At 68.3% G+C, this 115,343-nt stretch carries 99 protein-coding genes and 1 pseudogene (2 of these 100 only partly in view); 54 read left to right on the top strand and 46 right to left on the bottom strand.

Annotation, left to right across the window (positions count from 1 at the left end):
- Both QRN16_RS02115 and QRN16_RS02110 read left to right on the top strand, forming a co-directional pair.
- A protein-coding gene (locus QRN16_RS02115) for an NADPH:quinone reductase (RefSeq protein ID WP_285184436.1) crosses the window boundary here: on the top strand, positions 1-209 show its 3' portion. Its footprint begins 820 nt before the window's first position; the window shows 209 of its 1,029 coding nt (coding positions 821-1,029); its start codon lies beyond the left edge, outside the window; it ends in the stop codon at positions 207-209.
- 66 nt (positions 210-275) lie between these two features.
- On the top strand, positions 276-1,586 hold the full coding sequence (locus tag QRN16_RS02110; protein ID WP_285184682.1) for an MCE family protein: 1,311 nt from the start codon (positions 276-278) through the stop codon (positions 1,584-1,586).
- Positions 1,587-1,596: 10 nt separating this feature from the next.
- On the opposite strand, the gene QRN16_RS02105 is transcribed toward QRN16_RS02110, so the two are convergent.
- The 3 genes from QRN16_RS02105 to QRN16_RS02095 form a co-directional block, all read right to left on the bottom strand.
- Positions 1,597-2,064 carry a phosphoribosyltransferase gene (locus QRN16_RS02105; RefSeq protein WP_222645549.1) on the bottom strand — a complete coding sequence of 156 codons (468 nt, stop codon included), beginning with the start codon at positions 2,062-2,064 and terminating at the stop codon, positions 1,597-1,599.
- A gap of 46 nt (positions 2,065-2,110) precedes the next feature.
- Positions 2,111-2,662: a hypothetical protein gene (locus QRN16_RS02100; RefSeq protein ID WP_222645548.1), complete on the bottom strand. Its 552-nt coding sequence runs from the start codon at positions 2,660-2,662 to the stop codon at positions 2,111-2,113.
- Positions 2,663-2,724: 62 nt separating this feature from the next.
- Positions 2,725-3,231, bottom strand: a complete 507-nt coding sequence (locus QRN16_RS02095; protein ID WP_285184435.1) for a mycothiol transferase — start codon at positions 3,229-3,231, stop codon at positions 2,725-2,727.
- Between the two features lie 242 nt (positions 3,232-3,473).
- Between QRN16_RS02095 and QRN16_RS02090 the strand changes: the two genes are divergently transcribed.
- From QRN16_RS02090 to QRN16_RS02045, 10 genes are all read left to right on the top strand, one after another.
- Positions 3,474-4,028, top strand: a complete 555-nt coding sequence (locus tag QRN16_RS02090) for an alternate-type signal peptide domain-containing protein (RefSeq protein ID WP_285184434.1) — start codon at positions 3,474-3,476, stop codon at positions 4,026-4,028.
- Positions 4,029-4,043: 15 nt separating this feature from the next.
- Complete coding sequence (locus QRN16_RS02085; RefSeq protein WP_285184433.1) at positions 4,044-4,604, top strand: hypothetical protein; 561 nt, start codon at positions 4,044-4,046, stop codon at positions 4,602-4,604.
- The gene (locus QRN16_RS02080) at positions 4,601-5,158 is read left to right on the top strand and encodes a signal peptidase I (RefSeq protein WP_285184432.1); all 558 of its coding nucleotides are present in this window, start codon (positions 4,601-4,603) and stop codon (positions 5,156-5,158) included. The genes QRN16_RS02085 and QRN16_RS02080 overlap by 4 nt, the downstream gene beginning before the upstream one ends.
- Entirely contained in the window at positions 5,155-5,718 is a 564-nt protein-coding gene (locus QRN16_RS02075) for a SipW-dependent-type signal peptide-containing protein (RefSeq protein WP_285184430.1), read from the top strand. Before QRN16_RS02080 ends, QRN16_RS02075 begins: the two co-directional genes overlap by 4 nt.
- A complete protein-coding gene (locus QRN16_RS02070) occupies positions 5,715-7,253 on the top strand; it encodes a signal peptidase I (protein ID WP_285184429.1) in 1,539 nt (512 codons plus the stop codon). Before QRN16_RS02075 ends, QRN16_RS02070 begins: the two co-directional genes overlap by 4 nt.
- A 183-nt stretch (positions 7,254-7,436) precedes the next feature.
- Positions 7,437-8,246: a TspO/MBR family protein gene (locus QRN16_RS02065; RefSeq protein ID WP_285184428.1), complete on the top strand. Its 810-nt coding sequence runs from the start codon at positions 7,437-7,439 to the stop codon at positions 8,244-8,246.
- Positions 8,247-8,430: 184 nt separating this feature from the next.
- A complete protein-coding gene (locus tag QRN16_RS02060) occupies positions 8,431-10,029 on the top strand; it encodes an aldehyde dehydrogenase (NADP(+)) (RefSeq protein ID WP_285184427.1) in 1,599 nt (532 codons plus the stop codon).
- A 77-nt stretch (positions 10,030-10,106) separates the two neighbouring features.
- Complete coding sequence (locus QRN16_RS02055) at positions 10,107-11,060, top strand: 5-dehydro-4-deoxyglucarate dehydratase (RefSeq protein WP_222631604.1); 954 nt, start codon at positions 10,107-10,109, stop codon at positions 11,058-11,060.
- Positions 11,057-12,319: a glucarate dehydratase family protein gene (locus QRN16_RS02050; protein ID WP_285184426.1), complete on the top strand. Its 1,263-nt coding sequence runs from the start codon at positions 11,057-11,059 to the stop codon at positions 12,317-12,319. The genes QRN16_RS02055 and QRN16_RS02050 overlap by 4 nt, the downstream gene beginning before the upstream one ends.
- A gap of 33 nt (positions 12,320-12,352) precedes the next feature.
- The gene (locus QRN16_RS02045) at positions 12,353-13,246 is read left to right on the top strand and encodes a LysR family transcriptional regulator (RefSeq protein ID WP_027504713.1); all 894 of its coding nucleotides are present in this window, start codon (positions 12,353-12,355) and stop codon (positions 13,244-13,246) included.
- Between the two features lie 31 nt (positions 13,247-13,277).
- On the opposite strand, the gene QRN16_RS02040 is transcribed toward QRN16_RS02045, so the two are convergent.
- Both QRN16_RS02040 and QRN16_RS02035 read right to left on the bottom strand, forming a co-directional pair.
- A complete protein-coding gene (locus tag QRN16_RS02040; protein ID WP_027504712.1) occupies positions 13,278-13,664 on the bottom strand; it encodes a universal stress protein in 387 nt (128 codons plus the stop codon).
- The gene (locus QRN16_RS02035; RefSeq protein WP_285184425.1) at positions 13,661-14,680 is read right to left on the bottom strand and encodes a 2-hydroxyacid dehydrogenase; all 1,020 of its coding nucleotides are present in this window, start codon (positions 14,678-14,680) and stop codon (positions 13,661-13,663) included. The genes QRN16_RS02040 and QRN16_RS02035 overlap by 4 nt, the downstream gene beginning before the upstream one ends.
- Before the next feature lie 370 nt (positions 14,681-15,050).
- Here QRN16_RS02035 and QRN16_RS02030 point away from each other — a divergent pair, with 370 nt between their 5' ends.
- The 9 genes from QRN16_RS02030 (at position 15,051) to QRN16_RS01990 (ending at position 25,214) form a co-directional block, all read left to right on the top strand.
- Entirely contained in the window at positions 15,051-16,598 is a 1,548-nt protein-coding gene (locus QRN16_RS02030; RefSeq protein ID WP_222631613.1) for an ABC transporter substrate-binding protein, read from the top strand.
- Between the two features lie 72 nt (positions 16,599-16,670).
- On the top strand, positions 16,671-17,597 hold the full coding sequence (locus QRN16_RS02025) for an ABC transporter permease (RefSeq protein WP_027504709.1): 927 nt from the start codon (positions 16,671-16,673) through the stop codon (positions 17,595-17,597).
- Between the two features lie 11 nt (positions 17,598-17,608).
- Positions 17,609-18,592, top strand: coding sequence for an ABC transporter permease (locus tag QRN16_RS02020; protein ID WP_235578886.1), 984 nt, complete (start codon positions 17,609-17,611; stop codon positions 18,590-18,592).
- The gene (locus QRN16_RS02015) at positions 18,589-19,608 is read left to right on the top strand and encodes an ABC transporter ATP-binding protein (protein ID WP_027504708.1); all 1,020 of its coding nucleotides are present in this window, start codon (positions 18,589-18,591) and stop codon (positions 19,606-19,608) included. The genes QRN16_RS02020 and QRN16_RS02015 overlap by 4 nt, the downstream gene beginning before the upstream one ends.
- Positions 19,580-20,611 (top strand): ABC transporter ATP-binding protein, encoded by a 1,032-nt coding sequence (locus QRN16_RS02010; protein ID WP_231476221.1) that lies wholly within the window; start codon positions 19,580-19,582, stop codon positions 20,609-20,611. Before QRN16_RS02015 ends, QRN16_RS02010 begins: the two co-directional genes overlap by 29 nt.
- A 10-nt stretch (positions 20,612-20,621) precedes the next feature.
- Positions 20,622-21,338 carry a sulfite exporter TauE/SafE family protein gene (locus QRN16_RS02005; protein ID WP_222631617.1) on the top strand — a complete coding sequence of 239 codons (717 nt, stop codon included), beginning with the start codon at positions 20,622-20,624 and terminating at the stop codon, positions 21,336-21,338.
- 267 nt (positions 21,339-21,605) lie between these two features.
- Positions 21,606-22,919 (top strand): enolase C-terminal domain-like protein, encoded by a 1,314-nt coding sequence (locus QRN16_RS02000; RefSeq protein ID WP_285184681.1) that lies wholly within the window; start codon positions 21,606-21,608, stop codon positions 22,917-22,919.
- Complete coding sequence (locus tag QRN16_RS01995; RefSeq protein ID WP_285184424.1) at positions 22,916-23,890, top strand: 2-hydroxyacid dehydrogenase; 975 nt, start codon at positions 22,916-22,918, stop codon at positions 23,888-23,890. The genes QRN16_RS02000 and QRN16_RS01995 overlap by 4 nt, the downstream gene beginning before the upstream one ends.
- A gap of 88 nt (positions 23,891-23,978) precedes the next feature.
- Positions 23,979-25,214 (top strand): YncE family protein, encoded by a 1,236-nt coding sequence (locus QRN16_RS01990; RefSeq protein WP_056441942.1) that lies wholly within the window; start codon positions 23,979-23,981, stop codon positions 25,212-25,214.
- A gap of 66 nt (positions 25,215-25,280) precedes the next feature.
- On the opposite strand, the gene QRN16_RS01985 is transcribed toward QRN16_RS01990, so the two are convergent.
- On the bottom strand, positions 25,281-26,411 hold the full coding sequence (locus tag QRN16_RS01985; protein ID WP_222639430.1) for an acyl-CoA dehydrogenase family protein: 1,131 nt from the start codon (positions 26,409-26,411) through the stop codon (positions 25,281-25,283).
- 11 nt (positions 26,412-26,422) lie between these two features.
- Entirely contained in the window at positions 26,423-27,598 is a 1,176-nt protein-coding gene (locus QRN16_RS01980; protein WP_027504702.1) for an acyl-CoA dehydrogenase family protein, read from the bottom strand.
- Between the two features lie 98 nt (positions 27,599-27,696).
- On the opposite strand from QRN16_RS01980, the gene QRN16_RS01975 reads away from it, so the two are divergent.
- Entirely contained in the window at positions 27,697-28,308 is a 612-nt protein-coding gene (locus tag QRN16_RS01975) for a histidine phosphatase family protein (RefSeq protein WP_051613109.1), read from the top strand.
- 4 nt (positions 28,309-28,312) lie between these two features.
- On the opposite strand, the gene QRN16_RS01970 is transcribed toward QRN16_RS01975, so the two are convergent.
- A complete protein-coding gene (locus QRN16_RS01970) occupies positions 28,313-30,604 on the bottom strand; it encodes a putative bifunctional diguanylate cyclase/phosphodiesterase (RefSeq protein WP_285184423.1) in 2,292 nt (763 codons plus the stop codon).
- A gap of 431 nt (positions 30,605-31,035) precedes the next feature.
- Here QRN16_RS01970 and QRN16_RS01965 point away from each other — a divergent pair, with 431 nt between their 5' ends.
- Entirely contained in the window at positions 31,036-32,322 is a 1,287-nt protein-coding gene (locus QRN16_RS01965) for an MFS transporter (RefSeq protein WP_081821135.1), read from the top strand.
- Positions 32,323-32,364: 42 nt separating this feature from the next.
- Here the strand turns inward: QRN16_RS01965 and QRN16_RS01960 are convergent, their stop codons facing one another.
- Complete coding sequence (locus QRN16_RS01960; protein WP_051613107.1) at positions 32,365-34,059, bottom strand: DEAD/DEAH box helicase; 1,695 nt, start codon at positions 34,057-34,059, stop codon at positions 32,365-32,367.
- A gap of 146 nt (positions 34,060-34,205) precedes the next feature.
- Between QRN16_RS01960 and QRN16_RS01955 the strand changes: the two genes are divergently transcribed.
- Both QRN16_RS01955 and QRN16_RS01950 read left to right on the top strand, forming a co-directional pair.
- Positions 34,206-35,996, top strand: coding sequence for an AMP-dependent synthetase/ligase (locus tag QRN16_RS01955; protein WP_027504699.1), 1,791 nt, complete (start codon positions 34,206-34,208; stop codon positions 35,994-35,996).
- A gap of 123 nt (positions 35,997-36,119) precedes the next feature.
- A complete protein-coding gene (locus QRN16_RS01950; RefSeq protein ID WP_285184421.1) occupies positions 36,120-37,694 on the top strand; it encodes a molybdopterin-dependent oxidoreductase in 1,575 nt (524 codons plus the stop codon).
- A 2-nt stretch (positions 37,695-37,696) separates the two neighbouring features.
- Here the strand turns inward: QRN16_RS01950 and QRN16_RS01945 are convergent, their stop codons facing one another.
- The gene (locus QRN16_RS01945) at positions 37,697-38,308 is read right to left on the bottom strand and encodes an alpha/beta hydrolase (protein WP_222645535.1); all 612 of its coding nucleotides are present in this window, start codon (positions 38,306-38,308) and stop codon (positions 37,697-37,699) included.
- An 89-nt stretch (positions 38,309-38,397) separates the two neighbouring features.
- Here QRN16_RS01945 and QRN16_RS01940 point away from each other — a divergent pair, with 89 nt between their 5' ends.
- A complete protein-coding gene (locus QRN16_RS01940) occupies positions 38,398-39,351 on the top strand; it encodes an alpha/beta hydrolase (protein WP_222649717.1) in 954 nt (317 codons plus the stop codon).
- Between the two features lie 30 nt (positions 39,352-39,381).
- Positions 39,382-42,795, top strand: coding sequence for a TM0106 family RecB-like putative nuclease (locus QRN16_RS01935; RefSeq protein WP_285184420.1), 3,414 nt, complete (start codon positions 39,382-39,384; stop codon positions 42,793-42,795).
- A 6-nt stretch (positions 42,796-42,801) separates the two neighbouring features.
- Here QRN16_RS01935 and QRN16_RS01930 read toward each other — a convergent pair whose 3' ends face one another.
- Entirely contained in the window at positions 42,802-43,938 is a 1,137-nt protein-coding gene (locus QRN16_RS01930) for a type III PLP-dependent enzyme domain-containing protein (RefSeq protein ID WP_285184419.1), read from the bottom strand.
- Positions 43,935-44,570, bottom strand: a complete 636-nt coding sequence (locus tag QRN16_RS01925) for a TetR/AcrR family transcriptional regulator (RefSeq protein WP_027504693.1) — start codon at positions 44,568-44,570, stop codon at positions 43,935-43,937. The genes QRN16_RS01930 and QRN16_RS01925 overlap by 4 nt, the downstream gene beginning before the upstream one ends.
- Before the next feature lie 53 nt (positions 44,571-44,623).
- On the opposite strand from QRN16_RS01925, the gene QRN16_RS01920 reads away from it, so the two are divergent.
- The 10 genes from QRN16_RS01920 to QRN16_RS01875 all read left to right on the top strand — a co-directional run bounded on the left by QRN16_RS01920 (position 44,624) and on the right by QRN16_RS01875 (position 54,537).
- Positions 44,624-45,922, top strand: a complete 1,299-nt coding sequence (locus tag QRN16_RS01920; protein WP_285184418.1) for a D-arabinono-1,4-lactone oxidase — start codon at positions 44,624-44,626, stop codon at positions 45,920-45,922.
- Between the two features lie 13 nt (positions 45,923-45,935).
- Positions 45,936-47,432 carry a molybdopterin-dependent oxidoreductase gene (locus tag QRN16_RS01915; RefSeq protein WP_285184417.1) on the top strand — a complete coding sequence of 499 codons (1,497 nt, stop codon included), beginning with the start codon at positions 45,936-45,938 and terminating at the stop codon, positions 47,430-47,432.
- A 264-nt stretch (positions 47,433-47,696) separates the two neighbouring features.
- Entirely contained in the window at positions 47,697-48,731 is a 1,035-nt protein-coding gene (locus QRN16_RS01910; protein ID WP_285184416.1) for a tripartite tricarboxylate transporter substrate binding protein, read from the top strand.
- A gap of 26 nt (positions 48,732-48,757) precedes the next feature.
- Positions 48,758-49,237 carry a tripartite tricarboxylate transporter TctB family protein gene (locus QRN16_RS01905; protein ID WP_285184415.1) on the top strand — a complete coding sequence of 160 codons (480 nt, stop codon included), beginning with the start codon at positions 48,758-48,760 and terminating at the stop codon, positions 49,235-49,237.
- Complete coding sequence (locus tag QRN16_RS01900) at positions 49,234-50,739, top strand: tripartite tricarboxylate transporter permease (protein ID WP_285184414.1); 1,506 nt, start codon at positions 49,234-49,236, stop codon at positions 50,737-50,739. Before QRN16_RS01905 ends, QRN16_RS01900 begins: the two co-directional genes overlap by 4 nt.
- Entirely contained in the window at positions 50,732-51,631 is a 900-nt protein-coding gene (locus tag QRN16_RS01895; RefSeq protein WP_056441903.1) for a sugar kinase, read from the top strand. Before QRN16_RS01900 ends, QRN16_RS01895 begins: the two co-directional genes overlap by 8 nt.
- Positions 51,632-51,665: 34 nt before the next feature.
- Positions 51,666-52,409, top strand: coding sequence for an IclR family transcriptional regulator (locus QRN16_RS01890; RefSeq protein ID WP_027504686.1), 744 nt, complete (start codon positions 51,666-51,668; stop codon positions 52,407-52,409).
- Positions 52,397-53,008 carry a bifunctional 4-hydroxy-2-oxoglutarate aldolase/2-dehydro-3-deoxy-phosphogluconate aldolase gene (locus QRN16_RS01885; protein ID WP_222630489.1) on the top strand — a complete coding sequence of 204 codons (612 nt, stop codon included), beginning with the start codon at positions 52,397-52,399 and terminating at the stop codon, positions 53,006-53,008. Before QRN16_RS01890 ends, QRN16_RS01885 begins: the two co-directional genes overlap by 13 nt.
- Before the next feature lie 12 nt (positions 53,009-53,020).
- Positions 53,021-54,073: an L-glyceraldehyde 3-phosphate reductase gene (mgrA, locus tag QRN16_RS01880; protein WP_285184413.1), complete on the top strand. Its 1,053-nt coding sequence runs from the start codon at positions 53,021-53,023 to the stop codon at positions 54,071-54,073.
- Positions 54,070-54,537 carry a heme-binding protein gene (locus QRN16_RS01875; RefSeq protein ID WP_235578883.1) on the top strand — a complete coding sequence of 156 codons (468 nt, stop codon included), beginning with the start codon at positions 54,070-54,072 and terminating at the stop codon, positions 54,535-54,537. The genes mgrA and QRN16_RS01875 overlap by 4 nt, the downstream gene beginning before the upstream one ends.
- A gap of 138 nt (positions 54,538-54,675) precedes the next feature.
- Here QRN16_RS01875 and QRN16_RS01870 read toward each other — a convergent pair whose 3' ends face one another.
- Together QRN16_RS01870 and QRN16_RS01865 are read right to left on the bottom strand one after the other, a co-directional pair.
- Complete coding sequence (locus QRN16_RS01870) at positions 54,676-56,607, bottom strand: MDR family MFS transporter (RefSeq protein ID WP_156380482.1); 1,932 nt, start codon at positions 56,605-56,607, stop codon at positions 54,676-54,678.
- A gap of 110 nt (positions 56,608-56,717) precedes the next feature.
- Complete coding sequence (locus tag QRN16_RS01865) at positions 56,718-57,197, bottom strand: MarR family winged helix-turn-helix transcriptional regulator (protein WP_027504681.1); 480 nt, start codon at positions 57,195-57,197, stop codon at positions 56,718-56,720.
- A gap of 228 nt (positions 57,198-57,425) precedes the next feature.
- Here QRN16_RS01865 and QRN16_RS01860 point away from each other — a divergent pair, with 228 nt between their 5' ends.
- Complete coding sequence (locus QRN16_RS01860; RefSeq protein WP_285184412.1) at positions 57,426-75,047, top strand: non-ribosomal peptide synthetase; 17,622 nt, start codon at positions 57,426-57,428, stop codon at positions 75,045-75,047.
- Complete coding sequence (locus QRN16_RS01855; RefSeq protein ID WP_285184411.1) at positions 75,040-75,810, top strand: tyrosine-protein phosphatase; 771 nt, start codon at positions 75,040-75,042, stop codon at positions 75,808-75,810. The genes QRN16_RS01860 and QRN16_RS01855 overlap by 8 nt, the downstream gene beginning before the upstream one ends.
- A gap of 6 nt (positions 75,811-75,816) precedes the next feature.
- Here the strand turns inward: QRN16_RS01855 and QRN16_RS01850 are convergent, their stop codons facing one another.
- The 3 genes from QRN16_RS01850 to QRN16_RS01840 form a co-directional block, all read right to left on the bottom strand.
- Complete coding sequence (locus tag QRN16_RS01850) at positions 75,817-76,608, bottom strand: enoyl-CoA hydratase/isomerase family protein (RefSeq protein WP_285184410.1); 792 nt, start codon at positions 76,606-76,608, stop codon at positions 75,817-75,819.
- Positions 76,609-76,731: 123 nt separating this feature from the next.
- The gene (locus tag QRN16_RS01845; protein WP_222639404.1) at positions 76,732-78,255 is read right to left on the bottom strand and encodes an MFS transporter; all 1,524 of its coding nucleotides are present in this window, start codon (positions 78,253-78,255) and stop codon (positions 76,732-76,734) included.
- Positions 78,252-78,842: a PadR family transcriptional regulator gene (locus QRN16_RS01840; protein WP_285184409.1), complete on the bottom strand. Its 591-nt coding sequence runs from the start codon at positions 78,840-78,842 to the stop codon at positions 78,252-78,254. The genes QRN16_RS01845 and QRN16_RS01840 overlap by 4 nt, the downstream gene beginning before the upstream one ends.
- A gap of 81 nt (positions 78,843-78,923) precedes the next feature.
- Here QRN16_RS01840 and QRN16_RS01835 point away from each other — a divergent pair, with 81 nt between their 5' ends.
- The gene (locus tag QRN16_RS01835; RefSeq protein ID WP_285184408.1) at positions 78,924-79,640 is read left to right on the top strand and encodes a GNAT family N-acetyltransferase; all 717 of its coding nucleotides are present in this window, start codon (positions 78,924-78,926) and stop codon (positions 79,638-79,640) included.
- Positions 79,641-79,649: 9 nt separating this feature from the next.
- Positions 79,650-80,669, top strand: coding sequence for a glutathione S-transferase family protein (locus tag QRN16_RS01830; RefSeq protein WP_285184407.1), 1,020 nt, complete (start codon positions 79,650-79,652; stop codon positions 80,667-80,669).
- A gap of 28 nt (positions 80,670-80,697) precedes the next feature.
- Here the strand turns inward: QRN16_RS01830 and map are convergent, their stop codons facing one another.
- The 9 genes from map to rpsH all read right to left on the bottom strand — a co-directional run bounded on the left by map (position 80,698) and on the right by rpsH (position 86,333).
- Positions 80,698-81,492, bottom strand: coding sequence for a type I methionyl aminopeptidase (gene map, locus QRN16_RS01825; protein WP_056441857.1), 795 nt, complete (start codon positions 81,490-81,492; stop codon positions 80,698-80,700).
- A gap of 3 nt (positions 81,493-81,495) precedes the next feature.
- Complete coding sequence (locus QRN16_RS01820; protein ID WP_285184406.1) at positions 81,496-82,083, bottom strand: adenylate kinase; 588 nt, start codon at positions 82,081-82,083, stop codon at positions 81,496-81,498.
- Positions 82,080-83,402, bottom strand: a complete 1,323-nt coding sequence (secY, locus tag QRN16_RS01815; protein WP_027504673.1) for a preprotein translocase subunit SecY — start codon at positions 83,400-83,402, stop codon at positions 82,080-82,082. Before secY ends, QRN16_RS01820 begins: the two co-directional genes overlap by 4 nt.
- A gap of 220 nt (positions 83,403-83,622) precedes the next feature.
- Positions 83,623-84,066 (bottom strand): 50S ribosomal protein L15, encoded by a 444-nt coding sequence (rplO, locus tag QRN16_RS01810; RefSeq protein ID WP_027504672.1) that lies wholly within the window; start codon positions 84,064-84,066, stop codon positions 83,623-83,625.
- Positions 84,063-84,248: a 50S ribosomal protein L30 gene (gene rpmD, locus QRN16_RS01805; RefSeq protein ID WP_027504671.1), complete on the bottom strand. Its 186-nt coding sequence runs from the start codon at positions 84,246-84,248 to the stop codon at positions 84,063-84,065. The genes rplO and rpmD overlap by 4 nt, the downstream gene beginning before the upstream one ends.
- A complete protein-coding gene (rpsE, locus tag QRN16_RS01800) occupies positions 84,241-84,912 on the bottom strand; it encodes a 30S ribosomal protein S5 (protein WP_027504670.1) in 672 nt (223 codons plus the stop codon). Before rpsE ends, rpmD begins: the two co-directional genes overlap by 8 nt.
- Before the next feature lie 46 nt (positions 84,913-84,958).
- Positions 84,959-85,381 carry a 50S ribosomal protein L18 gene (gene rplR / locus QRN16_RS01795; protein ID WP_037184745.1) on the bottom strand — a complete coding sequence of 141 codons (423 nt, stop codon included), beginning with the start codon at positions 85,379-85,381 and terminating at the stop codon, positions 84,959-84,961.
- Complete coding sequence (rplF, locus tag QRN16_RS01790; protein WP_027504668.1) at positions 85,381-85,920, bottom strand: 50S ribosomal protein L6; 540 nt, start codon at positions 85,918-85,920, stop codon at positions 85,381-85,383. The genes rplR and rplF overlap by 1 nt, the downstream gene beginning before the upstream one ends.
- A 14-nt stretch (positions 85,921-85,934) precedes the next feature.
- Positions 85,935-86,333 (bottom strand): 30S ribosomal protein S8, encoded by a 399-nt coding sequence (gene rpsH / locus QRN16_RS01785; RefSeq protein WP_027504667.1) that lies wholly within the window; start codon positions 86,331-86,333, stop codon positions 85,935-85,937.
- A 742-nt stretch (positions 86,334-87,075) separates the two neighbouring features.
- Between rpsH and QRN16_RS01780 the strand changes: the two genes are divergently transcribed.
- On the top strand, positions 87,076-87,561 hold the full coding sequence (locus QRN16_RS01780; RefSeq protein WP_285184405.1) for a hypothetical protein: 486 nt from the start codon (positions 87,076-87,078) through the stop codon (positions 87,559-87,561).
- A 71-nt stretch (positions 87,562-87,632) separates the two neighbouring features.
- Here QRN16_RS01780 and QRN16_RS01775 read toward each other — a convergent pair whose 3' ends face one another.
- The 5 genes from QRN16_RS01775 to rplN form a co-directional block, all read right to left on the bottom strand.
- On the bottom strand, positions 87,633-89,147 hold the full coding sequence (locus QRN16_RS01775) for an APC family permease (RefSeq protein WP_051613170.1): 1,515 nt from the start codon (positions 89,145-89,147) through the stop codon (positions 87,633-87,635).
- Between the two features lie 210 nt (positions 89,148-89,357).
- Positions 89,358-89,543, bottom strand: a complete 186-nt coding sequence (locus QRN16_RS01770) for a type Z 30S ribosomal protein S14 (RefSeq protein ID WP_027504665.1) — start codon at positions 89,541-89,543, stop codon at positions 89,358-89,360.
- 4 nt (positions 89,544-89,547) lie between these two features.
- Positions 89,548-90,114 (bottom strand): 50S ribosomal protein L5, encoded by a 567-nt coding sequence (gene rplE / locus QRN16_RS01765; RefSeq protein ID WP_027504664.1) that lies wholly within the window; start codon positions 90,112-90,114, stop codon positions 89,548-89,550.
- Complete coding sequence (gene rplX / locus QRN16_RS01760; RefSeq protein WP_027504663.1) at positions 90,114-90,428, bottom strand: 50S ribosomal protein L24; 315 nt, start codon at positions 90,426-90,428, stop codon at positions 90,114-90,116. The genes rplE and rplX overlap by 1 nt, the downstream gene beginning before the upstream one ends.
- 1 nt (position 90,429) lies before the next feature.
- Positions 90,430-90,798 (bottom strand): 50S ribosomal protein L14, encoded by a 369-nt coding sequence (gene rplN, locus QRN16_RS01755; RefSeq protein ID WP_027504662.1) that lies wholly within the window; start codon positions 90,796-90,798, stop codon positions 90,430-90,432.
- 182 nt (positions 90,799-90,980) lie between these two features.
- Here rplN and QRN16_RS01750 point away from each other — a divergent pair, with 182 nt between their 5' ends.
- The 6 genes and pseudogenes from QRN16_RS01750 (at position 90,981) to QRN16_RS21780 (ending at position 99,920) form a co-directional block, all read left to right on the top strand.
- Positions 90,981-92,288 carry an AIM24 family protein gene (locus QRN16_RS01750; protein WP_285184680.1) on the top strand — a complete coding sequence of 436 codons (1,308 nt, stop codon included), beginning with the start codon at positions 90,981-90,983 and terminating at the stop codon, positions 92,286-92,288.
- 137 nt (positions 92,289-92,425) lie between these two features.
- The gene (locus QRN16_RS01745; protein ID WP_056441848.1) at positions 92,426-93,448 is read left to right on the top strand and encodes an endonuclease domain-containing protein; all 1,023 of its coding nucleotides are present in this window, start codon (positions 92,426-92,428) and stop codon (positions 93,446-93,448) included.
- Complete coding sequence (locus tag QRN16_RS01740; RefSeq protein WP_027504659.1) at positions 93,445-94,131, top strand: hypothetical protein; 687 nt, start codon at positions 93,445-93,447, stop codon at positions 94,129-94,131. The genes QRN16_RS01745 and QRN16_RS01740 overlap by 4 nt, the downstream gene beginning before the upstream one ends.
- Before the next feature lie 14 nt (positions 94,132-94,145).
- Positions 94,146-97,265 (top strand): helicase HerA domain-containing protein, encoded by a 3,120-nt coding sequence (locus QRN16_RS01735; protein WP_285184403.1) that lies wholly within the window; start codon positions 94,146-94,148, stop codon positions 97,263-97,265.
- Positions 97,266-97,307: 42 nt separating this feature from the next.
- Positions 97,308-98,312 carry an aldo/keto reductase family protein gene (locus tag QRN16_RS01730; RefSeq protein WP_285184402.1) on the top strand — a complete coding sequence of 335 codons (1,005 nt, stop codon included), beginning with the start codon at positions 97,308-97,310 and terminating at the stop codon, positions 98,310-98,312.
- Positions 98,313-98,388: 76 nt separating this feature from the next.
- Positions 98,389-99,920: pseudogene (locus QRN16_RS21780) on the top strand (alanine/glycine:cation symporter family protein).
- Positions 99,921-99,926: 6 nt separating this feature from the next.
- Here the strand turns inward: QRN16_RS21780 and QRN16_RS01715 are convergent.
- The 12 genes from QRN16_RS01715 to rpsJ all read right to left on the bottom strand — a co-directional run bounded on the left by QRN16_RS01715 (position 99,927) and on the right by rpsJ (position 106,023).
- Positions 99,927-100,619, bottom strand: coding sequence for a hypothetical protein (locus tag QRN16_RS01715; RefSeq protein ID WP_056442399.1), 693 nt, complete (start codon positions 100,617-100,619; stop codon positions 99,927-99,929).
- A gap of 100 nt (positions 100,620-100,719) precedes the next feature.
- Positions 100,720-101,001, bottom strand: a complete 282-nt coding sequence (gene rpsQ / locus QRN16_RS01710) for a 30S ribosomal protein S17 (protein WP_042575434.1) — start codon at positions 100,999-101,001, stop codon at positions 100,720-100,722.
- Positions 100,998-101,243, bottom strand: coding sequence for a 50S ribosomal protein L29 (gene rpmC, locus QRN16_RS01705; protein ID WP_027504654.1), 246 nt, complete (start codon positions 101,241-101,243; stop codon positions 100,998-101,000). The genes rpsQ and rpmC overlap by 4 nt, the downstream gene beginning before the upstream one ends.
- On the bottom strand, positions 101,243-101,659 hold the full coding sequence (gene rplP, locus QRN16_RS01700; protein WP_027504653.1) for a 50S ribosomal protein L16: 417 nt from the start codon (positions 101,657-101,659) through the stop codon (positions 101,243-101,245). Before rplP ends, rpmC begins: the two co-directional genes overlap by 1 nt.
- A 3-nt stretch (positions 101,660-101,662) precedes the next feature.
- Complete coding sequence (gene rpsC / locus QRN16_RS01695; protein WP_027504652.1) at positions 101,663-102,466, bottom strand: 30S ribosomal protein S3; 804 nt, start codon at positions 102,464-102,466, stop codon at positions 101,663-101,665.
- Positions 102,466-102,870 carry a 50S ribosomal protein L22 gene (gene rplV, locus QRN16_RS01690; RefSeq protein ID WP_027504651.1) on the bottom strand — a complete coding sequence of 135 codons (405 nt, stop codon included), beginning with the start codon at positions 102,868-102,870 and terminating at the stop codon, positions 102,466-102,468. Before rplV ends, rpsC begins: the two co-directional genes overlap by 1 nt.
- Positions 102,867-103,148: a 30S ribosomal protein S19 gene (gene rpsS / locus QRN16_RS01685; RefSeq protein WP_027504650.1), complete on the bottom strand. Its 282-nt coding sequence runs from the start codon at positions 103,146-103,148 to the stop codon at positions 102,867-102,869. The genes rplV and rpsS overlap by 4 nt, the downstream gene beginning before the upstream one ends.
- Before the next feature lie 17 nt (positions 103,149-103,165).
- Complete coding sequence (gene rplB / locus QRN16_RS01680) at positions 103,166-104,002, bottom strand: 50S ribosomal protein L2 (RefSeq protein WP_027504649.1); 837 nt, start codon at positions 104,000-104,002, stop codon at positions 103,166-103,168.
- Between the two features lie 47 nt (positions 104,003-104,049).
- Complete coding sequence (gene rplW / locus QRN16_RS01675; protein WP_027504648.1) at positions 104,050-104,355, bottom strand: 50S ribosomal protein L23; 306 nt, start codon at positions 104,353-104,355, stop codon at positions 104,050-104,052.
- Complete coding sequence (gene rplD / locus QRN16_RS01670) at positions 104,352-105,041, bottom strand: 50S ribosomal protein L4 (protein ID WP_285184399.1); 690 nt, start codon at positions 105,039-105,041, stop codon at positions 104,352-104,354. Before rplD ends, rplW begins: the two co-directional genes overlap by 4 nt.
- On the bottom strand, positions 105,038-105,703 hold the full coding sequence (rplC, locus tag QRN16_RS01665) for a 50S ribosomal protein L3 (RefSeq protein WP_027504646.1): 666 nt from the start codon (positions 105,701-105,703) through the stop codon (positions 105,038-105,040). The genes rplD and rplC overlap by 4 nt, the downstream gene beginning before the upstream one ends.
- 14 nt (positions 105,704-105,717) lie before the next feature.
- Positions 105,718-106,023 (bottom strand): 30S ribosomal protein S10, encoded by a 306-nt coding sequence (gene rpsJ / locus QRN16_RS01660; RefSeq protein ID WP_003938093.1) that lies wholly within the window; start codon positions 106,021-106,023, stop codon positions 105,718-105,720.
- Positions 106,024-106,611: 588 nt separating this feature from the next.
- On the opposite strand from rpsJ, the gene QRN16_RS01655 reads away from it, so the two are divergent.
- Positions 106,612-107,088: a hotdog fold domain-containing protein gene (locus tag QRN16_RS01655; RefSeq protein ID WP_027504645.1), complete on the top strand. Its 477-nt coding sequence runs from the start codon at positions 106,612-106,614 to the stop codon at positions 107,086-107,088.
- An 84-nt stretch (positions 107,089-107,172) separates the two neighbouring features.
- Here the strand turns inward: QRN16_RS01655 and QRN16_RS01650 are convergent, their stop codons facing one another.
- The gene (locus tag QRN16_RS01650) at positions 107,173-108,066 is read right to left on the bottom strand and encodes a glycosyltransferase family 2 protein (protein WP_222649731.1); all 894 of its coding nucleotides are present in this window, start codon (positions 108,064-108,066) and stop codon (positions 107,173-107,175) included.
- Between the two features lie 32 nt (positions 108,067-108,098).
- Positions 108,099-109,157, bottom strand: coding sequence for an alpha/beta hydrolase (locus QRN16_RS01645; protein WP_222639355.1), 1,059 nt, complete (start codon positions 109,155-109,157; stop codon positions 108,099-108,101).
- Positions 109,158-109,320: 163 nt separating this feature from the next.
- Between QRN16_RS01645 and QRN16_RS01640 the strand changes: the two genes are divergently transcribed.
- The 5 genes from QRN16_RS01640 (at position 109,321) to QRN16_RS01620 (ending at position 115,273) form a co-directional block, all read left to right on the top strand.
- The gene (locus tag QRN16_RS01640) at positions 109,321-110,775 is read left to right on the top strand and encodes a wax ester/triacylglycerol synthase domain-containing protein (protein ID WP_285184398.1); all 1,455 of its coding nucleotides are present in this window, start codon (positions 109,321-109,323) and stop codon (positions 110,773-110,775) included.
- 116 nt (positions 110,776-110,891) lie between these two features.
- Positions 110,892-111,890, top strand: a complete 999-nt coding sequence (locus QRN16_RS01635; protein ID WP_285184397.1) for an ATP-binding cassette domain-containing protein — start codon at positions 110,892-110,894, stop codon at positions 111,888-111,890.
- Positions 111,881-112,696, top strand: a complete 816-nt coding sequence (locus QRN16_RS01630; protein ID WP_374197830.1) for an ABC transporter permease — start codon at positions 111,881-111,883, stop codon at positions 112,694-112,696. Before QRN16_RS01635 ends, QRN16_RS01630 begins: the two co-directional genes overlap by 10 nt.
- On the top strand, positions 112,693-113,544 hold the full coding sequence (locus tag QRN16_RS01625; RefSeq protein ID WP_222639575.1) for an ABC transporter permease: 852 nt from the start codon (positions 112,693-112,695) through the stop codon (positions 113,542-113,544). The genes QRN16_RS01630 and QRN16_RS01625 overlap by 4 nt, the downstream gene beginning before the upstream one ends.
- 253 nt (positions 113,545-113,797) lie before the next feature.
- Positions 113,798-115,273 (top strand): WS/DGAT domain-containing protein, encoded by a 1,476-nt coding sequence (locus tag QRN16_RS01620; RefSeq protein ID WP_350310198.1) that lies wholly within the window; start codon positions 113,798-113,800, stop codon positions 115,271-115,273.
- Positions 115,274-115,339: 66 nt separating this feature from the next.
- On the opposite strand, the gene QRN16_RS01615 is transcribed toward QRN16_RS01620, so the two are convergent.
- On the bottom strand, positions 115,340-115,343 hold the 3' portion of the coding sequence (locus tag QRN16_RS01615; protein WP_285184394.1) for a non-ribosomal peptide synthetase. 20,189 nt of this gene lie beyond the right edge of the window; the window shows 4 of its 20,193 coding nt (coding positions 20,190-20,193); its start codon lies off the right edge, out of view; the stop codon is at positions 115,340-115,342.

The raw sequence follows: 115,343 nt of genomic DNA, 5'->3' as shown, positions 1-115,343 counted from the left end.
AGTTCGTGCTGCTGTACACCGTGGGAACCGCCGCTCTCGAGGCCGCGAAGCGCGACGTGACCGAGGCTGTTCGGGCCGGTGCACTTCCGGTCGGTGAGTCGCACGGGCTGCCGCTGCACCGCTTCTCTCTCGATGCCACGGCCGACGCTCATGCCGCCGTCGAGTCCGGGGTGACCGGAAAGGTGCTCATCGACATCAGCGCCCCGTGATCCTTTCGTGTCAACGGTCGAGAGGCCATTGACAAATGGTGTGATCGCGGTCACCATTCCCGGATGATGGTGCGCCGCCTTTCCGGTCTCGCGTTCTTTCTGGCCGTGGTGGCCTTCGTCGGCTTCACCACCGCGGTGTACGCCCGGACATTCGAGTCCGTGGTGACGGTGGAACTGCGCACCGATTCGGTGGGAAACGCGCTGCCACCCGACGCCGACGTCAAGGTGCGGGGAGTCATCGTCGGCCAGGTGCGATCGTCGACCACGGAGAACGGTGTCGTGATCTCCCGCATCGCGCTCGAGGAGGACTCCGCGCCGATGATTCCGGCGTCCGTGACGGCGCGTCTGTTGCCCAAGACGCTGTTCGGCGAGCGCTACGTCGCACTCCAGATTCCGCGGGGAGGGACGGGCACTCCCATCGCGGAAGGCGACGTCATCGAGCAGGACACGAGCGGCAACGCCATCGAGGTCGGCCAATTACTGGACAGCCTGCTGCCCTTGCTCGACGCCATTCCCCCGGACAAGTTGGCCACCACTCTGGGCGCGCTGTCGCAGGCCCTCGACGGGCGGGGCGAGGCACTCGGTCGCACACTCGACCGACTCGACGAGATCGTCACCGGCCTCAGCCGTGAGCTGCCGGCGCTGCAGCAGGATCTCGTCGACTTCGCCGCCCTGACGGAGACCTACTCCACCGCGGCTCCCGATCTGCTCGACGCACTCGACAATCTCACCGTCACGGGCAACACGCTCGTCGAGCGACGTCCCGCCGTCGACACGCTTCTGACGTCGGCGACCGCATCGTCCGGCAGCACCGCGGACCTGCTCGCGGCGAACGCCGAGTCGATCATCACCATCGCCGACGGCAGCAGAGAGACGTTGGAGTTGCTCGCCGAGTTCTCCCCCACGTTCGGGTGCATGCTGCCCAAGTTCGCGGGCCTGATCGGGGAGGCGAGACGCATTCTGGGAGTGGGTGATCCGTACCCCGGTGCGCGCGCCACCATCAATTTCGTCAACCCGCGCGGCGGCTACCTCCCCAACCAGGACGAACCGCGCCTCTTCGACGACAGGCCGGCCGCCTGCTATCAGGACGTCACCGCACCCGGACGGTTCTTCCCGCAGTACCCGGGCAGTGGACTCAACGACGGGTCGTACCAGGTGCCCTCACGCAATCCCGGCCCACAGGACATCGAGTACGCATCGCTCCCACAGCAGTCACCCGTTCCGGCCGACGCGTCGTACGCCGGATCGGACGCCGAGCGAGACACGCTGGCCGTCATCTACGGACAGGGCAGCGGCGTCGAGCCCATCGCGGTCCCGTCCTGGACGACGCTGATCGGCGCTCCCGCACTCCGCGGCGCCGAGGTGGCGATCCGCTGACGGCAGCAGGTCAATCCTGTTCGATGACCGGCTCCGAGGACCACGGGAACTCGATCCACAAATCGGTCTCCCGCCACGAGAAGTCCGGCGTGATGATGGTGCGGGGCTTGGTGTAGACGACGGCGGACTTCACCTCTGCTGCATGCTCTTTCAGCAAGCCCACGACCAGCGCGAGAGTGCGCCCGGAGTCGGCGACGTCGTCCACGACGAGCAGCTTCTTGCCCACGAGTGCATCGGTGTCGAGCAATGGCGCGAGCACCACCGGATCCGGCAGCGTCTCCTCGACGTCGGTGTAGAACTCGACGTTGAGCGTGCCGGCGGCCTTCACACCCATCGCGTAGGCCAGAGCCCCGGCCGGGATGAGTCCGCCGCGTGCGATCGCGATGACGATGTCCGGCCGGAAGCCACTGTCCACGACGGTGCGTGTGAGCTCACGCGACGCCGTGCCGAACAGGTCCCACGTCAGTGTCTCGCGCATGGGGACTCACGTTACCCGTGCCGGTGCCACCGGATCGGACGAGCGATCACGGCCACTCGATGGTCTCCGCGGCGGCGATGTCGTCGACGACCATGGTCACCACGGCCTCGATCGGTGATCCGATGCGGGCGAGGAGCACGTCCGTGACCGCCGCCGACGCACGGATCGCAGGCGCCGCGGCCATTCTCGCCACGACCACCTGGCCGTCGTCTCGCCGGTCGTCGGGGTCCTGACTCTCGTCCTCGGCGCTCGACCCGCTCGTCCGACGCTCCGGTTCCGGATGGACCCCCAGGGTGCCGAGCACCACGGCCACGACGTCGGACGGATCCGACCCGGTGTCCTTCGCGGCGGCCTCGCGGACGACGGCGCCCACGTCGTCACCGTCGAGGCCGTCGGGATGAGCAGCCTCGAGGAGCATCCGCAGGATCGCGGCGTAGACGTCCTCGACGCGAACACCGTTCTGCGAAGCCAGTTCCGACACAGCATCGTCGACCGCGTCGGCATCGGAGTCTCGCAGCGCCGCGGAGAGTCGGACGATGCCGTCGGCGACATCGCGTGCGGACGCCGGCCAACGCAGCGGCCAGGTGGTGGTGGTCATCGTTCGGGTCCTCTCGTGCTGAGTGCCGTCACGATGTCACGGCCGTCCGACACGGGGCTCTCTCACCGCCGCTCGACGACTCCACGGATGAATGCCGCCTGGCCGATGTGCTGTAGATCGTCGGACACGACACTGACGAGGCGGACGGCCAGCGTGACCGGCGGATCCCAGTTCTCGTCGATCACCCGGTCGAGGTCTTCTGCCGTGAGGGTGTCGAGGTACTCGACGGTGCGCGCATGAACGGCATCGACGTATCCGGCGAGGATCTCAGCGTCGACGTCGACCTTGCCCACGTCCTCCGTCGACTGCCCGTACCCGATGGCGTCGTCGTCGAACGGAAGTGCGAAGCGGGCGTTCAATCCGTCCGCGGTGTAGACCTGCTCGCTGCCCGCCACACCCGCGACGTGATCGTCCTGCACCCGCGCGAGATGCCACACCAGCCAGGCGATGGTGTTGGCCTCCGGATCGATGCGGTAGGTCAGCGCCCCCCGATCCAGGCCGTCGAGCGTCGTGTGCACGGTCTCCTTGATGCGGTCGTACGCGTCGATCAGCACGCCTCTGTGGTCCACCGGTGGTCTCCTTCGTCTCGGTCGAAGTTCCATGGTGCACCGGTCCCGGCCGAGCCGCGCATCCCGCACTTCGCACCTCACCTAAACAATTTTTGAGACTTTTTTGCCGCGGGCGTTAACGGAATGGATCACCCCGCCGAAACAATGGCTAGACAACTTCGTATCAGGCCCTGACGGGCCACCGTTCACGCCACAATCGTGGCTGGACTCATGCCCTCACCGGCCAATCGAAAGCGATTCTGATGAACAAGGCAACAAAGGGCGCGTTGGCGGCCGTAGCCGCAATCGTCCTCCTCCTGGGCGGCATGGGCAGCTTCGCGCTCTGGAACAGCGAAGCGACGACGAATGGCGGAACGGTCACCGCCGGCGATCTCAAGATCACCGCCGGCGCCGCCGCAGGGGTGTGGGCGCAGACGACCTCGGACGTCAAACCCGCAGGACCGATCACGAACATCGGCACCTACCTCGTGGTCCCGGGAGATGTTGTCACCTACACGAAGACGTACGACATCGAGGCCAGCGGTGACAACCTCCTCGCCGACCTCAGCGTGGATCTGAACACCATCACGGGGACCGGCAACCTCAAGGAGAACATGGTCATCACCGTTTCCGGCACCTCCGGTGCGACCGCGTTGCCCAGCACCGGTTCGGCCGTCCGTATCGCCTCCAGCGATCAGACCGTCACTGTCAAGGTCACCTTCAGTTTCCCGAGCTCGGTGTCGGGTCTGACGGCTCAGAACGGAACAGTCAATCTGTCCGCGTTCGCCGTGAAGCTGCAGCAATCCCGCACCCCCTGATCCCTGATCGTCGCGGTGAAACACATCAGATATGTCGTGGCCGCAGCCGCGTCCGTCGCTGTGGTGGTCCTCGGATCCACCCAGACGACGGGCGCGCTGTGGCGTAACGATGCCGTCACCAACGGAGGAACGATTCGCGCCGGCACACTCGACATCAAGGTCGGTGCGTCCGGAGCGGAAGTGGACGCCTACGAGTTGGCCGCTCTGGGTGGAACGAATTTGGGCCCGGATGCCTTCTCTCAGGCACCGCTGACGGTCAGGAACGCGGGGAACATCGCCATGAAGTATCGACTCCAGAGCGCCGCAGCCACTGCTCCGCTCGCGTCGTCGATGACTGTCGTCGCATCCAAGGTCGCTTCTGTTGCGTCATGTCCGGCTGCAGCTGCACCCAGCGGAACCGTCGAGACGCTCTACACGGGACCACTGTCGACCGCGCAGGGTCCTGCGTCACCCGCCTTCCGCACACTCGCGGCAGGTGCATCAGAGGTCTTGTGCCTCCGCGTGGCACTCACCGCGACTCCGCCTTCGAGGGCGTCGTCGAAGGTGACCTTCACCTTCCTCGCGGAGCAGGGATGAGCCGTCACCGCTCGATCCGTGACATGGGCCTGCGGTGGTGGGTCGGCCGAATCCTCTCGTACACAGCACTGTTCGGCGCTCTGGCAATTCTCGCCGCGACGGTGGTCGTGCCACGAATCGCGGGAGCGGTGCCGTACACGATTCTCACGAGCTCCATGGAGCCGACCTACCCACCCGGCACCCTCATCGTCGTGCGCGAGGTACGACCCACCGACCTCGGAATCGGCGTGCCCGTGACCTATCAGCTCGAGTCCGGCCGTCCCGAAGTGGTCACGCACCGGATCGTCTCCGTTCTCGAGTCTGCGGACGGGGGCACCCGATACATCACCCGAGGCGACAACAACAACGCCGACGATGCACCCATCGAGTTCGGTCAGATCAGGGGAGCAGTGTGGTATTCCGTGCCGTTTCTCGGCCATGTGAATACATGGATCAACGGTGAGCAGCGCCGAATCTCCGTGCTGGTGATCTCGGGCTTCTTGTTCCTCTATGCCGTGGTGATGTTCGGCGGCGCTTTCCGCGGCCGCCGCGTCGAGAAGGAGTCGTCCTCATGACGCACCCACCGGTCCGACCTCCGGGCCGCATGTCCAGCGCGCGACTTCGCGCTCTCCTGTCCCTCGGAATAGTCCTGGGGCTGGGGAGCGTCGGCACGATGGCGGCATGGTCCGAGACTGCGACTGCGACCTCCGGCGTGTTCACCACCGGCTACGTCGACCTCAAGCTCGATGGCGTGGACAACGATCCCGTGAAGTTCAAAGCGGACGTGCAAGCCACTGCGATGATGCCAGGCACGACCATCACCACCCCTCTCGTCGTGTCGAACTCCGGGACGGTGCCCTTCCGGTACTCGACCAAGGTGCGGGCGAGTACCTCGGAGCTCGGGAACCTTCTCAAGGTGGCCATCGCTGCCGGTTCCTGTCCAGGCAGCGAGATCAGCTCTGCCACGACCCTGTCGAGCACGTCGGACGCCACCATCTTCTCCGCCAGGGGGCCGGTAGCGGCGTCCGGGTCGGATCCTCTCTGCGTGGCGGTGTCCATTCCCGCTTCCGTGATTCTTCCTGTCATTCCCGCGTCCGGAACCATCACTCTGACGTTCGATGCGACGTCCACATGAGCGGCCATCGCCGACAGCCGGAGGTGAGGGAGCACAGCGTCATTCGGGAGCTGGCGCTCACCGTCGGTGCTGCGCTGGGTGTCCTGTGCATGGCGGCAGCCCTGGGAGCCGCCCTGTTCTCGATCACCCCGCTGGTGTTCCAGTCCGGTTCGATGTCCCCCACAATCGACACCGGCGCACTCGCTCTGGCTCGGACCGTGCCCGCCACCGACATTCGTGTCGGCGACATCGTGACCGTCGAGAATGCCGACGGGTCACGGTTGACCCACCGCGTCAACGAGATCCAGGGTTCGACCTCGAACTCGGTCACGATGATTCTGAAGGGCGACGCCAACGATTTCCCCGACTCGAATCCTTACACGGTGACCGAGGTCGACCGAGTGTTCGCGCACGTCGGCACGCTCGGATGGGTTGTGGCATGGCTGTCCAGTCCGACAGCGATAGTGGCCGGAGGTCTCCTCGTGGGGCTCCTTGTCCTGATCGCATGGAAACCGGAAACCACGGCGGCGGCGCAGACCGCATCACCCGCGTCGGGATCAGCGACCGTCATGGTCAGTGTCTTCACTGTTGCTTTGTTGGCACTGTCGATCACCGATGCGCCCACCGCCCACGCAGCTCTCGCCCCGGACTCGGGAACTGCTGTGTCCGGCACACTCACCACGAGAGCGGGAACCGCCGCACCGGGATCGTTGGCCTGCGCCACCAGGTCAGGCCTGATTCCCATGGCCACCCTCAGCTGGACGTCCTCCGGAACTGGCGCCACGTACGCATACGTCCTGAGAAAATCGGGCAGCGCCGACATCACGCGACCCGCGTCGCCCACCACCACGACCACCAGCAACAACGTGGTGCGCGTGTCCTTCGTCCTCGACAACGGGTCTCTGGTCAATCTCGCACCACTCGACGGGGTCTACACGGTTTTCGTCACCGCGACGATCGGCGGCGTCACGTCACGGGCAAGCAACTCGGTGACCGTCACCATGAGTCCGGGCCTGTTGGGCGTTGCCGCGAACGCCCGGTGCGGGGGCACCGCCGCTCTGTCCGCGCGAGTCGCAGCGCCTTCGGCCACGTCGACAGAATCGACCACCGCGTCGGCCACACCGACATCCAGCGCACCGACGACCACGACCGCCGCCGCGGCAACGACGACTCGGGCCCCCTCCTCCTCGGCCCCGACGACAACGTCGACGATCACCACCACGCCGACCACACCCACCACATCAAGTGTGCCGGTGGCGCCTGTCGATCTCGTCGCACCGCGCACCTCACCATCGGGGTCGTTCACCGCCCGCGTCGTCGAGGACACGTCCGGCGCGGTGCTGACCGTCAGCGACTCGACGGGTTCGACTCTCCATCGGGGTCAGGCACCGCCCTCGTCCAGCGGCTATCTCGTCGTCTGGGCCGATGACGACTCGTTGTGGTTTCGAGACGCCGCCGGACTACGACGGCTGGCGGCCGACAGCAGTTGGGCCGCCATGACAGTGCCGGACGACGATGCCTCCGTCCCGGCCGAGGTTCGATCGGCGCTCGGGTGAGTCGAATCGCGCACTGAGCAGATGTGCCCATCCGTCATGTGACGTGACATGGCCCGATCCAGTCGCAGTCGGCGATTCTGTGTGCAGTGCTGCTCGTCGCTGGTACCTCACGACGAAGTGTTTCAGTTTGTGAAGTTTCGGGAAACCGCGAGCCGACTTGATCCCGGCACGCGAAGGACCCCCATGACCCACGACACGGCCACACCTCGGCAGCACACCGAGCCCGCACCTCCGGGCCCGGTGATCCTGGTCGTCGTCAGCGCCATCGTCGCCGTGGTCGGAGGGTTCCTGGGCTCTGGCGCCGTCGTCGGCACACCCATCGCCGAGGCGGCGGACGGCGCGCTGAGCGCGACTGCCACCCTCGTCGCGCCGGCCGGGCCCGCGTTCTCCATCTGGTCCGTCATCTACCTCGGGTTGATCGCGTACGCGGTCTGGCAGGCACTGCCCGCTCAGCGCCGCTCCGACCGGCAGCGCACACTGCGGGTCCCGATCGCCGTGACGATGCTGCTCAACGCCGCGTGGATCACGGTGGTGCAGTTCGGCCAGGTACTCCTGAGCGTCATCGTGATCGTCGCGCTGCTCACGAGTCTCGCCGTCGTGTTCGCCCGGCTCATCGCGGCCCCGCGGACCACCGCCGTCGACACGGTGATCACCGACGGGACCATGGGGCTCTATCTCGGGTGGGTGGCGATCGCGACGGTCGCGAACGTCAGCGCATGGCTCGCGTCGATGGGCGTCGAGTCGGCGGCCACCGTGTGGGCCGTCCTCGTTCTCGTTGTCGCGGCGCTGGTCGGACTGTTCCTGGCCACCGTCTCCGCCGGGCGGATCGCGCCGGCGCTGTCGCTCGCGTGGGGACTCGGGTGGGTCGCGCAGGGGCGCCTGTCCGGCGAGGTCCTGAACACCACCGTCGGGTGGACCGCTGCGGTGGCGTCGGCAGTGGTTCTTCTCGGCACGCTCGCACTGCGTCTCCGTCGTGGAGTGAGCTCCCGCTGACGTTCCATGTTCCCGCGGCCGCTGCAACCACCACGGGAACACACAACGCCCGCGGGAACCGAGGCGTCACCCCTGTCGATACCGACAGTGCATCGCTGCAGTGCAATTTTAACTTGGACTTGTATGACACCGCGCCTTAGCGTCGTCTGTACAACCACGCACTGCAAGAAGGGCTGATGCACTGATGACTGCAACGGTGACGACGACCGCTCCTCTGACCGGGGAGCTGATCATCGCCGGGTCCACCGTCCCCGGCACCGGCACGACCGTCCACGGCATCGATCCGTCCACCGGCGCGGATCTCGAGCCCGCCTACCGGCACGGCACGATGGCCGACGTCGACGCGGCCTGCGCGGCGGCGGACGAGGCCTTCGACGCCTACCGCTCCACCACGTCCGAGGCACGCGCCGACTTCCTCGACGCCATCGCCGACAACATCGAGGCGCTGGGCGAGACGCTCATCGAGCGCGCGGTGGCCGAGTCCGGCCTGCCCGTCGGTCGGATCACCGGTGAGGTCGGCCGCACCAGCGGACAGCTCCGCCTGTTCGCCTCGGTGCTCCGCGAGGGCAGCTGGAACGGTGCCCGCATCGACCCCGCACAGCCGGATCGCGCACCCCTTCCCCGCGCCGACATCCGCCAGCGCAAGGTCTCACTCGGACCGGTGGTCGTGTTCGGCGCCAGCAACTTTCCGCTCGCCTTCTCCGTCGGCGGCGGCGACACCGCATCGGCACTCGCCGCCGGATGCCCCGTCATCGTCAAGGCCCACGACGCCCACCCGGGTACGTCCGAATACGTCGGCCGCGCGATCACCGAGGCCGCCGCGTCGACCGGCATGCCGGCAGGAGTGTTCTCGCTCGTCTACGGCGACGGCCGCACCATCGGCACCGCTCTGGTCACCGACCCGCGCGTCAAGGCCGTCGGCTTCACCGGATCCCGTTCCGGCGGAACCGCTCTGGTACGCGCCGCAGCCGGTCGACCGGAACCGATCCCGGTGTACGCCGAGATGAGCTCCATCAACCCGGTGTTCCTGTTCCCGCACGCCCTCGAGACGCGGGCCGCAGATCTGGGCCGAGCCTTCGTCGCCTCCCTGACGCTCGGCTCCGGACAGTTCTGCACCAATCCCGGCCTCGTCATCGCGCAGGACGGACCGGAACTCGACGCCTTCGTCGCGGCCGCTGCGGACGCCGTCGCGGCCAGCACCCCGACCACCATGCTGACGCCGAACATCGCCGACAGCTACGTCAAGGGTGTCGACGCGCTGAGCGCCGCCGCAGACGAGGTCGCCCGCGGCACCGTCACCGACGCACCCAACGCCGGCCGCGCGGCACTCTTCAGCACCGACGCCGCGACGTTCCTCGACCGAGACGTGTTGCAGGCCGAAGTGTTCGGCGCATCCGCGCTCGTCGTCCGCTGCACCTCGGCCGAGCAGGTCGCCGCCGTGGCCCGCGCTCTCGAAGGTCAGCTCACCGCGACGATCCACGCCGACGCCGCCGATCACGCCGATGCTGGACGCCTGCTCCGCGTCCTCGAGCTGAAGGCCGGACGCATCCTCTTCGACGGGTGGCCCACGGGCGTCGAGGTGGGCCACGCGATGGTCCACGGCGGCCCTTACCCGGCGACGTCCGACTCACGCTCGACATCGGTCGGTTCGCTCGCCATCGAGCGGTTCCTGCGCCCCGTGGCGTACCAGGACGTTCCCGCCGCGTTGCTCCCGAGCGCCATCGCCGACGGCAACCCCGACGGCATCTGGCGGCGTGTCGACGGCCAACTCTCCCGCGACTGAACTCTCTACACCCTGACGCACCACACCGGCCGGCCTTCGGCCTTCCCGCACCACCCCCTCGTACACCAGGAGATCTCATGCTCGACGGCGTCCTCTTCTTCCCTGTCACCCCCTTCACCGACTCCGGCGAGGTGGACCACGCACTTCTCGCCGAGCACATCGCGAAGGGTGTCGACGCGGGCCCCGGCGGTGTCTTCATCGCCTGCGGCACCGGTGAGTTCCACGCTCTCGAGGCCGTCGAGTTCGGCGAGATCGTCGCCACCGCGGTGCGTACCGTCGCCGGCCGCGTCCCGGTCTACGCGGGCGCGGGTGGTTCGGTGGCCCAGGCGAAGATCTTCGCCCGATCCGCTCGTGACAACGGCGCCGACGGCATCCTGCTGCTCCCGCCCTACCTGGTGACCATGCCGCAGGCCGGCCTGGTCGAGTACACCCGCGAGGTCACCTCCGTCACCGACCTGCCGGTGATCGTCTACAACCGCGGCAACGCGCGCTACGACGAGGCGTCCGCCGTCGAGGTCGCCCACTTCCCCACCGTCGTCGGATTCAAGGACGGCACAGGCGATCTGGATCGCGTCTCGCGTATCGTGCGCGCGGTCGAGGACTCCCTGGCGCCCACCGGCAAGGCGTTCCAGTTCTTCAACGGACTGCCCACGGCCGAGGTCTCGCAGCAGGCCTACCGCGCCATCGGCGTCACGCTCTACTCGTCGGCCACGTTCGCCTTCGCCCCGGAGCTGGCCCTGGCGTTCTACACCTCGCTCGAGAACGACGACGTCACGCTCACCGACGCCCTGCTGCGCGAGTTCTTCCACCCACTCGTGCGTCTGCGCGACTCGGTACCCGGCTACGCCGTCTCCCTGATCAAGGCGGGCGTCACCCTCGAAGGTGTTGCCGCCGGCCCCGTTCGGGCACCGCTGATCGACGCCGCACCCGCGGACGTGGAGGCCCTCACTGCGATCATCGCAGCCGGCCGCGCCGTGCTCGCCGACTCCCTCGCAGCCGACTCGGTCACCAAGGAGGCCGTGCACTCGTGAGCAGCCGCATCACCTCCGTCACCGTCACCCCCGTCGCCTTCGCCGACCCGCCGCTGCTCAACACCGTCGGAGTCCATCAGCCGTTCGCTCTGCGCGCGATCGTGCAGATCCGGACCGACGACGGCGCCGTGGGTCTGGGCGAGACCTACGCCGACACCGCGCATCTCGTTCGCCTGAACGCTGCTGCCGAGGCCATGGTCGGGGTGGACGTCTTCGCACTCCACACGCTGCGCGCCGTCGTGGACGAGTGCCTGGGTGGCCTGACGGTGACGGGTGGTGACGGGGTGGCCGGCATGATCACGACGGCCAGCACCACCGATCGGGTGTTCTCGCCGTTCGAGGTGGCGTGCCTCGACATCCAGGGCAAGATCCTCGGGCGGCCCGTCTCCGATCTTCTCGGTGGCCTGGTGCGCACGGCCGTACCGTTCAGTGCCTATCTCTTCTACAAGTGGGCCGGGCACCCCGGCTCCGCGGACGACGAGTGGGGTGCCGCGCTCGATCCCGAGGGCATCGTCGCGCAGGCCCGACGGATGATCGACCGGTACGGCTTCGGCGCGATCAAGCTCAAGGGCGGGGTGTTCCCACCCGAGCAGGAGATCGCCGCGATGCACGCGCTGCGCGAAGCGTTTCCCGATCTCCCGCTACGACTGGATCCCAACGCGGCGTGGACCGTCGACACGTCCCTCGAGGTCGCGTCGGCCCTGACCGGTGTCGTCGAGTATCTCGAGGACCCCACACCGGGCCTGGACGGAATGTCGGAGGTGGCCCGCAAGGCCGCCATGCCGCTGGCGACCAACATGTGTGTCGTGGCGTTCGATCAGCTCGAGCCGTCGGTCCGACGCGACTCGGTCGGGGTCGTGCTGTCCGATCACCACTACTGGGGTGGACTGCAACGCTCACGGCTGCTCGCCGGCATGTGCGACACCTTCGGACTCGGCCTGTCGATGCACTCGAACTCCCATCTCGGCATCTCGCTCGCCGCGATGGTGCACCTCGCCGGCGCCACGCCGAATCTCACGTACGCCTGCGACACACACTGGCCGTGGAAGACCGAGGACGTCGTGGTCCCGGGCGTTCTGCGCATCGAGAACGGCGCCGTCGCGGTACCCACGGGACCGGGGCTGGGCGTCGAACTCGACGAGGACGCGCTGGCGAGGCTGCACCAGCAGTACCTCGACTGCGGGATCAGGGACCGTGACGACACCGGCTACCGGCAGAGTCTCGAACCCGACTTCGTCAACTCCTCGCCGCGATGGTGACCGGCCGTTCACACGGTCGGCTATCTTGAGCCGATGTTCTCGCTCTCGCGCCTGACGTGCTTCATCGCCGTCGCGGAAGAGCTGCACTTCGGCCGAGCCGCAGAGCGGCTCCACATGACCCAGCCCCCGCTCAGCAGGCAGATCCAGCAGCTCGAGAGTGAACTGGGCGTGCAGCTGATCGATCGGACGTCACGCTCGGTGACCCTCACGGCCGCCGGCGTGGCGTTCCTGCCCGACGCCCGCCGGATAGTCCGCTTGGCCGAGAGCGCCGCACTGACCGTCAAGCGTGTCCCCGCCGGTGATCTGGGCACCGTCGTCATCGGCTTCACCGCGGCGTCCGCGCACGCCGTCCTGCCTCGGCTGCTCTCGGACGTGCGCGCAGCTCTCCCGGACGTCGAACTGGTGCTGCGGGAGATGGTGTCGTCGATTCAGATCGACGCCCTGGCGAGCGGAGAACTTGATCTCGGTCTGGTCCGTCCCACCGTCACGCGACCGGGAATCCTGACGCGGCCCATCCACCGCGAGGCACTCGTCGCTGCGCTTCCCGAGGGGCACGAACTCCTCGACGTGGAGCGTCTGAGCGTGACGCACTTCGACGATCAACCCGTGATCATGTACTCGCCGGTGGATGCCCGCTACTTCCACGAGCTCCTCATCAGTACCTTCACCGTCGCCGGGGTCACGCCTCGATACGTGCAGTACGTGACGCAGGTACACACCATGTTGATGCTCGTGAGCTCCGGCCTGGGCTGCGCACTGGTGCCGGCCTCGGCACGCACGATGCACACCGAGGGCGTCGTGTTCCGCGAGATCCGTTCCAGCACCGAGGAACCCGTGCGACTGAACGCCGCGTGGCGTCACGACGCCGCCAACCCCGCCCTGCACCGTGTGCTGACGGACGTGAAGGCCGTGACCTCACTGCAGTGAGATCACGGCCGGCGGTTGCTGCGTCCGCGAACTAGTGCGCGACCTCGACCGGCGGCTTGACGGCCACGACCGGGCAGTGTGCGTCGAGCAGGACACGCTGAGACAGGCTGCCGAGCAACAGCTTTCCGACGGGTGAGCGGCGACGCACGCCGATGACGAGGAGCTCGACGTCCGGCTCGTAGGACATGTCGACGAGGTTGTCGGCGTGCGAGCGGCCGGGTACCGGCTCCGCCACCCGCGCCGCCACGCCGTCGGCGCCGGAGTCGGTGCGGGCAGCCATGATCAGCTCGTCGACCGCACTGCGATCACCGTCGACCACGACGGTGACGTCGGTACCGCGCATCTTGGCCTCGCGGAACGCGAACGGCAGTGCGTTGCGATCCTCGACGGTGTCCGCGTATCCCACGACGACGCTCATCGGGTCTCCTTCTGATCGGGCTGGAAGACCGGCGTCACGAGCGTGCCGTCGGCGAGGAACGAGTTCAGGTTCTCGAGGGTGAGTGCTTCCATCGCGGCGCGAGTCTGCACCGTGGCACTCCCGACGTGGGGAAGCAGCACCACGGTGTCGAGGGCGCGAAGCGCGTCCGGCACCTCGGGTTCGTGGGCGAAGACGTCGAGCCCGGCGCCGGCCAACCGTCCGCTCTGCAGCGCCTCGACGAGGGCGTCCTCGTCCACGACGCTGCCGCGAGCCACGTTGATCAGAAAGCCGTCCGGCCCCAGTGCGTCCAGCGTCTCCCTGTCGACGAGCTGCTGTGTCTCCGGTCCGCCGGCTGCGGCCACGACCAGAACGTCCACTGCCGCAGCGAGTTCCCGCGGAGACGAGTGGTACCGGTACGGACTCGACTCGACGACGTTGCGGTTGTGGTAGCCGATGGTGCAGCCGAAGGCCTCGAGGCGGTGCGCGATGGCGCCGCCGATGCGCCCGAGACCGAGAATGCCGACCCGAGATCCGCTGACCTGCCGCGCCAACGGCGGCATGGGCTTGGTGGTCCACTCGCCCGCGCGCACGTAGCGGTCGGCGGCGGAGAGGCCGCGGAGGGTGTCGATGAGCAGCCCGAGGGCGGTGTCGGCAACGGCGTCGGTGAGGACGTCCGGCGTGTTGCTGACACCGATCCCGCGGCGGCGGGCCTCCTCGGCATCGGTGCCGTCGTACCCGACTCCGAAGTGGACGATCGCGCGCAGCGCGGGCAGGCGGTCCATGAGGTCCGCCTTGACGCCGACACGGCCGGACGTCACGACGGCGACGATCTCGTCGGCGTGCCGGCCGAGCACATCGTCGCGATCGTCGTCCGGCAGCACCAGCGCGCCGCCGGCCTCGAGTGTCTCCATGAGCGACGGCTTGAGTCCGCCGACCCGGAGAACGCGCGAAAATCGCTGCGCCTCATCGGGACTCGATGCCGATCCGTTCGAGCTCGGCGTTCCACCGTCGGTCATGCCGCCTCCTTCACCGTGCGACGGCCACCGGGAGCGACGGCCATCGTCTGGGGTGATCGTATGTCGGCCGACGAATACCGGTCCAACACGCAATTAGCATGGATCCATACTCTTCCGGTATTGATATCGTGTCTTCTCGTGACGCAGCAGGTCAGAGCCTCGGCAGTGTGATGCGGACCGCTCGACGCCGTCACGGCGAGCCCGAAATCGGCCCCGAACTGCGATTTCCCGGCCGATCGCCTGTTGACGGTCACTCCCCCCACTCCTACCGTGTGTCTACCGTCACAGGCGGTCCATCGGCTCCACTCGGCGTGCGTCGTCAGCCCCGACACCTCGCACCCGGTGAAGCCCCCTCAGCTTGGAGGAATCCATGAGATCCACCCGCGCCACATCCCTGGTGTCGGTGATCGCCGCGTCCGCACTCCTCACCGGATGCACCGTCGCGAACTCGGACAGCGGAGACGCCGCGAGTCCCGACACCGTCCGGATCGTGCTGCCGCAGGAACCACCGACCCTGGAGCCGTGCGATGTCTCGCTGACGGCCATCGGCGTGGTCACGCGGTCCAACATCACCGAACCCATGATCGAGCGTGACCCCACCACGGGTGACCTCGAACCGAAGCTCGCCACGTCGTGGGAGCGCACGTCGGACACCGAGTGGACGATCCGCCTGCGCGACGACGTCACCTTCAGCGACGGCACACCGTTCGACGCCGAGGACGCCGCCGTGTCGGTCGATCGCGCCGTGAACTCCGATCTGGCCTGCAACGTCGAGGGATACGTCTTCGGCGACGACGACCTCACCGTCCGCGCCGTGGATCCGACGACGTTGACCGTCGCCTCGCCGACTCCCGATCCGATTCTGCCGCTTCGGCTCTCGTTCATCGAGATGGTCAAGAGCGAGGTCGGTAGCGCCGAGCGGACCCGCGAGCCGATCGGTACCGGCCCGTACCGCATCGACTCGTGGGACTACGGCCAGCGACTCTCCCTGGTGCGCAACGACACCTACTGGGGCGACGCACCGGAATTCACGCGGGCCGTCTACCAGTGGCGTACCGAGGGCAGCGTCCGCGCCGCCATGGTCACCAACGGCGAGGCGGACATCGCGACCGGCCTCGGCCCCGAGGACGGAGCCGGCGACCTCGGTGTCGCCTTCCCGAACAACGAGACCACCGCCTTGCGGATGCAGGCCACCACACCGCCACTCGACGATCAGCGCGTGCGCGAGGCGATCAACTACGCCATCAACCGCGCGGGCATCGTCAAGGCTCTGTTCCGCGGAATGGGAGCGCCCGCTGCGCAACTCATCGCGGACGGCGTCGTCGGCTACAACGACGAGCTCACCCCGTGGCCGTACGACATGGAGAAGGGCAAGGCCCTCATCGACGAGGCTCGCGCCGACGGTGTTCCCGTCGACACCGAGATCCGCCTCATCGGCCGCACCGGGCAGTTCCCGAAGATCAACGAGACCGTCGAGGTCATCCAGAACGCGCTGGCCGGCATCGGCCTGAACGTGAAGATCGAGATGAAGGACACGGCGGCCACCGCCGAGTTCCAGGAACGGCCGTTCCCGAACGTCGGGCCCTACCTGCTGGTGATCCAGCACGGCAATCAGGCCGGCGACGCCGCGTTCACGATGGATCAGTACATGCGCAGCGACGGCTTCCAGAGCTCCTACGGCACAACCGACTTCGACGAGGGAATCGACGAGGCCGAATCGCTGACCGACGAGGAGCGACAGACCGCGTTCGCCGATCTCTTCGCCCGTGAACCCGAGGAGATCACGCAGATGGCGTACATCGCGCACATGAACGGTGTGTTGGCCAAGGACCCGCGCATCGACTACACCCCCGATTCCGCCACCGTCGACGAGATGCGACTGGCCGAGATGACCCGGAGTTCCGATGCGACCGACTGATCACGACCCCGACCAGCAGCCCACCTCGATCGAGAGGCCGACCAGCCCCTCCTCCGGAAGGGAGTGACCGCCATGTTCGCCTTTCTGCGACGCCGCGTCTACACCAGCCTCGTCCCACTTCTGGTCGTCCTCATCGGCGTCTTCTTCCTCGCTCGTCTGACCGGTGATCCGACCAGCCTCTACCTTCCCGAGTCGGCGACACCCGCCCAGCGCGAGGCGTTCGCCGCCCAGAACGGCTTCGACCAGTCCGTGTGGACACAGATGGCCGACTACTTCGGCGGCGTGCTGCACCTCGACTTCGGTGAGTCGCTCCGGACGGGCGAAGCCGCGTCCACCATGGCGTTGCGCGCCTTCCCCGCCACCCTGCAGCTCGCGTTCGTCACGATGCTCCTCGCCGTGATCGGTTCGATCGTCATCGGCTGCTGGGCCGCGTACCGTCCCAACTCTCTCGCCGACCGGTTCTCGAGCCTGCTGTCCATGACGGCCGCGAGCATCCCCGACTTCTGGTTCGCCATCACCGGCGTCTGGATCTTCGCCGTGGTGCTCGGTGTCCTGCCGACCTCCGGCACCGGGGGCGCCGTCGCATGGGTGCTCCCCATCGCGACACTGCTCATCCGTCCGCTCGGCGTGCTCACCCAGGTGGTCCGCGGCGCGATGGTCTCCGCCCTCTCCGCCCCGTACGTCCGCCTCGCTCGCAGCAAGGGTGCCGGCGACCTGCGCGTCGTCACCCACCATGCGCTGCGCAACGCCGCGGCACCCGCGCTGACCGTCGCCGGCGACCTCACCGTCGGCCTGGTGAACGGCGCCGTCGTGGTCGAGGCCATCTTCGGGTGGCCCGGCATCGGCAAGTTGATGATCGACGCGATCCTGCAGCGCGACTTCGCCGTCCTCCAAGCAGCCGTCCTCCTGACGGCCGTGAGCATCTTCGTTCTGAACATCGTGATCGACGCGTGCTACGCGCTGCTCGACGCACGGGTTCGCGACAAGGCCAAGGTCTGAGAGGTACACCCATGACACTCGAAGCAAGCAAGGACAGCTCGGGCGTTCCGGTTCCCCCGGTGCTGCCGCCCACCCCGGACGCCGCGTCCACGGCGCCCTCGCGCACGACCTCCATGCCGCTGTGGCGTCTGCTGCTGCGGGACCGCGTCGCCACCATCGCGGCGAGCATTCTGGTGCTCGTCTTCCTCACCGCGATCTTCGGTCCCATGCTGGTCGGCGACGCCGCCACCCGTCAGGACCTCGATCGATCCAACCTGGCGCCGTTCTCCCTCGACACCGGCTTCATGAACATCCTCGGCACCGATCCGCTCGGCCGCAGCATGCTCGCCCGCCTGATCCTCGCCAGCCGGACCACGCTGTCGGTCGCGATCCCCGCAGTCATCCTGTCCGGCATCATCGGCTCGATCATCGGCATGTGGGCCGGTTACCACCGCGGCTGGCGCGAGACCGCCGCCATGCGCGTCGCCGACGTCATCATGAGCTTCCCGTCGTTGCTGATGGCCGTCGTCGTGCTGTACGTCTTCTCCCCCAGCGCCGCGAACATCGTGCTGATCCTGACCATCACCCGCATCCCGATCTACCTCCGCACGGCCCGCGCCGAGAGCGCGGAACTCCGATCGCGAGTTTTCGTCGACGCGGCCCGCACGTTCGGCGCCGGCAGCGGCGCGGTGATCCGTCGCCACGTGGTGCCGATTCTGCTGCCCACGTTGCTGACCGTCGCCACGCTCGACTTCTGCTTCGTGATGCTGGCCGAGTCGTCGCTCAGCTTCCTCGGCATCGGGATCCAGCCACCCGACATCAGCTGGGGCCTCATGGTGTCCCAGGGCCGCACCTACCTGCAGAGCGCCTGGTGGCTGTCGTTCTTCCCCGGACTCGCGATCGTCATCACCACCGTGTCCGCGACCGTGCTGGCCGCGTGGGCCCGCATCGCCACCGACCCGGCGCAGCGCTGGCGCCTCACCCTCCCGCGTTCGAAGAGAAAGGCACGTCGATGAGTGCTCCCGCTCTCGCCCGCACCGCGCTCGAGGTCGACGGTCTGACCGTCGAGATCCGCACCCCGTCGGGCACCGTGCGTGCCGTCGACGGAGTGTCGTTCAGCGCGAAGCGCGGCCGCACACTCGCACTGCTGGGCGAATCCGGCTGCGGCAAGTCCATGACGGCCCAGGCCCTCGTCGGGTTGCTCGAGCCGATCGCCGACATCGTCGACGGCACCGTCATGCTCGGCGACACCGATCTGGTGACGGCGAACTCCAGGACTCGACGCCGCATCGCCGCCACCGAGCTCGCCATCGTCTTCCAGGACGCGCTGACGGCACTGAACCCCGTCTACACCGTGGGCACACAGTTGGCGGAACCGTTCCGCATCCACCGCGGCATGTCGGCGAAAGCTGCACGTGTCGAGGCGATCTCGCTGATGGAGCGGGTGGGCATCCCGGAGCCCGAGTCGCGCGCCGACTCCTACCCGCACCAGTTCTCGGGCGGTATGCGTCAGCGCCTGCTCATCGCGATGGCCGTCGCCCTGGGGCCCACCGTGCTGCTGGCGGACGAGCCCACCACCGCTCTCGACGTCACCGTGCAAGCGCAGATCATGTCGTTGCTGCGCGACCTGCGCACCGAGCACGACATGGCCGTCATCCTCATCACACACGACCTCGCGCTGGTCGCGGAGGAAGCCGACGACGTCGCCGTCATGTACGCCGGCACCGTCGTCGAGACGGGACCCGTCGCCGAGGTGTTCGGCTCGCCGCAGCATCCGTACACGAAGGGACTGCTCGACTCGGTCCCCGTCGCCACCGTGCGCGGCGAGCACCTCAAGTCCATCGGCGGCACCCCGCCGGATCTGCACTCCATCCCGCCGGGATGCGTGTACCAGGCCCGATGCCCCATCGCGCGCGCCGTCTGCGTCGCGCAGCGCCCCGAGCTCCGCAGTGTCGCCGGCACCAGCCGTGCGACCGCATGCCATTTCCCCGAGGAGGTGTCCGGTGTCCGTTACGACGACAGTGGCGAGTGAGGCCGCGGCCACGCAGGCCGCACCGTTGCTCCAGGTCCGTGGAGTCTCCAAGACGTTCGACGTCGCCGCCGGCAGCGGCGGCCACAAGAAACTGCGGGCACTCGACGGCATCGACCTCGAGCTGCGACGCGGCGAGACCCTCGGCCTCGTCGGTGAGTCCGGTTGCGGCAAGTCCACACTCGCGCGCACGCTGATGATGCTCGAACGACCCGACACGGGCACCGTGTCGTGGGACGGCGTCGACCCGTTCGGCCTCAAGGGCAAGGAACTGCTCGCGTGGCGTCGTCGGATCCAGATGGTCTTCCAGGACCCGTACGGATCGCTCAACTCGAGGATGTCGGCGGCGGAGATAATCTCGGAGCCGTGGCACACGCATCGCACGATGTACAAGACCAAGCGCGACCGCGCCGCCCGCGTCCGGGAGCTGCTGCACCTCGTCGGTCTGCGTCCCAGCGACGAGCACCGCTACCCGCAGGAGTTCTCAGGTGGTCAGCGCCAGCGTCTCGGCATCGCGCGGGCCCTGGCACTCGACCCGAGTGTCGTGGTGTGCGACGAGCCCGTCTCGGCTCTCGACCTGTCGGTCCAGGCGCAGGTGCTGAACCTGCTCTCGGATCTGCAGAAGGAGCTCGGCATCAGCTACGTCTTCATCTCGCACGACCTGTCGGTGGTGCGCCACGTCGCCGACCGGGTCGCCGTCATGTACCTCGGCCGGATCATCGAGACCGGTCCGACCGACGACGTCTTCGACCACCCCACGCACCCGTACACCGAGGCACTGATGTCGGCAGCCCCGACGCTGGATCCCTCGACCCGGCGTTCGCGCATCCTCCTGGAGGGGGAGGTACCGTCGCCTCTGAACCCGCCGTCGGGCTGCCGTTTCCGCACGCGCTGCGCGCACGCGACGGACGTCTGCGCCACGGGCATCCCCCCGTCGGTCGGGCGTCTCGGGAACCTGCACATCGCCGAGTGCCACCACCCGAGATCGGACGCCGTGGCCGTATGACCGTGCTCGCGTGACCGGCCTCGAATGGCTGGTCGTGGGCGTCGCGATCTTCACGGCGTCGTGTCTCCAGTCGTCGATCGGCTTCGGGATGGGGATGGTCGCGGCGCCCGTCCTGGCCATCATCGATCCGCGGATGGTGCCCGGCACGATCATCCTGCTCGCCACCGCGCTCACCGCGCTGGTGGTGGTGCGGGAGCGCACGAGCATCGACGTGCGCGGGGCCGGCTGGGCACTGGTGGGACGGGTGCCCGGCGTGATCGCCGGCGCCGCGCTGCTCGTCGTGCTGCCCGAGCGGGGAGTCTCCATCATGCTCGGCGCAGTGGTGCTGTTCGGCGTCGTGGCCACGGCGATCGGCTGGTCGCCGACACCGCGACGCGGATCGCTCATGACCGCGGGCGCCGCGTCCGGACTGCTCGGCACCGCCACCTCCATCGGCGGGCCACCCATGGCGCTGATCTGGAGCGGCAGCAGCGGCGCCGCGTTGCGCAGCACCATGAGCGGCTTCTTCCTGATCGGCTCCCTGATGTCGCTCGCCGCGCTGGGGGTCACCGGCTCCCTCGACGCGCACTCCCTGGCGACCGGCGCCCTGCTCCTGCCCGTCGTCGCGCTCGGGTACGTGGCCTCGCGCTGGGTGAACCGCGTACTCGACCGTCGTCGGCTGCGATGGGTGTCCATCGTCGTCTCGGCGGGTGGTGCGCTCGTGCTGCTGGTCGATGCGGTGGTGTGAGGTGTGCGGTTGCGGTGGGTGCAGCGCTGGCGCTTCCGGGAGGCACACACCCTCTGGTGAGCGCACACCCGCTACAGCCGACTGGACGGGGTGTGCGCTTCATGACAGATGTGCGCACTCGGCGCCGGCGCACTCGATCGATACTCACCCTGCATCGCTGCATCCACAAATGGTGTTGGACGGGAATGAATCACCCGCCCTAGGCTCGTCGACGTGAGCACCGTCACCGAGGTCCGAACCTCCCATGCCACGCCCGTCGTCACCGCGATGCGCGTCGTTCCCGTCGCCGGCCACGACAGCATGCTGCTGAATCTCAGCGGCGCCCATGCACCGTTCTTCACCCGGAACCTGGTCGTGCTGACCGACTCCGACGGGCGCACCGGTGTGGGCGAGGTGCCGGGTGGCGAGCCCATCCGCCGCTGTCTGGAGGACGCCCGCGTCCTCGTCGAGAACGCCTCGGTCGGCAACTACCACGCCGTGCTCAACGCGATGCGCCGCGCGTTCGCGGACCGCGATTCCGGCGGACGCGGCGCCCAGACCTTCGATCTGCGGATCGCAGTGCATGCCGTGACCGCGGTGGAGAGCGCCCTGCTCGATCTTCTCGGTCAACACCTCGGCGTCAGTGTCGCTGCCCTGCTCGGCGACGGCCGCCAGCGCGACAAGGTGCAGGCGTTGGGCTACCTCTTCTTCATCGGCGACCGCACCAAGACCGACCTCGCGTACCGCGCCCCCTCGGACGAGAGCGGCTCCGCCGACGCCTGGTCCCGTATTCGCCACGAGGAAGCCCTGTCGCCCGACGCCGTAGTGGCGTTGGCCGAAGCCGCACAGGCGAAGTACGGCTTCCAGGACTTCAAGCTCAAGGGCGGTGTCCTCCCCGCAGCGCAGGAGGCCGACGCCGTGCGCGCACTCGCGGAGCGCTTCCCCGCGGCACGCATCACGCTGGATCCCAACGGCGGCTGGCTCCTGAAGGACGCGATCGAGACGTGCCGTGGTCTGCGCGACGTGCTCGCCTACGCGGAGGACCCGGTCGGACCCGAGGGCGCATTCTCCGGGCGCGAGGTGATGGCCGAGTTCAAGCGCGCGACCGGCCTGCCCACCGCCACCAACATGATCGCCACCGACTGGCGCGAGATGGGACACACCATTCGATCCGGCGCCGTCGACATCCCGCTCGCGGATCCCCATTTCTGGACGATGAACGGATCGGTCCGCGTCGCGCAACTCTGCGATGCCTGGGGCCTGACGTGGGGATCGCACTCCAACAACCACTTCGACGTCTCGCTCGCCATGTTCACGCACGTCGCAGCTGCCGCTCCCGGTGAGATCACCGCCATCGACACGCACTGGATCTGGCAGGACGGGCAGCGCATCACGACGAATCCGTTCCCCATCGTGGACGGGTACCTCACCGTCCCCGACGTGCCGGGTCTCGGAGTGACCCTCGACATGGAGCGCGTCGAGGCCGCACACGAGCTGTACGAGCGCGAGGGGCTGGGCGCCCGCGACGACGCCAGGGGGATGCAGTTCCTCATCCCGGACTGGACGTTCGACAGCAAGCGGCCGGCTCTGCAGCGCGCATGAAAGTCGTTGTCGCCGATCGCAATTTGCTTCCCTACCGCGAGACATTGGAGAACGGGACGCCCGACGGCACCGAGCTGTCCTGGCACGAACGCTTCGACGAGGACGCACTGATTGCCGATCTTGCCGATGCCGACATCCACGTGGGCGGCAAGGTCACCGACGCCATGGCGCGAGCCGGCACGCGGCTGCGACTCGTGCAGGTCGTCGGCGCGGGCGTCGACAACGTGGCGCGCGCAGCACTTCCGTCGACGACCGTGGTCGCGAACACGTTTCATCACGAGGACTCGATCGCCGAGTACGTCCTCGCCGCCGCGATTCTGCTCCGACGCGGATTCCTCGATCAGGACCGCGCTCTGCGACAGGGCGTGTGGGCAACCTCCGTCTACGACCATGCGCTACCCCAACCCGACGCCACTGCCGGCGCGCGGGTGGGCTTCGTCGGCTTCGGCCACATCGGGCAGCGCTCGTGGTCGCTGCTGCGCACCCTCGGATGCATCGGCGCTACCGTGACTGGACGCGGCGCCGTCGATGCGGTCGCCCATGGCCTGGACTGGGCCGGCTCGACCGACGAACTCGACAGGCTGGCCGACGAGTCCGACATCATGGTCGTCTCGGCTCCCCTGACGACAGCGACGAGCGGCATGATCGGCCCCGCGCAGCTGCGAGCCCTCGGACCGCGGGGCGTTCTGATCAACGTCGGACGTGGCCCACTGGTGCAGGAACGTCCTCTCTACGAGGCACTCTCGCGTGGTGACCTGGGTGCTGCCGCGATCGACGTCTGGTACGACTACCCCGGTCCCGACGGGCACGGCGAACCGAGTGCGCACCCGTTCGGGGCACTGCCCAACGTGCTCATGACACCGCACTCGTCGGGCATCACCCGTCGCACCTTCGACGGCCGGTGTCGCGACGTCCTCGAGAACATCCGACGCATTGCCGACGGAGTCGATGTGAAGAATCCCGTTACCTGACAGTTCGTCCCGTGTGTCCCCTTGCTCCGGTTACTCTGATTCGGCCGGGGGGCACGGGGCACCTCGACGACATTCTCGGGGGCCGCACATGACCGTTCGCACCACACTTCTCACCGTTGCCACCGCCGCACTGACGGCGATGGGCACCGTTGCCGTAGCGACCCCGGCGGTGGCTGCGCCCGGGCTCACGGACGTGCTGTTCGTGGCCAACAACTGGGACGGGACCGCGGACTACCTCACCCCCGACGGCAACCTGACCAGACTGGGTCGGTTGAACGTCGTGCCGGACAAGGAACAGCGCCTCGCGGAGATCTACCGGAATCCAGTGCGCGCCGCGTTCTACTTCGGAATCCGGCAGCTGGTGGGCGAGGGTCACGACCAGTACGCCGACGACATGTACACCTCGAAGGACGGCAGGAAGCTGATCGTCTCGCGGCCCAGCTTCGCCGACGTCGTCTCCCTCGACATCGCAACCGGTGCGATCGATTGGCGGTTCGCCGTCGACGGTCAGCGCGCCGATCACATGGCGATCTCGGACGACGGCACACAGGTCGCTGTCTCGGCGTCGACGGCCAACACGGTGCACATCCTGGACACGACGAACGGCCGCGAGATCGGCAGATTCCCCACCGGCACCTCCCCGCACGAGAACGTGTACACGAAAGACGGCCGCTACATCATCAACGCGAGCATCGGCCGCGTCGAGTCACCCCTCGACGCGCCCGCTCTCGGCGTGACCAAGTTCCCGCGCTGGATCGCCTTCTACGACAGGACCACCGGGGCCGTCACGCGCCAGATCGACATCGGGCGCAAGCTGGCCGAGGCCGGGCACCCCGACATGAGTTCGTCCGTCCGCCCGATGACGCTCTCGCCGGACGAGCGTTTCCTCTACCTGCAGGTCTCTTTCTTCCACGGCATCGTGGAGTACGACCTGCAGCAGGACCGGGTGACCCGGGTGGCGGATCTGCCCATCACCGCTGCGGCGGCGGCGCTTCCGCGCGAGTCGTACCTGCTCGACTCGGCCCATCACGGCATTGCGATGAACACCGCCGGCACCAAGATGTGCGTCGCGGGAACGATGTCGGACTACGCCACCGTGGTCTCGCGGGACACCCTGACGGCGGGGCCTCTGGTGACGTCCGGTGAGAAGCCCTACTGGTCCACGCGCAGTGCCGACGGTCAGTACTGCTTCGTGTCGTGGGCCGGTAGCGACAAGGTTTCTGCGATCTCGTTCGACACCGGTCTGGAAGTGGGCAGCGCTGCGGTCGGCGACCATCCGCAGCGGATGCGCACCGGCGTCGTCACTGCTGCGATCACCGGCTGACCACCACATTCCCGACACGACGAAGGCCGGTCACCACGCGGACGACCGGCCTTCATCGAGGCGGTGCTAGGAGACGCCGAGCATCTCGTGATCCTTCAGCGACGACGTGATCACCCGGAGGTGATCGTCGACCCCGCCGAGCGTGTGCTCGATGGCCGTGAGACGCGAGAAGTAATGTCCCACAGGGTATTCGTCCGTCACCCCGATTCCGCCGTGCAGCTGGATCGACTCCTGGCCGATCTGCCGGGCGGAGCGTCCGATCTGCAACTTCGCCCGCGACGCGACCGTGGGATCCGGAGATCCGTCGGCCAGCGACATCGTCGCGTAGAGCGCCATGCTGCGTGCCAGTTCGAGCTGCACGTACATGTCCGCAGCGCGGAACGTCAGTGCCTGGAACTTGGCGAGCGGCACACCGAACTGCTTGCGCTGCTTCAGGTACTCCGTGGTGAGTCGCAGCGACTCCTCCATCGCACCGAGCGCCTCGGCAGCGAGAGCCGCCTGCGCACGGACGTTGGACGCCACGATGGCGGCACTGGCGTCGCCGCCGTCACCGAGCGGTTCGCCCGCGACGTCCGACAGCTCGAGCGACGCGCCGCGCAGTCCGTCGTGGGTGCGGTAGGTCTTGCGCGTGAGTCCCTCGGCATCGGCCGCGACCAGGAACAGGCCCACGCCTCCGCCGGGCAGCGCCGCGCTGATCACGAAGTGATCGGCGCAGTCACCGTGCAGCACAGGGTTCTTCACACCCGAGAGTGCCCACGAGCCACCGTCCTCGGTGGCCGACGTCGACACCTCGGCCGCCGGCCAGCGGGTGCCCGGCTCGGAATGCGCGAACGCGAGAAGGGTCTGCCCCTCCGCGACGCCCGGCAGGATGCGCTGACGCTGATCGGTCGATCCGACCTCGGTGATGAGACCACCCGGAATCAGCACGCAGTCCAGCAGCGGCTCGGGTGCGAGGCGGCGACCGATCTCGGTCATGACCGCGAAGGTCTCGACCGGTCCGGCGTCCATGCCGCCGTCGTCCTCGGCGAAACTGAGGCCGAGCAGGCCCAGCTCGGCGAACTGCTTCCAGACCGATTCGGTCCAGCCGCGCTCGCTCTCCACCGCTGCCTTGCGCTTCTCGTTGTCGTAACTGCGGGCGAGCACGTCACGCACCGTGTCGCGCAGCAGCTTCTGTTCTTCGTCCAGTTCGAACTGCATGTCGTGCGCTCCTAGAGACCGAGAATGCCGGACGCGATGATGGTGCGCTGCACCTCGTTCGAGCCGCCGTAGATGGATGTCTTGCGGAAGTTCAGGTAGGTCGGGGTCGCACGCTGCGCCCAGACCGGTGTCGGCGAGTCCTCTCCGGCCGCGAACGGGAGCGAGTCCGGTCCCGCCACGTCGGTGAGGATCTCGGTGGCCAACTGCTGCAGCTCGCTGCCCCGGAGCTTGAGCACCGACGACGCCGGGTTCTCCTTGCCGGAGACGTAGCTGGAGACGATGCGCAGCTGGGTGAGCTCGAGTGCGAGCACCTGGTTCTCGAGCTCGGCGAACCGAGCGGCGAAGACCGGATCGTCGAGCAGCGTGCCGGTCCCGACCGTGGTCTCGGCCGCGAGCGCCTTGGCCTGCGCCAGCTTGGTCTTGGTGAAGCCGAGTCGCGTGATGCCGGTGCGCTCGTTGCTCAGCAGGAACTTGGCGTAGGTCCAGCCGGCGTTCTCCTCGCCGACGAGGTTCTCGACGGGGACGCGGACGTCCTCGAACCAGACCTCGTTGACCTCGTGGCCGCCGTCGATCAGCTTGATCGGGCGCACGGTGATGCCGGGGGTCTTCAGGTCGACCAGGATGAACGAGATACCGGCCTGCTTCTTCGGCGCGTCCGGGTTGGTGCGCGCCAGCACGAAGATCCAATCGGCGTACTGGCCGAGCGTGGTCCACGTCTTCTGACCGTTGATGACGTACTCGTCACCGTCGCGCAGAGCGACCGTGCGCAGCGACGCGAGGTCCGATCCCGCCTCGGGCTCGGAGAAGCCCTGGCACCACCAGATGTCGAGGTTCTGCGTGGGCGGGAGGAACTTCTGCTTCTGCTCCTCGCTGCCGAAGGTCGCGATGACGGGCCCCACCATCGAGATGTTGAAGGCCAGGGGCTCGGGCACCGACGCGAGCTGCAGCTCGTCCAACCAGATGTGGTGCTGCATCGGGGTCCAGTCCTTGCCACCCCATTCGACGGGCCAGTGCGGGCTCGCCATGCCGTGCTTGTTCAGGATCTGCAGCGTCGTGATCATGTCCTCGCGCTCGAGTTCCTCGCCCGCCGCGTTGCGCTCGCGGATATCGGCAGGGATCTCGGTACGGAAGAAAGTTCGCATCTCGTCGCGGAACGCAGCTTCCTCATCGGTGAGTGCCAGGTTCATCTGTGACCTTTCGAAGTCCTTCGCTGATCTCTAGCACCGTACTCTCCGGTAACCAGGCTCGGACAGGGGTGCCGTCGACCGATATTCTGGGCCCGACCATGACCGATCACCTCGACTCCCGGGCGCGGAGCACCTCTGTCCGAGTGGCCCTCGTGCGCCACGGCGAGACCGACTGGAACGTCGAGGGGCGTCTGCAGGGCTCCTCCGACATCCCGCTCAACGACATCGGGCGCAGCCAGGCCCGGACCGCGGCCGCCGCGCTGGCCGACGACTCGTGGGACACCCTCGTCAGCTCGCCGCTCTCGCGGGCGTCGGAGACCGCCGACATCATCGGCCACGTCATCGGGCTCACCCGCTCGGCCGACCACGAGGACCTGATGGAACGTCGCTTCGGACGTGCCGAGGGCATGACCGGCTACGAGGCGTGGGCGTACTGGCCCGACGGTGACTACCCGGGCGCCGAGTCGCACGAGGCGCTCGCCGAGCGGGGGCGTCGTCGACTCGACCTGCTGGCCGACGAGAACCCCGGCAGGTCTCTCGTCGCCGTGGCACACGGCGGCATCATCCGGGCCGTGCTGAGGTCCATCACCGGCCACCCTGCGCCGCGCATCGCGAACGCCGGCGTGAGCATCGTCGTCCGCGACGACGACGGCTGGTCGGTCCGCACCGTCAACTCGGTTCCCGTCCGCCACGGCCGACGGCTCCGCTGACGCGTCAGGAGAGGAACGTCTCCACGGGCGCGGGGCGCCCGTAGAGGTACCCCTGCGCGTACGTGCAGCCGAGTTCGGTGACGATGCGCTCCTGCTCCGTCGTCTCCACGCCCTCCGCGACGGTGCGCATGGTCAGCGCGGTGGCCATAGCCTCGATGGCCGTCACGATGGACACCGACGCGTCGTCGACCGGGACGCGGTCGATGAACGACTTGTCGATCTTGATGACGGTGATGGGCAGATCTCGTAGGCGACCGAGCGAGGAGTACCCCATCCCGAAGTCGTCGAGCACCAGCACGATGTCCTGCTCGGCGAGACGCGCGAGGACCCGATTGGCCACCACCGGATCGGCGATGAGGGCACTCTCGGTCACCTCGAGCCCGAGCACCGACCCGTCCAGACCGTGCGACGCCAGCAGGTCCGCGACGACGTCCGGGAGCCGCTCGTCACGCAGCTGCAGCACGGAGAGGTTCACCGACATCGACATGCGCGGCGCTCCCGCCGCCCGCAGTCGCACCAGATCGCCCAGAGCCGTGTCGAGTACCCAGGTCCCGATCTCGGAGATCATGTTGGTGGCCTCGGCGACCGGGATGAACTCGTCCGGCCCCACCCAGCGGCCGCGATGCTTCCACCGCACCAGGGCCTCGTAGACCAGCACGTCGTGGGTCCGCAGCGACACGATGGGTTGGTAGTGCACCGCCATCTCCCCGCGCGCGACCGCGCCGCGCAGCGCGCTGCCCAGCTCGACCGACCGGGTCGCCGCGGTGCGCAGGGACTCGTCGAAGAACGCGTAGGCCGCCGGCCCGCGGAACTTGGCGTCGTACATCGCCGTGTCGGCCTCGCGGACCAGATCGTCCGCCAACCCGGCGGGACCGCAGGACGTCGCGATGCCGATGCTGACGCTCACGTACAGCGACGCCACACTCAACTCGAACGGTTCCGCGAACGCGGCCAGGAGCAGTTCCGCGAGTTCCTCGGCACGGGCCCGGTCACAGTGCGCCACCACCACGAACTCGTCGCCGGCGTACCGCACCACGTCCTCGTCGGCGGAGACCACGCGCCGGATGCGCTGCGCCGCCGCCTGGATGAGCTCGTCGCCCGCGCGGTGGCCGTACGAGTCGTTGACGACCTTGAAGTTGTCGAGGTCCGCGAACAGCACGGTGGTGGCCGACGCCGACGAGGACGGCCTCCGCGCAGCGCGTTCCAGGATCGACTCGAGCATGGACCGATCGGGGAGACCGGTGAGCGAATCGTGGGTGGCGTCGTGGCGGGCCTTGTCCTCGCTGCGCTGCACCCGGCTCAGCGCCCGCTCACCACGGACGAACATTCCCACCAGGATCACGGCCAGAAAGGTCGAGCGGACCACCACGTCCGCGGTCCCCACCGCGTCGCCGACGAGCGGCAGCGCGGCGCAGGTGGCGACGAGCGCGACGGACACCGTCATCCGCTGCCGGGTGAGCGCGGCCGTCACACCTCCCGCGCGGCCCACCCACGCCATCGACGGATGCAGCGACGCGGCGGCCAGCAGGACGAACGCGAGCAGATACATCGCGTCGAGGACGACCGCGGGCGGGGCGACCGAGCGGGCCGTCGCGATCGCATAGCCGAGATCGCCGACGATGGTGACGAGCAGTGCGGCGACGAGGAGAACCAGGGACACGTTGAAGCGGCTCTTCGACAACAGCAGGAAGAACGCCATCGTGAACAGACCGGCGTCGATCGCGGGGAACAGCCCGTTGAGCACCACGGACGGCACGTCCCGCGTGGTCGAGAGGACCGGAGCCACCAGCAGCACCCAGGACACGAACGTCATGCCCAGCGTGACCAGGACCGCGTCGATGATGGTCGGGGTGGGCCGCGAGTTCCCCCCTCGCCGTGACCAGCCGACGATGCCGAGGACGAGCAGCAGGTAGCCGAGCAACACCAGTACCTCCGGCAGCAGCCGGATCGCCGAGGGCAGGTCCGCGCGCACGCTCCGCACGGACAGGCCCACCAGGAAGGACGTCGCCGCGCCGAGCATGCACCGCCAGGCGTACGTGTCGGTCGGGCTGTTGCGCCGCAGGCCGACCAGGACCACGACCATGCAGCCGATGGCGCCCACCGCGAAGACGCCGGTCCGGATCGATGCGGGCACGATCAGGTAGACAGCCAGTACCACGGCGGCCACCGTGAACGACGCCGCCAGGTAGCGCCCCGGCGACCGGACGGGCCCACCGAGGCGCGATCGGTCCAGCGCCGCAGCGGTCACTCGTGGGGGAACGGGCGTCGACACCATCGACTCGTCCTCCTCGACCACCGCGCGTGAGCGTGTCCCCCGAACCACGACCTGTCCGACCACAATCTATCCGTCCACAACCTAGCTGAGCAGTGGAAAGACGAGCAGCGCCGAGGCAGCAGTCATGCCTGCGCGGACGGCGCCGACGCTGCCGGCAGTGCCCGAGATCGGATGCCGCCGCTCCCGCGCCGCGACACCGACGACGACGGTCCGTGCGAGGGCCAGGTGAGAGGTGGTTTCCGGTGCCGAACGGCCACTGTCGCGGCAGCCCGGGCGCCGTAACGACTCGATAACGAAGAGACCGATCGCCCCTCTCGATGCTGAGGTTCGGCCACTACTTCGGTAGGTCTGGGTGAGTGAGTACTTCCGAATCAGGTTCTGTCGACAACCCGACACCGGCGCTGAAGGACGCTCCGCCCGGGGTTCTCCGGCGCGCGATCGGCGCCTCGGCGATGGGCAACGCGACCGAGTGGTTCGACTACGGCGTGTACGCCTACACGGCCACGTACATCTCCCGCGCGTTCTTCCCGGACGACCTCGAGTCCGCCACCCTGCTGACGCTGGGCATCTTCGCGGTGTCCTTCCTCGTGCGGCCGCTCGGCGGCCTCGTCTGGGGACCACTGGGGGACCGTCTCGGCCGCAAGCACGTCCTCGCACTGACCATCATCCTGATGGGCACCGCGACCTTCCTCATCGGTGTCATCCCGAGTTACGCCTCGATCGGCTTCTGGGCACCGGTTCTGCTGGTGATCCTGCGCATGATTCAGGGCTTCTCCACCGGCGGTGAGTACGGCGGCGCAGCCACCTTCATGGCCGAGTACTCCCCCGACCGCAAGCGCGGCTTCTACGGCAGCTTCCTCGAGTTCGGCACACTCGGCGGCTTCTCCCTCGGCGCCCTCGTGGTGCTGGCCGTCGACCTGCTCTCCACCGACGCGTTCATGGACACGTGGGGCTGGCGCCTGCCGTTCTTCGTCGCCGGGCCGCTGGCGCTCATCGGGCTCTACATGCGGTCCAAGCTCGAGGACACCCCGGTTTTCCGTGAACTCGAGAACGAGGACGCGGTGGAGCACAAGACGTCCACCCAGTTCCGCGAACTGATCGCCACCTACTGGCGACCGATCCTCACGCTGATGGGCCTCGTCGTCGCGCTCAACGTCTGCAACTACACCCTGCTGAGCTACATGCCGACCTATCTGGAGAGCCGGATCGGCCTGTCGAGCACGTCGTCGCTGTTCCTCGTCGTCATCGGGCAGTTCGCCATGATGCTCGTCATTCCGTTCGCCGGAGCACTGTCGGACAAGGTGGGGCGCAAGCCACTGTGGCTCGTCTCGATGGTCGGACTGCTGATCTTCGCGATCCCGATGTACATGCTGATGACGGTCAACTTCGGCTGGGCCATCGTCGCGTTCACCGTGCTGGGCCTGCTCTACGTCCTGCAGCTCTCGACCATCTCGGCGACGTTCCCGGCCATGTTCCCGACGCACGTCCGGTTCGCCGGCTTCGCCATCGCCTACAACGTGTCGACCTCGTTGTTCGGTGGCACGGCGCCGGCGGCCAACGAGTGGCTCGTCGAACGGACCGGCAACGATCTCGTCCCGGCGTTCTACATGATGGGCGCCTGCGTCGTCGGACTGATCGCACTGCTGTTCGTCGCCGAGACGGCGGGCGCATCTATCCGCGGCCGCGGCGTCCCCGGCGTCGACACCGACGCGCATCCCTCGGCGTTGCAGAAGAGCTGACGCACCGCACCCCCGCGAGACTCTCGCGGGGGTGCGCTGGTGTCAGTGCTTGCCGCGGGGCGGTCCGCCGTCGCGCTGCAGCTGGATGAGCACGCCGCTGATCCTGGTGCGGCGCAACGCTTCCAACGTCTCGTCCGCGAGATCCGCCGGGAGCTCGACCAGGCTGTGATCCGGCCGGATGCTGATGTGCCCGAAGTCGCTGCGCCGCAGCCCGCCCTCGTTGGCGATAGCACCGACGATGGCACCGGGCGCCACCTTGTGCCGCTTGCCGACGCTGATCCGGTACACCGCCAGATCTTGATCGCCCTTGCGAGACTTGCGCAACGGCGGTGCGTCCCGATCGTCGAACTTGCGCTCGGGGCGCTCGCGCTTCTCCCGCGGCGGGGGCGGCGGCTCGGGCGACATGAGGAACGCGTCGCCGTCCCGCGACTGCGTCGCCAGCGCCGCGGCGATGTCCGCGAGCGGCACGTCGTGCTCGCGCTCGTAGTCCTCGATGAGTCGGCGAAACAGCCCGAGCGACGTCGAGGACAGCGACTGGGTGATGGAGTCGGCGAACTTGGCCACGCGCTGCGCGTTGACGTCGTCGACGCTCGGCAGCTGCATCTCGGTGATGGGCTGCCGCGTCGCCTTCTCGATGGCCTTGAGCAGATGACGCTCCCGCGGCGCGACGAACAGCAGCGCCTCGCCCGCGCGCCCGGCGCGACCGGTCCGCCCGATGCGGTGCACGTACGACTCGGTGTCGTGCGGGATGTCGTAGTTGACGACGTGCGAGATCCGCTCGACGTCGAGACCGCGGGCCGCGACGTCGGTGGCGACGAGCACGTCGAGCGCACCGTTCTTGAGCTGACCGATGGTCCGCTCGCGCTGCGCCTGCACGATGTCACCGTTGATGGCGGCGGCCGAGTAGCCCCGCGCCCGCAACTTCTCGGCGAGCTCCTCCGTGGCCTGCTTGGTGCGGACGAAGATGATCATCGCCTCGAAGTCCTCGACCTCGAAGATCCGCGTCAACGCGTCGAGCTTGCGCTGATGCGCCACCTGCACGTACCGCTGCGTGATGTTGGGGGCGGTGGACGTCTTCGTCTTCACCGTGATCTCGACCGGATCGTGCAGGTACTGCTGCGAGATCTTGCGGATCGCCGACGGCATGGTGGCCGAGAACAGCGCCACCTGCTTGTACTCGGGGGTGTCCGCGAGGATGCGCTCGACGTCCTCCTGGAATCCCATCTTCAGCATCTCGTCGGCCTCGTCGAGCACGAGATACTCGAGGTGCGACAGGTCCAGCGTGCCCTTCTCGAGGTGGTCGATGACGCGCCCGGGCGTGCCGACGACGATGTGGGCGCCGCGCCGCAGACCGGAGAGCTGGATGCCGTACGCCTGCCCGCCGTAGATGGGCAGGATGTGCAGGCCCTCGATGTGGGTGGCGTACTTGCCGAACGCCTCGGCCACCTGGATGGCCAGCTCGCGGGTGGGCGCGAGGACCAGCGCCTGCGGCACCCGGTTGGCGACGTCGAGGCGCGAGAGGATCGGCACGGCGAACGCGGCGGTCTTGCCGGTGCCGGTCTGCGCGAGGCCGACGACGTCGTTCCCGGCCATCAACGGCGGGATGGTGGCTGCCTGAATGGGCGACGGCGTCTCGTACCCGACGTCCGCGAGGGCCTTCAGCACACGCTCGTCGATACCGAGATCGACGAACGAGGGGGTGTCGGTGGACACCGTTTCCGACTCGGAAGTGCTCATGTGCACCAGAGTCTAGTCCAGCGACCACCTGCAGAACGACAACTGTTCGAACAGGACAAAGCGGATACGGCACTACGATCACCGCAGCATCGCTTCATGTGATCCAATACACAACAAACCTGCTGCTACTGGAAGGTACAGACACCGTGCACGAATACTCGGTACCCGCGTCCTACACGATCCCGGACGACGTCTCGATGGCCGACACCGTGTTCCGCTACGCGAGCGAGACCCCGGAGTGGGTGGCGTTCCAACGGCGAGTCGGCGGCTCGTGGAAGGACGTCACGGCGCGCACGTTCGCCGACGAGGTCGCGGGCGTGGCCAAGGGCCTCATGGCCTCCGGCATCGAGTTCGGTGACCGCGTCGCCATCATGGCCGGCACCCGCTACGAGTGGGTCGTGCTCGACTACGCGATCTGGACCGCCGGTGGCTGCACCGTGTCCATCTACGAGACGTCCGCAGCCGATCAGGCGCAGTGGATCCTCGAGGACTCCGCGACCAAGCTCTTCGTGGTCGAGACCTCCGAACACCTCACCCGCATGAAGGACGTCACCGACAGCGCCGCGGATCTCCGCGAGACGCTGAGCTTCGACGGCGGTGCGATCGACGAGCTCACCACCCGCGGCGCCTCCGTGTCCGACGACGATCTGCACGCCCGTCGTCAGCAGGTGTCCGCGTCGTCGGCCGCCACGCTCATCTACACCTCGGGGACCACCGGCCGCCCGAAGGGTGTCCAGCTCACGCACTCGAACTTCTACGCCGAGACGACGGCCACCCAGGTGGCGCTGCACGACCAGATGACCGAGGGCAAGCGCACCCTGCTGTTCCTCCCGATGGCGCACGTGTTCGCTCGCGCGGTGTCGTTCGGCGCCTTCGAGGCCAAGGTCACGGTGGCGCACACGTCCGACACCACGACGCTGGTCGAGCAGTTCGCCGAGTTCCAGCCCGACTTCATCCTCTCGGTCCCCCGCGTGTTCGAGAAGGTCTACAACTCGGCCAAGCAGAAGGCGCACGACGGCGGCAAGGGCAAGATCTTCGATCAGGCCGCGGACGTCGCGATCGAGTGGAGCATCGCGCAGGACAAGGGCGGCGCCGGCCTGGTGCTCAAGGCGAAGCACACCCTGTTCGACAAGCTGGTCTACTCGAAGCTCCGCGCCGCGCTCGGTGGACGGTGCACCAGTGCGCTGTCCGGCGGCGGCCCCCTCGGCGCTCGACTGGGCCACTTCTTCCGCGGCATCGGCGTTCCGGTGCGTGAGGGCTACGGACTCACCGAGACCAGCGCCGCCGTCACGGTCAACACCACCGACAAGCAGCGCATCGGTTCCGTCGGCCGCCCGCTCGCGGGGCACGCCGTGAAGATCGCGGAGGACGGCGAGATCCTGGTGAAGGGTCCCGTCGTGTTCTCCGGGTACTGGCACAACGAGAAGGCCACCGAGGAATCGATCCGCGACGGCTGGTTCCACACCGGTGACCTCGGCTCACTCGACGACGAGGGCTTCCTCTCGATCACCGGTCGCAAGAAGGAGATCATCGTGACGGCAGGTGGCAAGAACGTCGCGCCCGCCGGCCTCGAGGACTCCATCCGGTCGCACCCGCTGGTCAGCCAGTGCCTCGTCGTGGGCGACGCCAAGCCGTTCATCGGGGCGCTCATCACGCTGGATCCCGAGGCTCTGCCCGGCTGGCTCGAGCGTCACGGTCTCGACAAGAGCACGTCCGCGAGTGATCTGACGACCAACGCCGACCTGATCGCCGAGATCGACAAGGCCGTCGACACGGCCAACTCGAAGGTCTCCAAGGCCGAGCAGATCAAGAAGTACACGATCCTGCCCGGTGACTTCACGATCGAGTCGGGAGAACTGACGCCGACCATGAAGCTCAAGCGCAACGTCATCCTGGAGTCCCACGCCACCGAGGTGGCCGACATCTACGGCGGCTGAACACTCGTCCGACCCACCCGAGGCGCGCCCGTGAGAACTCCTCACGGGCGCGCCTCGCTCGTTGTGGCTCGTCAACACGCCCACCGGAGCAAGCCGCCACTGCCATCGTGACGAATAGCAGTCATGACCACGACGACCACCGAACGCCAGACCTCGGGTGACTCCGCGCGCACGCGCGTCCACCCCTTCGCACGCATGCTCAGCGGAGTGGTCGCCGCCGGCGTCGTGCTCGGCGTGGGCGAGATCCTCTCGCTCCTCTTCAGCTCGGCGTCGTCACCGTTCTTCGCCGTCGGCTCCACCACCGTGGACCGAACGCCCGCGTTCGCCCGCGAGTTCGCGATCGACACCTTCGGCACCAACGACAAGGCCGCCCTGTTCGTCGGCATGTCCATCGGCATCGCGATCATCGCCGCCATCGCCGGCCTGCTCGAGCGCCCGTCGCGTCCCATCGGATCGGTGATCCTGCTTGTGCTCGGCGCCGTCGGTGTCTACGCGGTGCTGCAGCGGCCGACGTCCTCACTCGGTGACGTCATCCCCACCGTGGTGGGTGTCGTCCTGGGCATCGCGGTCCTGCAAGCCCTCACGCGAGCGCTCGAGGTGCCGGCGGGCACGGTCGACGGGTTCATGCCGCGTCGCAAGTTCCTCGTCCTGTTCGGCGCTGCCGCCGCGGTGGCCGTCGCAGCCGGCACGGTCGGCCGGTACCTCGGCGATCGTGTGGCCGGTGTCGCCGAGGACATCAAGAACTTCCGCCTCCCCACGGTCGCGGCCGGCGAGAAAGCCGCCGCCATTCCGGCCGGTACCGACATCGGCGTCGAGGGCGCGACCACCTTCGTCACGCCGAACAACACCTTCTACCGCATCGACACCGCTCTGCAGGTCCCGCAGCTGACCACCGCCGAGTGGCAGCTCAAGATCCACGGCAAGGTCGACCGCGAGATGACGCTGAGCTGGGACGACCTCATGGCTCGCACTCCGATCGAGCGCGTCGTGACGCTGACGTGCGTGTCCAACGAGGTCGGCGGACCGCTCGCCGGCAACGCGACCTGGATCGGGTTCCCCATCAAGGACATCCTCGACGAGGTGGGTGTGCAGGCCGACGCGGACATGCTGCTGTCCACGAGCATCGACGGCATGACCATCGGTTCGCCGGTCGAGGCCCTCACCGACGGCCGCGACGCGATGCTCGCGGTGTCGATGAACGGCGAGCCGCTGCCCGTCGAGCACGGCTACCCGGTGCGTCAGGTCGTGCCCGGTCTGTACGGATTCGTCTCCGCCACCAAGTGGGTCGTCGACTGGGAACTGACGCGATTCGACGAGGCGGCGGCCTACTGGACCGACCGCGGCTGGGGCGACAAGGCACCGATCAAGACGGCGTCACGCATCGACGTGCCGGCCGCCTTCGCCCCCGTCGCACCCGGTCCCGTCCGTGTCGCGGGTACCGCCTGGGCGCAGCAGCGTGGCATCGAGCGCGTCGAGGTTCGTGTCGACAACGGACCGTGGCAGGAGGCGACGCTCGCCGAGCAGTACACGATCGACACCTGGCGCCAATGGTTCTGGGACTGGGACGCCACTGCGGGCAACCACAACATCCAGGTCCGCGCGACGGATCAGGACGGGAACACGCAGGTCGAGGAGCGCACCCCGCCGATCCCCGGTGGTTCGACCGGGTGGCACACCCGCACCATCATCGTCAGCTGACGTCAGGCGTTCGCGAGGACGTGGTCCGCGGCCGCGTCGGTCACGGTCCGGTGGATCTTCTCGTGCAGCAGGTCGTGTCCGGCGTCGGCGTACTCGCGCAGGGTGATCGTCGGGATGCCGCGCACGAGGTCTCGGACGCCGTCGATCGGCACCATGCGGTCGTCCACACCGTGCAGTGCCAGGGTGGGCGATCGGGTCGCTGCCGTCAGATCCTCGCGGGAGATCGCGCGCGGCGGCATCGCCACCAGCACGACGGCGGGCGCGCTCCCGCCGGTCGCGAGCATCCGCACCGCGGTCGCGGACCCCAGCGAGTGGCCCATCACCGCAGGTCGGTGGCCGGCCTCGACCACGACGTCGAGGAGATGTCGTGCGTTCTCCGCCAGCGCGTCGAGGTAGGCGGCGTCGTCGGCCGCCTCTCCTTCGGACAAGCCGTGGCCGATGTGGTCGAGGCCCCAGGTGGCGATGCCGTGTGCTGCCAGGGCAGCGCCGAACCGGTGGTACTGGCCGGTGTGCTGTCCCCGCCCGTGCAGGAACACGAGGGTCGCGGCAGGGTCCTCGGTGGGTCCCCACTGGCGGTAGTGGGCGCGACCTCGGGGTCCTTCGAAGAACGGCATGTGGCCATTGTGGCTGATGTGACTCAATAGTCACCGGTTCGACACAGAACCGAACCCCACGGTTCCCTCCGCCGTGCGAGCATCGAACCATGAGGTTGGTTTTCGTCATCGTCGTCGCCATCGTCGCGGCTCTTCTCGGGGCGCCCGCCGCCACCGCTGCGGAGCCTGCCCGAGTGGTCGGGGTGCGGCAGCTCTCGCCGACACACTCGGTCGTCGACGTCTACTCCCCCGCCATGAACCGCGTCGTGCCGAACGACGTGCTCCGCCCGGCTCGCGGCGGGTCGCTCCCCACGCTCTACCTTCTCAACGGCGCCCTGGGCAACGAGGACGGAGTCGGCTGGATCAACAACTCCGGCGCCCCGGGATTCTTCGCCGACAAGAACGTCACCGTCGTGCTCCCCATCGGTGGGCGTCTCAGTTTCTACACGGATTGGCTCGCCGACGATCCGATCCTCGGATCCAACAAATGGCAGACCTATCTGACGCAGGAACTGCCCGGCGTCATGGACCAGCACTTCGGCAGTACGCGCCGCAACGCGGTGGCAGGGGTGTCGATGAGCGGCGGTCCGGCACTCGATCTCGCCGTGCAGGCGCCCGGCCTCTACCGTGCCGCGGCATCCATCAGCGGGTGCCCCGCCTCGTCGAACCCGCTCGCCCAGGCCGCGATCTCGATCATGATCGGCGGCGCCCTGAACAACCCCTTCAACATGTGGGGCCCTCCCGGTGCTCCCGCATGGGCGCAGCACGACCCGTCCCTCCACGCCGACCGCCTCCGCGGAACGGCTGTCTACGCAGGATCCGCGAGCGGTGTTCCCGGCCCCGTCGACCGCATCCCGCCCGGCAGCATTCCCCCGTTCGGTGGAGCAGCCGTCGAAGCCATGGTGAACACGTGCACCGGCATCTTCGCCGACGCGGTGCGGAGGGCGGGCGTGCCTGCGACCATCTCTATGCGCGGCGAGGGCTCGCACAGCTGGGCACTGTTCGAGGACCAGCTGAAGGAAGCCTGGGGCACGACGATCGCACCTGCCCTCGGGACCCGCTGACCTGTCGGCCGGTCTCGTTAGGGTGGCGGCATGTTCGTCACCGGAGACACCCTCGTCCACAGCGCAGGCGACCTCGCGCTGGCGTCCCGGTGCGAGTACGCACTCCTGCGCACGCTCGACGCGAACCTCGGCCGCATCGAGACCGAGCAGGTCGACGACGCGATGTTCGCCCGGCTCGCGCGCCTCGGCAGTCAGCACGAGGCCCGCGAGCTGCTGAGACTGAAGCGCGAGCATCCGGACGGCGTCGTGACCATCGAACGGCCGGCCGAGAGCATCCCGTCCGCGCTGGCCGCCGCCGCACAGGCCACCCTCGCCGCGGCGCTGCAGCGCGTCCCCGTCATCTACCAGGGCACGTTCTTCGACGGCGAGTTCCTCGGCTTCAGCGACTTCCTGATCCACGACCCGTCGACCGACACCTATGCGGTGCACGACACCAAGCTGTCGCGCACCGAGCGCGTCCCGTCGGTCCTGCAGATCGCGGCGTACGCCGACGCGCTCGAGGCTGTCGAAGTTCCCACGTCCGCCACGGGCCACCTCGTCCTCGGTGACGGCACCGACCATCTCGTGCACCTGCCGGACGTCCTCCCCGTCTACCGCCGCGCACGGCGCGAGATGGTGGCCCTGCTGTCCGGCCACCTGACGCAATTGCTCCCGGCATCCTGGGCCGACCTCGACATTCGCGCCTGCTTCCGGTGCGAGCACTGCACCCCCGAGGTCGAGGCACAGCGTGACCTGTTGCTGGTCGCCGGGATGCGCGTCTCCCAGCGGTCCACGTTGCACGCCGCGGGGATCACGACCGTCGACGAGTTGGCCGCACACACCGGTTCCGTCGCGGACCTCTCGGAGCGGTCCCTCGGCACCCTGCGCGCGCAGGCCCTGGCCCAGGTTCAGCAGGAGCAGTCGGGGTCACCGGTGGTCGACGTGCACACCCCGAGTGCTCTCGGTGCACTGCCCGCTCCGGACGAGGGCGACATCTTCTTCGACTTCGAGGGCGACCCGCTGTACGCCGAACGCGGCTCCTCCGACTGGGGGCTCGAGTACCTCTTCGGCGTCATGGAGTCCGACGGCGCGTTCCGGCCGTTCTGGGCCCACGACCGGCACGAGGAGAGGGCCGCCTTCGTCGCCTTCGTCGAGTACGTGCGTGCACGCCGCGAGGCGTTCCCCGGCATGCACGTGTATCACTATGCGGCATACGAGAAGTCGGCTCTGCTGCGTCTGGCCTCGCGGTACGGGGTGTACGAGAACGAGGTCGACGACCTTCTCCGGCAGCAGATCCTCGTCGACCTGTATCCCGTCGTGCGGTCCGCCCTGCGCATCGGCGCACCGAGCTACAGCATCAAGAAGCTCGAACCGCTGTACATGACCGATCACCGCGGCGACGTGGCAGACGCCGTCGCTTCCATCACCGAGTACGCGCGGTGGTGCGATCTGCGCGACCGTGGCGACCTCGACGAGGCGGCCGGCGTCCTCGCCGAGATCGCCGACTACAACGAGTACGACTGCCGCTCCACACGGGAACTGCGCGACTGGTTGCTCGGTCACGCCGAACGCGCGGGTGTGGTGCCCCGCGGTCCGCTCGACGCGGCCGAACCGGTCGACGAGGACCGGGACGCGGTGCGAGACGCCCTGTGGGAGTTCGCCGGTGAACCGGTCTCACGCACGACCGACCAGCAGGCGATCGCCCTGCTCGCGGCCGCTGTCGGCTACCACCAGCGCGAGGAGAAGCCCTACTGGTGGGCGCACTTCGACCGACTGGCCTCGCCGATGGACGAGTGGGCCGACACCCGCGACGTGTTCATGGTCGAGGAGGTGGAGTCCATGACCGAGTGGGCGACACCGCCCGGCAAGCGGGTCCAGCGGCGCACGAGCGTGGTGCGCGGTGAGTTCGGGCCCGGCAGTGGGCGCGTGGGGTCGAAGGTGACCGTGCTCTACGCGCCGCCTGCTCCGGACTGGATCGCGCCCGACAGACGCGCGAACCCGCAGTATCGCTGGACGATGCCCGGAACGATCGTCGAGGTGTCCGAGGACGGCGCCCACCTCACGCTCGAGGAGTCGCTGTCCAAGGGCGCCGAACCCCACGATGTCGCACCGGTCGCCACGACGCCCGATGCCTTCGTCAACACGACCACGCTGCGGGAGGCCATCGCCGCCACCGCGGCGGAGGCAGCGGATCGCCTTCCCGAAGTCCGCGCCTCGGCCGTGGTCGACCTCCTGCGTCGTGATCCTCCCCGGACCCGGTCCGGCGCACCGCTCGCCAAGGTCGTCGATGAGCAGGTCGCTGCGGCCATCACGGCGTCGCTCCTCGATCTCGACGATTCCTACATCGCGGTCCAAGGGCCGCCGGGAACGGGGAAGACCTACACCGGATCGCGAGTGATCGCCGCACTCGCACGCGATCACGGCTGGCGCATCGGGGTGGTCGGCCAGTCGCACTCGGTGATCGAGAACCTTCTCGACGGTGTCGTCGCCGCCGGGCTCGATCCCGAGAGCGTCGCCAAGAAGGGGTCGTCCGACAGCACGCACTCGTGGCTCGGCGTGGACTCGTACTCCGGGTACCTGGCCACACACACCGGCGGATGCGTCGTGGGTGCGACGGCCTGGCCGTTCACCAACCGCAAGGAGTTCGTAGAGCAGGAGCTGGACCTGCTGGTCGTCGACGAGGCGGGCCAGTTCTCGCTCGCCAACACCATTGCGGTGGCGCGGGTGGCACGCAACCTCCTGCTGCTCGGCGATCCGCAGCAGCTGCCGCAGGTGAGCCAGGGCAGCCACCCCGAACCGGTGGACACCTCTGCTCTGGGCTGGCTCGCGGACGGCTCCGACACGCTCCCGGCCGACCTCGGGTACTTCCTGGCCACCACTCGCCGCATGCACCCCGAGCTGTGTTCCGTGGTGTCCGACCTGTCCTACGACGGACGGCTCCGCTCGCACGACACAGTGCTGGGACGGCACCTGGACGGCGTCGACCCGGGAGTGCACACAGTTCTCGTCGACCACGAGGGCAACGCGACGTCCTCGCGAGAGGAAGCGGTCGAGATCGTCCGACTCGCACGGTCACTGGTGGGATCGGCCTGGACGTGTGACGGGGAGACACGGCCGCTCGGCGCCTCGGACCTGCTCGTGGTGGCGGCCTACAACGCCCAGGTCGCCACCGTGCGCGCGGCGCTCGACGATGCCGGACTGCACGAGGCCTCGTGCGGCACCGTCGACAAGTTCCAGGGCCGGGAGGCCGCCGTGGTGATCGTGTCCATGGCCGCGTCGGCCCCCGAGGACGTGCCGCGCGGCATGCAGTTCCTGTTGTCGCGCAACCGCATCAACGTCGCCTTGTCGCGGGGGCAGTGGGCCGCACACGTCGTCCGCTCACCCGCGCTGACGCACTATCTGCCCTCGACACCGGCGGAGCTGTCGTTGGTCGGCGCCTTCATGCGGGTGAGCCCCGACGAATGATGCCGGTCAGCCGAAGGCCCGACCCTCACCGCGGTAGGTGGGCAGTGTCGTGCGGGAACCGTCCGCGGACACAAGGTGCGCCTCGGTGAAGCGCTCGCACACCTCACCGGCCTTGGCGTGCCGGAACCACAGCCGATCCCCCACCGCCGCACCGGATCCCGCCACCGGCGTCTGGACCTCCCCGGCCCCCTCGGTGCGGATCAACGCCCCGCGTCCGATCAGTGACGGCACACGAGAGGCCCCCGTCGGTCCCGAGGCGATGTACCCACCCGAGAACGCTGTCGCGATGGTCCGCGTCGGCGTGCGGACGACGGGGAGCGCGAAGAACAGCGCCGGTCGTGCAGTGAACGCGTCGTAGCGATCGAACAGCGTCGGCGCGAACAAGCCGGAGCCCGCCGTCACCTCGGTCACCGCCGGATCCGCAGCCGACACCTCGATCGACCCGGTGCCCCCACTGTTCACGATCTCGAGTACGCCCACCTCGTCCTGCACGGCATCGATCACGGCGCGTCGCCGGAAGGCCAACTCTGACTCCGACTTCCGCTTCATCCACCGCACCGCTCGTCCGGAATCGGGCAGCCCCGCGATCTGCGCCTCGTAGAACATCACGCCGACGACGGACGCGCCGCGCCGGACCGCCTCCCGCGCCAGCGCGGCCACCTCGGCCGGACGACGTAGCGGCGACCGACGAACGCCGATGTGAGCGGGTCCGATGCGGAGCGACGCGTCGACGTCGAGACACACCCGCACCGGAGCTGCCCACGGACCGGCGGCGTCGATCACGTCGAGGTGTGCTCGCGAGTCGATCATGAGAGTGATGCGGCGGCACGCGTCGGCGTCAGCGGCCAGGGTGGCGAGCGCCTGTCGATCCACGGTCGGATAGCCGACGAGGATGTCCGGTACCTCGTTCAGCCACAACGCCTCTCGCAGCGAGTAGGCCATGACGCCCGCGAACCCCCGAACGGCCAGCGCACGCTCGAGGACACCGCGGATACGGACGGATTTCGACGCGAGACGGATGGGCGTACCGCCGGCCCGTCGCACCAGATCCGCGAGGTTGGCCTCGAGCGACTCCTCGTCGATCGCGAGCAGCGGCGGGTCGAGCTCTGCCGTCGCGGCACCGAGCCGATCGAGCACGGTCACGACGGCACCGCCTTCGCCGCGATGCGCGCGGCCAGGTCGTCGAGTTCCGCGATGACGGCGAGAGTGTCCTGGTCGACGAGCCACCGGAGAACCACCCCGTCGATGGTCGCCAGTGCGGAACGCGTCAACGACGCCATCGGTTCGGTCCACCGCATCCGTGATGCCTCGGCCGCCGCCTCGAGGAAGCTCTCCGTCTCGGTGTCCATGACGCGGTACTGCAACGTGCCGATGCCGGGTCCGGCTCCCGCGGAGCGCACCGAGTAGGCGGTGATCTCGTAGGTGAGCAGCTGCCGGTCGGCCGTGCTCTCGATGACCGACCAGAGTGCGGCCACGCCGCGGTGCAGTATCTCGCGCAGCGCACGGGGGCCGGCGCAGTCCCGCCGACCGTCGGCGGCGGCAGCGTGCAGGGCCGTGCCGACGGCGGCGCCGAGCTCCTGGACCAACGCCTCGCCCATGGCCGTGACGAGCGCTTCCTTGTTCTCGAAGCAGTAGTGGACGACGCCGAGCGAAACCTCCGCGTGTTCGGCGACGGCGCGCACGGTGACGGCGGCGATCCCGGCCTCCGCTGCCACGGTGAGCCCGGCCTCGATCAGCTGCGAACGCCGGAGATCGGCGGGGAGGCGCACGGTCATGGTCGAAGTCTAGGGGGTTGACCTGGACGGTTGTCCAGTACTTGTATCCATCCATGACCGAATGGACGAACTGGGCGGGAAACCAGCGCGCACGGCCCGCGTCGATCGTGAGACCGCACAGCGCCGACGAGATCCGGGACGTCGTCGTGCGCGCGCAGGGCCGGGTCCACGCGGTCGGAGCAGGCCATTCGTTCACCGGCGCCGCGCTGACGGACGGCGTCCTGGTGGCGCTCGACCATCTGACGGGCATCGAGGGTGTGGCCGCGGGACCGGACGGCACCACCGACGTCACCGTGCGCGCCGGAACGCGGCTGCACACCCTGAACGATCTCCTGCATGCCCGCGGACTGGCGCTGACCAACATGGGCGACATCGACGTGCAAGCACTCGCGGGTGCGATCTCGACCGGCACGCACGGCACCGGGGCGCGGTTCGCCGGGCTGTCCGCCCACGTGGTCGGGGCGCGACTGGTGCTGGCCGACGGCACGGAGGTCACGGTGTCGGACGGGCCGCTGTTCGAGTGCGCGCGACTCGGCCTCGGGGCGTTCGGGATCCTGACCGCCGTGACGATGCGGTGCGTTCCGGCCTTCGCGCTGCACGCCGAGGAGACCCCGGGTCGCCTCGGCGAGGCACTCGAGCGTTTCCCCGACGACATGCGCGACGTCGACCATCCGGAGTTCTACTGGTTCCCGCACACGGATCGGGTGCTGACCAAGCGCAACACGCGGCTGCCCGCCGACACGCCACTGTCTCCCGTGGGCCGCGTGTCGTCGTGGATCGACGACGAACTGTTGTCCAACAACGCCTTCGAGGTGATCAATCGCGTGACGATGCGAATCCCGTCCATCATCCCGAGGGTGAACACGGTGTCGGCGGCGGCCTGGTCGGGTCGCACGTTCACCGATCGCAGCTCGTCCGTGTTCGCGTCCTCCCGTCGGGTCCGCTTCCGCGAGATGGAGTACGCGGTGCCGCCCGAGTCCGTGCCGAGCGTGATCCGCGCGATCGAGGCCTGGATCGCGCGGACCGGTTACCGCGTGACCTTCCCGGTCGAGGTCCGCTGCGCCGCCGCCGACGACGTCTGGTTGTCCACCGCGCACGGCCGTGACACCGCCTACGTCGCCGTCCACCAGTACCACCGGCGGCCGGTGGGTGGGTACTTCGACGCGGTGGAGGCGATCGCTCGTGATGTCGGTGGACGACCGCACTGGGGCAAGCTGCACTCCCTCACCGCGGGCACACTTCGTTCGCTGTACCCGCGCTTCGACGACGTCGTGGCCGAACGCGAGCGAGTGGATCCCCACGGCACCTTCGGAAACGACTATTCGGACACGGTGCTCGCGCGACTAGAGTGACACAGTGAACGTGATGCGCAGGGCCCTGTCCGGAATCCTCTCGGCCGCCCTCGTGCTCGGTGTCGGTGAACTCCTCGCCGCCGTGGTCGGCCCGGACTCGTCACCGATCGTCGCTGTGGGGTCGGCGGCGGTGGACAACACCCCCGCAGGCGTCCGCGAGTGGGCCATCGACACGTTCGGCACCTCCGACAAGCTCGCCCTCTTCATCGGTATGGGTGTCGTCATCGCCCTCCTCGCCGCCGGAGCAGGCATCCTCGAACGTGCTCGGCGACCCATCGGATCGGCACTGTTCGTGATTCTCGGCGTACTCGGGGTCCTGGCGGCGATCTCGCGCTCCGGCAGTGGATCGATCGCAGCGCTCCCCACCGTCGTCGGCGTCGCGGTCGGCATCCTCGTCCTACGGTCGCTCGTCGAGCGCGCGGACCCGGACGCGTCGGAGGGGTTCTCCCGTCGACGCTTCGTGATGCTCGCCGGGATCAGCGCTGCCGCGGCCGTCGCGACCGGCGCCGCGGGACGGGTGCTCGGCGCCTCCACGCGGGCGGTCACGCAGGACCGCAACGCCTTCACCGTCCCGGTGCCCGACAGCCCGGCGCCGCCCGTGCCCGCCGCCGCGGATCTCCGGCTGCCCGGCCTGTCCCCGTACGTCACCTCGAACGCCGAGTTCTACCGGATCGACACCGCTCTCGTGGTGCCGCGGGTGAACTCGCAGGACTGGAGTCTGCGCATCCACGGCATGGTGGACAACGAGATGACGCTGACGCTGGCCGATCTCGAACAGCGCGTGTCCATCGAACGGATGGTGACGCTCACCTGCGTGTCCAACCCCATCGGCGGCGACCTCGTCGGCAACGCCACCTGGACCGGCTACGCCCTGAAAGACATTCTGGCGGAAGCACGTCCGCAGGCATCGGCCGATATGGTGATGTCCTCGTCGCACGACGACTTCACGGCCGGCACCCCGCTGGACGTCCTCATGGACGGGCGCGACGCCATGCTCGCCGTCGCCATGAACGGGGAGCCGCTGCCGATCGAGCACGGCTACCCGGCGCGCCTCGTCGTCCCCGGCCTGTACGGCTACGTCTCGGCGACCAAGTGGATCACCGACCTCGAGGTGACCAAGTTCAGCCAGGCCCGCGCGTACTGGACCGACCGCGGATGGTCCGAGCGCGGACCGATCAAGACGGCCTGCCGTATCGACACCCCCGTCGGCAGCAAGGACGTCCAGGCGGGCGCGGTGATGATCGCCGGCGTCGCGTGGGCCCAGCATCGAGGCATCTCCCGTGTCGAGGTCCGCGTCGACGACGGCCCCTGGACCGAGACCACCCTCTCCGACGAGTACTCGCGCGACACCTGGCGCCAATGGTCGTACGCCTGGACGGCCACCTCCGGCCAGCACCGCATCGAGGCTCGGGCCACCGACGGCACCGGTGAGGTGCAGACGGACGTGCGCGTCGACACCGTTCCCGACGGTGCGAGCGGGTACGCGAGCATGCCCGTGACGGTGCAGTAGGTCGCTCCTGCGCGGGTTCCCGCGGTACGCACGCCCCTCCGCCGACTGCAGGGGGTGTGCACGTCGCGGAACCGGTGCGCAGTGCCCCATTGCCACGGCGCGCACAGGCTTCGGCGCCCCACACCCCTTCCGGCTCGACGGAAGGGGTGCACTCGTCGTGCCCGCCGCGCGGGTACCGCCGCGTCGACGACGCCTCGATCACAAACGGACAATTGGTATGCGCTGGCTCACATATGGGTTATGGTGAGTGCACTCTCAGCAACCGTGTTGCAGACAGTGCAACACAATCCCATCCTGGAGGCATGCGTGCGCATCTCACCCTCTCGTTCCTCGCACCGGGCGCTCGGCGTCGTGGCAGCAGCGACCCTGGTCGCCGGCGTCGCGGCGGGCTGCGCGGATCGATCGTCCGGCGGCGCCGAGTCCGGCGAGGACTTCCCCACCGGCAACATCACCCTGCTGACGCCGACCGCAGCGGGCGGCGCGACCGACCTCACCGCGCGCACACTGGGCCGGCAGATGGAGGAATCCCTCGGTGTCAGTGTGATCGTCGAGAACCGACCGGGCGGAGCAGGATCCATCGGCATGCAGTACCTCGCCGATCAGGATCCCGACGGATACACCATCGGTGTTCTCCCGGTCGAGGTGAGCCTGCTCGGTCATCAGGGCTACTCGATCGATCCGGCGTCCTACGACTTCCTCGGACAGGTCAACTCCCAGCCCGGCACCATCGCAGTGCCGGCGAACAGCCCGTATCAGACTCTCGACGACCTCCTCGCCGCCGCGCAGGCCGATCCGGGCGGCATCACCGTGTCGAACGCCGGACCCGGAAGCATCTGGGAAGCAGGCGCCGTCGAACTCGGCAGGGTCGCCGGTGTCGAGTTCACGGGAGTCCCCTTCGACGGCGGCGCACCCGCGGTCACCGCGGCCGTGGGCTCCCAGGTCGATGCCGTCGTCGCCGGGATCGGAGAGACGGCACCCGCTCATGCCGACGGGCGACTCCGCGTTCTCGCCGTCTTCACCGAGGAGCCCGCCCCCGCGCTGCCGGGAGTCCCCACCGCCACCGAGCTCGGTCAGGACGTGGTGATCGGCAGTTGGGCCGTCATCGCGGCGCCGACCGGCCTGCCCGACGGCGTGGCCACCCGCATCGAGGGCGCCATCGAAAGCGCCTCCGCGACAGACGAGTACATCGATCTGATCGAGTCCGGCGGCAACCTGCCGCTCTACCGCTCCGCGGACGAGACCACCACCTTCGTCGGATCCGAGTCGGATCGATTCGCGGATCTGGCGGCACAGGAATGACGACGCACGACCTGACGGATTCGTCCGTGACGATCCCGGGCGACTCCTCCGAGGAGGACGTGCGGCACACGAGCCGCACCTACGAAGCGGTCATCGGCGTCGTCGTGGCCCTCGTCGGCGGCGCCCTGTTCGTCGCCGCACGGGACATCGATCTCGCCCGCGAGGGGCAGGCCTTCGGTCCGCGCTGGTGGCCCACCGCGCTCGCGATCTCGATGGTGATCGCAGGACTCGTCCTCGTCGTGCAGGCCTTCACGGGACGCATCGTCTCCGACGAGGCCGCGATGACCCGATCGGGCGGTGTCGCCCTCACCGCGACGCTGCTGGTCATCGTCGTCTACGGCACCGCCTGGCAGTACCTCGACTTCCGGGTCGTCACCGTGGTGCTGCTCGCCGCGCTCGTCGCGATCTTCGGCGGCCGAGGAATCAAGGCGCTCCTCGTGTTCCCGGTGGTCACCACGGCGGTTCTCTGGGTGATCTTCGGCATGCTCCTGCAGGTGCCGCTGTGAGCGCCGTCAGCGAGGGACTGAGCGCCCTCCTCGACCCCAGCATCGGGCTGTGCCTTCTCATCGGCATCCTGCTCGGCACACTCGTCGGTGCCGTGCCGGGCATCACCGCGGCGATGGCAGTCGCACTCGCGGCCGGCTTCACGCTCACTCTCGAACCGCTGCAGGGCCTCTCGGTCCTCCTGTCGATCTACGTCGCCGCCCAGTTCGGCGATCGGGTGCCGTCCATCCTCATCAACACGCCCGGCACCCCGGCGTCGATCGCCACCACCTTCGACGGGTTCCCGATGGCCAAGCAGGGGCGGGCCGGGATCGCACTGACGAGCTCGGCGCTCGTGTCCGCCATCGGATCCGTGGTGGGCATCTGCATCCTCGTCTTCGCCGCACAACCCATCGCGAGTGTGGCACTCCGGTTCGGGCCGGCCGAGATGTTCGCCCTCGTGGTGTTCGGCATGACGATGATGATCGGCGTCTCGGGTGGGCGCGTCGTGAAGGGTCTGTTCGCCGGCATCCTCGGCCTCGGACTCGGGGCCATCGGCCGCGATCCCATCACCGGCGACGGCCGCTTCACCTTCGGACTGAACGAACTGAGCTCCGGCATACCTTTCATCGCGGCGATCGTCGGCTTGTTCGGCATCGCCGAGGTGTTCAACCAGATGATCTGCCGCCGCCCCGGTCTACTCCCCGCACCGATCACACAGCTCGGAAAGTGGTGGCCGACCAAGGCGGAGCGCCGTGAGCTGCTCAAGCCGGCGCTCATCGGATCCGGCGTCGGGTCGGTGGTCGGTGTGGTCCCCGCGGCGGGCGGCGACATCGCCGGGATCGTCTCGTGGGACCAGGCTCGGCGGGCGTCCAAGCATCCCGAGAAGTTCGGGAAGGGCTCACTCGAGGGCCTGGCGGCCGCGGACACCGCCAGCACGGCCACCATGGGCGGATCGGTCACCACCACACTGGCACTGGGTGTTCCGGGCGACGCGGTGATGGCAGTCATGATCGGGTCGATGGTCATCTGGGGCCTGCAGCCGGGCCCGGCCCTGTTCGTCGACTCCCCCGACCTGGTCTACAGCCTCGCGGCGATCATGCTGCTCGCGACGTTCGGTGCACTCGCTCTCGCACTCGTCCGGATGCGCGGCGTGGTGAAGCTGCTCGACCTCCCGCAGCAGTACCTGTGGGCCGTCATCATCACCTTCTGCATGGTCGGGACCTACGCGGTGCAGAACAGCGCATTCGACGTCGGACTCATGCTTGTCTTCGGACTGCTCGGACTGGTGTTGCGACGCAACGGTTTTCCGGCGGGTCCGCTCGTACTGGGCTTGATTCTGGGTCCGCTGGCCGAGAGCAACATCCGTCGGGCGTTCCTCATCGACGGCGCCGCGAGCATCTACACCAGCGGTATCGCCGTCGGTCTGCTCGTGCTGAGCGCGCTGGCCGTCGTCGGCCCGTACCTGCGTGCCGGCCTGAAGAAGAGTCGCACCCGCGCCCCGAAGGAGAGCGTCGATGCCTGAGTTCCTCTGCATCGGAGAGACGATGACGCTCGTCGCACCGGTCGACGCCACCCCACTCCACACGGCGGATCTGTTCACCCTGCACATGGGCGGGGCCGAATCGACCGTCGCTCTCTACCTGGCCGAACTGGGACACGAGGTGTCGTGGGCCAGCGCGGTGGGCGCCGACCCGCTCGGCCGTCGCATCGTCGACGCCATCGCGTCCCACGGCGTCGACACCTCCCACGTCACCGTCCGCGAGGACGCGCCCACCGGCGTCTACTTCAAGGACCCGGACGACGGTGTCACCACCGTCCACTACTACCGGCGGGGCTCTGCTGCGTCGCGCATGTCGCCGGCGACTCTGGACGGACTGCCGTTGCACCGGACCGACGTCGTCCACACGTCCGGTATCACCGCGGGGCTGTCGCCGACCTGTGCGGCGATGACGGATCGACTGTTCGACCTCTGCGCCGGCACGTCGACGATCCTGTCGTTCGACGTGAACTACCGGCCCGGCGTCTGGTCGCGTGAGCGGGCCGCGCCGATCCTGCTCGATCTGGCCCGACGCGCCGACATCGTCTTCGTCGGCCGCGACGAGGCTGCCGACCTGTGGGGCACCGAGGACGCCCGGTCGATCGCCTCCCTCGTCGGAACGTCGGGAACGGTGGTGATCAAGGACAGCGATGTCGGTGCCACGGAGTTCACCCCGTCGGGCGACGTCTTCGTACCGGCGCACACCGTCGAGGTGGTCGAGGTGGTCGGGGCCGGTGACGCGTTCGCGGCGGGATACCTGTCCGGACTGCGTGCAGGCAAGGACGCACACGGCAGGCTGTCCATGGGGCACGATCTCGCCTCGAGAGCGTTGTCGAGCACCACCGACTTCGTCCCCGCAGCAGCGCTCGATGCCTGACGGCACGAGCCCCACAGTCGAAGGAGCGTGAACGATGTCGCAGAGCGTGGAACGAGCGGTCGAGATCCTGGAGTTCGTCGCCGTCCAGCCGCGGACCCAGAGCGAGGTCGCGGCGCATCTCGACATCCACCGGTCGACGGCACTGCGGGTGCTGCAGACCCTCACCGACCACGGCCTGACCCGCAAGCGGGCCGACGGGAAATACGGCGTCGGGTACCGCATCGCCGGGCTGGCTCACGCTGCGCGTGACCAGTTCGACCTCGCGAACACCGCTCGCCCGTATCTGGTCGGACTGGGTGAACAGTGCTCGCACACAGTGCATCTCGCTCAGTTGGACGGCGGCCGCATCATCTACGTCGACAAGATCGAACAACCCGGCATGATCAAGCTGTTCTCCCAGATCGGCGCTCCAGTGTGCCTGCACACGGCCGGCGTCAGCAAGGCGGTACTGGCATTCCAGGACCCCGAGGTGGTCGATGCCGTGCTCGACGGCGCGGACTTCTCGCGACACACGGCCACCACCATCACCTCTCGGCAGCAGTTCGACGAGGAACTGCGAGTCGTCGCCGAACGCGGCTGGTCGGTGGACGACGCCGAGTACGAGGACTACGTCAACTGTGTGGCGATGCCCGTGCGAGACGCGAGTGATCGCGTCGTCGCGGCGGTGTCCATCACCTCGCTGAAGGGGCGCGCGGACCTCGCCGCCCTGCAGAAACTGCTGCCCGACCTCCGGGCAGTCACCGACAACGTGTCGAAGGAGCTCGGATGGAGACCGTGAACGACTGGTTCGACGACGCGTTCTCGTCGCGACCCGTGATGGCCATTCTGCGGGGGTTCTCCCCCGCGCGGTCGGTCGCGCTCGCCCAGCGCGGCTGGGACGCCGGCATCACCTGCATCGAGGTGCCGGTGCAGTCCGCCGCCGCGGTGGACGCCCTGGCCGCGGTGGTGAGCGCGGGAGCCGAGCGCGGCATGACCGTCGGGGCGGGGACGGTGGTCACCCCCGACCTCGTGCGGACGGCACAGCAGGCGGGTGCCGCCTTCACGGTGGCTCCCGGCTTCGACCCCGCCGTCGCGCGGGCGAGCATCGACGCCGGTATGCCGCACCTTCCCGGTGTCGCCACCGGGACCGACGTCCAGGCAGCGGCCGCGTTCGGGCTCGGATGGGTCAAAGCGTTTCCCGCATCCGTCCTGGGCGCCGACTGGTTCGCCGCGATGAAGGGCCCATTCCCCGCGATGCGCTTCGTCGCGACGGGCGGCATGAACGCCCGCAACGCCCCCGACTATCTCGCCGCCGGCGCCGACGTCGTCGCCGTCGGGTCCGCTCTCGAGGACGACACCCAGATCGACCTTCTGAAAGACCTCTCCCTCACCCGATAGGAGTTCTCCTTCATGCCCTCCCTGCTCCGTGACGCATACACCCCGGCGTCGACCCGCTACGACTCGATGGCCTACCGGCCCGTCGGGACCTCGGGCCTCCTGCTGCCTGCCGTGTCACTCGGTATGTGGCACAACTTCGGCGACGACACGCCACTGCAGAATCAGCGCGAGATCATCCGCAGCGCATTCGATCTGGGCATCACCCACTTCGACCTCGCGAACGGCTACGGCCCTCCGATGGGCTCCGCGGAGAAGAACGTCGGCCGCATCCTGGCCGAGGACTTCGCGACACTCCGCGACGAGATCGTCGTCTCCACGAAAGCGGGATACGACTTCTTCCCCGGACCGTACGGCCGCGGCGGTGGTGCGAAATACCTGCTGGGCAGCCTCGACCACTCGCTGACCAGTCTGCGGCTCGACTACGTCGACATCCTCTACAGCCACCGGTTCGATCCGAACACCCCGCTCGAGGAGACGGCCCGTGCACTCGACACCGCGGTGCGCTCGGGCAAGGCACGGTACGCGGGCATCTCGTCCTACTCCGCGGAGCGGACCGTCGAGATGGCAGCTCTTCTCCGGGATCTCGGCACGCCGCTGGCCATCCATCAGCCGTCGTACTCGTTGCTCAATCGCTGGGTGGAGCAGGGAGTTCCGTCACTTCTGGACGTGCTGGACGCGGAGGGCATCGGCTGCATCGCGTTCTCTGCGCTGGCGCAGGGTCTGCTGACGACCAAGTATCTGGACGGCATTCCCGAGGGATCCCGCGCGACTCAGGGCAAGACCCTGCGTGACGGCATGCTGTCGGAGGAGAACCTCGGCAACGTCGCGGCACTGAACGGCATCGCCGAGCGGCGCGGACAGTCGCTGGCGCACATGGCGCTGGCCTGGGTGCTGCGTCGCCGACAGGTCTCCTCGGTGCTCGTCGGTGCGTCCCGGCCGTCGCAGATCGCGGACAGCGTCGCAGCCCTCGACAGCCCGCCCTTCAGCGATCAGGATCTCGCCGACATCGACGAGTACGCCGTCGACGGCGGTCTGAACATCTGGCTCGCCTCGTCCACCGCATGAGCACCCCGGAACTCGCCGCGGTGATCGCCGACGAGACCGCGGTCACCTTCGCCTCGTTCGACCTGGACGACGCCTGGGCTCTCGGTTGCCGGATGCGCGAGGCCGCGGCGACGCGTCGGCTCCCCCTCGTCATCGGCGTCGTGCACGGCCATCAGCGGGCGTTCCACACAGCTTTGCCGGGGTCGTATCCGGAGAGCGACGACTGGTTGACCCGCAAGACCAACACCGCCACGAGGTACGGGCGGAGCTCGCTGGGCGTGCTCGAGTTCTTCACCGCCACCGGCCGCGACTTCGATGCGCAGTCGCGCCTGCCCGCCGAGACGCACGCCGCCGCGGGTGGAGTGCTGCCGCTGCGGGTGGACGGCGTCGGAGTCGTCGGGTACGCGGGCGTCTCGGGTCTACCGCACCGCGACGATCACGCGTTCGTCGTGGAGCAGCTGCGGGAGTACGCAGTGAACCGATGATCGCTGGCGCACAGGTTCCCGCGCCGCACACCCTCGTCCGCCGGACAGAAGGGGTGTGCACATCACGGAACCCGTGCACCCCACGCACGAGAGAGCGGACGCACCCGAATCGGGTGCGTCCGCTCTGTCGTCGTCGAACTAGTTGTGCGAGGCGTCGAATCGCGAGTGCACGTCCGGCACGTGGACGTCACCGAGAACGCGAGCGATCTGGTCCTCGCTGAGACCCAACCGGCGCAGTCGTTCGCACACGGCGTCGAAGCTCAGCATCTTGGAATCGAGTTCCTGCTGGAGCTCGGCGACCTCGGCGCGCAGCACCTCGGCCTCCTCGAGTGCGTCGAGAGTCTCCGCGGGCTTGGGCAGCAGCAGCGACAGCAGCCGGTCGCGGGCATCGGTGCTCAGTCCGTCGAACGGTGCGGAGCCCTCCGCGGCCTCGTGCTTGCCGACGGGAGCGGTCACCGGTGCGATCTCGGTGGTGTCCGCGGTGTCGGTGCGAGCCTCGTCCTTCTGCATGTCCACGGCGGTCTCGCCCTGCACGTCCGAGTCCTCGACGGGCACGGCCTGCTCACCCTGAGGCTTCAGGTCGATCGTGGTGCGCAGCGGGCGGTTCGGGATGAACAGCACCGCGAGCACGGTGACCAGTGCAACGAACCCGGCGATCAGGAAGATGCGTCCGGTGGCGTCACCGTAGGCGGTACGGATGACCGCGGCGATCGGGTCGGGCAGCGATCCGATGTCCAGGGTGCCGCCGCCGTTGGAGCCGGCGGGGACACCGAGGGCGGCGAGTCCGGAGGCCGAGTTGTCGGCGACGCGGGTGGCGAGGACCGATCCCAGAACCGAGACGCCGATGGCGCCACCGAACGTCCGGAAGAACGCGACGGTGGACGATGCCGCACCGATGTTCTGCACGCTCACGGTGTTCTGCACGGCCAGCACCAGGTTCTGCATCAGCATGCCGGTACCGAGGCCGACGATGGCGATGAAGACGCCCACGAGCCACAGGTTGGTGGCGTGATCGAGCGTGCCCAGCAGACCGAAGCCGACCACGAGCAGGAAGGAACCGGTGACGATGAAGGGCTTCCACTTGCCGAAGCGGGAGATCAGCTGACCCGAGCCGACCGACGAGACGAGCATGCCGGCGACGAGCGGGATGGAGAGCAGGCCTGCCGCGGTGGGCGAGTAGCCACGAGCGGTCTGGAAGTACTGACCCAGGAAGGTGGTGGCGCCGAACAGGCCGACACCCACGGCGACGGAGGCGATGATGGCGAGTCCGGTGGTGCGCTCGGTGACGATCTTGAGCGGGATGATCGGGCTCTTGACCTTCGCCTCGACGAGGACGGTGAGGATCAGCAGAGCGACACCGCCGCCGACGTACATCGCGGTCTCACGGGAGATCCAGTCGTAGTACCCGGCCTTGCCGGCGAACGAGACCCAGATGAGCAGCACGGACACACCGGCGGTGAGGAGAAGCGCGCCGAGCCAGTCGATGGAGACGTCGTCCTTGCGCTCGGTGGTGATGTGCAGCGTGCGCTGCAGCAGCAGCAGAGCGATGACGGCGAGCGGGATGCAGACGAAGAAGCACCAGCGCCACCCGAGGGGGCTGTCGACGATGACCCCGCCGAGGATCGGGCCGCCGGACATCGAGACGGCCATGACGGCGCCCATGTAGCCGGAGTAGCGACCGCGCTCACGAGGAGACACGATGCTGCCGATGATGGCGACGACGAGTGCGGTCAGACCACCCATGCCGATGCCCTGCACCACGCGAGCGGCGAGCAGGATCGGCACGTTGTGCGCGAGGCCGGCCATGACGGAGCCGATGACGAAGATGACGAGTGAGCTCTGGACCAGCAGCTTCTTGTTGAAGAGGTCGGCGAGCTTGCCCCAGATCGGCGTCGAGGCCGCGTTGGCGAGCAGTGCCGTCGTGATGACCCAGGCGTACGCGGTCTGCGAGCCCTTCAGGTCGCCGATGATGGTGGGCAGGGCGGTCGAGACGATGGTCGTGCTGAGCAGGGCGGTGAAGAGCCCGGCGAGCAGACCGATCAGGGCCTCGAGGATCTGCCGGTGCGTCATCGGGGTCGAGTCCGCGGCGGCCTCGGCGGGAGCCGAGAGCTGATCGGTGTCACTCACCCGGGAGGGCGGAGTGTCGTGTGTGACGGTCATGTCTGTGGTTCTTCCTATTCTCAGTTATGCGAGAGGATGCGCTGGCCGGAGTGCCGGGCCTGCGCCTCGTCGGTGAAGGTGGACGTGAGTCGACGGATGGAGTCGAGGGCGGCATTCGCCTGGTCCTCGTCCCAGTCCCCCAACATGCGGGACAACCGTGCGACTCGGTGCTCCTTGATGCGGTCCAAGCAGGCGAGTCCGGCGTCGGACACCCGAACCCGGGTGGCACGTCCGTCGTCGGGATCGGGAGTACGCACGACGTGGCCCGCGTCCACCAGCTCGGCGAGCTGGCGGCTGAGCACGGACTGGCTGGTGCACATGGCGTTCGCCAGTTCGGACTGTCGGCACTCGCCGTGGGTGGCGAGCGTTCCCAGTACGCCGACCAGGGCGGCCGGCAACTCGGTGCGGTCGTCCCCCGTCGACACGGCCACGCGCAGTGCGCGGCCGAAGCGGAAGACTTCTTCCATCAGCAGCTCTGCTGTCTCGGTGTGGACGGCCACGGCGATCTCTCCTCGAACTCGTTTACTTGCTGTCTGCAACTATATAGATAGATACCTGAGGTAAACAACTATTAATGTGTCTCTCTTCCCGAGCCGTGGGGCGTGGCCCGGACCAGCAGTCGTCGCCGCCTCCTGTGAGTCCTCCAGAAGACGGCGAGCCCGACCGAACGGGCAATTCCCGCGGATAGGTTTCGTCCTGTGGGAGACGACCGGAACGAGGGGGCGGTCGTGTCCCCCGAACCGGACGGCGGCCCCGCCCGGGTTCCCCTGACGGGTGCGCAACGGCCGTTCTGGCTGGCCCAGCGCCTCGATCCCGACGCGGCTCTCACCGTCGCCCTGTACGTCGACATCTCCGCTCCGGTCGGCTCGGGTGTCGACCTCGCTCGGTTGGAACGGGCGATGTACGCCGCGGGCACCGAGTCCGGCCTGCGGCAGACCCGCCTCGCGCAGGGAGAGGACGACGAGCCGTGTCTGGTCCACGTCGAGGACGCCGTCATGAACCTCGACGTGCTCGACCTGCGCGGCGACGCCGACCCCGAGGCGTCCGCTCACGCGTGGATGCGCGCCGAGTTCCGCGAGCCCGTCGATCTCCACGGAACCGTGCTGGTTCGCTGCGTGTTCCTCCGACTCGACGATCACCGCACGTTCCTGTATCTGCGGGCCCACCACGTGGTGCTCGACGGCCAGGGCGCCTTCACCCTCCTCGGACGTATCGCCGGCCACTACTCGGGAACGTCGGGTCCGGGACCGGCGCCGACGCCCGACACCGCCGCCCGCATCCACGATGCGGAGGTCGCCTACGCCGCGTCACGTCGCCACGACGCCGACCTCGCCCACTGGCGCGAGCACGTCGCCGACGTCGGCGGCCCCACGGCCCTGTCGGCGGCACCCCCGAGCGCACCCCGGCAACCCGTCGCGACGCGCCTGTCGTGGACCCAGCCGAGGGGAACCGCGGCCGACCCGCTCGCCGTCGTCGCCGCTCTCGCCGTGCATCAGTCGCGGGTGCTCGACACCGACGACGTGGTCCTCGGATTCCCCGTCACCGGACGCACCACCGCCGCTCTGCGGGCGACGGCCGGGATGATGGCCAATCTGGTGCCGCTGCGGCTGACGGTCGACGCGACCACGACGGTGCGAGAACTGCTCGTACAGGTACGGCGGGAGATCACCGGGGCGCTTCGGCACCAACGCTTCCGGGACTGGGATCAGCTTCTGGCACCGGAGGTGCGGCCGTTCGGCGTCTCCTTCGGCCCCGTCGTGAACATCATGCCGTTCGTCGCCCCGTTGCAGTTCGACGACATCTCGGCTCCCGTCGGGATCCTGTCGTCGGGGCCCGTCCACGACACCGCGATCAACATCTACACCGGCGACACACTGACGCTGGACATCCAGTGGAACCCGGAGCGCTACGACGCCTTCGACATCGACCGGCACGGCGTGCGGCTGACGCGACTCCTCGGCGGCATCGTCGCGGCGGACGACCACACCACCGTGGGCGATCTCGCGTTCCTGGACGACGGCGAGGCGGCCGATCTGCTCGACCGGTCGGGCGGGCCGGCACCGACGGCGACGACGCTGGGCGACCTCATGGCGGCGGTCGCGCGCAGCAATCCGGCCGCGCCGGCCGTGCGCGGCGGAACGGCCACGCTCACGTACGGCGAACTCGACGACGCCTCCGGGCGCCTCGCCCGCACTCTCCGCGATGCGGGGGCGACTCCGGGAACCGTGGTGGCGCTGGCACTTCCGCGGTCCGTCGACCAGGTGATCGCGCTCTGGGCCGTCGTGCGTACCGGTGCCGCGTTCCTCCCGGTCGACCCCGCGGACCCCGTCGAGCGGCTCGCCGCCGTGCTGGCCGAATCCGGGGTGACCCTCGTCGTCACGACGGATCGACATCCCGTCGATCTGCCGAGCGGAACGACCCGGGTGGCCGTCACGGACGTCGCACCGGAGCCGCTGACGAGGGAGCACCCCGCGATCACCGAGCTCGCCTACGTCATGTACACCTCCGGCTCCACCGGCCGTCCGAAGGGCGTCGCCATCACCCACGCCGGACTGCACGGTGTCGTGGCCGGCCACCGCGCACGCGGTGCGGAGACACGGGTTCCGGAGATGGGGGGCAGTCGCGTCCTCGCCGTCGCGGCTCCGACCTTCGACGCGTCGATCTCGGAACACCTTCTCGCCCTCGCACTGTCCGGCTGCCTCGTCGTCGCCGATTCCGACGCGTACTCCGGTGCACCTCTGCAGGATCTGCTGCGACGAGAATCGATCACCCACGCGATCCTGACTCCGCGGGTGCTCGAGACACTGTCCCCGACCGGAGCTCCGTCGCTGCGACAGGTCCTCAGTGTCGGCGACGTGTGCTCGCCCGCGCTGGCGTCCCGGTGGTCGACGTCACCGGGCCTCCTGCTGCACAACGACTACGGACCCACCGAGACCACGGTGTGGGCCACCGGGACTGCGCCGCTGGCGGAGTCCGGAACCGTCACCATCGGGCGTCCCCTGCCCGGAGTGCGCGCCGTGGTGCTCGACTCCCGCCTGCGCCCCGTCCCGGTCGGAGTTCCGGGTGAGCTGCACCTCGCCGGAGCCGGCCTGGCCCGCGGGTACGTCGGACGGTCGGCGGAGACCGCGGCGCGCTTCGTGGCCGGGGTCGACGGAACGCGGCTGTACCGCACGGGTGACCGCGCACGGTGGACGTCGTCCGGTGACCTGGAGTATCTGGGGCGCACCGACAGTCAGGTCAAGGTACGAGGGCGCCGTGTCGAACCCGGCGAGATCGACACGGCCCTCGTCGCGGTTCCCGGTGTGACGCAGGCCGTCACAGTGGTCCGCCGTGACGGCGACAGCGAGCAGCTGGTCTCGTACGTGACCGGTGACGTGGACCCCGCGGACGTTCTCGCCGCCGTCGTCCGGACGCTGCCGAGCCACCTCGTCCCGGTGCACGTGGTGCCGCTGGACGCGCTCCCGCTGACCGCCTCCGGCAAGGTGGACGTCCGCGCACTCCCCGAGCCGGAGCGCCGGACCACGACCCGCCGTGAACCCGCCTCCGACATCGAGCGTCGGCTGCTCGACGCGGTGTCACACGTGCTGTCCCGCAACGATGTCGGGGTCGACGACGACTTCTTCGCGCTCGGCGGTGACAGCATCCTCTCGATCCGACTGGTCACCGTCGCGGCGGCGTCGGGCGTGCGGATCAGCGCTCGTGACGTCGTGGAACAACGCAGTGCCGCCGGGCTCGCGCGCGTGGCGGACACGGTCGGCACCGTCGACGAGCCACCCGGCAGCGGCATCGGCCGCGTCGACCCGACACCCATCGTGCGCCACCTGCTGGAGCGCGGCGGAACACCGGATCGGTTCGCTCAGACCCTCACGCTCTCGCTCCCGGTCGGCATCGACCGCGCATCCCTGGTGTCCACGATCGAGGCCGTGGTCGCGCACCACGACATGCTGCGCTCCGTGCTGGTCCGCGACGCGGACGGCGTACACCTCGAGGTGCGCCCGCGGGATGCCGTCCGGGTCGACGGACTGCTGCGCCGCGGTGCCGATCTCGCGGTGGAGAACATCGTCGCGACACTCGATCCCGAGAACGGCGTGATGCTCGGGCTCGGCTGGAACGACCTCGGCGAGCACACGGCGGGACGCCTCGTGATCGCGGCGCACCACCTGGTGGTGGACGTGGTGTCGTGGGGCGTCCTCGTCGCCGATCTCGTCGCGGCGTGGGCAGCGGTGCGCGACGGGGCCGCACCGACTCTCGCCCCCGTCCGCACGTCGATGCGGCGCTGGTCGTCCGGTCTCGCAGCGCGCGACGCGAGCGCGCACATCCCGTACTGGACCGGCGTTCTGGACGGCCCGGATCCCGTTCTTGGACAACGACTTCTCGACCCCGTCGTGGACCGGGTACGGGACACGACGGCCCGGGACGTCGCCTTTCCAGCAGAGATCGCCGACGCACTACTGGTCCGCGCGCCCACCCTGTTCCACGCCGGGCCGACCGACGCGCTCCTCGCCGCGCTCGCCCTCGCGCTGGCCGCCTGGCGACAGGACGACGCACCGACGAGGCTCGTCCAACTCGAGGGACACGGACGGGAGGACGACCTGGTTCCCGGCGCCGACACCGCGCGCACCGTCGGCTGGTTCACCACGGTGTTCCCCGTACGACTGGACCTCACGGGTCTCGACCTCGCCGAGGCGCTGCGCGGCGGACCTGCTGCGGGCGAGACGATCCGGCGGGTCAAGGACCACCTCGCACGAATTCCCGACCACGGCGCGAGCTACGGGCTGCTGCGGCACGGGGCCGACGACGACGCGCGCGACGCCCTGCGCTGGACACCGCAGATCTCGTTCGCGCACCTCGGCAGGATGACGACGACGGACACCGGTGACTGGCTCCCGGTTCCCGGCATCTCCCCGCTGTCGGGACCACGGCCCGACGACCTGGGTGCGGCCGCCGTGCTCGAGATCGACACCGTCGTCCTCGGGGACACCCTGATCGCACGACTGAGCACGCTCGACGCCGTCCTGGCGGACGCGGACGTCGAGGCCTTCGTCTCGCTGTGGGTCGAGGCGGCGACGGCCGTCGCGCGGCACGTCGACACCCCCGGCGCCGGCGGGCGGTCACCGTCGGACTTCCCGCTGGTCGATCCGACACCATCCGATGTCGACGGGTGGACCGGGCGTCATCCCACGCTGATCGACGTCCTGCCCACCGCGCCACTGCAGGCGGGCCTGCTGATGCATGCCCGCCTCGCCGCCGGGAGCGTCGATCCCTATGTGGTGCAGACGATCGTGCACCTCGGTGGAGCGCTCGATGCCGACCGTCTGCAGCGGGCCGCGCACTCGCTGCTGGATCGTCACGACGCGCTGCGGGTCGCCTTCGACACCACCGTCGACGCGACGGACGTCCAGGTGATCGCGGCATCCGTCACGGTGCCGTGGACGGAAGTGGACGTCCGGGCCGATCCCGACCCTGCCGCCGTGCTCGACGCCTTCCTCGCGCACGATCGCGGCGTCGCCGTCGACGTGGCCACCGCACCGCTGCTGCGCGTCGCTCTGCTGCACACCGGGGACGAGCGGCACACCCTGGTGCTCACGCATCACCATCTGCTCCTCGACGGCTGGTCCCTGCCGATCGTCCTCGCCGACCTCCTGGCCGACTACGCCGGCGAGGACCCCCGGCCCGCGCCGCCTCCACTCCGCGGCTTCCTGCAGTGGGTGAGCGAACGCGACACCACGGCCTCGCTCGCGGCATGGTCGGAGGCCCTGACCGGGTCGACCGAGGCAACGCTGCTCGCTCCCGCGCACGGTTCCGGAACCGACGAGGCACCGGGACAGCGCATCGCGACGCTGAGCACCGAGCGCACCGCCGAACTCGTGGCGCGCGCCGGCGCCGCGGGGGTCACGGTCAACACCCTCGTGCAACTCGCGTGGGCACTCGTACTGGGCTCCGCGGTGGGCCGTACCGACGTCGTCTTCGGAGCCACCGTCTCGGGCCGACCGGCCGAGCTGGACGGTTCCGCATCCATGGTGGGGCTCCTCATCTCCACCGTTCCGGTTCGCGTGCGGCTCGATCGCACAGCGACGGTGCGGGAGTCGGCTCAGCGACTGCAGCGTGAGCAGGCCGCGCTGCTCGATCATCATCACCTCGCTCCGTCCGCCATCGAGGCGGAGGTCGGGCCGGGCGCCGGATTCGACACGTCGCTCGCCTTCGAGTCGTATCCGCTGGATCGCACCGCTCTGACCGCGGCGGCGGGTGACCTCTCCGTTCTCGGCGTCGAGGCACGCGACGCGACGCACTACCCGCTGTCCCTGGCGGTCGAACCGGGAGAGAGCCTCGTCGTGCGCGCCACGCACCGCCGCGACGTCCTCGACACCGACGCCGTGAACCGACTGCTGGACCGACTCCTGCGGGTGCTCGAGGCACTCGACCCCTCGCGTGTGCTCGCCGAGATCGACCTGCTCGGGGTCACGGAGCGCACCCTCGTCACCGAGACGTGGAACTCCACCCGGCACCCCCTCGTCCCCACCACACTCCCGGACGCCGTGCCGGCTCTGGATCCGTCCCGTGTGGCCTTCACTCACGGCGATCGACACGTCACCCGAGCCGAGTTCTCCGCTCGCGTGCACCGCCTCGCCCGGTACCTCATCAGCCGCGGCGCCGGACCGGAGACGGCCGTCGCGGTGGCGCTCGAGCGGTCGATCGATCTACTCGTCGCCGTGCACGCCGTCGTGGCCACCGGCGCACACTACGTCCCGCTCGATCCCGGCCATCCCGCGGAGAGGCTCCGACACGCAGTGACCATGTCGGGTGCGCGGCTCGGTATCGGGAGTGCGGCAACGCTTCCCGAGGACGTCGAGTGGGTCACGATCAGCGATGCGCCCCTCGGGTCCTTCTCCGACACACCCCTCACCGACGACGATCGCCTCACACCCCTGCGCCCGGACCACCTCGCCTACGTGCTCTTCACTTCCGGATCCACCGGGCAGCCCAAGGGTGTCGGGGTGTCGCACGCCGCGATCGTGAACCAACTGCGCTGGCGCGCCGAGTTCGTCGGTGTCACCGCGGACGACGTCGTGCTCCACAAGACACCCGCCACCTTCGACGTCTCGGTGTGGGAGCTGTTCCTGCCGTGGCAGATCGGTGCCCGCGTCGTCGTCGCGGATCCGGACGACCACCGCGACGCCGATCTGCTGGTGGAACTGATCGCACGGCACCGCGTCAGCGTGGTGCACGCCGTCCCGTCGATGCTGGCGCTCATGGCGGACGCACCGGGCCTCGCCGCCTGCACGTCGCTGCGCACGATCCTCTCGTCGGGCGAGGCGCTGCCCGCGGGGGTCGCCGCCGCCGTCCGCGCCGTGCTCCCCGTACGAGTGGTGAACCTGTACGGGCCGACCGAAGCGGCGGTGGACGTCACCGCCCACGTCGTGACCGACGCCGACACGACGGACGTCCCCCTCGGGCGGCCGGTGTGGAACACGATGACCCTCGTGCTGGACGACGCCCTGCGCCCCGTTCCCGTCGACGTCCCCGGCGAGCTGTATCTCGGTGGTGCGCAACTCGCCCGCGGCTACGCGCATCGCAGCGCGCTGACCGCGGAGCGGTTCGTCGCCGGACCGGACGGATCTCGTCTCTACCGGACCGGCGATCGCGTCCGCTGGTCCGCCGCCGGCGACCTGCACTTCCTCGGCCGGAGCGACGACCAGCTGTCCGTGCGCGGCGTGCGCGTCGAGCCGGCGGAGATCGAGGCCGTGCTGACGCGGTCGGGCCTGATCGACCGCGCGGTGGCAACGGTCGTCGGAGACCGACTGGTCGCGTACGTCGTTCCGACACGGGGCCGTTCAGCCGTCACAAAGGCGTTGCTGCAGTCGCTGCGCTCGTCGCTTCCGCGCCATCTGGTTCCCGACGACATCGTGGAGATCGAGACCATTCCCCTCACCGCGTCGGGCAAGGTCGACAAGCGTGCGCTGCCCGCACCCGCGCGCCGCGGCCGGGTCCACCGCACTCCCTTCACACCGACCCAGCGTGTCGTCGCGGACATCGTGGAGGCCGTCCTGCAGACGTCCGCTCCGGTGGGTGCCGACGACGACGTCTTCGCGCTCGGCGCCACCTCCCTCAGCGCGGCGCGGGTCGTCGCGCGCATCCGGTCGGCGACCGGACGCGACCTGACGCTCCGCACGCTCTTCGACGTCTCGACCATCGCGGGGCTGGCAGCCGCCGTCGATGCGGGAGACGCGCACACCGACCACGGGTTCCACGCTGCGCGTCCCGACCGCATCCCGCTCACGCACGCCCAACACCGGATGTGGTTCCTCGACCGGTACGAACCGGGGTCCTACGTCATGCCGCTGGCGTTGCGCGTCCGCGGCGACCTGGATCTCGGCGCGCTGTCGTCCGCGATCGGTCACGTCATGACTCGCCACGAGATCCTCCGTACCGTCTACGCCGATGCGGACGGTGTCGTGCACCAGGTCGTGCTGCCGCCCCCGGCGCCGACCACCCTCACGGTCACCGCCGTCACACCCGACGCACTGGCGGAACGACTGTCGGATGCCCGGACCACGCGGTTCGACCTGGCCGCCGAACCACCCCTGCGGGCCGAGGTGCTGCGCCTCGCCGACGACGAGCACGTCCTGCTGCTGACCGTGCACCACATCGCGGCGGACGGTCTGTCTCTCGCCCCTCTCACGCGAGACCTGCTGTCGGCGTACCAGTCCCATCGCTCGGGACGGGTACCGGCACAGTCACCGCTGTCAGTGCAGTACGCCGACGTCGCTGTGCGGCAGACGGAACAGGGCGTCGACTCCGACGCGGCGGCATGGTGGGAGCGCCGTCTCTCCGGACTGCCCGACGTCCTCGACATGCCGCTCGACCGACCGCGCCCGGAGCGGCCCGGCCGGGCGAGCGCCGCGGTGCGCCTCGATCTCGACGACGCGACCGTGGCCGCACTGAGCGAGCTCGCCGTCGCTCACCGTGCCACGGTGTTCATGGTCGTGCACACCGCCCTCGCCGTCGCCCTCGCGCGCTGGACCGGGTCGACGGACATCGCCGTGGGGTCACCAGTCTCGGGTCGACCGGATCCTGCGCTCGACGACCTCGTCGGCCTGTTCGTCGACACCGTCGTGCTGCGCACCCGCGTGGATCCGTCGGAGTCGTTCGCCGAGTTGCTCTCCCGCACCCGAGACGAGACGGTGGACGCCTTCGCGCACGCGCACGTCCCGTTCGATCACGTGGTCGACACCCTCGGTGCGGCTCGCACGTCGGCTCATCACCCGGTCTTCCAGGTCGTGCTGGCCTTCCAGGACGTGGATCCGCTCCCGGGCAGTCCCGACATCGAGGTGCTCGACGTCGGGCCTGCACCCGCGACCTTCGACCTCACCGTCGACGTCCGCCCCGCCGGCGCCGGCCTCGCGGTCGTCCTCACCTACGCGTGCGACCTGTTCGATCACACGACCGCAGAATGCCTCTCGTCCGTCCTCGAGCACGTGCTGCGCGCGGCGGCCCGGGGTTCCGAGATCGCAGTGGGCGACATCGCGATCCGCGGAGCGGACGAGCCCGACACGTGGACGCATCCCGACGCCCGCACGACCCCGACGACGCTCCCCGCCCTGCTCGACGCCCACGCGGACGGCTCCGCGGTCGCGGTGATCGAGGGCGACACCGTTCTCACGCGGGACGAGTGGGCACGAGCGTCGAACCGGTGGGCGCGCCGTCTGATCGCGCTCGGTGCCGGTCCCGAGACCGTCGTCGCGGTCGCCGTCGCCAGGTCGGCGCGGTACCTCGTTCTCGTCGCGGCGATCAGCCGCGCGGGAGCCGCGTTCGTCCCGCTCGATCCCGAGCAGCCGCGGGCTCGGCTCGCGGACATCCTGACCGAGGCGGCGCCCACGCTGGTGCTCACCGACACGGCGGCGCCGTTCCCGACCGACGTCGTCCGGATCACGGTCGACGATCCCGCCACGCTCGCCGCGGTCGCGGCGCTGTCGGACGCACCGATCACCGATCGCGACCGTCGCTCGGCTCTGCGACCCGACCACCTCGCCTACGTCCTCTACACCTCGGGATCCACCGGACGGCCCAAGGGCGTCGCCGTCACGCACCGCGGACTCCACAACGCCGTCCAGGACCAACGGGCCCGGCACGCACCGGCATCCGATGCCCGGGTGCTCGTTGTGTCGTCGACGACGTTCGACGCGTCCGTCGGCGAACTGGTCATCGCACTCGCGCTGGACGCCGCACTCGTCGTCGCCCCTCCCGAGGTCTACGCCGGTGTCGAACTCCGCGACCTGATGCGGCGGCACCGTGTCACCCACACCCTGATGACACCCCGCGCGCTGGACGCGACACCCGATCCCGGCGGTGACCTCCGCGTCGTCATGAGCGCCGGCGAGGCATGCCCGCCGAGTCTCGTCGACACGTGGGCACCCGGCCGGACGATGACCAACGTCTACGGACCCACCGAGGCGACCATCTGGTCGACGACGGCACTCCTGGCCGCCGGGCATCCCGTGACCGTCGGGTCCCCGACTCTCGGCGTCGAGGTCTCGCTTCGCGACGTCCGCCTGCACGCGGTTCCGGACGGCGTGGTCGGTGAGCTGTACGTCGCAGGCGACCATCTCGCACGCGGGTACCTCGGTAGGCCGGGACTCACCGCGTCCCGCTTCGTCGCGGCTCCCGACGGACAGCGGACGTACCGTACCGGAGACCTGATGCGCCGCAACGCCGTCGGCGACCTGCTGTACCTCGGACGGTCCGATCACCAGATCACGGTGCGCGGCCTGCGGATCGAGCTCGGGGACGTCGAGACCGCGCTCGTCGGCGCCGCGGGCGTCGGCGCCGCCGCGGCCGGGGTGATCGACGAGCGTCTCGTCGGCTACGTGGTCGCTGCCGACGGGCACAGCATCGACGCGGCAGAGGTGTCGGCCGCAGCCGCGGCGGCACTGCCGCGGTACCTGGTTCCCGCCGCGGTGGTCGTGATGGACGCACTGCCGATGACGACGTCGGGCAAACTCGACCGCGCGCGGCTGCCCCGCCCGCCCCTCGACACGGCCGAGTTCCGCGCTCCGTCCACCGCCGGGCAGGTCGCCGTCGCGGCCGTCTTCGCGACGGTCCTGGAACTCGCGGACCCCGTCGGACTCGACGACGACTTCTTCGCGCTCGGTGGCCACTCCCTCAGTGCCACCAGAGTCGCTGCTCGACTGCAGGTTCCGGTCCGTACCGTGTTCGAGGCACCGACCGTGCACGCACTCGCCGCGCAGATCGACGCCGTGCCTCGGAGCGCTCTCGCACCGCGGCGGACACGGCCGCGCCCCGACATGGTGCCTCTGTCGTTCGCCCAACAGCGCATGTGGTTCCTGAACACGGTCTCCAGCGACAGCGGCTACGTCATCCCGCTCGCACTCGGGCTGCGCGGTGTCCTCGACCACGGCGCGCTACAGGGCGCACTCGCCGACGTGGTCGACCGCCACGAGATACTGCGCACCGTCTACCCCGCCGTGAACGGTGTTCCGCAGCAATACGTTCTCGATCACGCGCGGATCGCGATCGACCGGGAGTCGGAGACACCGGAGGCCGTCCTCGACCGGATGGCGTCGGCACCGTTCGACCTGGCAGCGGATCTCCCGCTGCGCGCCTCCGTCGTGGCGGTGACCGAGAAGCATCACGTCCTGCTTCTCGTGCTGCACCACATCGCCGCGGACGGCTGGTCCCTGGCGCCGCTCACCCGCGATCTCACGGCGTCCTACGCGGCGCGCCGGTCCGGTCGAGAGTGGACTGTCGATCCCCTGCCCGTGCAGTACGCGGATCACGCCGTGTGGCAACAGGATCACGCAAACGACATCCGTGGTCGAGTCGCGTTCTGGACGGACCGCCTGGCCGGTCTCCCGGACGTGCTGCCGTTGCCGACCGATCGACCGCGGCCGCCGGTGGCCTCGCACCGCGGGGCGCGTGTACGCGTGACGGTGCCGGACGCCACGACGGCGGCGCTGCGTGCGCTCGCCACCGCCCACCACGCGACGCTCGTCATGGTCCTGCAGGCGGCCTGGGCCGTCACTCTCGCCCGCGTGACGGGAAGCGAGGACATCGCCGTCGGAACACCGTTGGCAGGCCGCGGTCACGAGGATCTCGACGAGCTGGTCGGCATGTTCGTCGACACGGTCGTGCACCGCGCGTTCGTCACCGGTACCGATCCCGTCGCGGCTCTGGTCGATCAGGTGCGCAAGGACACCGTGGAGGCCCTCGACCACGCCGACGTGCCGTTCGAGCTGATCGTCGACGCTCTCGATCCGGTGCGCTCCACCGCGCACCACCCCGTCGTGCAGGTCATGTTCGCGTTCCAGAACCAGACTCCGCCCACTCTCGTGGCCGCCGGACTGGAGATCGACGTCCTGGACTCGGGTCCCGTGGCCGCGCCGGTGGACCTGACCCTGGATCTCACGGAGACCGGGGACGGACTGAGCGGCGCACTGACCTACGCCGTCGACCTCTTCGACCGGCGGACCGCGGCCGGAATCGTCGACGTCCTGCTTCGCGTCCTCGACGCGGTGGCGCGCAGGCCCTTCGACCGGATCGGCGCCCTCGAGATCCTGCACCCGTCGGAGCGGGCACTGTTGCTCTCCCAGCACGGCAGCGCCGGACTACCACCGCGCGTGCTGCCTCGTCTGCTGGCCGACGCGGTGGCCGGCAACCCGGACGGGCCCGCCCTGATCGGGGAGCGCACGCTCACCTACACCGAGCTGGACCGCCGCTCCAACCGCTGGGCGCGGGCACTGATCGCCCTCGGCGCCGCGCCCGACACCGTCGTCGCCGTCGCGCTGCCGCGCTCGGTGGACCAGATCACCGCGGTGTGGGCGGTGGCGAAGACCGGCGCGGCGTTCCTGCCGATCGACCCCGACGGGCCACCGGACCGACTGCGGCACATGCTCACCGAGACGGGCGCCGCCGTCGCCGTCACCGCCGTGACGGTTCCCGCCGCACTGGTACGTCTCGCCACGGTGTCACCGACGGTCCTCGACACGGGCGCGGAGTCCGAGGCCGACGTGACGCCCGCCGACCGGCTCGGTGCCATCCGTCCCGACACCCTCGCGTACGTCATCCACACCTCCGGCTCCACCGGAACCCCCAAGGGCGTGGGCGTCACACACCGCGGCCTCGTGGACGCGTTGTGGGACCAGCGACTGCGCGGCGCTGCGCGGCCGGACCAGCGACTGCGCGAGGCTGCGGAGGCACGTGTGCTCGCGGTTGCGTCCCCCACGTTCGACGCGTCCATCGCCGAGCTGCTCATCGCCGTGGCCCTGTCCGCTCCCCTGGTGGTCGCTCCACCGGACGTGTTCGGCGGACCGGCACTGGGTCGCCTCGTGGCTGAGTCGGCGGTGACCCACGCTCTCCTCACGCCGCGAGTGCTCGACTCGCTGATCCCCGAAGACGTTCCGTCACTCCACGTCCTGGTCACCGCCGGTGAGGCCTGCCCACCGGCACTGGCCGCCCGGTGGGCCCCCGGTCGACGCCTGTTCAACGACTACGGTCCCACCGAGACCACCGTCTGGGCCACGAGCAGCGGCCCGCTCCGGGCGGACGACGCCGTGACCATCGGGCGGCCCGTCCGCGGGGTCGGCGCGCGGGTGCTCGACACGTTCCTGCGTCCGGTGCCGATCGGGGTGGTCGGCGAGCTCTACCTCGACGGCACCCACCTCGCGCGCGGGTACGTCGGCCGCCCCACCGCGACGGCCGAGCGGTTCGTCGCCGCGGCTCAGGGCGCGCGGCTCTACCGCACCGGCGACCGCGTGCGCTGGACCAGCGGCGGAGATCTGGAGTATCTGGGCCGCACCGACGTCCAGGTCAAACTGCGCGGATTGCGCATCGAGCCCGGCGAGATCGAGGCGGCACTCGCCTCGCACCCGTCGGTCGACCGTGCCGCGGTGCTGGTGCAGGACGACCACCTCGTCGCGTACGTGGTGCCGTCCGGCACGAGTGCCGTCGACCCCGCCGACCTCCGACACGACGCCGCGCGCCGCCTGCCGCGGTACATGGTGCCCGCGCACATCGTCACCGTGGACGCGATCCCGTTGACGGCGTCGGGCAAGCTCGACCGTCGCGCACTCCTGTCTTCCCCTCGCCGACCGGCCTCCGGCCTTCCCGGGACCGTGCCGACGGTTCCGCGTCGCGAGGCGGTCGGCCCGGCCGAGCGCGCCGTCGCCGAGGCGTTCGCCACCGTGCTCGAGTTGCCGGAGCTGCCGGGGCTGGACGACGACTTCTTCGCTCTCGGTGGCCATTCGCTGTCCGCGACCCGGGTGGCCGCGCGGGTGTCGGCGGCGACGGAGCGCGAGATCTCGGTGCGCGCGGTGTTCGACCACCCCACCGTGGGTGCGCTCGCCGCAGTGCTGGTCGCGGCGCCGACCGCGGCGCGCACTCCCCTGACGGCGGCGCCGCGCCCGGACAGGGTGCCGCTCTCCTTCGCTCAGCACCGGATGTGGTTCCTCGGCCGCGTCGACGCCGACCGCGGTGGACAGCTGATCCCGCTCGCGCTGAGGCTGACCGGTCCGCTGGACGTCGACGCGCTCCGGTCCGCCCTCGACGACGTGACCCTCCGGCACGAGATACTGCGCACCGTCCATCCCGCCCTCGACGGCGTGCCGCACCAGGTGGTGTCGCCCACGGTCGACGTCCCCGTCGAGATCGTGCGCACCTCTGCCGCAGACGTCCCCGCGGCGGTACGCACGGCCGCGGCGGCGCGCATCGACGTCACCACCGAGACTCCGCTGCGCGCCACTCTTCTCGTCGTGTCACCGACCGATCACGTGCTGGTGATCCTCGTGCACCACATCGCCGCGGACGGGTGGTCGATGGCGCCGCTCACGCGCGACGTCGTCACGGCGTACGCCGCTCGCGCGGAGGGACGGCCACTCGACCTACCACCGCTGCCCGTGCAGTACGCCGACCATGCCCTCGCGCAACGCGCGGCGCTGGGATCGCTCGACGACCCCGGCTCGGCCTCGTCGCGTCACCTCGCGCACTGGCGGGAGCGGTTGGCCGGCGTACCCCTCGATCTGGCGCTGCCGACCGATCGCCCCCGTCCGAGAACCCCGTCGCAGCAGGGCGATCGGGTGCGTACCGTTCTCGATGCGGACGCGCTGGGCGCACTCCGGTCCGTCGCGCAGGCCCACGACGTCACCCTCTTCATGGTCGCGCACACCGCGCTGTCGATCGTGCTCGCCCAGTGGGCGGGAACGCGCGATCTCCTCGTCGGGACGGCCGTCGCGGGTCGCACCGATCCGGCACTCGACGACGTGGTCGGCATGTTCGTGGACACGGTGGTCCTGCGGTCCACGATCGACGAGGACGGCACCGTCGCCGACCACCTCGCCGCGGCGCGCGAGACCACCCTGGACGCCTTCGCGCATGCCGCTCTGCCGTTCGAGACCCTGGTGACGGCCCTCGACCCGGTGCGTTCCACTGCGAGTCACCCTGTGGTGCAGGTGATGCTGACCCTGCAGAACACCGCGCCGCCGCGATTCCCCGCCACCACACCGGCCGTCGAGGTGCTCGATCTCGGCGGCGCTCCCGTGCAGTTCGATCTCGCCGTGACGCTGCGCGAGGACCAGGGGCGCCTGCTGATCGAGCTGTCCTACGCGACCGATCTGTTCGACAGGAGCACCATCGAGCGGGTCTCGCGCAGACTGGTGTGGACACTGCGGTCGATGACACGCGACACCTCGGTCAGGATCGGGGACCTCGAAACGGTGGAGCCCTCGGAGCGTGCCGCGATGCGTCCCCGCAGCGGTGCCCCCGCGCTGGCGGCCCGGACTCTCGACCACCTCGTGGCCGACGCGGTAGCGGCCCGTCCCGACGCGATCGCCCTGCGGGCGAACGGCATCGACCTGAGCTACGCGGACCTGTCCGCGCGCGCGAATCGTCTCGCGCGGGAACTCATCGCATGCGGCGCAGGACCCGACGTCGTGGTCGCGCTGGCGATGCCGCGCTCGATCGACCATGTCCTGTCCGTGTGGGCCGTCGCCGCGGCCGGGGCCGCGTTCCTGTCGGTCGATCCCGCGCAACCCGCCGACCGAATTGCGCACATCCTCCAGGACTCCGGCGCCGTCGTCGTGATCACGGACTCCCGGTCCGAGCAGGCCAATTCGACCGCCGCGCCGTGGATTCCGCGCATCGTGCTCGACGATCCGGACGTGGTGTCGGCGCTCGTCCGTCACCCGGCGCACGCGGTGCTCGCGTCGGAGCGTCGTCCGGGGCTGCATCCGAGCTCGATCGCGTACGTCATCTACACCTCCGGCTCCACGGGCCGACCCAAGGGCGTCGCCGTGACCCACGCGGGCCTGGCGGATGCGCTGGCGGACCAACGTTCCCGGCGCGGCGACGTGCCGGACGTGCGGGTGCTCGCGGTGGCCTCGCCGACCTTCGACGCCTCGATCGCCGAGATGCTGATGGCGCTGGCGCACTGCGGCACTCTCGTTCTCGCGCCGGCGCACGTACACAGCGGCGACGAGGTCGGCGCGCTGATTCGCCACGAGAGGGTCACGCACACGATCATCACGCCCCGGGTGCTCGACTCCCTGAACCCCGCCGGCCTCGACTGCGTGCGCGTCCTCGTCGTGGGCGGCGAGGCCCTCCCGGATCACCTCGCGGCGACGTGGTCCGCCGGACGCGAGATGTACGACGACTACGGCCCCACCGAGACGACCGTCTGGGCCACCGCGCACGGACCGATCACGCCGGACCGCCCCGTCGGCATCGGCACACCGGTCCGCGGTGTGGACGCGGTGGTGCTCGACGGCCGACTGCGGCCGGTACCTCTCGGGGCTGTCGGTGAGTTGTACCTGTCCGGACCACATCTCGCCCGCGGGTACGTCGAGCAGACCGGGCTGACGGCGAGCCGGTTCGTCGCCGCGCCGTACGGACCGCCGGGCGCGCGCCTGTACCGCACCGGCGACCTGGTGCGGTGGAACTCGGCCGGAGAGCTGGCGTATCTGGGACGCAGCGACTTCCAGATCAAGCTCCGCGGACTGCGCATCGAGCCGGGCGAGATCGAGAACGCCGCCCTCGCCCATCCCGCGGTGACGCAGGCGGTGGTCCTCCTCCACCGCGACGCCGGAACCGGATCGGATCATCTCGTCGCGTACGTCGCCGGCGGCGGGATCGACGTCGCTTCTGTCAGAGAGGCGGTGGCGGAACGGGTTCCGCAGTACATGGTGCCGTCGCGCGTCATCGCTCTGGACGCGGTTCCGCGCACCACCGCGGGCAAGGTGGATCGGGCGGCCCTTCCCGCACCGACGTTCGCACCGACGGTGTACCGCGCGCCGACGACCTCGACGGAACACATGGTCGCCGACGCCTTCGCCCTCGTGCTGGGCGTCGGCGACATCGGACTCGACGACGACTTCTTCGCCCTCGGCGGGACCTCACTGACCGCGACCAGGGTGGCCGCACACCTCGGTCGTGCCGCCGGGGTCGACCGCGTGCTCCGACTCCTGTTCTCGCACGGCACCGTCGGCGCCGTCGCCGAGCATCTCGACCGCGAGGACGACGACGAGTCGATCGCCTCGTCCGACGCAGTCGGTCCCGTTCTCCGACTGGGCGGCGGAGACGAACTCGCCCCGGTGTTCTGCATCCACCCGATGATGGGGCTGGCCTGGCCGTACTTCGAGCTCGGCCGCCACCTCGAGACCGGCCGCCCCCTGTACGGCGTGCAGACGCCGGCGGTGGCGGACCCCGACTTCGCACCACGGTCGATGGACGACGTCGTCGAGCGCTACGTCGAGGAGATCCGGCACGTGGATCCCGTCGGCCCGTACCACCTCGTCGGATGGTCGGTCGGCGGTGTGCTGGCCCATGCCGTCGCGGCCCGGATGCAATCGCAGGGCCACACCGTCGCGTCGCTGTCGCTGCTCGACCCGGTGCACAGCATCGTGCCGGGCAGTGCGGTCAAGAAGGCGCAGGCGGACGCCATGTTCGGCGCGTACCAGCACCTGACCGACGACCTGGCGGACATGACGCCGGACGCGCTGTGGTCGGTGTGGTCGGCGATGGGCGGCGACCAGCTACCGGTCTCGGACATCCAGGCGCGACTGATCACCAAGGCGATGCTCACGCTGTTCGCCCTCGTCGACGAGCACGTGCCGCCGACCTACAGCGGCGCCGTCCTGATGATCGACTCCGACGTCACCGCCGTCGAACTCGGCCGCATGTCGGACTTCTGGTCGCAGTACTGCACCGGACCCGCCGACGTGGAGTCGGTGCCGTGGCGACACGGCGAACTGCTGTCGAGCGACGCCGTGGCGGACGTCGGTCCGATGGTGGGACGGTGGCTCGGACGCGTGGAGACCGCGTCGTTACTGTCGACGGGTGAGTGAACGCAGCACGGATGGTTCCGAACCCGGCCAGTTCCACCTGCACGGCGCATGGAACTTCCGTGACACCGGCGGCCTGCGCACGTCCGACGGCGGACGCACCCGCAGCGGACTGCTCTTCCGCGCGTCGGCACTCACGCACCTCTCCGACGAGGGCCGGGCCACGCTGGCCGGACTCGGGGTCAGCGACGTGTTCGACCTGCGCGGCGACGCCGAGGTGACGCGGTGGGGCTCGGACCGGGCCCCGGACACGGTCACCGTGCATCGCGTCCCCTACATCGCCGCGGAACGCGACGCGCCGCACGAGCGCGCCGTGCCCGCCACCACCGCCCAGGGCTACCTCGACGGCGCCTACCGCGCCTTTCCGACGCTGCCCGGCGCGCGGGTGGCGATCAGGGCGGTGGTCGAGGCCCTGTCGTCCGGCACCTCGTCGCTGGTGCACTGCGCCGCCGGCAAGGACCGCGCGGGGTGGACCGTCGCCACCGTGCTGCGCGCCGCCGGCGTCGTCGAGGAGGACATCGTCGCGGACTACCTGCGCAGCAACGCCGCCGTCGCTCCACTCCGGCGCCACATTCTCGATCACGACGAGGTGGCCCCCGCCGACCTCGACGACGACCTGCTGGGCGTGCGGGAGGAGTACTACCGCGCCGGGCTCGAGGCGATGACCACGGCGCACGGCTCGTTCGACGGCTACCTGGACTGGCTCGGCCTCGACCACGACGCGGTCACTCGACTGAGGAATGCGCTGGTGGACACCCAGCGCTGATCAGTATTAGCGCCCGGTGTAGGTCGCCTTACCAGGCCCCACATCGAGGAAGCTGCGCACCGCGCCCTGCAGATCCTCGGTCTCGAACAGAGCACCCGACACCGCGGACGTCACCGAATCCGCATGGCGCACACCGCCGGAGCGCCACGCACCGATGATCTCCTTCGTGGCCGCATGGGCGCGCGTCGGCCCGTCCGCGAGCCGTGCGACGAGAGCCCTGGCGGCGGAGTCCACGTCCTCGTGGATCTGGTTGACGACTCCCCATTCGCGCATCGTCTCCGCCGTGTACAGATCGCCCGTCATGACGAACTCACGTGCCCGGCCGCTGCCCGCACGCTCCGCCATCCGCTGCGGACCACCCATCGACGGAGTCAGACCCACCACCGTCTCCACCAGACCGAACTTCGCCTTCGGCGACGCGAGAATGATGTCGCACGCCAGGGCGATCTCCAACGCGGCCGTGAGCGTCAGACCGTGCGCGGCGAACACCACCGGGCAGGGCAGCGCCTCGAGCGGGTGGGCGATGGCTGCGAAAAGCCCCTCCCACAACGCCGTTCCCTCGGCCTCCGACAGCCCCTCGAAGACGTGCACGTCGACCCCACCCGAGACCACCTTGCCCTCCGCGCGCAGCAGCAGCGCACGCGGAGGAGCGGCCACCAGCTCGGCCACGTCGGCCGTCACGGCATCGAACATCGCCTGGTCGAACAGGTTCAGGGCGCCGTGGGCGAACGTGAGGATCGCGACCTCGGCGCCCGCGTCGGTGGTGGTGCGCTCGAGACGGGTGGGCTTCTCACTCATGGATCGGAGCATGCCAGGTGCGCACACATCCTCGTTCTCCGGCCTCGGGCCTCCGGCCTGCCCGCCTACCCCGACCGGCCTCCGGCCTGCCCGCCTACCCCGACCGGCCTCCGGCCTGCCCGCCTAACGGACGGGCGTCGTCCCGGCCGGAACACTCGCCTCGACCGACGGATCCGGAACCGCAGCCCCGTGCCCACCGAAGTTGGGGCGCGCGTAGAAGAGCGTCGCGATCGCTCCGACCAGCAGGACCGCGGCCGGGAGGTACAGCGACTGGGCGAGCGCGGTGGCGAACGGTTCCGCCACCTGTGCCGGCACCCGGCCCGTGGACAGCTCACCCGACGCGCCGGCCGCACCGGCGAACGGCACCTCGGCGGAGATGCGGGACTGCATCAGCACGCCGATACCCGCACTGCCCAGCACGGACCCGATCATGCGGGTGGTGTTGTAGACGCCGCTGCCCGCGCCGGCCTGCGACATCGGCAGGTTGCGGGTGGCCGTGGCACCGAGCGGAGACCAGATGAGCGCGTTGGCCACGCCCATCAGGGCGATGGGCATGAGGAGCCGGACGATCGCCGTGGTCGGTGTCATCTCCATCGCGAGCCAGACGAGGGCGACGGTGAGCAGAGTCAGGCCGGTGCCGGCGATGTAGCGCGGGTGCACGCGGTCCACCAGACGGCCGACGTTGGGCGCGAGCACGCCGGTGAGCACCGCCATGGGCACGAACAGCAGGGCCGAACGCGTGGGCGTCAGTCCGGTGACGCTCTGCGCGTAGAACATGATCGGCAGCATCATGCCCGTCATCGCGAAGCCCATGGCCGCGATGCCGATGTTGCTGAGCGAGAAGTTCCGGTCGCGGAACAACCCGAGCGGCACCAGAGGCTCGTTGCGGTTGCGCGACTGCCACACGATGAACGCGGCGAAGACGACCACGCCGACGGCGATGGAGGTCCAGATCCACCCGTTCCAGTCGTACTTCTGCCCCTCCTGCAGACCGAAGACGATGAAGAACAGGCCGGCGGCGGACAGCACGACGCCGGGGATGTCGAACTTGTGGTCGTTGGTGGGGAGCGTCGGCACGAACTTGACGGCCAGTGCGATGGCGACGACACCGACGGGGAGGTTGATGAAGAAGATCCACTCCCACCCGAACGCGTCGACCAGCACGCCGCCGAGCAGTGGACCCACCAGGGTCGCGACGCCGGCGACCGCGCCCCAGGCACCCATCGCGGCACCGCGCTTGTCCTTGGGGAAGATGCGGGTGATGACGGCCATGGTCTGCGGCGTGATCATCGCGGCGCCCAGGCCCTGCACGGCGCGCGCGGCGATGAGCATCTCGATCGACCCCGAGACGCCACACCACAGCGAGGCGAGAGTGAAGACGACGAGCCCGCCGATGTAGAGGTTCTTCGGTCCGAACCGGTCGCCCAGTCGGCCGGTCACGAGGAGCGGTACCGCGTACGCGAGCAGGTACGCACTGGTCACCCAGATGACGTTCGAGATGTCGGTCTGCAGACCCTCGAGGATCGCCGGCTGCGCGACGGCGACGATGGTGGTGTCCACGAGAATCATGAAGAAGCCGAGGCACAGGGTCCAGAGCGCGATCCAGGGGGACGCCTCCTTCACGGCCGGGCTGGTGGTGCTGGTCATCGGTGGTCCTGTCGTTCGGTGAGAATGCTGTCCAGCCAGGGGAGACGTCCGGAGTCGATGTCGTCGACGAAGGCCCGGAGCCAGGTGAGTTCGGCCTCGCGCAGGGCGAGGGTGTAGTCGAGGCCCACGGAGAAGAGCCGGGGAACGTGGCGATCGACGGCCATCGCATCGATGACGCGCATCTCGTCGAGATCCTTCTCCAGCAGAGCGATACGGGTACGGACGAGTGTCGCGACCTCCGACCCGGGGAGGTTGTGCGACTCGGACAAGGCGAGGGTGAACTGCGAGTACTCGGGCGTGGGTTCCGCCAGGAGAGTACGCAGGGTGTCCGACAGAGCCGCCCGACCCGAGTCGGTCACCGAGTAGGTGGTGCGCTCGGGCCGATTACCTTCCCGTTCGGTGCCGACCGCCACGATCAGCTCACGCTCCGCCAGGCGGTCGACCGCGTGGTAGAGCGACCCCGGACGTACCTTGAGCAGTCGGTCGTCCTTGCGCTCGAGCAGGAGCTGATACATCTCGTACGGGTGCATCGGCCGCTCGAACAGGCACGCGAGCACGGCGATGGCCAGCGGTGTCACACGTTCCATGTCGATCCCTCTCCTTTATATTCCGCTTGGAATATACGGCGCCGAGCATCGTCGCCACAAGCGGCGCTAGCGTGGACGGCGATGAACTCCCACCAGATCGACATCGTCCGTCTCGCCTGGGCGCGAGAACTGGGTCTTCCCGACGACGCCTCGCTCGACGACGCGGAGCGGTTGCACGTGGTCGACGACGACGCGACCCGCCTCACGTTCGTCGTCCTGGACGGCCACGCGGTCCTGGTCGGACCCGGCGACATCCTCGACCGCGCCGAGGCACTGGGCAACGACGTGCTCGCGACGCGGGACGGTCTCGCCGAGCTCGCGGGACAGCGCCGCGGTCGTTGCGGTGGACCACGGGTCCTCGCCTTCCTCGACGACAGTCGCGACGACGTGCGCGTCGAACACCCTCTGATCTCCCACGACGGGCACGATGTGGACCGCGTCCTCGCAGTGGTGCCTCCCGACGATGCCACCGGGATCCGCGCGGTCGGCGTCGACTCGTGGTTCACGGTGTTCGACGACGCCGACGGTGAGGACGACGCTCTCCCCGCGGCCGCTGCCGGGTACGTCGAGTGGCGCGGCTTCCTCGCCGACACCGTCGCGGTCACCGTGCCGTCACGACGCCGGCGGGGGTACGGCTCGACCGCCGCACGGCTGGCCACGAACGAGGCCATCGACGCGGGACTCGTGCCGCAGTGGTCGGTGCCGATGGACAACGCGACCGCCCGGCTGTTCGGCCTCTCGCTCGGCTTCACCGAACTGGGAGTGCACATCGGGATGGAATTGACCGACCCCGGGTAAGTTACGACCATGAGCACCGACAGCGGTACCCCGTCCTACGTGGAGAAGGGCGGCTTCGACCGCGACACGAACTACATCGAGGACCGCATCATCGACGATCCGTCGTCGCGCTACCCGGTGGAGCCCGGTCGTTACCGCCTCGTCGTGGCCCGCGCCTGCCCGTGGGCCAACCGCGCCATCATCGTGCGTCGGCTCCTGGGTCTCGAGGACGCCATCTCGATGGGAGTGTGCGGACCGACCCACGACAAGCGGAGCTGGACCTTCGATCTCGATCCGGACGGCCTCGACCCGGTGCTGAAGATCCCACGTCTGCAGGACGCGTTCCTCGCGCGCTTCCCCGACTACCCACGCGGGATCACCGTGCCCGCCATGGTGGAGGTGTCGACGGGCGAGGTGGTCACCAACGACTACCCGCAGATGACGCTCGACTTCTCGACGGAGTGGACGCGGTACCACCGTGAGGGCGCACCCGACCTGTACCCGGAAGCGTTGCGCGGCGAGATCGACGAGGTGGCGGAACTGATCTTCCACGACGTCAACAACGGCGTCTACAAGTGCGGTTTCGCCGGCTCCCAGAGCGCGTACGAGAAGGCGTACGACGCTCTCTTCGCGCGACTGGACTGGCTGAGCGACCGTCTCGAGAACCAGCGATTCCTGGTGGGCGACACCATCACCGAAGCCGACGTCCGTCTGTTCACGACGCTGGCGCGGTTCGATCCCGTCTACCAGGGCCACTTCAAGTGCAACCGGAGCAAGCTCTCCGAGATGCCGGTGCTGTGGGCCTACGCCCGAGACCTGTTCCAGACACCGGGATTCGGCGACACCACGGACTTCGTGCACATCAAGTCGCACTACTACGAGGTGCACACCGACATCAACCCGACCGGCATCGTGCCCAAGGGGCCGGACCTGTCGAGCTGGTTGAGCCCACACGGCCGGGAAGCGTTGGGCGGCAGGCCGTTCGGAGACGGCACTCCCCCGCCGCCGCCGAAGGAGTCGGAGCAGGTTCCAGCCGAGCACTGGGCCTGACGACCCGGACGGGTCGGAAGGATCTGCGTCAGGGACGCAGAGTGAGAATCCTCGGCCCGTCCTCGGTGACGGCGACCGTGTGCTCCCAGTGCGCGGATCGCGATCCGTCCGTGGTGACCACGGTCCAGTCGTCGTCCAACACGCGGGTCTCGTGGGTGCCCAGTGTCAGCATCGGCTCGATGGCGAGCGTCGACCCCACCACCAGCTCGGGGCCCTTGCCCGGCGCACCCTCGTTGGCGAGGAACGGCTCCATGTGCATCTCGCGGCCGATGCCGTGGCCGCCGTAGCCGTCGACGATGCCGTAGGTACGTCCGTGCGCCGCCGAGGCGGCCAGCGTGCCCTGCTCGATGGCGTGCGAGACGTCGGTCAGGCGGTTGCCCGGGAGCATCGCGGCGATACCGGCCTCCATCGACAACCGAGTGGCCTCGCTCAGCTGCTCGTCTGCCTCGATGACGGCACCGACACCGAACGTCCAGGCGGAGTCGCCGTGCCAGCCGTCGAGAATGGCGCCGCAGTCGATCGAGATGAGGTCACCCTCGGCGAGCACGTCGGACGAGTTCGGGATGCCGTGCACGACGCGATCGTTGATCGAGCTGCAGATGCTGCCCGTGAAGCCGTGGTACCCGAGGAACGACGGCACCGCGCCAGCGGCGCGAATCACCGACTCGGCGACGGCGTCGAGTTCGAGCGTGGACACGCCGGGCTTCGCCGCGTCGCGCACCGCGACGAGAGCGGCGCCCACGACGGCCCCGGCCGCAGCCATGGCATCGAGCTCACCGGCGCTGCGGAACGGGACCACCTTGCGCTTACGTCCGAAAGCCATGGGTCAGTCGTCGCCCTGGATCGCGTCGATGACCATCTTGTTGACATCCTCGACCTCGCCGACGGCGTCGACGGTCACGAGTAGTCCCGACCGGCCTTCGGCCTGCCCGCTGCGACCATGGCTCTTGTAGTACTCGAGCAGCGGAGCCGTCTCGTCGCGGTAGACCTTCATCCGGTTCCGGATGACGCTCTCCTTGTCGTCCTCCCGCCCACGGGCGAGCATGCGCTCGACCACGACGTCCTCGTCGATGACGAAGGAGACGACGGCGTCGAGCGTCGTGCCCGCGTCCTCGAGGATGGAGGCGAGGGAGTCGGCCTGATCGGTCGATCGCGGGAAGCCGTCGAGGATGAAGCCGTTGGTGGCGTCGGGCTCGGCCAGACGGTCGCGCACCATGTCCACGGTCAGCGCACTCGGAACCAGGTCGCCCGCGTCGAGGTACTTCTTGGCCTCGATGCCCAGGGGCGTCTTCTGGCCGATGTTCGCGCGGAAGAGATCGCCCGTCGAGACGTGGGGAATTCCCAGCTTCTCCGACAGCAGCGTCGCCTGCGTACCTTTGCCTGCTCCGGGAGGACCGAGGAGGACGAGTCTCACTTGAGGAACCCTTCGTAGTTGCGCTGCATCAGCTGGCTTTCGATCTGCTTCACCGTGTCGAGTCCCACGCTCACCATGATGAGCACCGCGGTTCCGCCGAAGGGCAGGTTCTGGGCGCCACCGGAGTTACCGATGTCGAGGAACAGGTTGGGAAGCACAGCGATGGTGCCGAGGTAGATGGCACCGGGCAGCGTGATGCGACTGAGAACGAAATTGAGGTAGTCGGCCGTCGGACGTCCCGGCCTGATGCCCGGGATGAATCCGCCGTACTTCTTCATCTCGTCGGCACGTTCCTCGGGGTTGAACGTGATGGCGACGTAGAAGTAGGTGAAGAAGACGATGAGGCCGAAGTAGATCGCGATGTACACCGGGTTCGCCGGGTTCACCAGATACGTGTTGATGGCGCGTTGCCACCAACTCGGATCCGCCGCCGTGCTGGCATTGGTCAGCTGGGCGATGAGATTGGGGAGGTACAGCAGCGACGACGCGAAGATCACCGGGATGACACCGGCCTGGTTGACCTTCAGCGGCAGGTAGGTGGACGAACCGCCGTACATGCGGCGGCCGACCATGCGCTTGGCGTACTGCACCGGGATGCGGCGCTGGCCCTGCTCGACGAAGACGACGCCGATGATGATGGCGAGAGCGGCGAGGCAGACGAGCGCGAAGACGATGCCGCCGCGGCTGTCGAGAATCGACTTGCCCTCGGACGGGATGCGCGAGGCGATGCCGGCGAAGATGAGCAGCGACATGCCGTTGCCGACGCCGCGCTCGGTGATGAGCTCGCCGAACCACATGACCAGGGCAGCACCCGCGGTCATGACCAGCACGATGGTGACCAGTCCGAAGATGGACGAGTCCGCGATGATGTCGAGGTTGCAGCCCTGGAGCAGCTGCCCGCGCGAGGCGAGCGCGACGAGACCCGTGGCCTGCAGGATCGCCAGCGCGATGGAGAGATAGCGCGTGTACTGCGTCATCTTCGCCTGGCCGGCCTGGCCCTCCTTGCGGAGTTCCTCGAACCGCGGGATGACCACGGTGAGGAGCTGGACGATGATGCTCGCGGTGATGAAGGGCATGATGCCGATCGCGAACACGGACAGCTGCAGCAGAGCACCGCCCGAGAACAGGTTGATCAGCGAGTAGATGCCGGCGGAGTCGCCGCCCGACACCTGGTCGATGCACTGACGGACGTTGCCGTAGTCGACACCGGGCGACGGCAGCGTCGCGCCGAAGCGGTACAGAGCGATGAGGCCGAGAGTGAAGAGGATCTTCCGTCTCAGGTCAGGTGTCCTGAGGGCCGACACAAAGGCGGAAAGCAACGATCCTCCTGGACGGGGTGACTAACGAGGGAGATGGTCGGGGCGCACTGGCACCCCGTCGAACTCTAACAGCGCCGCGGAGTGCGCAGCCCGGGCCGAGCCGGACAACCACTCACCGTGGCACCGAACGGCCGATGGCCGCAGCACGAGAGTCGTACCACGGCCATCGGTCCGTACTGCCGGAGGCCCGCTCACTCGTCGAGTGGGCGGGCCGCCGAACTCACAACTCGGTGACGGATCCGCCGGCTGCGTTGATCTTTTCCTTGGCACTGCCGGTGAACTTGTCGGCGGTGATGGACACCTTCACCGACAGGTCGCCGTCGCCGAGGATCTTGACGAGACGGTTCTTGCGCACCGCACCCTTGGCGACCAGATCGTCCTTGGAGATCTCGCCACCCTCGGGGAACAGTCGCTCGATGTCGACCAGGTTCACGACCTGGTACTCGACCCGGTTGCGGTTGGTGAAGCCCTTGAGCTTCGGCAGCCGCATGTGGATCGGCATCTGGCCACCCTCGAAGCCGGCCGGGACGTTCTTACGAGCGCCCGTGCCCTTGGTGCCACGACCTGCGGTCTTGCCGCGCTTTCCGCCTTCACCGCGACCGACGCGGATCTTCGCGCTCTTCGAACCCGGTGCGGGGCGAAGATGATGCAATTTGATGGTCACTTGGTGACCTCCTCAACGACGACGAGGTGACGCACCACGTTGATCAGCCCGCGGGTCTGCGGGGTGTCCTCGCGAATCACCGACTGGCGGATCTTCTTGAGGCCCAGCGTGCGAATGCTGTCACGCTGGTTCTTCTTCTGACCGATGGTGCTCTTGATCTGGGTCACTCTGAGGTCAGCCATGAGCTGCTCCTGCTGCTGCCTGGGCGCGAGCGCGCAGCATGCCGGCGGGAGCGACGTCCTCGATCGGCAGACCACGACGAGCCGCGACCTCTTCCGGACGCTGCAGGCTCTTGAGAGCCGCAACGGTGGCGTGCACGACGTTGATCGCGTTGTCGCTACCCAGCGACTTCGCGAGGATGTCGTGGACACCTGCACACTCGAGCACGGCACGCACCGCGCCACCGGCGATGACACCGGTACCGGGGCTTGCCGGGCGCAGCATGACCACACCGGCCGCAGCCTCACCCTGGACCGGGTGCGTGATCGTGCTACCGATCAGCGGGACGCGGAAGAAGCTCTTGCGAGCCTCCTCGACACCCTTCTGAATGGCGGCCGGAACTTCCTTGGCCTTGCCGTAGCCGACGCCGACCAGACCGTTGCCGTCTCCGACGATCACGAGGGCGGTGAAGCTGAAGCGACGACCACCCTTCACGACCTTGGAGACGCGGTTGATCGCGACGACGCGCTCGAGGTTGTTCTTCTCGGGAGCGTTGCCGCCCCGCGAGTCGCGACGGTCGCGACCTCCACGGTTGTCTCCGCCGCGGTTGTCACCTCCGCCTGCATTGGGTCCTGCGTTGGCTCCGGCGGGTCCGCTGCCGCCGTCACGCCGTTGACGTCCCGGCATCAGGCTGTCCTTCCGTTGGTGAGCTGAATCTTCGCTGCGTTGATCATCAGAACGTCAGCCCGCCTTCGCGAGCTGCATCGGCGAGTGCCGCGATGCGTCCGGCGTAACCGTGGCCACCGCGGTCGAAGACCACTGCCTCGATGCCGGCCGCCTTGGCACGCTCGGCGATGAGAGCGCCGACCTTCGCGCCACGGGCCTTCTTGTCGCCCTCGGTCGCGCGCACATCGGCCTCGATGCTGGACGCGGACGCGAGAGTGCGGCCGGTCAGATCGTCGATCAGCTGTGCGTGCAGGTGACGCGAGGAACGGTTGACGACCAGACGGGGACGCTCGGCGGTTCCGGAGACCTTCTTGCGAAGACGGAAGTGGCGGCGCGTCTTGGACAGGCGACGACGCGTGGAGGCGTCCTTGCCCAGCGGGATGCGCTTCGGGTTCGCGTCGGAACCCTTCGTTGCTGCGGAGTTGCTCATCACTTACCTGTCTTTCCGACCTTGCGGCGGATCTGCTCACCCTCGTACCGAACGCCCTTGCCCTTGTACGGGTCGGGACGACGGAGACGACGGATGTTGGCAGAGATCTGGCCGACCTTCTGCTTGTCGATACCCGAGACCGAGAATCGGGTGGGCGTCTCGACCGCGAAGGTGATGCCGTCGGGCGCCGTGATCGGCACCGGGTGGCTGTAGCCGAGAGCGAACTCGAGGTCGCTGCCCTTCAGTGCCACGCGGTAACCGACGCCGTGAATCTCCATCTTCGTGGTGTAACCGGTGGTCACACCCGTGATGAGGTTCGCGACGAGAGTGCGCGAGAGGCCGTGGAGCGAGCGGCTACGACGCTCGTCGTCCGGCCGGTTGACCGAGAGGGATCCGTCATCGTTCTTGGCGATGGTGATCGGCTCGGCGATGGTGAGACTCAAGGTGCCCTTGGGTCCCTTGACGGTGACATCCTGGCCGGCGATGGTGACATCGACTCCGGCGGGAACTGTCACAGGAAGCTTTCCGATACGCGACATAGTGGTGGCCTCCCTTACCAGACGTACGCGAGGACTTCGCCGCCGACGCCCTGATTGGCCGCCTGGCGATCGGTCAGCAGGCCGGTGGACGTGGAGATGATCGCCACGCCGAGGCCGCCGAGCACCTTGGGCAGATTGGTGGATTTTGCGTACACACGCAGTCCGGGCTTGGACACCCGACGCACACCGGCGAGGCTGCGCTCGCGGCTGGGGCCGTACTTGAGGTCGACGATGAGGGTCTTGCCCACCTCGGCGTCCTCGGTGCGGTACTCGGAGATGTAGCCCTCACGCTTGAGGATCTCGGCGATGTTCGCCTTGATCTTCGAGTGAGGCAGCTTCACCTGATCGTGGTACGCCGAATTGGCGTTGCGCAGACGCGTCAAGAAGTCTGCGATCGGGTCGGTCATGGTCATGACAGAGTTCATGGCCCTTTCTCGCAGCGGTTCCCATGCAGCACGTGCGAGCTGGTGCCCTGGTAGCAGGGCCTGACTCGTCCCGTCGTGGGCCTACAGCGAAGTGTTCTGTCCTGACCGACTGTTGCCGGTCAGGGGTTGCGCTCCTGCCAGTGCAGACGTGAGCACTGGCGGGTGTTTCGAGCATCATGGCAAGAAACCTGAGTAGCTCGGGTCGTATGCAGGCATGACGGTACCCGGGCAACCGGTCAAGTGTAAGGGAGTGACCTGCGGGGACCAAATCGGTGCAGGTAGGGCGGGTGGTGCCGGTACTGCGAGGGGTGCGCGCACCGGTTCCGGTGGGCTCGGGTGGACGGCGTGGGGTGCTGCGAGGGGTGCGCACACCGGTTCCGGTGGGCGGACACCCTCTGCAGCCTGCGGCGAGGGGTGTGCGCATCACGGAACGAGTGCGCGGCGGTGGTGTCGGCCGGGTGCGGCGTGAGGTGCCGGTGTGGCACTCGCCGGTGCCGCAGGGGTGTGCACACAGGTTGCGGTGAGCGAACACCCCCTCCGGCCTGCCGCAACAGGTGTGAGCCTCACGGGAGGTGTGCACGGTGCCCAGCGCCGGCCCGAACGGTTCACCGCGACATCGGTCGGGTTCAGCCGCGGAACCAAGTTCGGTGACCGATTGGTCCGTTTCGCTCCGCCATTCTCGTTCAGCCTTTTAGTGTCCATTCACAACGTTTATCGCGCACGACGAGTGATGGAGGACGATGTGAAGACCGGTGTACGCACATTCGGCAAGGTCGGAATGGTGGGAGCGGCAGCTGCTGCGGCGCTGTTGGCAGGGTCGGGAACGGCGTCGGCGGCGGTGCTCGCCGTCGTCGCGGTACCCACGCCCGGCGTCGAATCGATCAGCACGCTGGTGACCGTGACACCCGCTCTCGCCTTCACGGGCGCGGTGGACTGCACCGTCACCGCGACCGAAGTGGGTGACGAGACCAACACGGCGAGCGCCTCGGGCCCCGCCACGCCATTCCTGCCGATCGCTCCCGCCGTCGGCACCATCGTCATCGACGGACTCGAGGCCGGGCTCTACAGCGTCGCGGTGACGTGTGACGACGGCGGCACATCGGTCGACACGCTCGTCGACCTCCCCGTCACAGTGCTTCCGCAGGGCAGCCTCCCGCCTGTCGTCCCACCTGTCGGTGGCGGTGGCTCTCTGCCGTTGGACATCTTCGAGAGCTGACGCTCGACGACGCGAGCCCCGGTCCTCAGGGAGGTCCGGGGCTCGTCTCGTGCGCGGGTCGACCCCGCCGGTCAGTCCTTGCCGTCTCCCCGATCACGCACCCGGTCACCGAGGTTCGCCTTCTCGTCGCGGTCGAGCGCATCCACGTCGATGAAGCGCGACTTGCCCTGCGTGGCACGGTTGACGAAGAACGTCACCACCCACAGTGCCACACCGAGGAGCAGCATCGCGCCGGCGATGCGGTACTGGATCATCTGCGCATCGGTCCGCGCCCACGGTCCGACGAGGAACAGGCACAGCGTGCCGCCCGTCACCGGAACCCACAGCGGCGCACTGAAGCCCGTCGTCTCCTTCTTGCGCTTGAGCACCAGGTTGGCGACGTTGACCACCGCGAACACGCAGAGCAGCAGCAGCCCGGTCGTTCCGGACAAAGCGCTGACGACCGAGTTCCCCTGCAGCTGGTTGACCACCACGATCAGCACCAGTGCCATGACGGTGGAGAACATGATGGCCGCCCACGGCGAGCGACGCGTCGGCAGAACCGCGCTCAGCGACTTCGGCAGGATGCGCTGACGGCCGAGGCCGTAGATCAACCGACTCGCCATCAGCATGTTGATGAGCGCGGTGTTGGCGACGGCGAACACCGTCAGGTACGGGAAGATCTCGTCGATCGGCAGTCCCGGTGCGCCGAGTCGCACGACGTGGAGCAGGATGCCCTCGCTGCCGGAGTCGTAGTCCAGCGGCAGGACCGCGATCACGGCCACGACGACGAGAACGTAGATGAGGCAGGCGATGCCGAGTCCGGAGAGCATCATCTTCGGGAAGATCTTCTCGGGCTCCTTGGTCTCCTCGACCATGTTCACCGAGTCCTCGAAGCCGACCATCGCGAAGAAAGCAATGGTGGTCGCGACGGTGACGGCGAGGAACCAGCCCTTCTCGTTGGCGTCGTCGAACACGACCAGATTGGCGATGTCGCCCTCGGCGCTACCACTTCCCACCGCGACGAAGCCGATCGCGATGACGATGGCGAGCGCTGCCATCTCGATGATCGTCAGGATCACGTTGAACTTGACCGACTCGCCGACACCGCGCAGATTGATCGCCGCCAGCAGCAGCATGAAGGCCAGTGCGACCACCAATTGCGCTGTGTCACCGGTGGGTACGTCGAACCACCCGATGCCGTCCTCGGTACTGAAGGTCTCGTGCAGGCCGGCCAACAGGTTGCCCGCCACCACGTTCGAGGACGTCGAGGCGCTGGTGATGCCGGAGCAGATGACGGCGAACGCGACGAGGAACGTCGCGAAATGGATACCGAAGGCCTTGTGCGTGTACAGCGCGGCGCCGGCGGCCTGCGGGTACTTGCACACCAGCTCGAGATAGGAGAACGCGGTCAGCGTCGCCACGACGAAGGCGAGTATGAACGGCAGCCACGCCATTCCGCCGACATTGGCGATCATGTCGCCTGTCACGGCGTAGACGCCGGCGCCCAGGATGTCGCCGACGATGAAGAGCAACAGCAGTCCGGGTCCGAGGACCCGCTTGAGTTCCGGCGTGGCCGAGGTCTCGGTCTCCGCGGTCTGAGTCATGATTCCTCCGCTCGCTCCCCCGTCGCGCAACACTAGGCCCGGTGAGGCGCCGGCGCGAGGCATACGGCGGGAGACACGCAGAGAGGAACAGACCGTTCGGACCGCGCGACATTCCTCGACGCACTGCATCCGTGCACGCCGACAGGCCCGAGCCGTGATGGCTCGGGCCTGTCGGGTCGATCAGGTGATCAGATCACCAGGAGGCTTGTCTCACCAGGAAGACTTGTGCACTCCGGGGAGCTCGCCGCGGTGCGCCATCTCGCGCACGCAGATACGGCAGAGGCCGAACTTGCGGAACACGGAGTGCGGACGGCCGCAACGCTGGCAGCGGGTGTACGCGCGAACCGCGAACTTCGGCTTCTTGTTGGCCTTGTTGACCAGTGCCTTCTTAGCCATACGCTCAGTTCTCCTTGAACGGGAAGCCGAGGTGCTTGAGCAGCGCGCGGCCTTCGTCGTTGTTGGTGGCCGTCGTGACGACGGTGATGTCCATGCCGCGAGGGCGATCGATCTTGTCGACGTCGATCTCGTGGAACATCGACTGCTCGTTCAGGCCGAACGTGTAGTTGCCGTTGCCGTCGAACTGCGTGCCCGACAGGCCACGGAAGTCCCTGATGCGGGGAAGCGCGATGGACACGAGACGGTCCAGGAACTCCCACATACGGTCGCCGCGCAGCGTGACGCGCGCGCCGATGGGCATGCCCTCGCGGAGCTTGAACTGCGCGATGGACTTGCGGGCCTTGCGGATCTCGGGCTTCTGGCCGGTGATCGCGGCGAGGTCTGCGACCGCACCGTTGATCAGCTTCGCGTCACGGGCGGCGTCGCCGACACCCATGTTGACGACGACCTTGACGATGCCGGGGATCTGCATGACGTTGGCGTACTCGAACTCGGTGTTCAGCGCGTCCTTGATCTCCTCGCGGTAGCGAGTCTTCAGGCGCGGAACGATCTTGTTCTCGGTGGTCGTCATCAGATGTCCTTCCCGTTCTTACGGGAAATCCGAACGCGCTTGCCGTTGTCGTCGGTGCGGTAGCCCACGCGGGTGGGGTTGCCGTCCGAGTCGATGACCGCGACGTTGGAAACGTGAATGGGGGCTTCCTGCGTGACGATGCCGCCCGAGGAGGCGCCGCGCTCGTTGGCCGAGACAGCGGTGTGCTTCTTGATGCGGTTGACGCCCTCGACGAGGACCTTGGAGGTCTCGGGGTAGGCCGTGATGACCTTGCCCTTCGCTCCCTTGTCCTTACCGGAGATGACGAGAACCGTGTCGCCCTTGTGCACCTTCATCTCACAACACCTCCGGAGCCAGCGACACGATGCGCATGAACTTCTTCTCACGCAGCTCGCGGCCGACCGGGCCGAAGATGCGGGTACCGCGGGGGTCGTTGTCAGGCTTGATGAGAACGGCAGCGTTCTCGTCGAACTTGATGTACGAACCGTCGGCGCGGCGACGCTCCTTCGTGGTGCGGACGATGACGGCCTTGACGACCTCGCCCTTCTTGATGTTTCCACCGGGGATCGCGTCCTTGACGGTGGCGACGATGACGTCGCCGATCCCGGCGTAACGGCGTGACGAGCCACCGAGAACGCGAATGCACAAGATTTCCTTGGCACCCGTGTTGTCGGCGACGCGAAGCCGCGACTCCTGCTGAATCATGGGTCTCCTAGTGACCTGGATGTACGTACGCGGCGGATACCGACCCGACGCGCGCGGTCTGTGGCCCTGGCCGACGCATGCGTCTACCACGGGCAACCGCTCTAGTGTAGGGAACACGCGGACGGGATCCAAATCCTCCACCGCGGCGACGGCACAGGACTCTGTCAGGCGCCGGTGGCACACTGAGGTCCGTGGACAGCCTCGCACGGGGGGAGAACCGCCCCGCACCCTCGGACAGCCTCGACATCTCCGTGTCCGGCGCCGCCGTGGACGTCTCGGCGCTCCTGCTGAACTCCGCGGGCCGGGTTCGATCGGACGCGGACCTGGTCTTCTTCAACAACCCGGTCGGCCCCGGCGTGACGTACGGCAGCGGCGGGATCCGCGTGGACACCGGTGCGGTGCCCCGCGACGTCGACACCGTGGCCGTCACCGCCAGCCTGGACGGATCGGGCCCCACCACGTTCGGCGGCCTGGAGCCGACCATCTCCATCGGACCGGACCTGTCGTTCCGGATGAGCGGACTCACGAGCGAGACCGCCGTCGTGTGCGTCGAGATCTACCGACGCGGCGACGCCTGGAAGGTCCGCGCCGTGGGCCAGGGCTTCGACGACGGGCTCGCGGGCATCGCGACGAACTTCGGCATCACCGTCGACGACGAGCCCGCGCCGGCCACGACACCGGCACCGACACCGACACCGACCGTCGTCCCCACCACAGCAGCACCACCACCCGTACCGACGCAGGGAGCACTGGCCGTGAGAAGTGAACTGTTCGCCCCCACCCACGCCGAGGTCCAGGGCGTCGGCATCCAGAAGCAGGGCAGCAAGATGGCCCGCGTCGCGATGAACGGCGAGATCATGGCGCGCTCGGGATCGATGGTGGCCTACCAGGGCGACCTGAAGTTCGAGGCGCAGGGATCCGGCGGCATCGGCAACATGATCCGTCGCACGGTGACGGGCGAGGGTGTGCCGCTGATGAAGGTGTCCGGTCGCGGCGACCTCTTCCTCGCGAACGCCGCCCAGGACGTGCACATCATCGACCTCGACGGCAGCGACGGTCTCACCATCAACGGCGCCAACGTGCTCGCATTCGACTCGTCGCTGTCGTACCGCATCGGCCGGGTCCAGGGTGCGGCCGCCAGCAGCAACGCGGGCCTGTTCAACTGCATCTTCACCGGGCAGGGGCGCATCGCCATCACCACCGACGGGCAACCCGTCGTGCTGAACGTCGACCAGCCCACCTTCGCGGATCCGCAGGCTGCGGTCGCGTGGTCGTCGAGCCTGCAGACCTCGGTGAAGAGCAACGATCAACTCAACTTCGGCACCCTCATCGGCCGCAGCACCGGCGAGCGCTTCACCCTGCAGTTCTCCGGGCAGGGGTTCGTCGTCGTGCAGCCGTCGGAGCAGCCGCCCGGCGGGTTCGTCGGCGGCACGGGCGGCGGGCAGCAGGCCGGTGTCGGCGGCGCGCTGGGTGGCCTGCTCGGACGGTGACCCGCGCGACACGGGTTCCCGTCCCCGGGTACGGTTTCGGGGATGGTAACCGACAGGGCAGGCCTGAAGTCGGCCGAAATCGGCCGCGGGGCGGTGGCCGGTCCGGTCTGCCTCGACACCAGGGCGGGGGTGATGACGTGACGACACGCGTCGACACCGCGACGCCCTGGTGGCACGACGCCCCGCTGGACCGGGTCGTACGACTGTCCGGCGCCGCGATGCGCGATCTCGCCGAGTCGGTGGACCCGCTGCCGTCCGATGCTCCGGCCGCACTCTTCTTCACCCTGACGAACGGCTCCGCGTCGGAGATGGTGGACGCCGTCGTCGCCGCGATCGAGCAGGCCGCGCTCGACCTCGTCCCCTTCCTGCTGCCCGGCGACGTCGGCGACCGCTCGTCGCTGGCCCGCGACGCCGCTCGGGCACGAGCTCACGAGCACGCGTCTTCGAGCGAACACTTCGGCCCGTACCTGGCCCATCTCGCGGGCGCGTCGACGTCCGGACGCCCCCTGCGTGTCGACGCCTTCGCTCGCGAGACCCGAGCCGCCGGTGCCGCCCGCGTGATCGCCGACGTCCACGGGCGAGAGCGCGCCGTCCTCGTCGTGGACGTCCCCGCCGACGCCGACCCGGCAGCGGTGGCGACCGCCGCGGAATGGTGGTGCAGCACCGGGACGGGCGTGTGGTTGACCGGGGCCGGTGCACCCGCCGTGGACAGGTTCCCGGTGCTGACCGTGCGCACTCCGTCGACCCCGGACGACGTCGACACCATCGTCGACCGCTTCCGGCCGCTGAGCTACCCGCCCGTCGAGGGGCGTCCGCACGCGGCCAGCGCGGCGGAGATCCTGCTGGATCGCGTCCTCTCCACCCGCGAGTGGGCGGCGGGCCGACGCCACAACCGGTCCGTCCGGCCGACGACGTTGAGCAGACCGTTCACGCTGGACGTGTCGTGGGTCGATGAGAAGGTCGCCATCGAGATCGACGGCCACGAGCACCGTGCGCGTGCTCAGTTCGCCGACGACCGGTCCCGTGACAACCTGCTGCAGACGCACGGCTGGATCGTGCTGCGCTTCACCAACGAGGACGTGCTCGCGGACCACGAGAGCGTGATGACGATGATCGAACAGGCACTGCACCGACGACGATCGAAGGGGACTCCCACGTGAGCGCGAACGAGTTGACCGGCACCGAGGTGTCCGTGCTGATGGTGCTGATGGCCGAGGCACGCGCAGTGCGCAACCCCGAACTGTCGACACTCGGGCCCGAGTTGAAGAAGCCCCACCGGGACCACCTCGCGTCGCTCGGCCTGATCGAGGTGGGCAAGCAGGGTCGGACGATGACCGTCGAGCTCACCGACAAGGGCTGGAAGCACTGCTCCGACCTGATGGGCACGCAAGCGCCGAAGGGTGCGGCCGGCCCCGGCAAGGCCCTGTTCACCGTCATGGCAGGCCTCGGTCGGTGGTTCCATCGCGACGACGTACGTCCCGCCGAGGTCTTCTTCCCGCGCGACACTCCGACGTCGATCACGGCGCCGCCGACGCCACCCAACGCCATCGTCGCCCCCGCGGTCCGCGGTGAACTGTCCGCCGCGGACGTCGAACAGCGGATCCGGTCGACGTACGCGGACCTTGCTCGTGAGCCCGGGGCCTGGGTGCGGCTGTCGCGGCTGCGGCCCGCCCTTTCCGACATCTCGCGCACGGATCTCGACGAGGCGCTCGCCCGGCTGCGACGCGCCCCCGACGTCTCCCTCATCCCCGAGGAGAACCAGAAGACACTGACCGACGAGGACCGCGCCGCGGCCGTCGATGTCGGCAACCAGCAGAACCACCTCTTGGCGATCGAACAGTGATGGGCGGCTCCACGATGACGACCACGAAGTCCGAACAGATCCGCGCTCTCGAGTCGGTGCGGCTGAGCTGGGCCCCCACACCCGACGACGTGTGGCGCTCCCAGTCGGACGTCCACGTGCCCGGGATGCACGAGCGGGTGTTCACCGAGGTCATGAGTGCGTACACCGACGCCGAGAACTCGGACGACGCCAGTCCGCTCGGCGTCGTCGTGCAGGGCCCCGCGGGTTCCGGCAAGACGCACCTTCTCGGGCAGGTCCGCGAGGAGGTGCAGTCGCGCGGCGGCTACTTCTTCCTCATCCGGCTCCTCGACGCCGCGGGTTTCTGGCGCTCGACGCTGATGGGCATGCTCGACGACCTCAACCGCCCGTCGGGTCGCGGTGACGACAGTCAGCTCCGCCTGGTCCTGCGGCGGCTCTGCGACATCGCCGGCGTGAGCGAGGACCAGCGGCGACAGGTCATGGGCGAGAACATGATCGACGCCGACACGCTGAACGAGTTCGTCACCGGCGTCTACAAGGCCCACCCCCGCCATCGTCGGACCTCCCAGCACACCCTGCGTGCCCTGGTCCTCTCGATCGCACCCGACGCGGCCGTGCAGGACATCGGTGACGCCTACCTGCAGTCGATCGACGACGTGGACGCCGACGAGTTCGAGTCGTGGGGCATCCGCCGCGCGGAGCTCGGTCACCAGGGCATCGCGGAGAACATCTCCCGACTGCTCGCGATCACGGGTCCCACCATCCTCGCCATCGACCAGATCGACACCCTCGTCGCGCAGGCGCGCACCGGCGCCGACAAGGACTACGCGGACGAGCAGGAGGACAAGGTGGTCGAGCAGCTCGCCCACGGTCTGATGACTCTCCGTGAGACGTTGCCGCGCACCGCCTCCGTGTTGTCGGCGCTGTCGAGCGCGTGGGATCTGATCGCCGCTCGCGGGGTCGCACCGATGCGTGACCGGTTCCGGGTGACGCAGCGGCTCAAGCCGATTCCGTCGTCGGACGTCGGCCGCCTGCTGCTCGAGCGTCGCCTGGAGGCGTGCTTCCGCGAGGTCGGCTTCGCCACCCCGCACCCGACATGGCCGGTGGCCGTCGACGCGTTCGACAAGGCGCCGGACTTCACTCCCCGCCAGCTGCTCATCGCCGTCGACAAGCACATCCGCCACTGCCTCGAGACGGGGGTCGCGACGGAACTGACCGACTTCGCCTCCAGCGGAGGTGGATCCGACACACCGTCGCTCCCCACGGCCAAGCGATCCGAACTCGAGGCGCTCGACGAGCGGTACGCGCAGTTGCGCAGCGCCGCGGACGTGTCGACACCGCTCGAACCCGGCACCGAGGACAGCCTCGTCCCGGCACTGCTCTCAGCCGGTCTCGACGCCTGGATCCACGAGCACCAGTCGTCCGACGACAGCCTCGCGCAGGATCCTCCGCCGAGCGGCCGCCCAGCATTGCACGCACGGCTCCGCCACACCGTCGACAGCGACACCGACGACGAGGAACACTGGTGCTTCCGCGCCGTCTCCTCCACCAATGCCCGTGCGGCACTGGCCCGTATCGAGCGGGCCGTCACTGCGGCGGGTCTCCACATCGACATGCCGCGCCGTCGGTTGATCCTCATCCGCAACGCACCGTGGCCCAAGGGCGCGAAGACGGAACAGACCGTGGCGGCGCTGCACCGCGCCGGTGGTGTCGAGGTGCCGCTGAGCGAGGACGATCGCCGCTCGCTGCACGCCCTGGGCGCTCTCCGGTCGGAGAACTCGCCGGCCCTCACGTCGTGGCTGCTCGCTCGCAAGCCGGCGCACGAGATCGCGTTGTTCCGCGAGGTGCTGCCCGACGCGAGCGTCGTCGACGACGATCAGGCACTCATCGAACCCGAGGTGTCGCAGGCTCCAGCGGCAACTCCGCGCCGGGAGCAGATCGAGATGGGGACGGAGCTCAGCACCAACGCCGAGGTCCGCATTCCGCTCGAGGCGCTGCGCAAGCACACGGCGATCTTCGCCGGATCGGGCAGCGGTAAGACCGTGCTCATCCGCCGGCTGGTCGAGGAGTGTGCCCTGCACGGTGTCTCGTCGATCGTGCTCGACATCAACAACGATCTCGCCCGCCTCGGGACACCGTGGCCGGAGGACGAGCGCACGTGGCCGCCGGGCGACGAGGCGAAAGCTGCTGCGTACCTGCGGGACACGGACGTCGTCATCTGGACTCCGCGCAAGTCGTCGGGGCGGCCGCTCAGTTTCCAGCCGCTCCCCGACTTCGCCAGCGTCGTGAACGACAAGGACGAGTTCGACGCGTCCGTCGAGTCGGGCCTCGCGGCGCTGGCTCCCGCCGCACTGGCGACGGGCACCACGGAGAAGGCGAAGCACCGCCAGGCGGTGCTGCGCGCGGCACTCGACGGGTTCGGCCGGCGCTCGGCCGGCGACATGTCCGACTTCATCGACCTGCTGGAGAACCTGCCGCCGGATGCGAGCGAGATGCGGGACGCGGTTCGCATCGCCGCGGACCTCGCGGAGAACCTCAAGGCCGCGATGACCAACGACCCGATGTTCGCCGGGTCCGGCACTCCCGTCGATCCGGGTGTGCTGCTCACCCCGGCCGAGGGGAAGAAGGCGCGCGTGTCCGTCATCAACCTCTCGGGGCTCACCACCGAGGAGCAGAAGCAGAGCTTCGTCAATCAGCTGCAGATGGGTCTCTTCGCCTGGATCAAGAAGAACCCGGCGGGTGATCGACCGCTCGGCGGACTCTTCGTCATGGACGAGGCGCAGAACTACGCGCCCTCGGACAAGGCGACACCGGCCACGCACAGCACGCTCGCACTCGCGTCGCAGGCCCGGAAGTACGGCTTGGGCCTCGTCTTTGCGACACAGGCACCCAAGGGGCTGCACAATCGCATCGCCGGAAACGCGGCCACCCAGTTCTATGGCCTGCTGAACAGTCCCGCCCAGATCCAGGCGGCGCAGGAAATGGCGCGCGCCAAGGGCGGTTCCGTACCCGACGTCGGACGTCTCCCCGCAGGTCAGTTCTACGCGGCCGTCGAGGGTTCGGAGTTCCGGCGTACGGCCACTCCCCTGTGCCTCACCTTCCACCCGAAGAGTCCCCCCACCGAAGAGGAGGTCCTCGCGCTGGCGCGCGAGTGACAGGAGAAGTCATGGCGCCAGCGCGCGAGTAGCGTTGTTCGCATGGCTTACAGATTTCTGGGCAACAGCGGGCTCAAGGTTTCCGAGATCACCTACGGCAACTGGCTCACCCACGGGTCGCAGGTGGAGAACGACGTCGCGACCGCCTGCGTGAAGGCGGCTCTCGACGCCGGCATCACGACGTTCGACACCGCGGACGTCTACGCCAACGGCGCGGCCGAGACCGTGCTGGGCAAGGCGGTGGCGGGCGAGCGTCGTGAAGGTCTGGAGATCTTCACCAAGGTGTACTTCCCGGTCGGCGAGAAGGGCCCGAACGACACGGGGCTCTCGCGCAAGCACATCTTCGAGGGCATCGAGAACTCTCTGCGACGCCTCGGCACCGACTACGTCGACCTCTACCAGGCGCACCGATACGACCACGAGACGCCGCTCGAGGAGACCATCGCCGCCTTCGGTGACGTCGTCCAGCAGGGCAAGGCGTTGTACATCGGCGTGTCCGAGTGGACCGCGGACCAGCTCCGCGAAGCGCAGACACTGGCCCGGCAGCGCGGTTTCTCCATCGTCTCCAATCAGCCTCAGTACTCCGCACTCTGGCGCGTCATCGAGTCCGACGTGGTCCCGGCGTCCAAGGAACTCGGTATCTCGCAGGTCGTCTGGTCACCGCTGGCTCAGGGCGTCCTCACGGGCAAGTACGTTCCCGGACAGCCGCTTCCCGAGGGCTCGCGCGCGACCGACGACAAGGGCGGCGCGGACATGATCTCGCGCTACATGAACGACGAGACGCTGACGCGCGTGCAGAAGCTGAAGCCGATCGCCGACGACCTGGGCATCACGATGTCGCAGCTCGCCATCGCCTGGGTGCTGGCCAACGACAACATCGCCGCGGCACTGGTCGGCGCGTCTCGTCCCGAGCAGATCGCCGACAACGTCAAGGCGCAGGACGTCACCCTCGACGCCGACGTGCTCGCCAAGATCGACGAGGCGCTGGGCGACATCGTCGAGAAGGATCCGTCGAAGACGGTGAGTCCTGAGAAGCGTCTGGCCTGAGGTCAAGATCAGGTAAAGGATCGGTCAGATACGCCTGAAGGCGTGCAGGATCCGGGATGCCGGGGTCGAGTGAGACATGACTTCCGTACCCCGGATCCTTGCGGCCGATGGTGGCACCCTCACCACCATCGAGAATGCCATCAATTCCACCTTCGAACCCGTCACCGAGGCGGTCACCACCGTCGTCTTCTTCTCCGTCGACATCGGCGGGGCATCGGTACCACTGGTCGTGCTCTGGCTCCTGGCCGCCGCGATCATCTTCGAGTTTCTGCAGGTCCGCGGCGCGAAACACGCGGTGGAACTGGTTCGAGGACAGCACGACGACCCCACCGCACCCGGCGAGGTCAGTCACTTCCGTGCGCTGACCGCCGCCGTGTCCGGCACCGTCGGCCTCGGCAACATCGCCGGTGTCGCGGTCGCCGTCACCCTGGGCGGACCCGGTGCCACGCTGTGGATGATCCTCGCCGGCTTCCTCGGTATGGCCACCAAGTTCGTCGAGTGCACGCTGGGTGTGAAGTACCGCGACGTCCACGAGGACGGCACCGTCTCCGGTGGTCCCATGAAGTACTTGACCAAGGGGCTCGCGGAACGCGGGATGAGCCGGGTCGGAAAGATCATGGCCACCGTCTACGCCGTCATCATCATCTTCTTCGGCATTTCCGGCGGAAACATGTTCCAGGCGAACCAGACCTACGCTCAAGTGCGCAGTGTCACCGGTGGCGACGAGGGTTTCCTCGGCTCGGACGGCGCGAAGTTCGGTTTCGGGCTCGTCGTCGCCGTGGTGATCGGGCTGGTCATCATCGGCGGGATGAAGTCCATCTCCGCCGTGACGGCCAAGCTGGTGCCCGCCATGGCCATCGTCTACGTGCTGGGATGCGCCGTGGTGATCGCCGTCAACATCGAGCAGGTCCCCGGCGCCATGAGTGCGATCGTGACGGGCGCCTTCTCCCCCACGGGCGTGGCGGGTGGCGTGCTGGCGTCATGATCATCGGCATCCAGCGCGCCGCGTTCTCGAACGAGGCGGGACTGGGTTCGGCCTCCATCGCGCACTCGGCAGTCAAGACGCGTCATCCGGTCACCGAGGGATTCGTGGCCATGCTCGAACCGTTCATCGACACGGTCGTGATCTGCACGGCCACCGCTCTGACGATCGTCATCGCGAACACGCAGTCCTGGCAGGACCAGCGCGACATCGTCGCGGAGACCGGCGCTCTTCCTGCCGGCGGCGTCACACTCACCTCGGACGCGTTCGAGACGGTGCTCCCCTGGTTCCCGTACATTCTGACGGTCGCGGTGGCGCTCTTCGCGCTGTCCACCGCCATCACGTGGGCCTACTACGGTTCGCAGGCGTGGACGTCCCTCTTCGGCCGCAGCGCCCTCGCCAAGCACAGCTTCAACGTAATCTTCTGCCTCTTCACCGTCGTCGGCACGGTGCTGTCGCTCGGATCCGTACTGGACTTCGCGGATGCGGCGCTGTTCGCCCTGGCCTTCGTCAACATCATCGGCCTCTACCTGCTGCTTCCCGTCGTGAGGCGGGAGCTGCGCGACTACATGGCGCATCGCCGGGGCGAGACGGTGGCGGTCGACGACGTGGACGTCACGGGCTGACCGCGCCTACGCCTCCAACGCCCCCGCGATCCGCTGTTCGATCTGTGCGTACGCCGTCGTCGGCAGCGTCACCAGGCCCTCGAGCTCGGTGCGCGCCTTGCGGTACGCCGCCTGCCGCTCGGCGGGGGTCGAGGCGCCGTCCAAGGCCATGCGCAGCAGCGACTGCGCGCGAGTGAGTCGGTTCTGCTCCGCCTCGCTGAAGTTTCCGCGGCGACGACGCTTCGCCTCGGACTCGGCGGCGGTGAACGCCACGGCGTAGTCGTGCACGGCCGAGCGGTAGAGCCGCTGCGCCTCCGGATCGCCGACCAGTTCGTCCGCCGCCGACGGCCGGAGCGAGTCGGCTTCGAGCTTGGCGCGGTGGAAGGCCACCGTCATCGGGTCGCGCATGTTCGTCATCATGGGGAACTCGAGCAGGTTGATGACGTCGGTCTCGTAGGCGAACCACCGAGCGTTCACGTCGTCGTGCTCGGCAAGCGCCTTCTCGACGGATCGACGTTGTGTCTCCGCGTCCTGCTTCGTGGACTTCGAGAGTTCGAGCGCTGCGACCTTGGCCTGCTGCTTGATGCGGTACCGCTCGAGGCGACGATCCGCACGTCGCTCGTTGGCGGCGCTGACCGCCTTGGCCGCACCCGCGATGGACCCGCCGAAGACGAACCACAGCCACCAGTACTGGCCGGCGAACTGCATCACACTGTCCATGCCGATCCCCTCTCGTCCGGCCATCGTAGCGAGGACCGGAGAACGCAGAACGACCCCGCACTCACGAGGAGTGCGGGGTCGTCCATGGGTGCTGCAGGTCCTACTTGGCCTTCTCGAGGACCTCGACCAGTCGCCAGTGCTTCGTGGCGGACAGGGGGCGGGTCTCCATGAGCTGAACGCGATCGCCGACGCCGGCGACTCCGTTCTCGTCATGGGCCTTGACCTTGGTGGTGCGTCGGATGATCTTGCCGTAGAGGGCGTGCTTCACACGGTCCTCCAGCTCGACGACGATCGTCTTCTGCATCTTGTCGGAGACGACGTAACCGATACGCGTCTTCCGGCTGTTGCGTGCTTCTTCAGTGGTCACTGTTTCCTCGCTCATGCTGCGTCACCTGCCGTGTCCTCGGAAGGACCTGCGGCGAGCCCGAGCTCACGCTCGCGCATCACGGTGTAGATGCGCGCGATCTCGTGGCGGACGACGCGCAGCCGACGGTTGTTGTCCAGCTGGCCGGTGGCCATCTGGAAGCGGAGGTTGAACAGCTCCTCCTTCGACTCACGAAGGCGGGTGATCAGTTCTTCGTCGCCGAGCTCGCGGAGCTCGGCAGCCGGGGTACCGGTAGCCATCAGAACTGAACCTCCCTCGTGATGATGCGTGCCTTGATCGGCAGCTTGTGAATCGCGCGCGTCAGTGCTTCACGAGCGATCTGCTCGTCCGGGTAGCTGAGCTCGAAGAGCACGCGGCCGGGCTTGACGTTGGCGACCCACCACTCCGGCGAACCCTTACCGGAACCCATGCGGGTCTCGGCAGGCTTCTTCGTGAGCGGACGGTCCGGGTAGATGTTGATCCAGACCTTGCCACCACGCTTGATGTGGCGGGTGACGGCGATACGGGCTGCCTCGATCTGACGGTTGGTGATGTAGGCGGGCTCGAGAGCCTGGATGCCGTATTCACCGAAGGTCACCTGAGTTCCGCCCTTGGCGGCACCCGAACGCTTGGGGTGGTGCTGCTTGCGGTGCTTGACCCGACGGGGGATCAACATGCGTCAGCCCTCCTTCTGCTCGGTCGTAGCGGGTGCATCAGCGGTTGCGGTCGCTGCGCGGCCGGCCTCGGTGCTGGTCGCCGTGGTGCCCGAGGCACCGCTGCGACGCGGACGAGACGGACGCTCACGACGGGGACGATCGCCTGCCGGAGCAGCGGCGGCGACAGCTTCACGCTTGCCACCGACGATGTCGCCCTTGTAGATCCAGACCTTCACGCCGATGCGACCGAAGGTGGTCTTCGCCTCGTAGAGGCCGTAGTCGATGTCCGCACGCAGCGTGTGCAGCGGAACGCGACCTTCGCGGTAGAACTCGGAACGGCTCATCTCCGCGCCGCCGAGGCGACCGGAGCACTGAACGCGGATGCCCTTGACGTTCGGCTGACGCATGGCCGACTGAATGGCCTTGCGCATCGCACGACGGAAAGCGACACGGTTCGAGAGCTGCTCGGCCACACCCTGTGCGACGAGCTGTGCCTCGGACTCGGCGTTCTTGACCTCGAGGATGTTCAGCTGGACCTGCTTGCCGGTCAGCTTCTCGAGCTCGGAACGGATGCGATCCGCCTCGGCGCCGCGGCGACCGATGACGATGCCCGGACGCGCGGTGTGGATGTCGACGCGAACCCGATCACGGGTGCGCTCGATCTCCACCTTGGCGATGCCGGCGCGCTCCATGCCCGTGGCGAGGAGCTTGCGGATCTGCACGTCTTCCTTGACGTACTCCGCGTACTGCTTGTCTGCGTACCAGCGGGACTTCCAGTCGGTCGTGATGCCGAGGCGGAAGCCGTGCGGGTTGATCTTCTGGCCCACTACTGAGCTCCCTTCCGGCGACCACGTGTCGAGCCGCCGGTCTTGGGCAGGCTCTCCACGATGACCGTGATGTGAGATGTGCGCTTACGAATGCGGAACGCACGACCCTGGGCACGAGGCTGGAAACGCTTGAGGGTCGCGCCCTCGTCGACGAATGCAGCCGAGACGATCAACGTGCTCGGATCGAGATCCAGGTTGTTCTCCGCGTTGGCCGCTGCCGAGGCAACGACCTTGGCGACGGGCTCGCTGGCAGCCTGCGGTGCGAACTTGAGGATGTTCAGGGCATCCTCGACGCTCTTTCCGCGGACCAGGTCCACGACGCGACGGGCCTTCATCGGCGTCACGCGAACGTGCTTGGCCGTGGCCCGGGCGATCGGGTTGTCGGTGGGGGTGAAGTTGGTCATCGCCGCTTCGCCTTCCGGTCGTCCTTGATGTGACCCTTGAAGGTCCGCGTCGGCGCGAATTCACCGAGCTTGTGTCCGACCATCGCATCCGAGACGAACACCGGGACGTGCTTGCGACCGTCGTGGACGGCGAAGGTGTGACCGATGAAGTCGGGGGTGATGGTCGAGCGGCGTGACCAGGTCTTGATGACCTGCTTCGTGCCCTTGTCGTTCTGAACGTCCACCTTTTTCAGGAGGTGGTCGTCGACGAACGGGCCTTTCTTCAGACTGCGTGGCATCTGCTACTCCCTCCTGATTATCGCTTGTTCTTGCCGGTGCGGCGGCGGCGGACGATGAGCTGATCGCTCGGCTTGTTCTTGCGGGTACGGCCTTCCGGCTGTCCCCACGGGCTGACCGGGTGGCGACCACCGGAGGTCTTGCCCTCGCCACCACCGTGCGGGTGGTCGACCGGGTTCATGACGACACCACGGACGGTCGGGCGCTTGCCCTTCCAGCGCATACGGCCGGCCTTGCCCCAGTTGATGTTGGACTGTTCGGCGTTGCCCACCTCGCCGACGGTGGCGCGGCAGCGCACGTCGACTCGACGGATCTCACCGGACGGCATACGCAGCGTGGCGTAGGCGCCTTCCTTACCGAGGAGCTGAGCACCGGCACCGGCGGAGCGAACCATCTTGGCGCCGCCACCCGGACGAAGCTCCACCGCGTGGATGGTGGTACCCGTCGGGATGTTGCGGAGCGGGAGGTTGTTGCCGGGCTTGATGTCGGCCGTGGCACCCGACTCGATGGGCGAACCCTGCGAGATGCCCTTCGGCGCGATGATGTAGCGCTTCTCACCGTCTGCGAAGTGCAGCAGCGCGATGTTGGCGGTGCGGTTGGGGTCGTACTCGATGTGAGCGACCTTGGCCGGCACGCCGTCCTTGTCGTTGCGGCGGAAGTCGATGAGCCGGTAGGCGCGCTTGTGACCGCCACCCTTGTGACGGGTGGTGATGCGGCCGTGTGCGTTGCGGCCACCGCGGCCGTGCAGCGGGCGGATGAGCGACTTCTCCGGTGTCGAGCGCGTGATCTCCGCGAAATCGGAGACACTCGCGCCACGACGACCGGGAGTGGTCGGCTTGTACTTACGAATTGCCATGTTTGTCTCGTCCCTTGATCCTCGAGGACCCTCTGAGCTCCGGCCGCTTACGCGACCGGGCCTCCGAAGATCTCGATGGGCTTGCTGTCGGCCGAGAGGGTCACGAGCGCGCGCTTGGTGCTCTTACGCGTGCCGTAGCCGAATCGGGTCCGCTTGCGCTTGCCCTGCCGGTTGGCGGTGTTCACGCTGGTCACAGTCACGCCGAAGACCTTCTCGACAGCGATCTTGATCTGCGTCTTGTTCGAGTCGGGGTGCACGATGAACGTGTAGGTCCCCTGCTCGATGAGCCCGTACGACTTCTCCGAGATGACCGGGGCCAGCAGGATGTCGCGGGGATCGGCAATGGTGCTCACTTGTCCTCCTCCTGTGAATCCGTTGCTGCCTTGGCCGGTCCTGCGATGAACGTGTTCAGTGCCTCGACACTGAAGATCACGTCGTCTGCCTCGAGGACGTCGTAGGTGTTGAGCTGATCGGGCGCGATGGGGTGAACGCCGTCGAGGTTCTGGACGGACTTCCATGCGGCCAGGTCTGCGCGGCCGATGACCAGCAGAACCTTCTTGCGATCGGTGAGCTCCGCGAGGAACGTGCGAGCACCCTTGGTGGAGGGCACCTGTCCCGCGACGAGCTCGGCGATCACGTGGATGCGCTCGCTGCGCGCCCGGTCGGAGAGGGCACCGCGGAGAGCTGCAGCGATCATCTTCTTGGGGGTGCGCTGGCTGTAGTCGCGCGGCTGCGGGCCGTGGACGGTGCCACCGCCGACGAACTGCGGTGCGCGGGTCGAGCCCTGACGTGCGCGGCCGGTGCCCTTCTGGCGGTACGGCTTCTTGCCGCCACCGCGGACCTCGCCACGCGTCTTCGTCGAGTGCGTTCCCTGACGTGCCGCAGCGAGCTGCGCGACGACGACCTGGTGCATCAGCGCGATGTTCGCGGTGCGATCGAAGATCTCGGCGGGGAGATCGACGGTGCCGTTGGTCTTGCCACCGAGCTCCTTGACGTCGAGCGTCAGGTTGGCTTCGGTCTTCTTCTCGAGACTGGTCATGCTCGCGCACCACCCTTCACTGCGCTCTTGACGATCACGACGCCGCCCTTGCGGCCCGGGATCGCACCCTTGATCAGCAGCAGACCGTTCTCGGCATCGACCTTGTGCACCGAGAGGTTCTGCGTGGTGATGCGGTCGCTACCCATGCGGCCCGACATGCGCATGCCCTTGAAGACACGGCCGGGGGTCGCGCAGCCACCGATGGAACCGGGGCGGCGGTGGACAGCCTGCGCACCGTGGCTCGCGCCCTGGCCCTTGAAGCCGTGGCGCTTCATCGTTCCCGCGAAGCCCTTGCCCTTGCTGACTCCGGTGACGTCGACGAAAGCGCCGTCCTCGAACTCGGCTGCGGTGAGCTCCTGGCCGATCTCGTAGCCTGCGGCGTCGGCGACGCGCAGCTCCGCGAGATGGCGGCGAGGCGTGACGCCTGCCTTGGCGAACTGGCCGGTGACCGGCTTGTTCACCTTGCGGGGATCGATGGCACCGAAGGCGACCTGGACGGCGCTGTAGCCGTCGCGCTCCTCGGTACGGATCGCGGTCACGACGTTCGGGTCAGCCTTCACGACGGTGACCGGGACGACGCGGTTGTTCTCGTCGAAGACCTGGGTCATGCCGAGCTTGGTGCCCAGAATGCCCTTGGCCGGACGCTTGATGTTGTCAGTCATGGTTGTCTCCGCGCTCACTGAATGTTGACGTCGACGCTTGCCGGCAGGTCGATGCGCATGAGCGCGTCGACCGTCTTCGGCGTCGGGTCGAGAATGTCGATGAGTCGCTTGTGCGTGCGCATCTCGAAGTGCTCGCGAGAGTCCTTGTACTTGTGCGGCGAACGGATGACGCAGTACACGTTCTTCTCGGTGGGCAACGGCACAGGTCCGACCACGCGTGCCCCGGTGCGGGTCACGGTCTCGACGATCTTGCGCGCGGACGCGTCGATCGCCTCGTGGTCGTAGGCCTTGAGCCTGATGCGGATCTTTTGTCCCGCCACGCTTATGTCCTCTTCCTTGCCCTGGTTAACCGTTGGTCAGGTCTCTCGTCTCCGGATGTCGATCCGGAGAACCCGGCAGTGTGCTGACCCGACGCCGGCATGAAGCCGAGCGCGAGGCGCATCCATGAGGACGAACGTGGCGGACTCTCGCATCCACGCACACGCGTGGCCAGGAGGAATCCGTTGCCGCTGTTCATCTGTCATGGTTCTCCGGTCCACGCGGTCGGGCGTGTCGCATTCCCGCACATGATTCTCCCTCGGCCCGAACTCGACCGGCGGGAGAACGCGAACCGGATGCGCCCATCGTGCCGGCGCAATCACTGCATGTCGTTCTCGTCGCATACCTCGACCGCGAGATCACGTCGCAACACGCACGACAGAGATCACCTCGGTCAAGGCAACCCGAACAGTATGACCCACGCCGGGGGTCGAGTTCAAATCGAGGCGGTAGCGCGGCCGGATCACACGGTCGATCGCAGCGATCCGCGCAGGTGGTACCCATCCGCACGTGGTGCAACCAGCGCGGACGACCGGTCAGCGCGCGGATTTACCGCGCCCGACCAACTTACCGCCGAGTAAGGTGCAGCCATGGCAACGGTCACCAGCACGTACGCGCTCTGGCAGCGACTCCCCGGCGGGATCACCCGCTCCCTGGCGTTCTCCGCGGGAATGTGTGTCCGCGTGCCCTTCTTCGCCACGGTCCTCCCCCGCGTACGGGAGCTCGCCCCCGGGCGGTGCGTGGTCTCCGGGCCCACGTGGTTCGGAGTGCACAACCACCTGGGCACCTTCCACGCCATCGCGGCCTGCAATCTGGCCGAGGTGGCGATGGGGATGCTCGCCGAGGCGACGATCCCCACGACCCACCGGTGGATCCCCAAGGGCATGAACGTCCAGTACCTGGCCCCCGGCAGATCCGGGCTCACCGCCACCGCGCTGCTCGACGATCGGCCGGACTGGGAATCGGTGACCAGCGGCGTGGAACTCGTCATCCCGGTCAGCCTGCGCGACGCCGGCGGCACCGAGGTCGTCCACGCCGACATCACCGTGTGGGTCAGCCCGCGGTGACTTCCGACCGGCCTCCGCCTGCCCGCGGTGACATCCGACCGGCCTCCGGCCTGCCCGCGGTGACATCCGGTGCTCTGCTGTCGGTCAGCTCCCGGGAGGTGCTTCCGACAGCGCTGCCGGCCGGAACTCCTGGCGACTGACGAGCCGGCGCACCGAGAAGCGCCGCGTGGTCGGATCGTATGCGCGGTAGGGGAACCAGAAGACCGCGTGCGAGAGCCACGTCACAGGCGCGACCAACCAACGCAACGTCCAGTGTCCTCGACCATGGATCTCGAAGCTGGTGATGCCGGCCCGAACGAACGAGGTGTACTGCAAGGGGGGAGTCAACGCTCGCCGAGGAGACACGTCGGCCCACATGTCGGCCGGCTGAATGATCGCGAAACCTGCCTCCCTGAGGCACAAGGCGAAGTCGATGTCCTCGTGTACATCCGCACGCGGGGTGAGTTGGTCCTCGACCGCGTCCCACGCCTCGCGACTGACTGCCATGTTGGCACCGTGCATGTTGGCGATCGTCTTGCCGGTTCCGATGGCTTTCGTGCGCACGAGTACCTCGACCAGCAGCTTCTTCGATCTGCTGAACGGAGAATCGTAAGGAGCGCTGAGCCCCGTCACGCCACCCAACCTCCGAGCCGGATCGGTGGTCTCGAACGCGCGTCGAACGGCGGCGACCCAGTCGGGCGCGATACGCGTGTCCGCGTCGATCCGACCGACGATGTCCGTCGTGGCGGCCCGGAAACCTGCTGCGCGCGAGTGGAAGAGTCCCTTACGGGGCTCGTGCACCAAGCGGATTCGAGGGTCTCGCGCAATGTATGCCTCGACGATCTCGACAGTGCGATCGCTCGACCCGTTGTCGACGACGATCACTTCCGTCACCTCGTCGATCTGGGGCAGCACATGGTCCAGACACGGAGCGATGAAAAGCTCCTCGTTCAGCACGGGCACGACGATCGAGACGGTGGGTCGTCTGTCGGTGTTCACGCTTTCATCACTCCCGTTCTCCGACTGTCTGCTCACTTGTCGAGGCCCAGGGATCCGGCCACCATCGGCCAGGACTCGTGCAGATCGTCCTGCCAGTAGGCCCACGAGTGCGTGCCACCGTTGCGGAAGTTGACAGTTGCCGGAATACCCAGATCGAAGAGCTTTCCAGCGAACGCACGCGTGCAGGAGTCCGTGATGGACTCGATACCGCCGCCGACGAGAACCCTGTTGACCAACGCCGGGACGTCGCCGGCTATGCGCGCACTCGCCAAGGTGTCGTCGAAGCCGGGCAGACCGTTGCCCGTCGACAAGTACAGGGGGGTACCCCGCAGCTTCTCGGCATTGAGAAGTGCGTCGTTGGCGATCCACTCGGGTCCGCCGTCAGGGCCCCACATGTTGGTGGTGTCGCCGCCACCGCGGGCCTCCACCACCAGTTTCACCCACGCACGGCCGAGGTCGTCGGACGTGCTCGCGCAACCACTGAACGACGCCACCGAGGCGTACAGACCGGGGGCGTCGGCCGCGAGCATGAGAACGGCACTGGCTGCCATCGAGATGCCCCCGATCGCTTGGGTACCGGTGGTCCCGAGAGACGAATTGATCACCGGGGGCAACTCTTCCGTCAGGAACGTCTTCCACTTGTTGCGTCCCAGTTCCGGGTCATCTGCGATCCAGTCGGTGTAGTAACTGAATGCTCCGTCCCTCGGAATGACGACATTGACGTTCTTGTCGGCGAAGAAGGATTCGACGTCGGTCTGATCGGGCCAGTTGCTGGAGGGATCCTCTCCGCCACTCGCACCGTTCAGGAGGTAGTACGTCGGTCGGGGCGCGGATGTGTCGGCTGGACGAAAGATCTGCAGCGGGACCACCGTGTCCATCGACGGTGAGTAGACGTCGACGAGGTATCGCAGCCCGCCCACGTGCTCGACATCGACGACGCGTGCTCCGCCAGGCGTCCCGGCGACCACCGCCGGGGAACTCGACGGTCCGTTCTGCGCGCCCGCGACCCCGGCGTTGCCGATGGTCACGAGAGACGCGATGAGAACCCCCGCGATGGACAACCGCGTCGTTCTGGTCAGTTTCGACATCATTTCCCTGTGGTCGTGAGCGCGTGCGTTCATCGGAGTGTAAGGCGCACGACGGCGACCCGTCCTCTCATCCTCCGAGTACCCGTATCTGTCCTCGTTCGAGCCCGCCGTAAAAGGTGTATGGTTTGTTTCGGTTCGGGAAAAAGTCGACAAGCTAGGAGCCGTCGTGTCGAACGGTGCAGGTGGATCGATCGGTGAACCGCTAACCTCGCGGGACGCCTTGAACTATTACTTCGAATCGGCTCGTACGCCGGGCAGCATCGTCCACGGCTACGTGCTCGGAGAAAGACCGCACCGCGGTCACGAAGTCTCGATCGGGGAGGCAGTTTCCTTTGCCGAGTCGGTGACGAGCTTCCACCCGTTGTTCACCCGTCGACTGGTGCCCACTCCCCTGGACCTGACCATGCCGCACTGGGTTTCGTGCGACGTCGACATCGAGCGCCACGTGTTCCTGCATCGGGCCCCCACGGACTCCGGCGGCAGTTACCTCGCGGAGTGTGTCGCGAGGGTCTCGTCCCAGCCTTTCGACTACTCACGACCCACGTGGGAGATCCATTTCGTCACTGGACTGAACGGTGCCGAGGGTGTTCCCGACAATGGCACCGTCATGCTGTTCAAGGTCCACCACTGCGCGATCGACGGTATGGGAACCTCGGCGCTCGCCCACCGCATGCTGGCGCCGTCGGACGCGGATGTCAGCAGATTCCACGACGACGACTTCGTGCGACGGATACGACCGATACCCACGACAGCGGCGGCAGTGGCGCGACTACCGCGGGAGCTGGCTGTCTTCGCGAAGGCGGTGATGGTGCGCCACAGAGCACAGCGGAGAGCTGAGCTCGAGGGCACGATCCCGTCGCGCTCCACCACGACGTTCCCGGCCACCAGATTCAATCGACGGGTCACGCCGGACATGACCTTCGGCTACTTCGTCGCCGATGTCGACGATCTGCGGACAGTGCGCTCCGCTGTCCCCGGTGCCACCGTGAACGACGTGCTGCTGTCGGTCGTCGGTCTCGGTCTGTCGTCCTACCTCGCCACTGTCGACGAAACACCTGACGAGACACTCGGCGTCTCCTTCCCGGTCAACGTGCGCTCCGGAAGCGGGTCCACCACGGCGAATCAGCTGGCGTTCGCCGTGGTGTCCATGCACACCCACATAACGGACCCATTGGACCGTGTCCGTGCCGTCGCCTCGTCGACGTCACGGGCGAAGTCCGAAGTCACCACGAGGGTGGGAGCCCTGCCACCGAACGCGGCGTCGGTGGCGCCGGCGGTGTTCCAGCGCATCGCGGCGCGTCTGCAACCGTCCGCGCCTCCTGACCCTGTTCGAGTGAGTATGAACACCATGGTCAGCAATATCCCGTACGGTGCAGCGCCGATGGAGGTGTGTGGTGCACCGGTCACCGGAGTCTTCGCGCCTCTGCCCACCGTCGACGGCGTCAACCTGGCCCATGTCGCCGTCAGTCACGGCTCGCGGATGATCGTCACCGTGTCTTCCCACGTCCAGTTGCTACCGGACCCGGAACGCTACGTCGAATGCCTTCGCGCAGCCCTCGACACATTGCTCGACGCGGCGCAGGGTTTCCGGCGAACACCCATGCTCCCTGCTACCGGCTGAGGTACGCGGAGTCACGATGTCCTGAAGGGACAGCGAGTGCGCCGGGTAACGTTCGAACCGCTGACGAAGATGTCATAGTCAGTGATCGACACCCGAGCGCCGACAATGGAGATCGAATGCCGCAAGTGGACACCGCCGTATCCGTGGAGGACGTACACAAGTCCTTCGGATCGGTCAATGCCCTCCAAGGCATCAATTTCTCCGTCCCCGAAGGTTCGATCCTCGGCATACTCGGCCCCAACGGCGCCGGTAAGACCACCATGGTGAAGATCTTGTCCACTCTGACCCGCATCGACAGCGGGCGAGCGATGGTGGCCGGTCACGACGTGTCTCGCGACCCGGCGGCAGTCCGTCGGTCCATTCTCATGACCGGTCAGTACGCGGCGCTCGACGATTCGCTGACCGGTCGCGAGAACCTCCACCTGTTCGGCCGCCTCATGGGCCTCACGCGCAGGTCAGCGCGTAGCCGTGCCGTGGACCTGCTCGTGGACTTCGACCTCGAGGACGCCGCGGACCGTCGGGTCTCCGAGTACTCGGGGGGCATGCGCCGACGGATCGACATCGCGTGCGGACTCGTCGTGAGGCCCAAGGTCGTGTTCCTCGACGAGCCCACCACCGGCCTGGATCCCCGCAGCCGCAAAGCTGTGTGGTCTCTCGTGTCATCGCTGCGCGACCAGGGGATCACGACGTTGCTCACCACTCAGTATCTCGAAGAGGCGGACCTGTTGAGCGACGACATCATCGTCATCGACACCGGCCGCGTCATCGCCCAGGGAAGCGCCGATCAGCTCAAGAGTCGCATCGGAGCGAAGACGGTCGAGATCACACTGGACAGCGTCGCCGACCTCGACAGCGCTGTCCGCTCGTTCCAGGGGCTCAATCCGACGATCGCAGCGGCCAATTCTTCCGACGCTCCGGTCGTGTCCCTGCCGGCCGACGACGGGCCGACCGTCTTGAGCGAAGCGCTTCGTCGACTCGAGATCGCTGGGATCGCCGTCGAGGACATCGCATTCCGTAAACCCTCCCTCGACGACGTCTTCCTCTCACTCACCGGTACCGGCGCGTCCGAGACCACCCAACAGCCTCCTGTCGAACATCAGGCGGGATCTCGGTGACCGGCGTCCTGTCTGCGCGCGACGAGACGCGCGCGTCTCATCGCGCGGTGGAGCCCACGGCGTTCAACCAGTGGGCGAGTCTCTCCGAGCGCAACCTGCGACACATGGTCAAATCCGGACATCTTCTGGTCGCGATCATTGCTCCCGCGGTCTACACCGCTGGGTTCTACCTGCCGCTCAAATTCGTCATGCAGCTTCAGGGCATCGATTACGCCCAATTCCTCATGCCGATCATCTGCTTGCAGACAATGGCTTTCACCGCGATCTCCGCCGCACAGCGCGCCGCGATGGAGGGCACCTCGGGAATGACCTCGCGTCTACAGACGATGCCCATCAAACTCTGGGTACCGCTCCTCGCGCGGTCCACGGCGAACTTCGTCCACGCTTTCGTGTCACTGGTGGCAGCAATCCTCTACGGCACGCTCATCGGCTTCCGTTTCTCGGGCGGCCTCGCATCCGCGGCGGCGTTCTTCGCCTTCGCGCTCCTCGTCGGATTCGCACTGTCGACGGGTGGCGACGCCATCGGATCGCTGTCGCGCAGCCCAGAGGCCACCAGCCAGGCCCTGACGCTGCCGCAATTGATTCTGGGCATGTTGTCGTCCGGGTTCGTTCCCGAAACAGGCTTTCCGGAGTGGATCAGGCCGTTCGTACGCAACCAACCCATATCCATCTTCGCCGGCGCGATGCGCGACCTCGCCGACACGGGTGTGGTGTGGGCGACCTTGCTGCCCGCCGTGATCTGGGCTCTTGGTCTGATCGCCGTTCTGATTCCTCTGGCAGTGTGGGCGAGCGTGAGACGGTCATGACGGACGCGAGAACGACCGATTCGGCACTGACCCTCCGCCATCTTCCGGAACCCGACGCTGCCCCCAGCGAACGCAGCATTGCTGCGTTGCTGCTGCAGAGCGGTCTTCACTGCGGACGCCTCCTGACACGCTGGCGGCGTGATCCGGGCACGATCATCCAGGCGGTCATCTATCCGGTGCTCTTCCTGCTCATGCTGCGTACGGTGCTCGGAAATTCTGTGACGCAGGCCACTGGAGTCGACGCCATTTTCGGCACCGTTCCCTTGATCGCTCTCGTCGCCGCCATGAGCGGTTCTCTCGCCAGCGCCATCGGACTGCGACGCGAGCGCAAGGCCGGTCTCCTGGGACGTTTCTACACTTTGCCGACACATCGAGCCGCGGGCCTGGTCGGACGCCTGATGGCCGAGGCGCTTCGCGTCGTACTGACGACCTGCCTCATCTACGCAGTGGGATTCGCTCTCGGCTTCCGGTTCGATCAAGGAATTGCTGCCGGAATTCTCTCGATGGGTGTTCCGCTCATGTTCGGAACTGCATTCGCGGTGTTCGTCACCTTCCTGGCCATCTCGTCGAGCACGCTCCCCCTCGTGGAAGTGGTCGGAATGACGTTCACCATATTGATGTTCTTCAATTCCGGCTTCGTGCCCACCAATGCTTATCCACCGTCCCTTCGGCCGGTCGTGGAGCACAATCCGATATCGACGTCGGTCGACACCATGAAGGCGCTGACACTAGGCGGCCCACTGCAGTCTCCCGCGATCCAGAGTGTGGTATTCGCCGTAGCGCTGCTCGTGCTGTTCCTCGGACCTGCAATTCGCGGCTATCGAAAGGCCGCAGGGAGCCCCACCTGACTCGGCACGTCTGATGTGATGTGTGTCACTTTTTTCACGAGCTGGACGTTTTTTTCGAGCCGGTTCTCGTGGTCTTCGACCGGTGAAGCGCGGGTTCACGACTCGTCGGACACCCGGACGGCCCTCTTTCCAGTGACCGGCACCGGACCCGCGATCGTGTGGCGGCCTCGCTCCGCACCCGGTCGATCTCTGCCTGAACGGCGAATGATCGACACTCGGTAGGGTCGACAAGTAACGGGTGACGCCGTGCCCGATGGTGCAGAACGCCACGCGACGTCGCCCCGCCCTTGCGGCGTCACCGAACGTGCGGCACCTGAAAGGACGGTCGATCCCGTCGATGACCTCATTGATCTCTCGCCCTCGTGGCGTTCGTCTGCATCCCCGAGACGCTGTGAACATTCTCGCGGAGAGCGAACGAATGGTTGCCAATCTCGTCGAGGTCGTGGTCTTTCATCCCCATCCGGGCACCGAGGCCGACACGCTCGACCTCGGAACGATCGCCGAGTGGCTGGTTCCTCGCATCGAGACCGTTCCCCAATTCCGACGCGTCCTGCGTCGATCGCGGTGGGACCTGGGAGATTCGTTCTGGATCGACTCGCCGAGGCCCGACCACGCGGCAGGGTTGTCCGTGACGCAGGTGAGCGAACCCGGTTGGGCGCCCATCGAGAACGCGGTCACGTCGATGATGAACGAGCGTATGAACCTCTCGGAGCGCACGTGGGAGATCAGGTTCCTGACCGGCACATCCCACATCCAGGGTGTCCCGGACGGCGCGTGCTTCGCCCTGGTCAAGGTTCACCACTCGATCATGGACGGCCTGGGTCTGGCGGACGCTCTGAAGACGATCTTCGGTGACGACGTCTCGCTCCCCCGTCGTGAGGACGAGACGTGGGGACATCATGCCGCGGAGCGGGTACCGACCTCTCTCAAGAACGCGGTCACGTTGCCTTACGGACTGCTCAAGTACGTGCGCCGCTACCTTCTCGAACGCAAGGACGGTGACGCGTCGGAAGAAGGACGCCCGACACATCCGGCGACACGCTTCGACGGCCGCACCGATCGCGGCACCGTCTGCCGTGTGATGTGGTTCGACGTCGACGACATCAAACGGTCCAGAGCCGCCGTGCCCGGCAGCACGACCAACGACGTTCTCCTGGGCATAGTGTCGGGTGCGATGCAACGCTATCTCGAGGAGATCGGGGAGCGTCCTGAGGGTTCGCTGGGCTCCACTGTGCCGATCGCGCTCGACGGGACCGAGTCGGCCAACCGCGCGTCGTTCCTCACGGTGTCTCTGCATTCGGACGTGTCCGACGTGCGAAAACGCCTCGCTGCCATTCAGCGGTCGACGGCCATGGCGAAAGCCGGCATCGCGAAGAAGACGCAGTCTGCGCGGAGGCGTTCCATCGACGTGATCCCGCCGATCGTCGTCAAAGTTTTCATGTCATTGCAATCTCGCAACCGCGCCACGCCCGTCAACGTCGCGTCGAACACCGTTCTGTCGAACATGATGCACGGCGACAGCCGGCTCGAACTGCTCGGCAGGCCGGCGTTCGGAATCTTCACACCCATGCCGATCGTGGACGGATTCGGCTTGTGCCACCACGCGGGCACCCTCGGTGACACGTTGGCACTGACCATCACGGCCGATGCCTCGATGCTGACCGACCCCGACCGCTACTGCGCGCTGATCGAGGAAGCGCAACACTCGCTGAACTCGCTGGCCAGCTGACCTCGGGCTCGACCTGGTCACGCCGTTCGTCGGCCTCCGCACGCGGACCGACGAACGGCGTCGCCGTCAC

The sequence above is a fragment of the Rhodococcus sp. MEB041 genome (assembly GCF_030208955.1).
Taxonomy (GTDB): Bacteria; Actinomycetota; Actinomycetes; order Mycobacteriales; family Mycobacteriaceae; genus Rhodococcoides.
This window is presented reverse-complemented; position numbering and strand designations above follow the sequence as displayed.

Excerpts from the sequence above, each read along its gene's own strand:
- QRN16_RS02110 (WP_285184682.1), top strand. The coding sequence starts at position 276 with ATGGTGCGCCGCCTTTCCGGTCTCGCGTTCTTTCTGGCCGTGGTGGCC.
- QRN16_RS02105 (WP_222645549.1), bottom strand. The coding sequence starts at position 2,064 with ATGCGCGAGACACTGACGTGGGACCTGTTCGGCACGGCGTCGCGTGAG.
- QRN16_RS02100 (WP_222645548.1), bottom strand. The coding sequence starts at position 2,662 with ATGACCACCACCACCTGGCCGCTGCGTTGGCCGGCGTCCGCACGCGAT.
- QRN16_RS02090 (WP_285184434.1), top strand. The coding sequence starts at position 3,474 with ATGAACAAGGCAACAAAGGGCGCGTTGGCGGCCGTAGCCGCAATCGTC.
- QRN16_RS02080 (WP_285184432.1), top strand. The coding sequence starts at position 4,601 with ATGAGCCGTCACCGCTCGATCCGTGACATGGGCCTGCGGTGGTGGGTC.
- QRN16_RS02075 (WP_285184430.1), top strand. The coding sequence starts at position 5,155 with ATGACGCACCCACCGGTCCGACCTCCGGGCCGCATGTCCAGCGCGCGA.
- QRN16_RS02070 (WP_285184429.1), top strand. The coding sequence starts at position 5,715 with ATGAGCGGCCATCGCCGACAGCCGGAGGTGAGGGAGCACAGCGTCATT.
- QRN16_RS02065 (WP_285184428.1), top strand. The coding sequence starts at position 7,437 with ATGACCCACGACACGGCCACACCTCGGCAGCACACCGAGCCCGCACCT.
- QRN16_RS02060 (WP_285184427.1), top strand. The coding sequence starts at position 8,431 with ATGACTGCAACGGTGACGACGACCGCTCCTCTGACCGGGGAGCTGATC.
- QRN16_RS02055 (WP_222631604.1), top strand. The coding sequence starts at position 10,107 with ATGCTCGACGGCGTCCTCTTCTTCCCTGTCACCCCCTTCACCGACTCC.
- QRN16_RS02045 (WP_027504713.1), top strand. The coding sequence starts at position 12,353 with ATGTTCTCGCTCTCGCGCCTGACGTGCTTCATCGCCGTCGCGGAAGAG.
- QRN16_RS02040 (WP_027504712.1), bottom strand. The coding sequence starts at position 13,664 with ATGAGCGTCGTCGTGGGATACGCGGACACCGTCGAGGATCGCAACGCA.
- QRN16_RS02035 (WP_285184425.1), bottom strand. The coding sequence starts at position 14,680 with ATGACCGACGGTGGAACGCCGAGCTCGAACGGATCGGCATCGAGTCCC.
- QRN16_RS02030 (WP_222631613.1), top strand. The coding sequence starts at position 15,051 with ATGAGATCCACCCGCGCCACATCCCTGGTGTCGGTGATCGCCGCGTCC.
- QRN16_RS02025 (WP_027504709.1), top strand. The coding sequence starts at position 16,671 with ATGTTCGCCTTTCTGCGACGCCGCGTCTACACCAGCCTCGTCCCACTT.
- QRN16_RS02020 (WP_235578886.1), top strand. The coding sequence starts at position 17,609 with ATGACACTCGAAGCAAGCAAGGACAGCTCGGGCGTTCCGGTTCCCCCG.
- QRN16_RS02015 (WP_027504708.1), top strand. The coding sequence starts at position 18,589 with ATGAGTGCTCCCGCTCTCGCCCGCACCGCGCTCGAGGTCGACGGTCTG.
- QRN16_RS02000 (WP_285184681.1), top strand. The coding sequence starts at position 21,606 with ATGCGCGTCGTTCCCGTCGCCGGCCACGACAGCATGCTGCTGAATCTC.
- QRN16_RS01995 (WP_285184424.1), top strand. The coding sequence starts at position 22,916 with ATGAAAGTCGTTGTCGCCGATCGCAATTTGCTTCCCTACCGCGAGACA.
- QRN16_RS01990 (WP_056441942.1), top strand. The coding sequence starts at position 23,979 with ATGACCGTTCGCACCACACTTCTCACCGTTGCCACCGCCGCACTGACG.
- QRN16_RS01985 (WP_222639430.1), bottom strand. The coding sequence starts at position 26,411 with ATGCAGTTCGAACTGGACGAAGAACAGAAGCTGCTGCGCGACACGGTG.
- QRN16_RS01980 (WP_027504702.1), bottom strand. The coding sequence starts at position 27,598 with ATGAACCTGGCACTCACCGATGAGGAAGCTGCGTTCCGCGACGAGATG.
- QRN16_RS01975 (WP_051613109.1), top strand. The coding sequence starts at position 27,697 with ATGACCGATCACCTCGACTCCCGGGCGCGGAGCACCTCTGTCCGAGTG.
- QRN16_RS01965 (WP_081821135.1), top strand. The coding sequence starts at position 31,036 with ATGGGCAACGCGACCGAGTGGTTCGACTACGGCGTGTACGCCTACACG.
- QRN16_RS01960 (WP_051613107.1), bottom strand. The coding sequence starts at position 34,059 with ATGAGCACTTCCGAGTCGGAAACGGTGTCCACCGACACCCCCTCGTTC.
- QRN16_RS01950 (WP_285184421.1), top strand. The coding sequence starts at position 36,120 with ATGACCACGACGACCACCGAACGCCAGACCTCGGGTGACTCCGCGCGC.
- QRN16_RS01945 (WP_222645535.1), bottom strand. The coding sequence starts at position 38,308 with ATGCCGTTCTTCGAAGGACCCCGAGGTCGCGCCCACTACCGCCAGTGG.
- QRN16_RS01940 (WP_222649717.1), top strand. The coding sequence starts at position 38,398 with ATGAGGTTGGTTTTCGTCATCGTCGTCGCCATCGTCGCGGCTCTTCTC.
- QRN16_RS01935 (WP_285184420.1), top strand. The coding sequence starts at position 39,382 with ATGTTCGTCACCGGAGACACCCTCGTCCACAGCGCAGGCGACCTCGCG.
- QRN16_RS01925 (WP_027504693.1), bottom strand. The coding sequence starts at position 44,570 with ATGACCGTGCGCCTCCCCGCCGATCTCCGGCGTTCGCAGCTGATCGAG.
- QRN16_RS01920 (WP_285184418.1), top strand. The coding sequence starts at position 44,624 with ATGACCGAATGGACGAACTGGGCGGGAAACCAGCGCGCACGGCCCGCG.
- QRN16_RS01915 (WP_285184417.1), top strand. The coding sequence starts at position 45,936 with ATGCGCAGGGCCCTGTCCGGAATCCTCTCGGCCGCCCTCGTGCTCGGT.
- QRN16_RS01895 (WP_056441903.1), top strand. The coding sequence starts at position 50,732 with ATGCCTGAGTTCCTCTGCATCGGAGAGACGATGACGCTCGTCGCACCG.
- QRN16_RS01890 (WP_027504686.1), top strand. The coding sequence starts at position 51,666 with ATGTCGCAGAGCGTGGAACGAGCGGTCGAGATCCTGGAGTTCGTCGCC.
- QRN16_RS01885 (WP_222630489.1), top strand. The coding sequence starts at position 52,397 with ATGGAGACCGTGAACGACTGGTTCGACGACGCGTTCTCGTCGCGACCC.
- mgrA (WP_285184413.1), top strand. The coding sequence starts at position 53,021 with ATGCCCTCCCTGCTCCGTGACGCATACACCCCGGCGTCGACCCGCTAC.
- QRN16_RS01875 (WP_235578883.1), top strand. The coding sequence starts at position 54,070 with ATGAGCACCCCGGAACTCGCCGCGGTGATCGCCGACGAGACCGCGGTC.
- QRN16_RS01870 (WP_156380482.1), bottom strand. The coding sequence starts at position 56,607 with ATGACGCACCGGCAGATCCTCGAGGCCCTGATCGGTCTGCTCGCCGGG.
- QRN16_RS01850 (WP_285184410.1), bottom strand. The coding sequence starts at position 76,608 with ATGAGTGAGAAGCCCACCCGTCTCGAGCGCACCACCACCGACGCGGGC.
- QRN16_RS01845 (WP_222639404.1), bottom strand. The coding sequence starts at position 78,255 with ATGACCAGCACCACCAGCCCGGCCGTGAAGGAGGCGTCCCCCTGGATC.
- QRN16_RS01840 (WP_285184409.1), bottom strand. The coding sequence starts at position 78,842 with ATGGAACGTGTGACACCGCTGGCCATCGCCGTGCTCGCGTGCCTGTTC.
- QRN16_RS01835 (WP_285184408.1), top strand. The coding sequence starts at position 78,924 with ATGAACTCCCACCAGATCGACATCGTCCGTCTCGCCTGGGCGCGAGAA.
- QRN16_RS01830 (WP_285184407.1), top strand. The coding sequence starts at position 79,650 with ATGAGCACCGACAGCGGTACCCCGTCCTACGTGGAGAAGGGCGGCTTC.
- map (WP_056441857.1), bottom strand. The coding sequence starts at position 81,492 with ATGGCTTTCGGACGTAAGCGCAAGGTGGTCCCGTTCCGCAGCGCCGGT.
- rpmD (WP_027504671.1), bottom strand. The coding sequence starts at position 84,248 with ATGGCTGACCTCAGAGTGACCCAGATCAAGAGCACCATCGGTCAGAAG.
- rpsE (WP_027504670.1), bottom strand. The coding sequence starts at position 84,912 with ATGCCGGGACGTCAACGGCGTGACGGCGGCAGCGGACCCGCCGGAGCC.
- rplR (WP_037184745.1), bottom strand. The coding sequence starts at position 85,381 with ATGAGCAACTCCGCAGCAACGAAGGGTTCCGACGCGAACCCGAAGCGC.
- rplF (WP_027504668.1), bottom strand. The coding sequence starts at position 85,920 with ATGTCGCGTATCGGAAAGCTTCCTGTGACAGTTCCCGCCGGAGTCGAT.
- rpsH (WP_027504667.1), bottom strand. The coding sequence starts at position 86,333 with ATGACCATGACCGACCCGATCGCAGACTTCTTGACGCGTCTGCGCAAC.
- QRN16_RS01780 (WP_285184405.1), top strand. The coding sequence starts at position 87,076 with ATGGAGGACGATGTGAAGACCGGTGTACGCACATTCGGCAAGGTCGGA.
- QRN16_RS01775 (WP_051613170.1), bottom strand. The coding sequence starts at position 89,147 with ATGACTCAGACCGCGGAGACCGAGACCTCGGCCACGCCGGAACTCAAG.
- QRN16_RS01770 (WP_027504665.1), bottom strand. The coding sequence starts at position 89,543 with ATGGCTAAGAAGGCACTGGTCAACAAGGCCAACAAGAAGCCGAAGTTC.
- rplE (WP_027504664.1), bottom strand. The coding sequence starts at position 90,114 with ATGACGACCACCGAGAACAAGATCGTTCCGCGCCTGAAGACTCGCTAC.
- rplX (WP_027504663.1), bottom strand. The coding sequence starts at position 90,428 with ATGAAGGTGCACAAGGGCGACACGGTTCTCGTCATCTCCGGTAAGGAC.
- rplN (WP_027504662.1), bottom strand. The coding sequence starts at position 90,798 with ATGATTCAGCAGGAGTCGCGGCTTCGCGTCGCCGACAACACGGGTGCC.
- QRN16_RS01735 (WP_285184403.1), top strand. The coding sequence starts at position 94,146 with ATGACGACCACGAAGTCCGAACAGATCCGCGCTCTCGAGTCGGTGCGG.
- QRN16_RS01730 (WP_285184402.1), top strand. The coding sequence starts at position 97,308 with ATGGCTTACAGATTTCTGGGCAACAGCGGGCTCAAGGTTTCCGAGATC.
- QRN16_RS01715 (WP_056442399.1), bottom strand. The coding sequence starts at position 100,619 with ATGGACAGTGTGATGCAGTTCGCCGGCCAGTACTGGTGGCTGTGGTTC.
- rpsQ (WP_042575434.1), bottom strand. The coding sequence starts at position 101,001 with ATGAGCGAGGAAACAGTGACCACTGAAGAAGCACGCAACAGCCGGAAG.
- rpmC (WP_027504654.1), bottom strand. The coding sequence starts at position 101,243 with ATGGCTACCGGTACCCCGGCTGCCGAGCTCCGCGAGCTCGGCGACGAA.
- rplP (WP_027504653.1), bottom strand. The coding sequence starts at position 101,659 with ATGTTGATCCCCCGTCGGGTCAAGCACCGCAAGCAGCACCACCCCAAG.
- rplV (WP_027504651.1), bottom strand. The coding sequence starts at position 102,870 with ATGACCAACTTCACCCCCACCGACAACCCGATCGCCCGGGCCACGGCC.
- rpsS (WP_027504650.1), bottom strand. The coding sequence starts at position 103,148 with ATGCCACGCAGTCTGAAGAAAGGCCCGTTCGTCGACGACCACCTCCTG.
- rplB (WP_027504649.1), bottom strand. The coding sequence starts at position 104,002 with ATGGCAATTCGTAAGTACAAGCCGACCACTCCCGGTCGTCGTGGCGCG.
- rplD (WP_285184399.1), bottom strand. The coding sequence starts at position 105,041 with ATGACCAGTCTCGAGAAGAAGACCGAAGCCAACCTGACGCTCGACGTC.
- rplC (WP_027504646.1), bottom strand. The coding sequence starts at position 105,703 with ATGACTGACAACATCAAGCGTCCGGCCAAGGGCATTCTGGGCACCAAG.
- QRN16_RS01655 (WP_027504645.1), top strand. The coding sequence starts at position 106,612 with ATGGCAACGGTCACCAGCACGTACGCGCTCTGGCAGCGACTCCCCGGC.
- QRN16_RS01645 (WP_222639355.1), bottom strand. The coding sequence starts at position 109,157 with ATGATGTCGAAACTGACCAGAACGACGCGGTTGTCCATCGCGGGGGTT.
- QRN16_RS01635 (WP_285184397.1), top strand. The coding sequence starts at position 110,892 with ATGCCGCAAGTGGACACCGCCGTATCCGTGGAGGACGTACACAAGTCC.
- QRN16_RS01625 (WP_222639575.1), top strand. The coding sequence starts at position 112,693 with ATGACGGACGCGAGAACGACCGATTCGGCACTGACCCTCCGCCATCTT.
- QRN16_RS01620 (WP_350310198.1), top strand. The coding sequence starts at position 113,798 with ATGGTGCAGAACGCCACGCGACGTCGCCCCGCCCTTGCGGCGTCACCG.